The sequence below is a fragment of the Pseudorhodoferax aquiterrae genome (assembly GCF_014652235.1).
Classification (GTDB): Bacteria; Pseudomonadota; Gammaproteobacteria; order Burkholderiales; family Burkholderiaceae_C; genus Pseudorhodoferax; species Pseudorhodoferax aquiterrae.
Window position 1 is genome coordinate 1 of record NZ_BMYK01000020.1, and the last position, 107,137, is coordinate 107,137.

General features: G+C 69.5%; 121 protein-coding genes and 1 tRNA gene (1 of these 122 cut by a window edge). 67 read left to right on the forward strand and 55 right to left on the reverse strand.

Annotation, left to right across the window (positions count from 1 at the left end; translation table 11 throughout):
* Positions 1-77 precede the first annotated feature (77 nt).
* The 12 genes from rpsJ (at position 78) to IE209_RS23740 (ending at position 6,034) form a co-directional block, all read left to right on the forward strand.
* On the forward strand, positions 78-392 hold the full coding sequence (rpsJ, locus tag IE209_RS23685; protein WP_010104119.1) for a 30S ribosomal protein S10: 315 nt from the start codon (positions 78-80) through the stop codon (positions 390-392).
* Between the two features lie 162 nt (positions 393-554).
* A complete protein-coding gene (rplC, locus tag IE209_RS23690) occupies positions 555-1,229 on the forward strand; it encodes a 50S ribosomal protein L3 (protein WP_189689481.1) in 675 nt (224 codons plus the stop codon).
* The gene (rplD, locus tag IE209_RS23695) at positions 1,229-1,852 is read left to right on the forward strand and encodes a 50S ribosomal protein L4 (RefSeq protein ID WP_189689367.1); all 624 of its coding nucleotides are present in this window, start codon (positions 1,229-1,231) and stop codon (positions 1,850-1,852) included. The genes rplC and rplD overlap by 1 nt, the downstream gene beginning before the upstream one ends.
* Positions 1,849-2,172 carry a 50S ribosomal protein L23 gene (rplW, locus tag IE209_RS23700; RefSeq protein WP_145551150.1) on the forward strand — a complete coding sequence of 108 codons (324 nt, stop codon included), beginning with the start codon at positions 1,849-1,851 and terminating at the stop codon, positions 2,170-2,172. The genes rplD and rplW overlap by 4 nt, the downstream gene beginning before the upstream one ends.
* Position 2,173: 1 nt before the next feature.
* Complete coding sequence (rplB, locus tag IE209_RS23705) at positions 2,174-2,998, forward strand: 50S ribosomal protein L2 (RefSeq protein ID WP_189689368.1); 825 nt, start codon at positions 2,174-2,176, stop codon at positions 2,996-2,998.
* 10 nt (positions 2,999-3,008) lie between these two features.
* Positions 3,009-3,287 carry a 30S ribosomal protein S19 gene (gene rpsS, locus IE209_RS23710; RefSeq protein WP_013899633.1) on the forward strand — a complete coding sequence of 93 codons (279 nt, stop codon included), beginning with the start codon at positions 3,009-3,011 and terminating at the stop codon, positions 3,285-3,287.
* A gap of 9 nt (positions 3,288-3,296) precedes the next feature.
* Entirely contained in the window at positions 3,297-3,626 is a 330-nt protein-coding gene (gene rplV, locus IE209_RS23715) for a 50S ribosomal protein L22 (protein ID WP_056667645.1), read from the forward strand.
* A 15-nt stretch (positions 3,627-3,641) separates the two neighbouring features.
* Positions 3,642-4,499, forward strand: a complete 858-nt coding sequence (gene rpsC / locus IE209_RS23720) for a 30S ribosomal protein S3 (protein WP_189689369.1) — start codon at positions 3,642-3,644, stop codon at positions 4,497-4,499.
* A 2-nt stretch (positions 4,500-4,501) separates the two neighbouring features.
* Positions 4,502-4,918 (forward strand): 50S ribosomal protein L16, encoded by a 417-nt coding sequence (gene rplP, locus IE209_RS23725; RefSeq protein WP_145551154.1) that lies wholly within the window; start codon positions 4,502-4,504, stop codon positions 4,916-4,918.
* 14 nt (positions 4,919-4,932) lie between these two features.
* Positions 4,933-5,154, forward strand: a complete 222-nt coding sequence (rpmC, locus tag IE209_RS23730) for a 50S ribosomal protein L29 (protein ID WP_373305416.1) — start codon at positions 4,933-4,935, stop codon at positions 5,152-5,154.
* An 11-nt stretch (positions 5,155-5,165) separates the two neighbouring features.
* A complete protein-coding gene (rpsQ, locus tag IE209_RS23735; protein WP_145551156.1) occupies positions 5,166-5,435 on the forward strand; it encodes a 30S ribosomal protein S17 in 270 nt (89 codons plus the stop codon).
* A 92-nt stretch (positions 5,436-5,527) separates the two neighbouring features.
* A complete protein-coding gene (locus IE209_RS23740) occupies positions 5,528-6,034 on the forward strand; it encodes a peroxiredoxin (RefSeq protein WP_189689370.1) in 507 nt (168 codons plus the stop codon).
* A gap of 27 nt (positions 6,035-6,061) precedes the next feature.
* Here the strand turns inward: IE209_RS23740 and IE209_RS23745 are convergent, their stop codons facing one another.
* The 3 genes from IE209_RS23745 to IE209_RS23755 form a co-directional block, all read right to left on the reverse strand.
* Positions 6,062-6,544, reverse strand: a complete 483-nt coding sequence (locus tag IE209_RS23745) for a GNAT family N-acetyltransferase (RefSeq protein ID WP_189689371.1) — start codon at positions 6,542-6,544, stop codon at positions 6,062-6,064.
* An 84-nt stretch (positions 6,545-6,628) separates the two neighbouring features.
* Complete coding sequence (locus IE209_RS23750; protein ID WP_189689372.1) at positions 6,629-7,129, reverse strand: TlpA family protein disulfide reductase; 501 nt, start codon at positions 7,127-7,129, stop codon at positions 6,629-6,631.
* Between the two features lie 64 nt (positions 7,130-7,193).
* Positions 7,194-8,333 (reverse strand): hypothetical protein, encoded by a 1,140-nt coding sequence (locus tag IE209_RS23755; protein ID WP_189689373.1) that lies wholly within the window; start codon positions 8,331-8,333, stop codon positions 7,194-7,196.
* Positions 8,334-8,392: 59 nt separating this feature from the next.
* Here IE209_RS23755 and IE209_RS23760 point away from each other — a divergent pair, with 59 nt between their 5' ends.
* From IE209_RS23760 to ptsP, 4 genes are read left to right on the forward strand one after another with little or no spacing between them, the layout of a single operon-like run.
* The gene (locus tag IE209_RS23760; RefSeq protein ID WP_189689374.1) at positions 8,393-8,935 is read left to right on the forward strand and encodes a hypothetical protein; all 543 of its coding nucleotides are present in this window, start codon (positions 8,393-8,395) and stop codon (positions 8,933-8,935) included.
* 10 nt (positions 8,936-8,945) lie between these two features.
* Positions 8,946-9,389: a PTS sugar transporter subunit IIA gene (locus IE209_RS23765; protein WP_145551167.1), complete on the forward strand. Its 444-nt coding sequence runs from the start codon at positions 8,946-8,948 to the stop codon at positions 9,387-9,389.
* Positions 9,358-9,627 carry an HPr family phosphocarrier protein gene (locus IE209_RS23770; protein WP_114467756.1) on the forward strand — a complete coding sequence of 90 codons (270 nt, stop codon included), beginning with the start codon at positions 9,358-9,360 and terminating at the stop codon, positions 9,625-9,627. The genes IE209_RS23765 and IE209_RS23770 overlap by 32 nt, the downstream gene beginning before the upstream one ends.
* Before the next feature lie 22 nt (positions 9,628-9,649).
* Positions 9,650-11,422, forward strand: coding sequence for a phosphoenolpyruvate--protein phosphotransferase (gene ptsP, locus IE209_RS23775; RefSeq protein WP_189689375.1), 1,773 nt, complete (start codon positions 9,650-9,652; stop codon positions 11,420-11,422).
* Positions 11,423-11,437: 15 nt separating this feature from the next.
* Here the strand turns inward: ptsP and lipA are convergent, their stop codons facing one another.
* From lipA to IE209_RS23795, 4 genes are read right to left on the reverse strand one after another with little or no spacing between them, the layout of a single operon-like run.
* Positions 11,438-12,424, reverse strand: a complete 987-nt coding sequence (gene lipA / locus IE209_RS23780) for a lipoyl synthase (RefSeq protein WP_189689376.1) — start codon at positions 12,422-12,424, stop codon at positions 11,438-11,440.
* Positions 12,425-12,429: 5 nt separating this feature from the next.
* Positions 12,430-13,101: a lipoyl(octanoyl) transferase LipB gene (lipB, locus tag IE209_RS23785; RefSeq protein WP_189689482.1), complete on the reverse strand. Its 672-nt coding sequence runs from the start codon at positions 13,099-13,101 to the stop codon at positions 12,430-12,432.
* 13 nt (positions 13,102-13,114) lie between these two features.
* Positions 13,115-13,411, reverse strand: coding sequence for a YbeD family protein (locus tag IE209_RS23790; RefSeq protein WP_189689377.1), 297 nt, complete (start codon positions 13,409-13,411; stop codon positions 13,115-13,117).
* Between the two features lie 9 nt (positions 13,412-13,420).
* Positions 13,421-14,290 (reverse strand): aminotransferase class IV, encoded by an 870-nt coding sequence (locus IE209_RS23795; RefSeq protein ID WP_189689378.1) that lies wholly within the window; start codon positions 14,288-14,290, stop codon positions 13,421-13,423.
* Positions 14,291-14,462: 172 nt separating this feature from the next.
* On the opposite strand from IE209_RS23795, the gene IE209_RS23800 reads away from it, so the two are divergent.
* The 9 genes from IE209_RS23800 to IE209_RS23840 all read left to right on the forward strand — a co-directional run bounded on the left by IE209_RS23800 (position 14,463) and on the right by IE209_RS23840 (position 21,598).
* The gene (locus tag IE209_RS23800) at positions 14,463-14,942 is read left to right on the forward strand and encodes an ATP synthase subunit I (protein WP_189689379.1); all 480 of its coding nucleotides are present in this window, start codon (positions 14,463-14,465) and stop codon (positions 14,940-14,942) included.
* 3 nt (positions 14,943-14,945) lie between these two features.
* A complete protein-coding gene (atpB, locus tag IE209_RS23805; RefSeq protein ID WP_189689380.1) occupies positions 14,946-15,824 on the forward strand; it encodes a F0F1 ATP synthase subunit A in 879 nt (292 codons plus the stop codon).
* 64 nt (positions 15,825-15,888) lie between these two features.
* A complete protein-coding gene (gene atpE / locus IE209_RS23810; RefSeq protein WP_056667590.1) occupies positions 15,889-16,149 on the forward strand; it encodes a F0F1 ATP synthase subunit C in 261 nt (86 codons plus the stop codon).
* A gap of 42 nt (positions 16,150-16,191) precedes the next feature.
* Complete coding sequence (locus IE209_RS23815; protein WP_145551180.1) at positions 16,192-16,662, forward strand: F0F1 ATP synthase subunit B; 471 nt, start codon at positions 16,192-16,194, stop codon at positions 16,660-16,662.
* A gap of 7 nt (positions 16,663-16,669) precedes the next feature.
* Positions 16,670-17,200, forward strand: a complete 531-nt coding sequence (locus IE209_RS23820) for a F0F1 ATP synthase subunit delta (protein WP_189689381.1) — start codon at positions 16,670-16,672, stop codon at positions 17,198-17,200.
* 45 nt (positions 17,201-17,245) lie between these two features.
* On the forward strand, positions 17,246-18,799 hold the full coding sequence (gene atpA / locus IE209_RS23825) for a F0F1 ATP synthase subunit alpha (protein ID WP_145551184.1): 1,554 nt from the start codon (positions 17,246-17,248) through the stop codon (positions 18,797-18,799).
* 23 nt (positions 18,800-18,822) lie between these two features.
* Positions 18,823-19,707, forward strand: coding sequence for a F0F1 ATP synthase subunit gamma (atpG, locus tag IE209_RS23830; protein ID WP_189689382.1), 885 nt, complete (start codon positions 18,823-18,825; stop codon positions 19,705-19,707).
* A 43-nt stretch (positions 19,708-19,750) separates the two neighbouring features.
* The gene (atpD, locus tag IE209_RS23835) at positions 19,751-21,157 is read left to right on the forward strand and encodes a F0F1 ATP synthase subunit beta (protein ID WP_145551188.1); all 1,407 of its coding nucleotides are present in this window, start codon (positions 19,751-19,753) and stop codon (positions 21,155-21,157) included.
* Positions 21,158-21,178: 21 nt separating this feature from the next.
* Complete coding sequence (locus IE209_RS23840) at positions 21,179-21,598, forward strand: F0F1 ATP synthase subunit epsilon (RefSeq protein ID WP_145551190.1); 420 nt, start codon at positions 21,179-21,181, stop codon at positions 21,596-21,598.
* Positions 21,599-21,665: 67 nt separating this feature from the next.
* Here the strand turns inward: IE209_RS23840 and IE209_RS23845 are convergent, their stop codons facing one another.
* Genes IE209_RS23845 through IE209_RS23855 form a run of 3 tightly spaced genes read right to left on the reverse strand, consistent with a single transcriptional unit; the run spans position 21,666 to position 23,737 of the window.
* Positions 21,666-22,184 (reverse strand): TPM domain-containing protein, encoded by a 519-nt coding sequence (locus IE209_RS23845; RefSeq protein ID WP_189689383.1) that lies wholly within the window; start codon positions 22,182-22,184, stop codon positions 21,666-21,668.
* Positions 22,185-22,198: 14 nt separating this feature from the next.
* Positions 22,199-23,131 (reverse strand): TPM domain-containing protein, encoded by a 933-nt coding sequence (locus tag IE209_RS23850; protein ID WP_229883017.1) that lies wholly within the window; start codon positions 23,129-23,131, stop codon positions 22,199-22,201.
* Positions 23,132-23,134: 3 nt separating this feature from the next.
* Entirely contained in the window at positions 23,135-23,737 is a 603-nt protein-coding gene (locus tag IE209_RS23855) for a LemA family protein (RefSeq protein WP_373305418.1), read from the reverse strand.
* 126 nt (positions 23,738-23,863) lie between these two features.
* Between IE209_RS23855 and IE209_RS23860 the strand changes: the two genes are divergently transcribed.
* Genes IE209_RS23860 through IE209_RS23870 form a run of 3 tightly spaced genes read left to right on the forward strand, consistent with a single transcriptional unit; the run spans position 23,864 to position 25,902 of the window.
* Positions 23,864-24,319, forward strand: coding sequence for a YybH family protein (locus IE209_RS23860; RefSeq protein ID WP_189689384.1), 456 nt, complete (start codon positions 23,864-23,866; stop codon positions 24,317-24,319).
* A gap of 34 nt (positions 24,320-24,353) precedes the next feature.
* Positions 24,354-25,349 carry a YheT family hydrolase gene (locus IE209_RS23865; protein WP_189689385.1) on the forward strand — a complete coding sequence of 332 codons (996 nt, stop codon included), beginning with the start codon at positions 24,354-24,356 and terminating at the stop codon, positions 25,347-25,349.
* Between the two features lie 10 nt (positions 25,350-25,359).
* A complete protein-coding gene (locus IE209_RS23870) occupies positions 25,360-25,902 on the forward strand; it encodes a DUF2946 family protein (RefSeq protein ID WP_189689386.1) in 543 nt (180 codons plus the stop codon).
* Between the two features lie 19 nt (positions 25,903-25,921).
* Here IE209_RS23870 and IE209_RS23875 read toward each other — a convergent pair whose 3' ends face one another.
* From IE209_RS23875 to IE209_RS23890, 4 genes are all read right to left on the reverse strand, one after another.
* Positions 25,922-26,494, reverse strand: a complete 573-nt coding sequence (locus tag IE209_RS23875; protein WP_189689387.1) for a c-type cytochrome — start codon at positions 26,492-26,494, stop codon at positions 25,922-25,924.
* Between the two features lie 88 nt (positions 26,495-26,582).
* Positions 26,583-27,989 carry an AdeC/AdeK/OprM family multidrug efflux complex outer membrane factor gene (gene adeC, locus IE209_RS23880; RefSeq protein ID WP_189689388.1) on the reverse strand — a complete coding sequence of 469 codons (1,407 nt, stop codon included), beginning with the start codon at positions 27,987-27,989 and terminating at the stop codon, positions 26,583-26,585.
* Positions 27,982-31,152 carry an efflux RND transporter permease subunit gene (locus IE209_RS23885; protein WP_189689389.1) on the reverse strand — a complete coding sequence of 1,057 codons (3,171 nt, stop codon included), beginning with the start codon at positions 31,150-31,152 and terminating at the stop codon, positions 27,982-27,984. Before IE209_RS23885 ends, adeC begins: the two co-directional genes overlap by 8 nt.
* An 18-nt stretch (positions 31,153-31,170) precedes the next feature.
* Positions 31,171-32,424, reverse strand: coding sequence for an efflux RND transporter periplasmic adaptor subunit (locus IE209_RS23890; RefSeq protein WP_189689390.1), 1,254 nt, complete (start codon positions 32,422-32,424; stop codon positions 31,171-31,173).
* A 222-nt stretch (positions 32,425-32,646) separates the two neighbouring features.
* On the opposite strand from IE209_RS23890, the gene IE209_RS23895 reads away from it, so the two are divergent.
* The 3 genes from IE209_RS23895 (at position 32,647) to IE209_RS23905 (ending at position 33,966) form a co-directional block, all read left to right on the forward strand.
* Positions 32,647-33,285, forward strand: coding sequence for a TetR family transcriptional regulator (locus IE209_RS23895; RefSeq protein ID WP_308433215.1), 639 nt, complete (start codon positions 32,647-32,649; stop codon positions 33,283-33,285).
* Between the two features lie 60 nt (positions 33,286-33,345).
* Entirely contained in the window at positions 33,346-33,828 is a 483-nt protein-coding gene (locus IE209_RS23900) for a hypothetical protein (RefSeq protein ID WP_189689392.1), read from the forward strand.
* A 62-nt stretch (positions 33,829-33,890) separates the two neighbouring features.
* A tRNA-Arg gene (locus IE209_RS23905) sits at positions 33,891-33,966 on the forward strand.
* Between the two features lie 6 nt (positions 33,967-33,972).
* Here IE209_RS23905 and rsmI read toward each other — a convergent pair.
* Positions 33,973-34,896, reverse strand: a complete 924-nt coding sequence (gene rsmI / locus IE209_RS23910) for a 16S rRNA (cytidine(1402)-2'-O)-methyltransferase (protein WP_189689393.1) — start codon at positions 34,894-34,896, stop codon at positions 33,973-33,975.
* Between rsmI and IE209_RS23915 the strand changes: the two genes are divergently transcribed.
* The 3 genes from IE209_RS23915 (at position 34,896) to IE209_RS23925 (ending at position 36,576) form a co-directional block, all read left to right on the forward strand.
* On the forward strand, positions 34,896-35,285 hold the full coding sequence (locus tag IE209_RS23915) for a YraN family protein (RefSeq protein ID WP_189689394.1): 390 nt from the start codon (positions 34,896-34,898) through the stop codon (positions 35,283-35,285). The two genes, rsmI and IE209_RS23915, sit on opposite strands and share 1 nt — an antisense overlap.
* 65 nt (positions 35,286-35,350) lie before the next feature.
* Complete coding sequence (locus IE209_RS23920; protein ID WP_145551217.1) at positions 35,351-35,950, forward strand: phosphoheptose isomerase; 600 nt, start codon at positions 35,351-35,353, stop codon at positions 35,948-35,950.
* The gene (locus IE209_RS23925) at positions 35,947-36,576 is read left to right on the forward strand and encodes a BON domain-containing protein (RefSeq protein ID WP_189689395.1); all 630 of its coding nucleotides are present in this window, start codon (positions 35,947-35,949) and stop codon (positions 36,574-36,576) included. Before IE209_RS23920 ends, IE209_RS23925 begins: the two co-directional genes overlap by 4 nt.
* Before the next feature lie 27 nt (positions 36,577-36,603).
* Here IE209_RS23925 and IE209_RS23930 read toward each other — a convergent pair whose 3' ends face one another.
* Together IE209_RS23930 and IE209_RS23935 are read right to left on the reverse strand one after the other, a co-directional pair.
* Positions 36,604-37,506 (reverse strand): NAD(P)-dependent oxidoreductase, encoded by a 903-nt coding sequence (locus tag IE209_RS23930; protein WP_189689396.1) that lies wholly within the window; start codon positions 37,504-37,506, stop codon positions 36,604-36,606.
* A 33-nt stretch (positions 37,507-37,539) separates the two neighbouring features.
* Complete coding sequence (locus IE209_RS23935) at positions 37,540-37,929, reverse strand: tautomerase family protein (protein ID WP_189689397.1); 390 nt, start codon at positions 37,927-37,929, stop codon at positions 37,540-37,542.
* Positions 37,930-38,008: 79 nt separating this feature from the next.
* On the opposite strand from IE209_RS23935, the gene IE209_RS23940 reads away from it, so the two are divergent.
* Positions 38,009-38,911, forward strand: a complete 903-nt coding sequence (locus IE209_RS23940; protein WP_189689398.1) for a LysR substrate-binding domain-containing protein — start codon at positions 38,009-38,011, stop codon at positions 38,909-38,911.
* Here the strand turns inward: IE209_RS23940 and IE209_RS23945 are convergent.
* Genes IE209_RS23945 through IE209_RS23955 form a run of 3 tightly spaced genes read right to left on the reverse strand, consistent with a single transcriptional unit; the run spans position 38,908 to position 41,755 of the window.
* Positions 38,908-40,044 (reverse strand): PilT/PilU family type 4a pilus ATPase, encoded by a 1,137-nt coding sequence (locus tag IE209_RS23945; RefSeq protein WP_189689399.1) that lies wholly within the window; start codon positions 40,042-40,044, stop codon positions 38,908-38,910. The two genes, IE209_RS23940 and IE209_RS23945, sit on opposite strands and share 4 nt — an antisense overlap.
* Positions 40,022-40,690: a cyclic nucleotide-binding domain-containing protein gene (locus IE209_RS23950; protein WP_189689400.1), complete on the reverse strand. Its 669-nt coding sequence runs from the start codon at positions 40,688-40,690 to the stop codon at positions 40,022-40,024. The genes IE209_RS23945 and IE209_RS23950 overlap by 23 nt, the downstream gene beginning before the upstream one ends.
* A 21-nt stretch (positions 40,691-40,711) precedes the next feature.
* Complete coding sequence (locus IE209_RS23955) at positions 40,712-41,755, reverse strand: type IV pilus twitching motility protein PilT (protein ID WP_145551226.1); 1,044 nt, start codon at positions 41,753-41,755, stop codon at positions 40,712-40,714.
* Positions 41,756-41,796: 41 nt separating this feature from the next.
* Here IE209_RS23955 and IE209_RS23960 point away from each other — a divergent pair, with 41 nt between their 5' ends.
* Entirely contained in the window at positions 41,797-42,510 is a 714-nt protein-coding gene (locus tag IE209_RS23960) for a YggS family pyridoxal phosphate-dependent enzyme (protein WP_189689401.1), read from the forward strand.
* A gap of 16 nt (positions 42,511-42,526) precedes the next feature.
* Here IE209_RS23960 and yfiB read toward each other — a convergent pair whose 3' ends face one another.
* From yfiB to IE209_RS23990, 6 genes are all read right to left on the reverse strand, one after another.
* Positions 42,527-43,039, reverse strand: coding sequence for an outer membrane lipoprotein YfiB (yfiB, locus tag IE209_RS23965; protein ID WP_189689402.1), 513 nt, complete (start codon positions 43,037-43,039; stop codon positions 42,527-42,529).
* Positions 43,039-44,343, reverse strand: a complete 1,305-nt coding sequence (gene dgcN, locus IE209_RS23970) for a diguanylate cyclase DgcN/YfiN (protein ID WP_229883018.1) — start codon at positions 44,341-44,343, stop codon at positions 43,039-43,041. Before dgcN ends, yfiB begins: the two co-directional genes overlap by 1 nt.
* Positions 44,340-44,828 carry a regulatory sequestration protein YfiR gene (gene yfiR / locus IE209_RS23975; RefSeq protein ID WP_189689403.1) on the reverse strand — a complete coding sequence of 163 codons (489 nt, stop codon included), beginning with the start codon at positions 44,826-44,828 and terminating at the stop codon, positions 44,340-44,342. Before yfiR ends, dgcN begins: the two co-directional genes overlap by 4 nt.
* 161 nt (positions 44,829-44,989) lie before the next feature.
* On the reverse strand, positions 44,990-45,634 hold the full coding sequence (locus IE209_RS23980; protein WP_189689404.1) for a thioredoxin family protein: 645 nt from the start codon (positions 45,632-45,634) through the stop codon (positions 44,990-44,992).
* Positions 45,635-45,657: 23 nt separating this feature from the next.
* Entirely contained in the window at positions 45,658-47,799 is a 2,142-nt protein-coding gene (locus IE209_RS23985; protein ID WP_189689405.1) for a protein-disulfide reductase DsbD family protein, read from the reverse strand.
* Between the two features lie 56 nt (positions 47,800-47,855).
* Positions 47,856-48,599: an alanyl-tRNA editing protein gene (locus IE209_RS23990; RefSeq protein WP_189689406.1), complete on the reverse strand. Its 744-nt coding sequence runs from the start codon at positions 48,597-48,599 to the stop codon at positions 47,856-47,858.
* A 98-nt stretch (positions 48,600-48,697) separates the two neighbouring features.
* Here IE209_RS23990 and IE209_RS23995 point away from each other — a divergent pair, with 98 nt between their 5' ends.
* Positions 48,698-49,672, forward strand: coding sequence for a Bug family tripartite tricarboxylate transporter substrate binding protein (locus tag IE209_RS23995; RefSeq protein WP_189689407.1), 975 nt, complete (start codon positions 48,698-48,700; stop codon positions 49,670-49,672).
* A gap of 4 nt (positions 49,673-49,676) precedes the next feature.
* The gene (locus tag IE209_RS24000) at positions 49,677-50,156 is read left to right on the forward strand and encodes a GFA family protein (RefSeq protein ID WP_189689408.1); all 480 of its coding nucleotides are present in this window, start codon (positions 49,677-49,679) and stop codon (positions 50,154-50,156) included.
* Positions 50,157-50,159: 3 nt separating this feature from the next.
* Here IE209_RS24000 and IE209_RS24005 read toward each other — a convergent pair whose 3' ends face one another.
* The 4 genes from IE209_RS24005 to IE209_RS24020 all read right to left on the reverse strand — a co-directional run bounded on the left by IE209_RS24005 (position 50,160) and on the right by IE209_RS24020 (position 54,200).
* Entirely contained in the window at positions 50,160-51,152 is a 993-nt protein-coding gene (locus IE209_RS24005; RefSeq protein WP_189689409.1) for a Bug family tripartite tricarboxylate transporter substrate binding protein, read from the reverse strand.
* A gap of 29 nt (positions 51,153-51,181) precedes the next feature.
* Entirely contained in the window at positions 51,182-51,514 is a 333-nt protein-coding gene (locus IE209_RS24010; RefSeq protein ID WP_189689410.1) for an NIPSNAP family protein, read from the reverse strand.
* Positions 51,504-53,255 (reverse strand): FAD-dependent oxidoreductase, encoded by a 1,752-nt coding sequence (locus IE209_RS24015; RefSeq protein ID WP_189689411.1) that lies wholly within the window; start codon positions 53,253-53,255, stop codon positions 51,504-51,506. The genes IE209_RS24010 and IE209_RS24015 overlap by 11 nt, the downstream gene beginning before the upstream one ends.
* 87 nt (positions 53,256-53,342) lie before the next feature.
* Positions 53,343-54,200, reverse strand: a complete 858-nt coding sequence (locus IE209_RS24020; protein WP_189689412.1) for an SDR family NAD(P)-dependent oxidoreductase — start codon at positions 54,198-54,200, stop codon at positions 53,343-53,345.
* 112 nt (positions 54,201-54,312) lie between these two features.
* On the opposite strand from IE209_RS24020, the gene IE209_RS24025 reads away from it, so the two are divergent.
* Positions 54,313-55,224 (forward strand): helix-turn-helix domain-containing protein, encoded by a 912-nt coding sequence (locus IE209_RS24025; protein WP_189689413.1) that lies wholly within the window; start codon positions 54,313-54,315, stop codon positions 55,222-55,224.
* A 6-nt stretch (positions 55,225-55,230) separates the two neighbouring features.
* On the opposite strand, the gene IE209_RS24030 is transcribed toward IE209_RS24025, so the two are convergent.
* From IE209_RS24030 to IE209_RS24045, 4 genes are read right to left on the reverse strand one after another with little or no spacing between them, the layout of a single operon-like run.
* Complete coding sequence (locus IE209_RS24030) at positions 55,231-56,196, reverse strand: tripartite tricarboxylate transporter substrate binding protein (protein ID WP_189689414.1); 966 nt, start codon at positions 56,194-56,196, stop codon at positions 55,231-55,233.
* Positions 56,197-56,256: 60 nt separating this feature from the next.
* Positions 56,257-57,450, reverse strand: coding sequence for a M20 aminoacylase family protein (locus tag IE209_RS24035; RefSeq protein ID WP_189689415.1), 1,194 nt, complete (start codon positions 57,448-57,450; stop codon positions 56,257-56,259).
* Positions 57,451-57,455: 5 nt separating this feature from the next.
* Positions 57,456-58,280, reverse strand: coding sequence for a pantoate--beta-alanine ligase (panC, locus tag IE209_RS24040; protein ID WP_189689416.1), 825 nt, complete (start codon positions 58,278-58,280; stop codon positions 57,456-57,458).
* Between the two features lie 54 nt (positions 58,281-58,334).
* A complete protein-coding gene (locus tag IE209_RS24045; RefSeq protein WP_189689417.1) occupies positions 58,335-58,802 on the reverse strand; it encodes an Lrp/AsnC family transcriptional regulator in 468 nt (155 codons plus the stop codon).
* A 132-nt stretch (positions 58,803-58,934) separates the two neighbouring features.
* Here IE209_RS24045 and mdeB point away from each other — a divergent pair, with 132 nt between their 5' ends.
* Positions 58,935-61,514 (forward strand): alpha-ketoglutarate dehydrogenase, encoded by a 2,580-nt coding sequence (mdeB, locus tag IE209_RS24050; RefSeq protein ID WP_189689418.1) that lies wholly within the window; start codon positions 58,935-58,937, stop codon positions 61,512-61,514.
* A gap of 43 nt (positions 61,515-61,557) precedes the next feature.
* Here the strand turns inward: mdeB and IE209_RS24055 are convergent, their stop codons facing one another.
* From IE209_RS24055 to IE209_RS24075, 5 genes are all read right to left on the reverse strand, one after another.
* The gene (locus IE209_RS24055) at positions 61,558-62,400 is read right to left on the reverse strand and encodes a THxN family PEP-CTERM protein (protein WP_189689419.1); all 843 of its coding nucleotides are present in this window, start codon (positions 62,398-62,400) and stop codon (positions 61,558-61,560) included.
* A gap of 205 nt (positions 62,401-62,605) precedes the next feature.
* A complete protein-coding gene (locus tag IE209_RS24060) occupies positions 62,606-63,808 on the reverse strand; it encodes a low temperature requirement protein A (RefSeq protein ID WP_189689420.1) in 1,203 nt (400 codons plus the stop codon).
* 129 nt (positions 63,809-63,937) lie between these two features.
* Entirely contained in the window at positions 63,938-66,241 is a 2,304-nt protein-coding gene (locus tag IE209_RS24065; protein WP_189689421.1) for an ATP-dependent DNA helicase, read from the reverse strand.
* Positions 66,238-66,720: a hypothetical protein gene (locus IE209_RS24070; RefSeq protein ID WP_189689422.1), complete on the reverse strand. Its 483-nt coding sequence runs from the start codon at positions 66,718-66,720 to the stop codon at positions 66,238-66,240. Before IE209_RS24070 ends, IE209_RS24065 begins: the two co-directional genes overlap by 4 nt.
* Entirely contained in the window at positions 66,717-67,970 is a 1,254-nt protein-coding gene (locus IE209_RS24075) for a YbfB/YjiJ family MFS transporter (protein WP_189689423.1), read from the reverse strand. The genes IE209_RS24070 and IE209_RS24075 overlap by 4 nt, the downstream gene beginning before the upstream one ends.
* A gap of 96 nt (positions 67,971-68,066) precedes the next feature.
* Between IE209_RS24075 and IE209_RS24080 the strand changes: the two genes are divergently transcribed.
* Genes IE209_RS24080 through IE209_RS24090 form a run of 3 tightly spaced genes read left to right on the forward strand, consistent with a single transcriptional unit; the run spans position 68,067 to position 70,916 of the window.
* On the forward strand, positions 68,067-68,891 hold the full coding sequence (locus tag IE209_RS24080; RefSeq protein ID WP_189689424.1) for a creatininase family protein: 825 nt from the start codon (positions 68,067-68,069) through the stop codon (positions 68,889-68,891).
* On the forward strand, positions 68,892-70,298 hold the full coding sequence (gene pdxR / locus IE209_RS24085) for a MocR-like pyridoxine biosynthesis transcription factor PdxR (protein ID WP_189689425.1): 1,407 nt from the start codon (positions 68,892-68,894) through the stop codon (positions 70,296-70,298).
* Positions 70,299-70,307: 9 nt separating this feature from the next.
* Positions 70,308-70,916 (forward strand): glutathione S-transferase, encoded by a 609-nt coding sequence (locus IE209_RS24090; protein ID WP_189689426.1) that lies wholly within the window; start codon positions 70,308-70,310, stop codon positions 70,914-70,916.
* Here IE209_RS24090 and IE209_RS24095 read toward each other — a convergent pair.
* The 4 genes from IE209_RS24095 to IE209_RS24110 form a co-directional block, all read right to left on the reverse strand.
* A complete protein-coding gene (locus IE209_RS24095) occupies positions 70,889-71,359 on the reverse strand; it encodes a carboxymuconolactone decarboxylase family protein (protein ID WP_189689427.1) in 471 nt (156 codons plus the stop codon). The two genes, IE209_RS24090 and IE209_RS24095, sit on opposite strands and share 28 nt — an antisense overlap.
* Before the next feature lie 6 nt (positions 71,360-71,365).
* Positions 71,366-72,001: an FMN-dependent NADH-azoreductase gene (locus IE209_RS24100; RefSeq protein ID WP_189689428.1), complete on the reverse strand. Its 636-nt coding sequence runs from the start codon at positions 71,999-72,001 to the stop codon at positions 71,366-71,368.
* Entirely contained in the window at positions 71,998-72,474 is a 477-nt protein-coding gene (locus IE209_RS24105) for a GNAT family N-acetyltransferase (protein ID WP_189689429.1), read from the reverse strand. The genes IE209_RS24100 and IE209_RS24105 overlap by 4 nt, the downstream gene beginning before the upstream one ends.
* A 113-nt stretch (positions 72,475-72,587) precedes the next feature.
* Positions 72,588-73,478: a LysR substrate-binding domain-containing protein gene (locus IE209_RS24110; protein ID WP_189689430.1), complete on the reverse strand. Its 891-nt coding sequence runs from the start codon at positions 73,476-73,478 to the stop codon at positions 72,588-72,590.
* 90 nt (positions 73,479-73,568) lie between these two features.
* On the opposite strand from IE209_RS24110, the gene IE209_RS24115 reads away from it, so the two are divergent.
* From IE209_RS24115 to kdsA, 3 genes are all read left to right on the forward strand, one after another.
* Positions 73,569-74,729 carry a mandelate racemase/muconate lactonizing enzyme family protein gene (locus IE209_RS24115; RefSeq protein WP_189689431.1) on the forward strand — a complete coding sequence of 387 codons (1,161 nt, stop codon included), beginning with the start codon at positions 73,569-73,571 and terminating at the stop codon, positions 74,727-74,729.
* Between the two features lie 35 nt (positions 74,730-74,764).
* The gene (locus IE209_RS24120) at positions 74,765-75,775 is read left to right on the forward strand and encodes a TRAP transporter substrate-binding protein (RefSeq protein ID WP_189689432.1); all 1,011 of its coding nucleotides are present in this window, start codon (positions 74,765-74,767) and stop codon (positions 75,773-75,775) included.
* Between the two features lie 84 nt (positions 75,776-75,859).
* Positions 75,860-76,702 (forward strand): 3-deoxy-8-phosphooctulonate synthase, encoded by an 843-nt coding sequence (gene kdsA / locus IE209_RS24125; protein ID WP_189689433.1) that lies wholly within the window; start codon positions 75,860-75,862, stop codon positions 76,700-76,702.
* A gap of 15 nt (positions 76,703-76,717) precedes the next feature.
* On the opposite strand, the gene IE209_RS24130 is transcribed toward kdsA, so the two are convergent.
* Entirely contained in the window at positions 76,718-77,257 is a 540-nt protein-coding gene (locus tag IE209_RS24130; RefSeq protein ID WP_189689434.1) for a TetR/AcrR family transcriptional regulator, read from the reverse strand.
* A 76-nt stretch (positions 77,258-77,333) separates the two neighbouring features.
* Here IE209_RS24130 and IE209_RS24135 point away from each other — a divergent pair, with 76 nt between their 5' ends.
* The 10 genes from IE209_RS24135 (at position 77,334) to IE209_RS24180 (ending at position 84,771) form a co-directional block, all read left to right on the forward strand.
* Positions 77,334-77,810, forward strand: a complete 477-nt coding sequence (locus IE209_RS24135) for a nuclear transport factor 2 family protein (RefSeq protein ID WP_189689435.1) — start codon at positions 77,334-77,336, stop codon at positions 77,808-77,810.
* 85 nt (positions 77,811-77,895) lie between these two features.
* Positions 77,896-78,129 carry a DUF2789 domain-containing protein gene (locus IE209_RS24140; protein ID WP_189689436.1) on the forward strand — a complete coding sequence of 78 codons (234 nt, stop codon included), beginning with the start codon at positions 77,896-77,898 and terminating at the stop codon, positions 78,127-78,129.
* 44 nt (positions 78,130-78,173) lie between these two features.
* A complete protein-coding gene (locus tag IE209_RS24145; protein WP_189689437.1) occupies positions 78,174-79,376 on the forward strand; it encodes a sensor histidine kinase in 1,203 nt (400 codons plus the stop codon).
* Positions 79,373-80,044 (forward strand): response regulator transcription factor, encoded by a 672-nt coding sequence (locus IE209_RS24150; protein ID WP_189689438.1) that lies wholly within the window; start codon positions 79,373-79,375, stop codon positions 80,042-80,044. Before IE209_RS24145 ends, IE209_RS24150 begins: the two co-directional genes overlap by 4 nt.
* A 132-nt stretch (positions 80,045-80,176) precedes the next feature.
* On the forward strand, positions 80,177-81,589 hold the full coding sequence (locus IE209_RS24155; protein WP_189689439.1) for a CmpA/NrtA family ABC transporter substrate-binding protein: 1,413 nt from the start codon (positions 80,177-80,179) through the stop codon (positions 81,587-81,589).
* Positions 81,586-82,443 (forward strand): nitrate ABC transporter permease, encoded by an 858-nt coding sequence (gene ntrB / locus IE209_RS24160; protein ID WP_189689440.1) that lies wholly within the window; start codon positions 81,586-81,588, stop codon positions 82,441-82,443. The genes IE209_RS24155 and ntrB overlap by 4 nt, the downstream gene beginning before the upstream one ends.
* A 40-nt stretch (positions 82,444-82,483) precedes the next feature.
* The gene (locus IE209_RS24165) at positions 82,484-83,278 is read left to right on the forward strand and encodes an ABC transporter ATP-binding protein (RefSeq protein ID WP_189689441.1); all 795 of its coding nucleotides are present in this window, start codon (positions 82,484-82,486) and stop codon (positions 83,276-83,278) included.
* 26 nt (positions 83,279-83,304) lie between these two features.
* Positions 83,305-83,748 (forward strand): cyanase, encoded by a 444-nt coding sequence (gene cynS / locus IE209_RS24170; protein WP_189689442.1) that lies wholly within the window; start codon positions 83,305-83,307, stop codon positions 83,746-83,748.
* Positions 83,749-83,899: 151 nt separating this feature from the next.
* Positions 83,900-84,232, forward strand: a complete 333-nt coding sequence (locus tag IE209_RS24175; protein ID WP_189689443.1) for a hypothetical protein — start codon at positions 83,900-83,902, stop codon at positions 84,230-84,232.
* A 146-nt stretch (positions 84,233-84,378) separates the two neighbouring features.
* Positions 84,379-84,771 (forward strand): hypothetical protein, encoded by a 393-nt coding sequence (locus IE209_RS24180; RefSeq protein ID WP_229883019.1) that lies wholly within the window; start codon positions 84,379-84,381, stop codon positions 84,769-84,771.
* A gap of 72 nt (positions 84,772-84,843) precedes the next feature.
* Here the strand turns inward: IE209_RS24180 and IE209_RS24185 are convergent, their stop codons facing one another.
* Together IE209_RS24185 and IE209_RS24190 are read right to left on the reverse strand one after the other, a co-directional pair.
* Complete coding sequence (locus IE209_RS24185) at positions 84,844-85,605, reverse strand: class II aldolase/adducin family protein (RefSeq protein WP_189689444.1); 762 nt, start codon at positions 85,603-85,605, stop codon at positions 84,844-84,846.
* Positions 85,606-85,699: 94 nt separating this feature from the next.
* Entirely contained in the window at positions 85,700-86,344 is a 645-nt protein-coding gene (locus tag IE209_RS24190; RefSeq protein ID WP_189689445.1) for an FMN-dependent NADH-azoreductase, read from the reverse strand.
* A gap of 112 nt (positions 86,345-86,456) precedes the next feature.
* Here IE209_RS24190 and IE209_RS24195 point away from each other — a divergent pair, with 112 nt between their 5' ends.
* From IE209_RS24195 to IE209_RS24215, 5 genes are all read left to right on the forward strand, one after another.
* Positions 86,457-87,350, forward strand: coding sequence for a LysR family transcriptional regulator (locus IE209_RS24195; protein WP_189689446.1), 894 nt, complete (start codon positions 86,457-86,459; stop codon positions 87,348-87,350).
* A gap of 115 nt (positions 87,351-87,465) precedes the next feature.
* On the forward strand, positions 87,466-88,482 hold the full coding sequence (locus IE209_RS24200; RefSeq protein ID WP_189689447.1) for a sulfate ABC transporter substrate-binding protein: 1,017 nt from the start codon (positions 87,466-87,468) through the stop codon (positions 88,480-88,482).
* 3 nt (positions 88,483-88,485) lie between these two features.
* The gene (gene cysT, locus IE209_RS24205; RefSeq protein WP_189689448.1) at positions 88,486-89,376 is read left to right on the forward strand and encodes a sulfate ABC transporter permease subunit CysT; all 891 of its coding nucleotides are present in this window, start codon (positions 88,486-88,488) and stop codon (positions 89,374-89,376) included.
* A gap of 1 nt (position 89,377) precedes the next feature.
* Entirely contained in the window at positions 89,378-90,277 is a 900-nt protein-coding gene (cysW, locus tag IE209_RS24210; RefSeq protein WP_189689449.1) for a sulfate ABC transporter permease subunit CysW, read from the forward strand.
* Positions 90,278-90,285: 8 nt separating this feature from the next.
* On the forward strand, positions 90,286-91,374 hold the full coding sequence (locus IE209_RS24215) for a sulfate/molybdate ABC transporter ATP-binding protein (RefSeq protein ID WP_189689450.1): 1,089 nt from the start codon (positions 90,286-90,288) through the stop codon (positions 91,372-91,374).
* On the opposite strand, the gene IE209_RS24220 is transcribed toward IE209_RS24215, so the two are convergent.
* The 5 genes from IE209_RS24220 to IE209_RS24240 form a co-directional block, all read right to left on the reverse strand.
* Entirely contained in the window at positions 91,375-92,148 is a 774-nt protein-coding gene (locus IE209_RS24220; protein WP_189689451.1) for a sulfite exporter TauE/SafE family protein, read from the reverse strand.
* 68 nt (positions 92,149-92,216) lie between these two features.
* Positions 92,217-93,113: a LysR family transcriptional regulator gene (locus IE209_RS24225; RefSeq protein ID WP_189689452.1), complete on the reverse strand. Its 897-nt coding sequence runs from the start codon at positions 93,111-93,113 to the stop codon at positions 92,217-92,219.
* A 44-nt stretch (positions 93,114-93,157) separates the two neighbouring features.
* Positions 93,158-93,901 carry an OmpW/AlkL family protein gene (locus IE209_RS24230; RefSeq protein ID WP_189689453.1) on the reverse strand — a complete coding sequence of 248 codons (744 nt, stop codon included), beginning with the start codon at positions 93,899-93,901 and terminating at the stop codon, positions 93,158-93,160.
* 85 nt (positions 93,902-93,986) lie between these two features.
* Positions 93,987-94,949 carry a sulfate ABC transporter substrate-binding protein gene (locus tag IE209_RS24235; RefSeq protein ID WP_229883024.1) on the reverse strand — a complete coding sequence of 321 codons (963 nt, stop codon included), beginning with the start codon at positions 94,947-94,949 and terminating at the stop codon, positions 93,987-93,989.
* A 171-nt stretch (positions 94,950-95,120) separates the two neighbouring features.
* Positions 95,121-96,203 (reverse strand): HDOD domain-containing protein, encoded by a 1,083-nt coding sequence (locus IE209_RS24240; RefSeq protein ID WP_189689455.1) that lies wholly within the window; start codon positions 96,201-96,203, stop codon positions 95,121-95,123.
* A 143-nt stretch (positions 96,204-96,346) separates the two neighbouring features.
* Between IE209_RS24240 and IE209_RS24245 the strand changes: the two genes are divergently transcribed.
* Positions 96,347-97,192 (forward strand): PPK2 family polyphosphate kinase, encoded by an 846-nt coding sequence (locus IE209_RS24245; protein ID WP_189689456.1) that lies wholly within the window; start codon positions 96,347-96,349, stop codon positions 97,190-97,192.
* Positions 97,189-98,622, forward strand: coding sequence for an MFS transporter (locus IE209_RS24250; RefSeq protein ID WP_229883020.1), 1,434 nt, complete (start codon positions 97,189-97,191; stop codon positions 98,620-98,622). The genes IE209_RS24245 and IE209_RS24250 overlap by 4 nt, the downstream gene beginning before the upstream one ends.
* Here IE209_RS24250 and IE209_RS24255 read toward each other — a convergent pair.
* From IE209_RS24255 to IE209_RS24265, 3 genes are all read right to left on the reverse strand, one after another.
* Entirely contained in the window at positions 98,619-99,311 is a 693-nt protein-coding gene (locus tag IE209_RS24255) for a Crp/Fnr family transcriptional regulator (protein WP_229883021.1), read from the reverse strand. The two genes, IE209_RS24250 and IE209_RS24255, sit on opposite strands and share 4 nt — an antisense overlap.
* A 10-nt stretch (positions 99,312-99,321) precedes the next feature.
* A complete protein-coding gene (locus IE209_RS24260; RefSeq protein ID WP_189689458.1) occupies positions 99,322-100,899 on the reverse strand; it encodes a tannase/feruloyl esterase family alpha/beta hydrolase in 1,578 nt (525 codons plus the stop codon).
* Between the two features lie 126 nt (positions 100,900-101,025).
* Complete coding sequence (locus IE209_RS24265) at positions 101,026-101,739, reverse strand: GAF domain-containing protein (protein WP_189689459.1); 714 nt, start codon at positions 101,737-101,739, stop codon at positions 101,026-101,028.
* Between the two features lie 142 nt (positions 101,740-101,881).
* Between IE209_RS24265 and IE209_RS24270 the strand changes: the two genes are divergently transcribed.
* The 4 genes from IE209_RS24270 (at position 101,882) to IE209_RS24285 (ending at position 106,009) form a co-directional block, all read left to right on the forward strand.
* Positions 101,882-102,616, forward strand: coding sequence for an SDR family NAD(P)-dependent oxidoreductase (locus IE209_RS24270; RefSeq protein ID WP_189689460.1), 735 nt, complete (start codon positions 101,882-101,884; stop codon positions 102,614-102,616).
* 204 nt (positions 102,617-102,820) lie between these two features.
* Entirely contained in the window at positions 102,821-104,095 is a 1,275-nt protein-coding gene (locus tag IE209_RS24275) for an acyl-CoA dehydrogenase family protein (protein WP_189689461.1), read from the forward strand.
* A gap of 2 nt (positions 104,096-104,097) precedes the next feature.
* Positions 104,098-105,159: a phosphotransferase family protein gene (locus IE209_RS24280; RefSeq protein ID WP_229883022.1), complete on the forward strand. Its 1,062-nt coding sequence runs from the start codon at positions 104,098-104,100 to the stop codon at positions 105,157-105,159.
* A 40-nt stretch (positions 105,160-105,199) separates the two neighbouring features.
* Positions 105,200-106,009: a FadR/GntR family transcriptional regulator gene (locus tag IE209_RS24285; protein WP_189689462.1), complete on the forward strand. Its 810-nt coding sequence runs from the start codon at positions 105,200-105,202 to the stop codon at positions 106,007-106,009.
* A 1-nt stretch (position 106,010) separates the two neighbouring features.
* Here the strand turns inward: IE209_RS24285 and IE209_RS24290 are convergent, their stop codons facing one another.
* Positions 106,011-107,137, reverse strand: the 3' portion of a protein-coding gene (locus IE209_RS24290; protein WP_189689463.1) for an AMP-binding protein. The gene runs 424 nt beyond the window's last position; only the last 1,127 of its 1,551 coding nucleotides appear in the window; its start codon lies beyond the right edge, outside the window; its stop codon occupies positions 106,011-106,013.

The following is a 107,137-nucleotide window of genomic DNA, read 5'->3' on the forward strand; positions in this document are numbered from 1 at the left end:
TTCGCCATCCGCGAAGGCGGCAAGACCGTCGGCGCCGGCGTGGTCGCCAAGATCATCGAGTGAGCGGAGCGCACACCATGAGCAGCAAGCAAAAGATCCGCATCCGCCTGAAGGCCTTCGATTACAAGCTGATCGACCAGTCTGCAGCCGAGATCGTCGACACCGCCAAGCGCACCGGCGCCATCGTCAAGGGCCCCGTGCCCCTGCCGACGCGCATGAAGCGTTTCGACATCCTGCGTTCGCCGCACGTCAACAAGACCAGCCGCGACCAGTTCGAGATCCGCACGCACCAGCGCCTGATGGACATCGTCGATCCGACCGACAAAACCGTCGACGCGCTGATGAAGCTGGACCTGCCGGCCGGCGTGGACGTAGAGATCAAGCTGCAGTAATCGCGGCCTGATCCACCTCTTGTAGCCCGGAGTTGCTGACTCGGCAGCTCCGGGCTATAATTTTTGGCTCCGCCCGTTCTGGGTGGGGAATCATCAACCATCTTCCACGAAAAAACGCTGCGGCCAATTGCAGTTGCAGCGGTGGAAGTCACGGAGAAAACAATGAGTCAAAGCAACTCCCTCGGGTTGCTGGGACGCAAGGTTGGGATGATGCGTTTGTTCACCGACGACGGCGATGCAGTGCCCGTCACGGTGGTCGACGTGTCCAACAACCGCGTGACCCAGGTCAAGACCCAAGAGAACGACGGCTACGTCGCCCTGCAGGTGACGTTCGGTGCACGCCGTGCTTCGCGCGTGACCAAGCCGCAGGCCGGCCACCTTGCCAAGGCAGGTGTGCAAGCCGGTGAAATCATCCAGGAATTCCGCGTGACGGCCGACGCCGCTGCGAAGTACGCTGCCGGCGCCACGCTGCCCGTGGCCGAACTCTTCGCCGTGGGCCAGAAGGTGGACGTGCAGGGCACGACCATCGGTAAGGGCTTCGCCGGCACGATCAAGCGCCACCACTTCGGTTCGCAGCGCGCCTCGCACGGTAACAGCCGTTCGCACAACGTGCCGGGCTCGATCTCCATGGCGCAGGACCCGGGCCGCGTGTTCCCGGGCAAGAAGATGTCGGGCCATCTGGGCGCCGACACCGTCACCACCCAAAACCTCGACGTGATCCGCGTCGACGAAGCCCGTCAGCTGCTGATGATCCGCGGCGCCGTTCCCGGCTCCAAGGGCGGCTTCGTCACGGTGCGTCCGGCCATCAAGGCCAAGACTGAAAAGGGAGCGAACTGATGCAGCTCGAACTCCTGAACGACCAGGGCCAGGCCGCGTCCAAGGTGGACGTGCCCGACACCGTGTTCGGTCGTGACTACAACGAAGACCTGGTGCACCAGGTCGTGGTGGCCTACCAGGCCAACGCCCGCCAGGGCACGCGTGCGCAGAAGGACCGTGAACAGGTCAAGCACTCGACCAAGAAGCCTTTCAAGCAAAAGGGCACGGGTCGCGCACGTGCCGGTATGACGTCCTCGCCGCTGTGGCGTGGGGGCGGTCGGATCTTCCCGAACATGCCGGACGAAAACTTCACCCAGAAGCTGAACAAGAAGATGTACCGCGCCGGCATGGCGTCCATCTTCTCGCAGCTGGCCCGTGAAGGCCGCCTGGCTGTCGTCGAGTCGCTGACGGTGGATTCGCCCAAGACCAAGGCCCTGGCCACGCGCCTGAAGGCCCTGAACCTGGCCTCCTCGGTCATGGTCATCGCCGACGAAGTCGACGAGAACCTGTACCTGGCCTCCCGCAATCTGGCCAACGTGCTGGTTGTCGAGCCGCGCTACGCCGATCCGGTGTCGCTGGTGCATTACAAGAAGGTCCTGGTGACCAAGGCCGCCATGGACAAACTCAAGGAGATGTTCGCATGAGCTCCTCCAAGACGAAGCAATTCGACGAAGGCCGTCTGATGCAGGTGCTGGTTGCGCCTGTCGTCTCCGAGAAGGCCACCATGGTCGCCGAGAAGTCCAATGCCGTCACCTTCAAGGTGCTGCAGGACGCGACCAAGCATGAGATCAAGGCCGCAGTGCAACTGCTGTTCAAGGTCGAGGTGAAGGGCGTGTCCGTGGTCAACACCAAGGGCAAGACCAAGCGCTTCGGCAAGTCCATCGGCCGCCGGGACAACGTGCGCAAGGCGTACGTGACCCTGCAACCGGGCCAGGAACTCCAACTGACCGGGGAGGCTGCATAACATGGCCGTCATCAAGATGAAGCCCACCTCGCCAGGCCGTCGCGGCATGGTGAAGGTGACGCGCGACCACCTGCACAAGGGTGCTGCGCACGCGCCGCTGCTGGAGCCGCAATTCCAGAAGGCCGGCCGCAACAACAACGGTCACATCACGACCCGTCACAAGGGTGGTGGCCACAAGCACCACTACCGTGTGGTGGACTTCGTGCGCAACAAGGACGGCATCCCGGCCAAGGTCGAACGCATCGAGTACGACCCGAACCGTTCCGCCCACATCGCGCTCGTGTGCTACGCCGATGGCGAGCGCCGCTACATCATCGCCCCGCGCGGTGTGGAAGTCGGTGCAACGCTGCTGTCGGGCGCCGAGGCCCCGATCCGCGCTGGCAACACGCTGCCGATCCGCAACATCCCCGTCGGTTCGACGATCCACTGCATCGAGCTGCAGCCGGGCAAGGGTGCGCAGATCGCGCGTTCCGCCGGTGCGTCGGCCACGCTGCTGGCCCGCGAATCCGCCTACGCCCAGGTGCGTATGCGTTCGGGCGAAGTGCGCAAGATCCACATCGAGTGCCGTGCCACGATCGGCGAAGTCGCCAACGAAGAGCACAGCCTGCGCCGTCTGGGCAAGGCCGGCGCCACCCGCTGGCAGGGCGTCCGCCCGACCGTGCGTGGCGTGGTCATGAACCCGATCGACCACCCGCACGGTGGTGGTGAAGGCCGTACCGGCGAAGGCCGCCACCCGGTCGACCCGTGGGGCAACCTGACCAAGGGCTATCGCACCCGCAACAACAAGCGCACGCAGGTGATGATCGTGTCGCGTCGCAAGAAGTAAGGGATAGCACATGACCCGCTCTCTCAAGAAGGGTCCCTTCGTGGACCATCACCTGGTTGCCAAGGCCGACAAGGCCGTGACGACCAAGGACAAGAAGCCGATCAAGACCTGGTCGCGTCGCTCCATGATCCTGCCCGAGTTCATCGGCCTGACCATCGCCGTGCACAACGGCAAGCAGCACGTTCCGGTCTACATCACCGACCAGATGGTCGGTCACAAGCTGGGCGAGTTCGCACTGACCCGTACGTTCAAGGGTCACCCTGCGGACAAGAAGGTCCAGAAGAAGTAAGGAATGACCATGGAAACACGTGCAGTCCTGCGGGGTGTCCGTCTGTCGGTCGACAAGGGCCGTCTGGTGGCCGACCTGATCCGCGGCAAGAAGGTGGACCAGGCGCTGAACACGCTGCAATTCACGCAGAAGAAGGCCGCCGTCATCATCAAGAAGGTGCTGGAGTCCGCGATCGCGAACGCCGAGCACAACGACGGTGCCGACATCGACGAACTGAAGGTCAAGACCATCTACGTCGAGCAAGGTGCCACGCTCAAGCGTTTCACCGCGCGCGCCAAGGGCCGCGGCAACCGCATCAGCAAGCCCACGTGCCACGTGTACGTGACGGTTGGCAACTGAGAGGCCTGGAAAGCTATGGGACAGAAAATCCATCCGACCGGCTTCCGCCTCGCGGTGAGCCGCAACTGGGCCAGCCGCTGGTACGCGAGCAACCGTGACTTCGCCGGCATGCTGGCCGAAGACATCAAGGTGCGCGAGTACCTGAAGACCAAGCTCAAGAACGCGTCCGTGTCGCGCGTGCTGATCGAGCGCCCCGCCAAGAACGCCCGCATCACGATCTTCTCGGCACGTCCGGGCGTCGTGATCGGCAAGAAGGGCGAGGACATCGAGAACCTCAAGCGCGAACTGGCCAAGCAGCTGGGCGTGCCGGTGGCGGTCAACATCGAGGAAGTGCGCAAGCCCGAAATCGATGCCAAGCTGATCGCCGACAGCATCACCCAGCAGCTGGAAAAGCGCATCATGTTCCGCCGCGCCATGAAGCGCGCGATGCAGAACGCGATGCGTCTGGGCGCCCAGGGCATCAAGATCATGTCCGCCGGTCGTCTGAACGGCATCGAAATCGCCCGTACCGAGTGGTACCGCGAAGGCCGTGTGCCGCTGCACACGCTGCGCGCGGACATCGACTACGGCGTGTCCGAAGCCAAGACCACCTACGGCGTCATCGGCGTCAAGGTCTGGGTCTACAAGGGTGACACCCTGGGCCGTGGCGATGCACCCGTGGTGCAGGAGCCGCGTGCCGAGGAAGAGCGTCGTCCGCGTGGTCCGCGCCGCGATGCTCGCCCCGGTGAGCGTCCTGCCGGCCGTGGCCCCCGCCGCGACGGTGGCGACCGCCCCAATGAAACCGCAGGCGCGAATGCGCCGAAATCTACCGTTCAGCGCGTCCGCAAGGTAGCCGCGCCGGCAGCCGGTGCTGCCGACGGTAAAGGAGAGTAATCATGTTGCAACCCGCTCGCCGCAAATACCGCAAAGAGCAAAAGGGCCGTAACACGGGCGTCGCCACGCGTGGCAGCTCGGTCGCCTTTGGCGACTTCGGTCTGAAGTGCACCGACCGCGGCCGCCTGACGGCGCGCCAGATCGAGTCGGCCCGTCGTGCGATTTCCCGCCACGTCAAGCGTGGTGGCCGCATCTGGATCCGCGTGTTCCCGGACAAGCCCATCTCGCAAAAGCCCGCCGAAGTCCGGATGGGTAACGGCAAGGGCAACCCCGAGTACTACGTTGCCGAGATCCAGCCCGGCAAGATCGTGTTCGAAATCGTCGGTGTTCCCGAAGAGCTCGCCCGCGAAGCGTTCCGCCTGGCTGCTGCCAAGCTCCCGCTGCGCACGACCTTCGTGACGCGCATGATCGGCCAGTGAGCGAGGAGACCTGAATGTCCAAGATCACGGAATCCCGCAAGAACCTGCAAGCCAAGGACGTCGCCGGCCTCGAGGCCGAAGTCAAGGCGCTGCAGAAGGCCCATTTCGGCCTGCGCATGCAAAAGGGCACGCAGCAGCTGAACAACACCGCAACGCTGCGCAGCACGCGCCGCGAGATCGCGCGCGCCAAGACCATCCTGGCCCAGAAGCGCAGCGCCGATGCGGCCGCCAAGTAAGGAGTAGCACCATGACGGAAGCGAAACCCTCCCTCAAGCGCACTCTGATCGGCAAGGTCGTCAGCGACAAGCGCGCCAAGACGGTGACGGTGCTGATCGAGCGCCGCGTCAAGCACGAGCTCTACGGCAAGATCGTGGCCCGCTCGAGCAAGTACCACGCCCACGACGAAAAGGGCGAGTACAAGCTGGGCGACACCATCGAGATCACCGAAAGCCGGCCGATCTCCAAGACCAAGACCTGGGTTGCGACCCGTCTGGTCCAGAAGGCCCCTGAGCTCTGATGGCTTGCCGGCAGTGCCGGCATAGCAAGCGTCTGAAAACGGCCCACAATGTGGGCCGTTTTTCTTTTTCAACACGCTACAGGAGAGCACACATGATCAAAGTCGGCGACAGCCTGCCCAGCACCACGCTGATGGAGTATTCCGAAGTAGAAGGCGAGGGCTGCAGCATCGGCCCCAATCCGGTCGACGTGGCCAAAGCGAGCGCAGGCAAGACGATCGCGCTGTTCGCGCTGCCGGGTGCTTTCACGCCCACCTGCTCGGCCAAGCATGTGCCGGGTTACGTCGAGAACCAGGCCGCGCTCAAGGCCGCCGGCGTGGACGAGATCTGGTGCGTGAGCGTGAACGACGCGTTCGTGATGGGCGCCTGGGCGCGGGACCAGAAGACCGCTGGCAAGGTCCGCATGCTGGCCGATGGGAGTGCAGACTTCGCCAAGGCCACCGGCCTGACGCTGGACCTCACGGCGCGCGGCATGGGCCTGCGGAGCAACCGCTATTCCATGCTGGTCAAAGACGGCAAGGTTGCGGCGCTGAACGTGGAAGCGCCGGGCAAGTTCGAAGTCAGCGACGCCGCCACCCTGCTCAAGCAGGCCCAGGGCTGAGAACCCGCAGGCCGAGGCCGGCCGCGCTCAGAGCTCGGCCTTGAGGTAGTGCGCGCCCGCGATCGGGTTGTGGTAGTAGGGCGGCACTTCCTCGAAGCCCAATTCCTCGTACAAGGCGCGCGCGGCCTCCATGTCGTCGAGCGTGTCGAGCAACACGCAGCCATAGCCGGCGCGGCGGCCGGCATCCAGGGCCTGCTCGGCCAGTTGCCGGCCCAGGCCGAAGCCGCGGAAGGCCTTGCGCACGTACAGGCGCTTCATCTCGCAGGCGTTGGCGTAGTCCGTGTCGTCCAGTGGCCGCAATGCGCAACAGCCGGCCACGGCATCGTCGACCAGCGCCAGCAGCAGTGCGCCGCGCGGGGCGGCGTAGACGCCGGGCAGCGTGGCGAGTTCGGCATCGAACTGCTGGAACTGCAGGTCCACACTGAGGCTGGCCGCGTATTCGGAGAAGATTTCACGTGTCGCGTCCAGCAGCGCAGAGTCGTCGGGCTGGATGATGCTGATCCTTGGCATCGGCAGGCGGGCAGGCGAGGGCACGGCCCAGTGTAGCGACTCGTGCCGCCGACCCCAACCCGGGATGCTCCGGGTGGAGGGACCTCAGGCCTCAGCCAGCAGCTTTTCGATCAGGCGGTGCAGCTCGGCGAAGTCCGGCTCGCCCACGTAGCGCTTGACGATCTCGCCGCGCTTGTTGACGACGAAGGTCGTGGGCGTCAGCTGGATGTCGCCCCAGGCCTTGGCCACACTGCCGGTGTTGTCGATGGCCACGCGGAACGGCAGCTTGCGCGTCTCGGCGAAGTTCACGACATAGCTAGGCGGGTCGTACTGCATGGCCACGGCCAGCGTGTCGTAGCCTTGCCCGCTGTACTTGTCGTGGGTGGCGACGATGCGCGGCATCTCGGCCACGCAGGTCACGCAACTCGTGGCCCAGAAGTTGACCAGCGTGACGCGGCCCTTCATCGCCTGCGTGTCCACGGTGCTGCCGTCCAGCAGCACATACTTGGCATCCGGCGCCGGCGTGAGGGCGGCCATGACGTGGTAACCGAGTGCGCCGGCGGTCAGCAGGACGGCGACAGCGGCGAGGGAGTAGAGCTTTTTCATGGCGGTGAGGGCAGACCGGAAGAGCGACTCGGCAAATGCGGAAAAGTTCGGCGGTCCGACGCATTCAGCGCGCATGGGCCCGCGACAGGCCGTACAGCAGTGTGCTGGCCAGCTGGCTGCGCAGATTGTGCAGCGTCAGACTGTCCTCGCGCATCCACTGGGTCAGCGAAGCGCTGGCTGCGTCCGGTGCGATCTCGATCCAGGGGATGTCGGGCGCCGCGCTCTGCAGTTCCTGCTGCAGGCGCTGCGTCGCGGCATCGATGTTGCGGGCGTCCACGAGCACGAGGTCGGCCCGGGTCTGGGCGAATTGGCGCTGTGCCGCGGTTCCGGTCGCCACCCAGTCGACCAGGGCGCCCAGGCTCTCGCAAACATGCTCGACCTCCAGGCGCACCACCTCGTGCCGCGTGATCAGCAGCACGCGCTGGTGCTGCAGCGGCACGGCCGCGCTGCCCACCAGCGAATCCTGGCTGGTCAGCAGGTCGCCGGGAAGCGGGTCGGGCGCGACTTCGTGCAACTGCTGCAGGCCCAAGGTCAGCACCGTTTCATCGCCGTGGTTCTGGCGGGCCAGCCGGCTGCCCGTCGCGCGCGCCAGCGTCTCCAGCAGGTGCCAGGACAGGCGTTGCCGTTTGTCCGGGCTGGTGGGGCCGGCGCCCTCGGCGCGCAGGCGCAGGCGCAGCAGCGCGATGGCCATGTCGCCAGAGGCGTCGATCGACACCGCGAGGCTGTGGTCGGGCCGGATGCACCAGGCGATGGCGGCATCGAGCAGGCGCTGCAGCAACTCGGCGTCGTTGGCCACCCAGGCCGGCGCGGTGCTGTGTTGACGCACCTGGACGCGGTGGCGCTGCAGGCTCGACATCTGTCGCGCCAAGGCCTGCGACACGAGGATGTCCAGGCGTTGCGGCTGGCCCGTGGCGGGGCGCAGCGGCTCGGCCAGCGCCGCCAGTTGCCGGCTCTGCTGCGCGATCTGCAAGCCGTCTTCCACCGCAGCGCCGAGCCGCTGCAGCTCGGCGCGCGAGATCTTGCCGCTGCGCAGGAACGCCTGGACGATGGCGTGCGCCTCCTCCATGGGCGGGCCGAGTGCGTCGCCGATGGTCGCGGCCAGGCTGGCATGGGCGCGCGCGGTCCCCGACGCTGTCGCTGTCGGGTGCAGCGGCAAGGGCGGTATGCCGGGCATTGCCGGATCGGGGCCTGCGTCGTGGGTCATGGGCAGCTCTTCAGTTTAATGGGCCGGACACCGGATGCACGCGCTCGATAATCCGCGCCATGACGCGCCCCCGCCCCTGGTCTGCCACGCTGTTGGCGGCCGCGCTGCTGGCCTGCAGCCCCGCACTGAACTGGCGGGAAATCCGCATCGAGGGGACACCCCTGCGCATGCTGCTGCCCTGCAAGCCCGACCGTGCCGAGCGCGACGTCGCGATGGGCGGGCGTAGGCTGCCGCTGCGCATGCTGGGTTGCGACGCCGACGGCGCCACCTTCGCGGTCTCGCATGTGCAGGCGCCGTCTGCCGCAGGGCTGGACGCGGCTGCGTTGCTGGAAGGCTGGAAGGCTGCCGTGCTGGCCCATGTGCAGGCCAAGGCCGTGGTCGAGGAGGGCTGGGTACCGGCCGGCCTGGGCATCACGGGCCTGGCCTTGCGCCTGCGCGCCGAGGGCCGCAAGGCCGATGGCGAGGCCGTCGCCATGCAGGCGGTGTGGTTCGCCACGGCCGATGCGGCGGGGCTGCATCTCGTGCATGCTGTCGTGTTCGCGCCGCAGGCGCGGCCCGACGTGGCGGAGAGCTTTTTCTCCAGTGTCGCGCCGGCACCATAATCCCGCAGTCATGACCGGCATCCTCATCGTCGCCCATGCGCCGCTGGCGCACGCACTGCGGCAGTGCGCACTGCATGTATTTCCCGACTGCGAGCGCGGCGTGCAGGCGCTGGACGTGCAGCCCCATGTGTCTCCGGACGAAACCTTCAGCACGGCCCGTATTGCGATGGCGCAGATGGGCAATGCCCCGGTCCTCGTGCTGACCGATGTGTTCGGCGCGACGCCCTGCAACGTGGCGCAGCGCCTGGTGGATGGGGTGCGCAGCAAGCTGGTGGCAGGCGTCAACCTGCCCATGCTGTTGCGCACCGTGAGCTACCGGCACGAACCGCTGGAAGCGCTCGTTTCGCGCGCCCTGGTGGGTGGGACGCAGGGGGTCATGCAGGTGGCGATCACGGCGCCGCAGAACCAGGCAAGGAAGAGGAATGATCAAAGCCACCACGAGCATCAACAATAAGCTCGGGCTGCACGCCCGCGCGTCCGCCAAGCTGACCAAGCTGGCGGGCAGCTTTCCGTGCGAAGTCTGGATCGCCAAGGGCGAGCGGCGCGTGAATGCCAAGAGCATCATGGGCGTGATGATGCTGGCGGCCGGGCTGGGCAGCACCGTGGTCATCGACACCGAAGGGCCGCAGGAACAGGAAGCCATGGACGCCGTGCTGGCGCTGATCGCCGACAAGTTCGGCGAAGCCGAGTGAGCGCTGCGATGCGGAGCATGCAGTGACCTTCTCTCTGCACGGTCTGCCGGTGGCGCGCGGCGTGGCGATCGGCCGCGCGGTGCTGATGGCGTCCAGCCGGGTCGAGGTGGCGCACTACTTCATCGAGCCCGAGCGCATCGCCAGCGAGATCGACCGGCTGCGCTCCGGCCGCAACGCCGTCATCGACGAGTTGCACCGGCTGCAGCTGAGCGTGGCCCAGATGGGCCCGAACGATGCGCCGCACGAACTCTCGGCCATGCTGGACGTGCACCTCATGCTGCTGCAGGACGAGGCCCTCACCAGCGGCGTCAAACACTGGATCACCGACCGCCTCTACAACGCCGAATGGGCGCTGACGACGCAACTGGAGATCATCGCGCGCCAGTTCGACGAGATGGAGGACGAGTACCTGCGCGAGCGCAAGGCCGACCTGGAGCAGGTCGTCGAACGCATCCTGCGCTACATGAAGGGCGTGGCTTCACCGGTGGCGCCGCCGACCACGCCGCGCCGCAAGACCCAGCAGGATCTGTTGCTGGACGACACCGTGGACGTGCCGCTGGTGCTGATCGCGCACGACCTGTCGCCGGCCGACATGCTGCAGTTCAAGCAAAGCGTGTTCGCCGGCTTCGTGACCGACGTGGGCGGCAAGACCTCGCACACGGCCATCGTGGCGCGCAGCATGGACATCCCGGCCGTGGTGGGCGCGCGCGCGGCCAGCCAGCTGGTGCGCCAGGACGACTGGGTCATCATCGATGGCGATGCCGGCGTGGTCATCGTCGATCCCTCGGCCATCATCCTGGCCGAGTACGGGTTCAAGCAGCGCCAGGGTGAGCTCGAGCGCGAACGCCTGGCGCGCCTGCGCCACACGCCGGCCATCACGCTGGACGGCGAGCGCATCGAACTGCTGGCCAACATCGAGATGCCCGACGACGCGCCAGGTGCCTTCAAGGCCGGTGCGGCCGGTGTTGGGCTGTTCCGCAGCGAATTCCTGTTCATGGGCCGCCAGGGCCACCTGCCCGACGAGGAAGAGCAATACCAGGCCTACCGCCGCGCCGTGCTGGGCATGGAAGGCCTGCCGGTCACGATCCGCACCGTGGACGTGGGCGCCGACAAGCCACTGGACCGCGCCACCAAGGACGAGGCGCACCTGAATCCGGCGCTGGGCCTGCGCGCGATCCGCTGGAGCCTGGCCGACCCGGCCATGTTCCGCACCCAGCTGCGCGCCATCCTGCGTGCGGCCGTGCACGGCCCGGTGAATCTGCTGATCCCGATGCTGGCTCACGGCAGCGAGATCCGGCAGACGTTGTCGCTGATCGACTTCGCGCGTGCGGAGCTCGACAACCGCGGCGTGGCCCATGGCGCCGTGCAACTGGGCGCCATGATCGAGGTGCCGGCGGCCGCGCTGACGGTGCGCATGTTCCTCAGGTACTTCGATTTCCTGTCGATCGGCACCAACGATTTGATCCAGTACACGCTGGCGATCGACCGGGCCGACGAATCGGTCGCCCATCTGTACGACCCGCTGCATCCGGCCGTGCTGCGGCTGCTGGCCGACACCATCGCGGAATGCCGCGCCCAGGGCAAGGGTGTCAGCGTGTGCGGCGAGATGGCCGGTGACGTGCAGTTCACACGGCTGCTGCTGGGCCTGGGTCTGCGCAGCTTCTCCATGCATCCGGCACAGATCCTGGCCGTCAAGCAGGAGGTGCTGCGCGCCGACGCCGGCAAGCTGGCGGCGTGGGCGCAGCAGGTGCTCACGACCGAAGACCCGGCCGCGCTGCTGCTGGCGAAGGGCTGAGCGCCCTGCCGGGGCTCAGTGGGCGGCCAGCACGTGGCCGGCCTGCTGGTCGGCGTGGTAGCTGGAGCGCACCATGGCGCCCACGGCGGCATGGCTGAAGCCCATCTTGTAGGCCTCTTCCTCGAACATCTTGAAGGTGTCCGGGTGCACGTAGCGGCGCACCGGAAGGTGGCTGGTGCTGGGCGCGAGGTACTGGCCGATGGTCAGCATGTCGATGTCGTGCGCGCGCATGTCGCGCATCACCTGCAGGATCTCTTCGTCGGTTTCGCCCAGGCCGACCATGATGCCGCTCTTGGTCGGCACACTGGGATGCAAGGCCTTGAACTTCTTGAGCAGGTTCAGGCTGAACTGGTAGTCGCTGCCGGGGCGGGCCTGCTTGTACAGGCGCGGTGCGGTCTCCAGATTGTGGTTCATCACATCCGGCGGTGCGGCCTTGAGGATCTCCAGCGCGCGGTCGTCGCGGCCGCGGAAATCGGGCACCAGGATTTCGATCTGCGTCGACGGCGACAACGCGCGCGTCTGGCGGATGCACTCGACGAAATGGCCGCTGCCGCCGTCGCGCAGGTCGTCGCGGTCCACGCTGGTGATGACCACGTACTTCAGCCGCAGCTTGGCGATGGTCTTGGCAAGGTTCAGCGGTTCGTCCGGGTCCAGCGGATCGGGCCGGCCGTGGCCGACGTCGCAGAACGGGCAACGCCGCGTGCACTTGTCGCCCATGATCATGAATGTGGCTGTGCCCTTGCCGAAGCACTCGCCTATGTTCGGGCAGGAGGCTTCCTCGCAGACCGTGTGCAGGTTGCTCTCGCGCAGGATCTGCTTGATCTCGTAGAAGCGCGTGGTCGGCGAGCCGGCCTTGACGCGGATCCAGTCGGGCTTCTTGAGCGTCTCGGCCTGCTCGACCTTGACAGGGATGCGCGAGAGCTTGGCCGCGGCCTTCTGCTTGGCGGATGCGTTGTAGCTGGCGGCGTCTTGCGCGTCGCGGACGACTTCGGTGCTGCTCATGGCGGTCAGGGGGCGAGGTGGGCGGCGAGCTTGTCGCTCAACACCGACGCTGCTTCGTTCCAGGTAATGGGGACGCCGATTGTAGAAAGGTCCACCGTTTGCAGCCCGGCATAGCCGCAAGGGTTGATGCGGCCGAAGGGCTCCAGGTCCATGGCCACGTTGAGCGCCACGCCGTGGTAGGTGCAGTGCCGGCTGACCTTGATGCCCAGTGCGGCGATCTTGCCCAGGCCGGTGAAGCGCGGCTCCTCGCCCTCTGGTGTCGGTTCCAGGCGGGCATGGCCGAACGGGTCGTCCAGGCGCACGTAGATGCCCGGCGCGCCGCGCACGCGGTGGCCGGTCACGCCGAAGTGGGCCAGCGTGCGCAGCACCGCCTCCTCGATGCGGTGCACGTACTCCTTGACGTAGTAGCCGGCACGCTGCAGATCGATCAGCGGATAGGCGACCACCTGGCCAGGGCCGTGGTAGGTGGCCTGGCCGCCACGGTTGGTGGCCAGCACCGGGATGTCGCCAGGCAGCAGCAGGTGCTCGGGCTTGCCGGCCAGGCCTTGCGTGAACACGGGCGGATGCTCGCAGACCCACAGCGCATCGGGCGTGCCGGCGTTGCGTGCGGCCGTGAACGCCTGCATCTCGGCGCAAATGGCGGCGCAGTCCGTCAGGCCGCGCCGTTCGATGCGGATCGCAGACACGCGCTTACAGCACCACCTTGACCATGGGATGCGTGCTGAGCGTGCGGTAGAGCTCGTCGAGCTGCTCGCGCGAGGTGGCGGTCACGGTGACGGTCACCCCCAGGTAGTTGCCGGCCTTGCTCTCGCGCAGCTCCACGGTGCTCGCGTCGAAGCCGGGATCGAATTGGCGCGCAATGCTGGTCACGGCGTGCACGAAGCCTTCGGCCTTGGCGCCCATGACCTTGATCGGGAACAGCGAGGGGAAGTCGATCAGCGAGTCCTTGCGCGCCTCGGGTTGCGGAGTGTCGGGGCTTTCGTTCATGGTCAATTCCTATTCGGCGCGGGCCTTGGCCTGCTGGTAAAGCGCGTACAAGCGGGTGTAGATGGGGCCGGGGCGGCCATTGCCAACCGGGCGGCCGTCCAGCTGCGTGACGGGCAACACCTCCTTGCTGGCCGAGGACAGCAGCACCTCGTCGGCCGCAACGACCTCGTCGCGCGAGATCGCGCGCAGCGAGAACGCGATGCCGGCCTCGCGGCACAGCTGCTCGATCACACCGTAGCGGATGCCACGCAGCACCAGCTCGTCGGGCGTCACGCCGCTGAGCCGACCGTCCCGCACGATCCAGACATTGCTGGCCGAGGCCTCGCTGAGCAGGCCGTCACGGAACATCACGGTTTCGGCGGCACCGACCTGCGCGCTGATCTGGCGCGCCAGCACCGCACCGAGCAGGCTGGTGCTCTTGATGTGCGCCTTCTTCCAGCGGAAGTCCTCGGCCGTCACGCAGGCCACACCGGCGGCGCGGGCTGTCTCCGGCACGGGCTTCATGGGGTTCAGCATCGCGAACACGGTCGGCACGAGGCCGTCCGGGATGGTGTGCTCGCGCAGCGCGACGCCGCGCGTCACCTGCAGGTACAGGGCCTGCAGCGGTGCGGGCGGGCAGGCCGCCAGCAGCTGTTCGGCGATGCTGCGCCAGCCGGCCTCGCTGTGCGGGTTCGGAATGCCGATCTCGGCCAGCGACCGCGCCAGCCGCGTCATGTGCGATGCGAAGCCGAACAGGCGGCCCTGGTAGACCGGCACGACCTCGTAGATGCCGTCGCCGAAGATGAAGCCGCGGTCGAGCACACTGACCTTGGCGTCGCGCAAGGGCAGCAACGCGCCATCAAGATGGCAGGGGGTATCGGGCAGTGCGGCGGATGTCATGGGAGCGCAAATGCAACGCCGCAAGCGTGAAGCTTTCGAGCGCCAGGGGTTTCTACGTATAATAAGTGGCTTTGCGAAATTCTCGGGGGAGGCTTCACAAGCTGCAGCAGATGGCGCCCATGCGCTGCCCGCCACGCGGCCTGAAAGCACATCGCAGCAGGAGCCATAACCAATGAACCAACAAGCTCTTGCATCCGAGATGGACGCTGAAGTCGCAGATTTCAAGCCCTTGACCGCCGAAGAGGCGCAACGCTTGCGCGACGCAAACCCCGTGCTCTCGCCCTGGTGGGTGATTGCGGCCCAGTTGGGCATGGGTCTGCTCGTGGCGATGATTGCGCTGTTGTGGGTGCGCGAGTGGTCGGCCGCCTGGTCCGCGCTGTATGGCGCACTGGCGATCGCCCTGCCTGCGGCCTTGTTCGTTCGGGCCATGCGCCGTGCGCCTGCGAATTCGCAGGCGGCGATGCTGAGGTTCGCGGTCTGGGAGATGGTCAAGCTGGGCCTGAGCGTGCTGATGCTCGGTGTGGCCTGGTGGTTGATCGCAGACCTGCACTGGCTGGCCATGCTGGCTGGTGTGGTGGCTGCACTGAAGATGTATTGGCTGGCCCTGGTGGCTCGGCCGAAGTTGTTGAAAACGGAACTGAAGAGACCTTGAAAGATGGCCGCTGAAGGACACGCACCGACCGCAAGTGAGTACATCGTCCACCACTTGCAGCACTGGCAGGTGGATTGGGGTCTCAATCCTGTGAAGCAGACGGCCATCGTCGACTTCAACGTCATCAACCTGGACTCGGTCCTGTACTCGGTGATCCTGGGTGTGATCGGCTGCTTCGTGATGTGGCTGGCTGCGCGCAAGGCGTCCTCGGGTGTGCCCGGCCGCTTCCAGGCCGCGGTCGAGATCCTGGTCGAGATGGTGGACAACCAGGCCAAGGCCAACATCCACAACGCACAAAGCCGCAAGTTCATCGCGCCGCTGGCACTGACCGTGTTCGTCTGGATCTTTCTGATGAACGCCATGGACATGCTGCCGGTCGATCTGCTGCCGGCCGCCTGGACCCAGGTCTACAGCGCGCTGGGCCACGATCCGCACCACGCCTACATGCGCGTCGTGCCGACGGCCGACCTGTCGACCACGCTGGGTCTGTCCACCTCCGTGCTGTTCCTGTGCTTCCTGTACAGCGTCAAGATCAAGGGTCTCGGCGGCTGGGGCCACGAACTCATCACCGCTCCTTTCGGCGCCCACCCCGTGCTGTGGCCCGTGAACCTGCTGATGCAGGGCATCGAATATCTTGCCAAGACCGTCTCGCATGGCATGCGGTTGTTCGGCAACATGTATGCAGGCGAACTGGTGTTCATGTTGATTGCCCTGATGGGTGGCGCCATGGCCTTCAGCTTCTCCGGCATGGCACTCACGTTGGGTCACGTGGTCGCTGGCTTCATCTGGGCGGTGTTCCACATCCTCGTGATCACGCTGCAGGCTTTCATCTTCATGATGCTGACGCTCATCTACCTGGGCCAGGCACATGAGGCGCACTGATCGCCCGCAGCAGTTTTCTCTCGTTTCTTTCTCTCTTGCCTTTTCATTTATCTAAGGAGTCATCATGGCAAACGTTCTCGGTCTCGTCGCTCTGGCTTGTGGTTTGATCGTCGGTCTCGGCGCGATCGGTGCTTCCATCGGTATTGCCCTGATGGGTGGCAAGTTCCTCGAGTCCTCGGCCCGTCAACCCGAACTCATGAACGACCTGCAAACCAAGATGTTCATCTTGGCCGGTCTGATCGACGCGGCCTTCCTGATCGGTGTGGCCATCGCCCTGCTGTTCGCTTTCGCCAACCCGTTCATCGCTGCACTGCCCGCCGCCTGATTTCGCGTCCGACGCCCCAGCCTAGAGTAGAGGAGTGTTGACGTGAGTATCAACGCAACCCTGTTCGTTCAGGCCGTCGTCTTCCTGCTGCTGGTGCTGTTCACGATGAAGTTCGTGTGGCCGCCCATTGCAAAGGCGCTGGATGAACGGGCACAGAAAGTCGCAGCCGGCCTGGCGGCCGCCGAGAAGGCCAAGGCCGAACTCAGCTCCGCCAACCAGCGCGTCGAACAGGAACTGGCTGCCTCGCGCAACGAGACGGCCAGCCGCCTGGCCGACGCCGAGCGCCGCGCCCAGCAGATCATCGACGAGGCCAAGAGCCGCGCCACGGAAGAGGCCGCCAAGATCGTGGCCGCTGCGCGCGACGAAGCCGAGCACCAGACCGTGCGTGCACGCGAGGCCCTGCGCGAGCAGGTCGCCGTGCTGGCCGTCAAGGGTGCCGAACAGATCCTGCGCAAGGAAGTCAATGCCGGCGTGCACGCAGAACTGCTGCAGCGCCTGAAGACGGAACTCTGAGGACGCCATGGCCGAACTCGCGACCATTGCGCGTCCCTATGCAGAGGCCTTGTTCAAGGCCAGCGCGTCCGACCTGAACGGCGCGCAGGCCTGGCTGGACCAGCTGGCGGCCGTGGCCAGCCAGCCGGAACTGCTGCAGGTCGCTGCCAACCCCAAGGTCACGCCTGCCCAGGTGTTCGACCTGATCGCCGGCCTGGTGCCGCAGGGCCTGCCCGAAGCGGGCAGGAACTTCCTGCGCGTGCTGATCGACAACGACCGCCTGGCTGCCCTGCCCGAAGCGGCAGCGCAGTTCCGCGCGTTGAAGAACGCGGCCACCGGCGCGTCCGACGCGGTGGTCTACAGCGCCTTCCCGATCGATGCGCAGGCGTTGCAGGAAGTCTCGGCCACGCTGGAACAGCGCTTCGGCCGCAAGCTGACGACCCGGGTCGAGATCGATCCGGCGCTGATCGGCGGCATCCGTGCCGTGGTCGGTGACGAGGTGCTGGACACCTCGGTCAAGGCCCGCCTGGAACAGATGAAAGCTGCGCTCACCGCTTGATGCGGTCGGCGACGGTGTCTCCCAATATTGAATAAGGAAAGAGTCATGCAGCTCAATCCCGCAGAAATTTCCGAACTGATCAAGAGCCGCATCGAAGGCCTCGGCGTCAACGCCGACATCCGCAACCAGGGCACCGTCGTCTCCGTGACCGACGGCATCGTGCGCGTGCACGGCCTGTCGGACGTGATGCAGGGCGAAATGCTGGAATTCCCGGCTGCGCCCAGCGGCGCGCAGACCTTCGGTCTGGCCCTGAACCTGGAGCGCGACTCGGTCGGCGCGGTGATTCTGGGTGAGTACGAGCACATTTCCGAAGGCGACACCGTCAAGTGCACCGGCCGCATTCTGGAAGTGCCAGTCGGCCCCGAGCTGGTCGGCCGCGTGGTCAATGCGCTGGGCCAGCCGATCGACGGCAAGGGCCCTGTCAACGCCAAGCTGACGGACGTGATCGAGAAGGTCGCGCCCGGCGTGATCGCCCGCAAGTCGGTCGACCAGCCCATGCAGACCGGCCTGAAGTCCATCGACTCCATGGTGCCCGTCGGCCGCGGCCAGCGCGAGCTGATCATCGGCGACCGCCAGACCGGCAAGACCGCCGTGGCGATCGACGCGATCATCAACCAGAAGGGTCAGAACATGACCTGCGTCTACGTCGCGATCGGCCAGAAGGCATCTTCGATCAAGAACGTGGTACGCGCTCTGGAACAGGCCGGCGCGATGGAATACACCATCGTCGTGGCCGCTTCGGCTTCCGAATCCGCCGCCATGCAGTACCTGTCGGCCTACTCGGGCTGCACGATGGGCGAATACTTCCGCGACCGCGGCGAAGACGCGCTGATCGTCTACGACGACCTGTCCAAGCAGGCCGTGGCCTACCGCCAGGTCTCGCTGCTGCTGCGCCGCCCGCCGGGCCGCGAAGCCTATCCCGGCGACGTGTTCTACCTGCACAGCCGTCTGCTCGAACGCGCCGCCCGCGTGAACGCCGACTACGTGGAAGCCTTCACCAAGGGTGAAGTCAAGGGCAAGACCGGTTCGCTGACGGCACTGCCGATCATCGAAACGCAGGCTGGCGACGTGTCCGCCTTCGTGCCGACCAACGTGATCTCGATCACCGACGGCCAGATCTTCCTGGAAACCAGCCTGTTCAACGCCGGCATCCGTCCCGCCATCAACGCCGGTATCTCGGTGTCGCGCGTGGGTTCCTCGGCTCAGACCAAGATCATCAAGGGCCAGTCCGGCGGTATCCGTACCGACCTGGCGCAGTACCGCGAGCTGGCTGCGTTCGCGCAGTTCGCTTCCGATCTGGACGAAGCCACCCGCAAGCAGCTGGACCGCGGCGCCCGCGTGACGGAACTGCTCAAGCAGGCCCAGTACGCTCCGCTGCCGATCAGCCTGATGGGCGCGACGCTGTTCGCCGTGAACAAGGGCTTCATGGACGACATCGACGTCAAGAAGGTGCTGCCGTTCGAGCATGGCCTGCATGCCTACCTGAAGGACAAGAACGCCGCGCTGCTGGCCAAGCTGGAGTCGAGCAAGGCCCTGGACAAGGACGCGGAAGCCGAGCTGTCGGCTGCCATCGGCGCGTTCAAGAAGTCCTTTGCCTGATCACCTGAGCGAAGGAGTCTTGCATGTCTGCTGGTAAAGAGATTCGCGGCAAGATCAAGTCGGTCGAGAACACCAAGAAGATCACCAAGGCCATGGAAATGGTCTCGGTGTCCAAGATGCGCAAGGCCCAGGACCGGATGCGCGCTGCGCGTCCGTACGCCACCAAGATCCGCGACATCGCGGCCCACCTTGGCGAGGCGAACCCCGAGTACACGCACGCCTTCATGAAGACGAACGAAGCCAAGGACGCTGGCTTCATCGTCGTGACGACCGACAAGGGCCTGTGCGGTGGCTTGAACACCAACCTGTTGCGCCTGGTGACGGGCAAGCTGCGCGATGTGCAGGCCGCCGGCGGTACGCCGCTGACGGTGGCCATCGGCGGCAAGGGCCTGGGCTTCTTGAACCGCATGAACGCCAAGGTCGTCTCGCACGTGACGCACCTGGGCGACACGCCGCACCTGGACAAGCTGATCGGCCCCGTCAAGGTGCTGCTCGACGCGTACGCCGAGGGCAAGCTGGGCGCGGTCTACCTCTGCTACACCCGCTTCATCAACACGATGCGGCAGGAGTCGGTGGTCGAGCAACTGCTGCCGCTGTCGAACACGAAGATCCGTGACGAAGCCAAGGCCGAAGCCACGACCAGCGCGCACAGCTGGGACTACATCTACGAGCCCGACGCGCAGTCCGTCATCGACGAGCTGCTGGTCCGCTACGTGGAGGCGCTGGTCTACCAGGCCGTGGCCGAGAACATGGCGTCGGAGCAGTCCGCGCGCATGGTGGCCATGAAAGCCGCGACCGACAACGCCGGCAACGTGATTGCCGAGCTCAAGCTGGTCTACAACAAGTCGCGTCAGGCGGCGATCACGAAGGAGCTCTCCGAGATCGTCGCGGGTGCTGCCGCGGTCTGACGGGCCCACCCCGATTCAAATTTTTGGAGCAAAGGAGCACCAAATGGCTCAAGCACAAGGCAAGATTGTTCAATGTATCGGCGCTGTGGTGGACGTCGAGTTCCCGCGCGACCAGATGCCCAAGGTCTACGACGCGCTGAAGATGGAAGGCTCGGCGCTGACGCTGGAAGTCCAGCAGCAGCTGGGTGACGGCGTGGTCCGCACCATTGCGCTGGGTTCGTCCGACGGCCTGCGCCGCGGCTCTGTGGTGTTCAACACCTCGGCGCCGATCACGGTGCCGGTCGGCAAGGCCACGCTGGGCCGCATCATGGACGTGTTGGGCAGCCCGATCGACGAGCGCGGCCCGGTCGACCAGACCCTGACCGCCTCCATCCACCGCAAGGCTCCGGCCTACGACGAGCTGTCGCCCTCGCAGGAACTGCTGGAAACCGGCATCAAGGTGATCGACCTGGTGTGCCCGTTCGCCAAGGGCGGCAAGGTGGGTCTGTTCGGTGGCGCCGGCGTGGGCAAGACCGTGAACATGATGGAACTCATCAACAACATCGCCAAGGCCCACAGCGGTCTGTCGGTGTTCGCTGGTGTGGGCGAGCGCACCCGTGAGGGCAACGACTTCTACCACGAGATGGCCGACTCCGGCGTCGTGAACCTGGAGAACCTGCCCGAGTCCAAGGTGGCCATGGTCTACGGCCAGATGAACGAGCCCCCGGGCAACCGTCTGCGCGTGGCGCTGACCGGCCTGACGATCGCCGAGTCGTTCCGTGACGAAGGCAAGGACGTGCTGTTCTTCGTGGACAACATCTACCGCTACACGCTGGCCGGTACCGAAGTGTCCGCTCTGCTGGGCCGCATGCCTTCCGCCGTGGGCTACCAGCCGACGCTGGCCGAAGAAATGGGCCGCCTGCAAGAACGCATCACCTCGACCAAGGTGGGCTCGATCACCTCCATCCAGGCCGTGTACGTGCCGGCGGACGACTTGACCGACCCTTCGCCTGCCACGACCTTCGCCCACCTGGACTCCACCGTGGTGCTGTCGCGTGACATCGCCTCGCTGGGCATCTACCCGGCCGTGGACCCGCTGGACTCCACCAGCCGCCAGCTGGACCCGCTGGTGGTCGGTGCCGACCACTACGACACGGCCCGCGCCGTGCAGGGCACGCTACAGCGCTACAAGGAACTGCGCGACATCATCGCGATCCTGGGCATGGACGAACTCGCGCCGGAAGACAAGCTGGCCGTGGCCCGCGCCCGCAAGATCCAGCGTTTCCTGTCGCAGCCCTTCCACGTGGCCGAAGTGTTCACTGGCTCGCCGGGCAAGTACGTGCCGCTGGCCGAAACCATCCGTGGTTTCAAGATGATCACGGCCGGCGAATGCGACCACCTGCCCGAGCAGGCCTTCTACATGGTCGGCACCATCGACGAGGCCTTCGAGAAGGCCAAGAAGCTGGCCTGAGCGGGCGGCTGAAGGAACCCCATGGCAACGACATTCCAAGTTGACGTCGTCAGTGCCGAGGAGTCCATCTTCTCGGGCGAGGCCCGCTTCGTGGCCTTGCCTGGCGAGGCCGGCGAGCTCGGCATCTATCCGCGCCACGTGCCGCTGATCACGCGCATCAAGCCCGGCTCGGTGCGCATTGAGCGGCCCGACGGCAGCGAAGAGTTCATCTTCGTGGCAGGCGGCATCCTCGAGGTGCAGCCCAACGCCGTGACCGTGCTGTCCGACACCGCCATCCGCGGCAAGGACCTGGACGACGAGAAGGCCAACGCCGCCAAGGCCGCGGCCGAGGAAGCGCTGCGCAACGCCAAGGGCGATCTGGACATCGCCAAGGCGCAGTCCGAGCTGGCCGTGATGGCCGCGCAGATCGCTGCGCTGCGCAAGTACCGGCAGAAGAAGTAAGCCGACCGCACGGGACGGCAGGAGAACGCCGCAGACCGCTCCGGTCTGCGGCGTTCTTGTTTGGAGCTCAGCGCACCACGATGTGGTTGGACAAGCTGTTGCTGCGTGGCATGTCGGCAGGGTGCGGGAAATGTTCCACGAGCACGGCCGAAACTTCCTCCAGCGCGGTCGTGAGGCCGTCCTCCACGCTGCCCTGGCGCAGGGCCTGTCCCAGTTGGTGGACCACAGCGCGCCAGCGCTGCACATCCACATGCCGGTTCAGCCCCCGATCGGCCACCAGCTCGATGGCGTGTTCGGCCAGCAGCAGGTAGATCAGCACGCCGTTGTTGTGCTCGGTGTCCCAAACGCGCAGCTTGCCGAACATCGCTACCGCGCGCTCGCGCGCCGTGGCGTCGCGCAGCAGATAGCTGGCGGGCAGGGCGGTTTCCACGCAGATGCAGACCTCGCCGGTATGGCGCTGCTCGCTGGCGGCGATCCGGCGCTCCAGCCGCTCCTGCGCCGCGCGTGGCAAGGCCTTGCGCGCGTCGCCCACGTCGATCCAGCGGTGCGTCAGAAAGCGCCGCAGCCGGCGCCAGATCCGTGCCATGCGTGTCCTGCTCCTCACCAATCGCCGGAGGCGCCACCGCCCCCGAAGTCACCGCCACCGCCCGAGCTGAAACCGCCGCCCCCGCCGCCGCCCGACCAGCCGCCGCCGAAGCCACCAGCGCCGCCGGCCCAACCGCCCGGACCGGGGCCGATGCGCCCCCGTCGCGATGGCGCGCCGCTGCGCAGGAGCGGGCCGAGCCCCGCCACCAGCGCGACCACGAAGGCCAGCAGACCGGCCGCCGCGGCCAGCCACAGCGCCGTCTGCAGCACCAGGGCCGCGAACGCGCCGACGCCCACGCCCGTGGCGGCTGCGCCCAGGCGCCGGCCCAGCACGCTGCGCAGCACACCGGCCACCACCGGCACGGCGAAGAACAGCATGAACAGCAGCGGCGCGACGGTGTCCTCGTCCAGACCGTCCTGGGCCGCCGGGACGGGCGCCGGCAGGTTCTCGCCGCGGATGCGGGCGTCCAGCTGCGCCACGCCGGCCAGCAGCGCACCTGCATAGTCGTTCTGCCGCAGCCGCGGCGTAATGGCCTCGTCGATGATCTGCCTGGCCGCCAGGTCGGGGATGGCGCCTTCCAGGGTCTTGGCCACTTCGATGCGCAGCCGCCGGTCGTTCTTGGCGACCAGCAGCAACACGCCGTCGCCGATGTCGCGCCGGCCGATCTTCCAGGCGTTCGCGACGCGGTTGGCATAGGACGCAATGTCCTCGGGCGCCGTGGTCGCCACCAGCAGCACGACCACCTGCGTGCCGCGCTCCTGCTCTATCCGGGCCAGCGCCTGCTCCAGCTGCGCCCGCTGGCCCGCGTCCATGGTGCCGGTGGTGTCGACCACGCGCGCCGTGAGCGCAGGCACCGGTTGCACGGGCTGGGCCTGCAGCGTGGCCTGGGCCAGCAGCAGTGCCAGCCACAGGCCGAACCGTGCGAGCTGTCCGGGCCAGGTGCGCAAGGCCTACTTCTTCTCGAAGTCGACCACGGGCGGGACCGAGATCTGCGCCTCGTTGGCCACCGCGAAGCTGGGCTTGGCGTCGTAGCCGAACACCTTGGCCGTCAGGTTGGTGGGGAAGCTGCGTGCGAGCACGTTGTACTCCTGCACGGTCTGGATGTAGCGGTTGCGCGCCACGGTGATGCGGTTCTCCGTGCCTTCCAGCTGCACGCGCAGGTCGCGGAAGCCCTGGTTGGCCTTGAGGTCGGGGTAGCGCTCGCTGACCACCATGAGCCGCGACAGTGCGCTGCCCAACTCACCTTGGGCGGCCTGGAACTTCGCCATGGCCTCGGGGTTGTTCAGCGTCTCGGGCGTGACCTGGATCGCCGTGGCCTTGGCCCGTGCCTCGACCACCCGGGTCAAGGTGTCCTGTTCGAACGCGGCCTCGCCCTTGACCGTGGCCACGATGTTGGGCACCAGATCGGCGCGGCGCTGGTACTGGTTCAGCACCTCGCTCCAGGCCGCCTTGGACTGCTCGTCCAGGCGCTGGAAGTCGTTGTAGCCGCAACCCGTCAGGGCCAGTGCCAGCATGATCGTGAACAGCCAGTGACGCATCTTCTCGTGCTCCATGCTTCCGGCGCCACCGCCGGCCGGCGAGAAGCATAGCGGAGCCAGCCCGCGTCGGCGGCGCTCTGGCGGCATGGGGTGCAATTCGTTGCACAATCGCGCGCACCCAAGCTTTCGTATGCCGACCGCATGAGCCCAGCCCGACTGCAGTCCGCCCCCCTGGCCGGCAGTGCCGACGACACCGAGGCCGCGTTCTACGACGCCATGCTGCACGCCAATGTCGACGCCATGATGGCCTGCTGGGCCGACGAGGACGAAATCGTCTGCATCCACCCCGACGGCCCGCGCCTGGTCGGCGCCGGCGCCATCCGCGCCGCGTACGAAGCCCTGTTCGCCGCTGGTGCCGTGCGCGTGCTGCCGCAGCGCGTGCGCAAGATCGAGACGCTGACCTGCGCCGTGCACAGCGTGGTCGAGCGCATCGAGGTGCTGACCGACAGCGGTCTGCGCGCTGCCGAAGTCGTGGCCACCAACGTCTACGTGAAGACGGCCCAGGGCTGGCGCATCGTCACGCACCATGCGAGTGCCGACCGGCTCGGCGGTGGCCGCGACCACGAACCTGCGGGCGGTCCGCAGACCTTGCACTGAGCCGCCCACCGATCGAGGACAGCGAGGCGGGCCGATGGAGTACAGCGCACCCTGGTGGCTTCCCGGCGGCGACATCCAGACGATCTGGGCGTCGCTGTACGGCCAGCGGCGCCGGGGGCCCGCCCTGGTGTTCAAGCGCGAGCGCTGGATCACGCCCGACATGGACTTCATCGACGTGGACATGGCCGATGCCGCGGCCGATGCGGTCGACCCGGCCGCGAGTCCCGACCAGCGCACGCTGCTCGTGCTGTTCCATGGCCTGGAGGGCTCGTCGAGCAGCCACTATGCCGAAGCCTTCGGCGACTTCGCGCGCCAGCATGGCATGGTCTACGCGGTGCCGCACTTCCGCGGTTGCAGCGGTGAACTGAACCTCGCGCCGCGTGCCTACCATTCCGGCGATTTCGAGGAGGTGGGCTGGATCCTGCGGCGCATGCGCGCGCGCCACGCCGGGCCCATCGTGGCCGTCGGGGTCTCGCTGGGCGGCAATGCGCTGCTGCGCTGGGCCCAGGAGATGGAAGGCGAGGCGTCGGCCTATGTCTCGGCCGTCGCTGCGGTCTGCGCGCCGCTGGACCTCATGGCCGGTGGCCTGGCGCTGGGCCAGGGCTTCAACCGGCTCGTCTACACAGGCATGTTCCTGCGCTCGATGAAGCCCAAGGCGCTGCGCAAGCTGGCCCAGCATCCGGGCCTGTTCGACCGCGACCTGCTGCTGTCCGCGCGCGACCTCTACAGCTTCGACAACGTGTTCACCGCGCCGCTGCACGGCTACCGCGATGTCGAGGACTACTGGCGGCGCGCATCGGCCGGCCCGCACCTGGCCCGCATCCGCATCCCCGCGCTGGTGCTCAATGCGCGCAACGATCCCTTCGTGCCGGTGGCAAGCCTGCCCCGCGCCGATGCGGTGGGCGACTACGTCAGGTTGTGGCAGCCCGAGGAAGGCGGCCATGTCGGCTTTCCCCATGGCGCCTGGCCAGGCCATGTGCGGGCCATGCCCGACGCGGTGGGGAACTGGCTGCTGCAGGCCCTGCGCTGATAATCCGCGCATGGACGACATCGTGCGCCAGGCCATCGCGAAATGGCCCAACGTGCCGGACTGCTATGGCTGGCTGGGCCTGGATGCGCGTGGCGGCTGGTACCTGCGCGACGCCGCGGCACAGGCCGCGGGCGCCTTCACACAGGGCGGTGCTGCCAAGGGCGACCTGCTGCGGCACGACAAGCTGCTGGCCTTCATCGGCCGCAACTACGCTTGCGATGCACGCGGCTGCTGGTTCTTCCAGAACGGGCCGCAGCGTGTCTTCGTGGAACTGGAGGTTGCGCCCTGGATCTGGCGCGTCGCACCCGACTTCGCGCTCTCGGCCCACACGGGCGCACCCGCCCGTCTGGAGCGCGCGCTGCTGGACGAGCAAGGCCGGGTGTTCGCGCTGACCGATCTGGGCCTGGGCCTGGTGCACTCGCTCGACGTGGCGCTCGTGGCCGCGGCCGTGGAGCAGGCCGGTTGGGTGCTGGAAGAGGTGAGGGCGGCCGATCTGCCGGTCCGCCACGGCTTCGTCACCAGCCCGCAGCGGCTGGCGCAGGCGGCCGGCTAAAGCCGCCGCCCGGGCCGTCTTACTTGGAGGCGGCTTCCGCCGGGGCCGAAGCGGCGGCTGCAGGCTGTGCCGGCTCTTCGAACTTGCCGCCGCCCGCATTGCCCAGGTAGGCCACGGCACGCGCGATTTCCAGATCGGCGAAATCGCCGCCACCCTGGGGTGCCATGGCGCCCTTGCCCTTGAGCGCGTGTTCGACCAGCGTCTGGAAGCCCTGGCCCAGGCGCGGACCCCAGGCGGCTGCATCGCCGAGCTTGGGCGCGCCCGCGACGCCGGTCGCATGGCAGGCCGCACATTGCGCCTTGAACACCGTCTCGCCGTTGGCCAGGGGGCGGTTGGCATCGCGGATCTCCACGCTGCCGACCTTTTGCAGGCGTGCCGCCACGCCCTGCGCCAGGCCTTGCTCGGTCACGCCGCCCAGCGCCATGGCATTGGCATCGCCGCTGCCGGACGGCTTGACCGCCGACACCACGAAGTACACCAGCCCGATGATCACGAAGATCGGCACGACAAACGAGAACAAGGTCGCCACCAGCAGTTGCTTAGGATTTTTGATGGGGCCCGTATGGGCGCCGCCGTCCGCATGTTCGCTCATGTTGTCCTCAGTCTCGTCGGGGGCTTTTTGTCAGCCGGCGAGTATAACGGCGGGTTCTGGACGAACCCGTCGCGCACGCGCCGCTGGCTCAGGGCTGGCCGGTCCAGCCACCGCCCAGCGTCTTGTACAGCGTGACCTGGTTCTGTAGCTGCGCGAGCCGGGTCTGCACCACGGCCTGCTGGGTCGTGAACAGCGAGCGCTGCGCGTCCAGCAGATCCAGGTAGCTGGCCACGCCGTTGCGGTAGCGCAGGTCCGACAGCTTGAAACGCGCGGCCTCGGCTTCGGCCTGCGCCTGCTGCGCGCGCAGTTCCTCGCCCAGCGTGGCGCGGCCGGCCAGCGCATCGGCCACCTCGCGGAACGCGGTCTGGATCGCCTTCTCGTACTGTGCCACCGCGATGTCGCGCTGCACCTTGGCCGAGTCCAGGCCGGCCTGGTTGCGCCCGCCGTCGAAGATCGGCAGCAACAGCTGCGGCGCGGCGCTGAAGCCCCAGCTGCCGCTTTCGAACAGGCCGGACAGCTGGCTGCTGACCGTGCCGAAGCCGGCCGTCAGCGTGATGCGCGGGAAGAAGGCCGCCCGCGCGGCGCCGATGTTGGCGTTCGCCGAACGCAGCTGCTGCTCGGCTTGGCGGATGTCGGGCCGCGCGGTCAGCACGTCCGAGGGCAGGCCGGCCGGCAGTTCGGTCATGAGCACGGCCGATTCCAGGCTCTTCGTGGGAGGCAGATCGGCGATGCGCTGCGACCAGTCGGGCTGGCCGACCAGCAGCGTCAGCTGGTTCTGGTCCTGGGCGCGCTGGCGCTGCAATTGCGCCAGCGTGGCGCGCGCGGCTTCCAGCAGCGACTGGGCCTGGCGCAGGTCCAGCTCGGAGGCGACGCCGTTGTCGAAGCGCAGCTTGGACAGCTTGGCCGAGTCCTCGCGCGTGGCCAGCGTCTGGCGCGTGAGCTCCAGCAGTTCCTCGTCGGCCAGCAGGCTCAGGTAGGCGTTCGCCACCGACGCGACCAGCGTGATCTGGGTGGACTTGCGGCCTTCCTCGGTCGCCAGGTACTGGGCCAGCGCGGCCTCGCTGAGGCTGGCCACGCGGCCGAAGAAGTCCAGCTCCCAGGACGACAGCGTGAGACCCACCTGGTAGGCCGTGGTGCTGCCGGCGGTGCCCAGTTCCGTGCGCGTGCCGCTGGCGCCCACGCCGATGGTCGGCACACGGTCGGCGCGCTGGATGCGGTACTGCGCGCGGGCCTGCTCGATGTTGAGCACGGCCACGCGCAGGTCGCGGTTGTTGGCCAGGGCCTGCTCCACCAGCGCGCGCAGCCGCGCGTCGGCGAAGAAGCTCTGCCACGGGATGTCGGCCACGGGCTGGGCCGCGGCCTGGGCGGTGGTCTCGCCCGGCCATTGCGTGGCTACGGGTGCGGCGGGCCGCTCGTAGGTCGGGATGAACGAGCAGCCCGTCAACAGCGCGGCCAGCGCCAGCGCCGACAGGCGCGCGGATGGATTCTTAGTCATGTGCGCCTCCCTTGGCTTCGCCCACACCGGCTTCGCGCGCATGGGCGGCATAGATCTCGTTCTGGCGTTTGCTGCCCTTGAAGAGGCTGCGCACGACCACGAAGAACACCGGCACGAAGAACACGGCCAGCAAGGTGCCCGTGACCATGCCGCCGATCACGCCCGTGCCGATCGCGCGCTGGCTGGCAGAGCCTGCACCCGACGCGATGAACAGCGGCACCACGCCCAGACCGAAGGCCAGCGATGTCATGACGATCGGGCGGAACCGCAGATGCGCGGCTTCCAGTGCCGCCGCTACCGCGCTCTTGCCCTGCGCCTGCAGGTCCTTGGCGAACTCGATGATCAGGATGGCGTTCTTGGCCGACAGGCCGATGATGGTGATCAGGCCGACCTGGAAGTACACGTCGTTCGCATAGGAGCGCAGCAGCGTGGCCAGCAGCACGCCGATCACGCCCAGCGGCACCACCAGGATCACGGCCAGCGGGATCGACCAGCTCTCGTACAGCGCGGCCAGGCACAGGAACACCGCCAGGATCGCGAAGCCGTACAGGATGATGGCCTGCGAGCCGGCGAGCTTTTCTTCGCGCGACTGGCCGGTCCATTCGAAGCCGAAGCCCGGCGGCAGCTGGGCCGCCAGCCGTTCCATCTCGGCCATGGCCGCGCCCGTGCTCTGGCCCGGTGCGGCGTCGCCGCTGATGCGCATGGCCGGGTAGCCGTTGTAGCGCACGGTCTGCATCGCGCCGGTCACCCAGCGCGTGCTGGCGAAGGCCGACAGCGGCACGAGCTGGCCTTGGGCGTTGGCGGCGTTCAGGCGCAGCAGGTCCTCGGGCTGCATGCGGGCCGGTGCGTCGGCCTGCACGATCACGCGCTGCAGCCGGCCCCGGTTCGGGAAGTCGTTGATGTAGCTCGAACCCAGCGCGGTCGACAGCGTGCTGTTGATCGCATCGAAACCCACGCCCAGGGCCTGGGCCTTGTCGCGGTCGATGTCGATCTGCAGCTGCGACGCGTCTTCCAGGCCGTCGGGCCGCACCTGCGCCAGGATCTTGCTCTGCGAGGCCATGCCCAGCAGCTGGTTGCGCGCATTGAGCAGAGCCTGGTGGCCCTGGCCCGAACGGTCCTGCAGCCGGAACGAGAAACCGCTGGCATTGCCCAGCTCGGGAATCGGCGGCGGCGACAGCGGGTAGATGAAGGCGTCACGGATGCCCGATAGCGCGCCGAACGCGCGGCCGGCCAGCGCACTGGCGGAGTGCGCCGGGTCGTGCCGTTCGGACCAGTCCGTGAGCGTCACGAAGGCCAGGCCCGAGTTCTGGCCCTGGCCAGAGAACGAGAAGCCCAGCACGCCGACCATGCTCTCCACTTCGGGCTGCTTGAGCATGAAGCCTTCGACCTGCTGCATCACGTCCAGCATGCGTTCCTGGGTGGCACCCGGCGGCAACTGCACGTTGACGATGATGTTGCCCTGGTCTTCCTGCGGCAGGAAGGAGGTGGGCAGGCGCTGGTAGACCACGACCACGGCGCCGATGATGGCGGCGTAGATGATCAGGTAGCGCGCGGCGCGCTTGAGCATGCGCGCCACCACGCCCTCGTAGCCCTTGGCGGTGCGCGAGAAGCTGCGGTTGAACCAGCCGAAGAAGCCGCGCTTCTCATGGTGGTGGCCGGCCTCCACGGGTTTGAGCAGCGTGGCGCACAGCGCCGGCGTCAGCGACAGCGCCAGAAAGGCCGAGAACCCGATCGAGACCACCATCACGGCCGAGAACTGGCGGTAGATGTTGCCGGTGGAGCCGGCGAAGAAGGCCAGCGGCACGAACACCGAGATCAGCACCACGGTCACGCCGATGATGGCGCCCGAGATCTGCTGCATGGCCTTCTTGGTGGCGTCCAGCGGCGACAGGCCTTCCTCGCTCATGATGCGCTCGACGTTCTCCACCACCACGATGGCGTCGTCCACCACGATGCCGATCACCAGCACCATGCCGAACATGGTCAGCACGTTGATCGAGAAGCCCAGCGCCAGCAGCGCCGCGAAGGTACCCAGGAGCGCGATCGGCACCACCAGCGTCGGAATCAGCGTGTAGCGCCAGTTCTGCAGGAACAGGAACATCACGAGGAACACCAGCGCCACGGCCTCGAACAGCGTGTGCGTGACCTGCTCGATCGAGATGCTCACGAACTTGGAGCTGTCGTAGGGGAAGTCGTACTTCACGCCCTGCGGGAAGAACTTGGACAGCTCGTCCATCTTCTGGCGCAGGAGACGCGCCGACTCCAGCGCGTTGCCGCCCGGCGAAGGCTGGATGCCCAGGCCGACGGCGGGCGTGCCGTTCAAGCGCGCCGAGGTGGCGTAGCTCTGGCCGCCCAGTTCGATGCGGGCCACATCCTTCAGGCGCACAGTGGAGCCATCGGGGTTGGCGCGCAGCACGATGTTCCTGAACTGCTCGACGTTGGACAGCTGGCCCTTGACGACCACCGTGGCCGCGATGCCCTGGCCCGCCACGTTCGGCAAGTCGCCGATGGTGCCGGAGGCGACCTGGGCGTTCTGCGCGCGGATCGCGGCCGACACCTCGGCCGACGAAATCTGCACGCCCTGCATCTTGGCCGGGTCCAGCCAGATCCGCATGGCGGTCTCCGAGCCGAACAACTGCACCTGGCCGACGCCCTTGACGCGCTGCAGCTCTGGCTGCACGTTGCGCGCGGCGTAGTCGCCCAGCTCCACGGGCGTGAAGTCCGGGTTGTCCGAGGACAGCATCACGAACGCCAGGAAGTTGTTGCGCGACTTGTCCACGCGCACGCCCTGCTGCGTCACGGCCGAGGGCAGACGCGGTGTCGCACGCGACAGCCGGTTCTGCACGTCCACCTGCGCCAGGTCGGCATTGGTGCCGGGCTCGAAGGTCACCGTGATGGTGCCCGTGCCGTCGGCCTGGGCGACCGACTCCATGTAGATCAGGCCCGGCGAGCCGTTCATCTCGCGCTCGATGACGGACAGCACGCTGTCCTCCAGCGTCTGCGCGGAGGCGCCTGGGTAGGTGGTGTTGATGATGATGGCCGGAGGTGCCACCGGCGGGTACTGCGAGATCGGCAGCTGGGTGATCGAGACCGCGCCCATCACGATGATGAACAGCGCGATCACCCAGGCAAAGATCGGGCGATCGATGAAGAACTTGGCCATGGATGCTTGCCTTGCTTCTTATTGCTTGGGGGCAGCGGCAGGTGCTGCGGCCGATGCCGCGGGAGCCGGCGCCTGGCCCGGCGGCTGCCAGGGCACGGCCTTGACCGGCGTGCCGGGCGGCAGCATCTGCAGCTTCTGGAAGCCGTCGACCATGACCTGCTCGCCGGCCTTGAGGCCTTCGGTCACGATCCAGCGGTTGTTCTGGCCGGCGGTGATCTTCACCTGCCGCTTTTCCAGCTTGCCGCCTTCGCCGACCACGGTCAGCGTGTTGCCCGTTTCGCTGCGCGTGACGGCCTGCTGCGGCACGGCGATCGCGTTGCTGGCCTGGGCCTGCTCGACCTGCACGCGCACGTACAGGCCGGGCAGCAGGTCACCCTTGGGATTGGGCACTTCGGCGCGCAGCGTGATCTGGCCCGTGGTCTGGTCCACCGTCAGATCGGAGAACAGCAGCTTGCCGGGCAGGGCATAGGTGCTGCCGTCTTCCAGCACCACGCGCACGCTGGCGCCGTCGCCGCTGCCCGCGCGCTTGAGCGTGCCGGACTCCATGGCGCGGCGCAGGCGCAGCGCGTCGCTGGCCGACTGCGTGAAGTTCACGTACAGCGGGTTGATCTGCTGCACCACGGCGAGCGGCGTGGCCTCGCCCTGGCCGACCAGGGCGCCTTCGGTTACGAGCGCGCGGCCGATGCGGCCGGAGATCGGGGAGGTGACGGCGGCGTAGTCCAGGCTGATCTTGGCGGTCTGCACCGCCGCCTTGGCCACGGCCAGGTCGGCCTCGGCCTGCACGCGCGCGGCCACCGCATCGGCATAGTCCTGCTTGCTGATGGCGTTGGCGGCCACCAGCGGTTCGTAGCGCTTGGCCACCTCGGTGGTGCGCGTCACGGCGGCCTGGGCGCGCAGCACCTGGGCTTGGGCGCTCTGGTAGGTCGCCTGGTAAGGCGCGGGGTCGATCGCGAACAGCGGCTGGCCGGCCTTCACGTCGCTGCCTTCCTTGAACAGCCGGCGCTGCAGGATGCCGGCCGCGCGGGCACGCACCTCGGCCACGCGCGAGGCTTCCAGCCGGCCGGGAAGTTCGGTCACGAGCCCGATGTCGCCCGGCGTGGCCACCACGACGCCGACCTCGGGCGCCGGCATGCCGCCGCCGGCCTTGGCCGGTGCGCCTTCGGCCTTCTTGTCGCCCTGGCCGCAGGCGACCAGCAAGACGGCCATGGCCAACACGATGGGACGCAGCGGCGCCGCCGCGGCATTCAGGGAACCAAGACGCAACGCAGACATGCGATTCCTTCCTCAGACAACAACACAACGCCGCAACCGCCGCCGGGGCGGTGGTTCCGGTCTCCTTCTTGGAAATGGTGGGATGGTGGATCAGGCGATGGCCGGCTGAGCAAGGCCGCCGGTTCCAGAACTCCCATACGCCGAGCGAGTGTAGCTTACTTACATACAATGATGAATGTATATTGCCCTCGCTGGGCACAACGGTCTCTTGCCAAGGAGGAAATGGTGGCGCGCAGTACCAAGGAAGAAGCCCAGGCCACGCGCCACCGCCTGCTCGATGCGGCCGAGCGACTGTTCCACCGCAACGGGGTGTCGCAGACCTCGCTGCAGCAGATCGCCACCGAAGCCGGCGCCACGCGCGGCGCGATCTACTGGCACTTCAAGGACAAGGCCGACCTGTTCAACGCGATGATGGAGCGCGTCACGCTGCCGCTGGAGCAGTCGCTGCAGCAGGTTGCAACAAATGGTGTCGATCCTCTGGTCGGCCTGAAATATTCGCTGCGCAATGCGCTGGTGCAGATGCGCGATGACGCCCAGTTGCGCCGCGTCGTGGAGATCGCCGTGCAGAAGGTCGAGTACGTGGACGAACTGCACGCCGTGCGCGCCCGCCACCTGGCGGTGCGCGACCAGTGCGTGGGCGACATCGGGCGCGCGTTGCGCTTGGCGGCGCGCCAGCGTGGCCAGCGGCTGCGGCTGCCGGCCGCGGTGGCGGCGGCCGGTCTGCACGCCACCATCGACGGGCTGATCTTCAACTGGCTGCTCGACACCACGGCCTTCGACCTGCCGACCCTGGGCGAGCAGATGCTGGAGCTGCACCTGGTCGGGCTGGGCCTGCGCGATTCGGCCCCGCGCAACAAGTGAAACAAGTCTCCGATGCGCGTGCAACCACGCTGAAACAGCGTCTTTTCACCATGGGCGGCCATGTCGCGCTTGCCCCTGTCTTCCATGCAAAGCCCCGGCCCGGGGCCGTCCGAGGAGCCAGCGCGGCTGCGCCCGCCCATCTCGGACCGCTGGACGCGGTACGACCTGCTTGCCTACCTGGAGGCCACCGACCTGCCCAGCGGCGAGGCGCATGCCTTCCTGGCCTACCGCGAAACCAGCCTCATGGGCGCAGGCTGGCGTGTGCGTGTGCGTTCGCGCCTGACCGCTGGCGGCGTGTTCGAGCCCGCGGCCATGGCCCAACAGGCGCAGGGCGCGACGGCGCGCGGCGAGCCGAGCTTCGTCTGGGGCTACCAGCGCCTGCCCTGCGCGGCCGATGCGCGCCACATCGAGTTCCGCGTGCATGTCGATGCCGGCAGGCCGGTGCGGCTGGAGTTGTACGCGCGGCTGCGCCAGGCCGACGGCAGCGCGGCACCGGCGCGCAGGGCCTGCTGCGACTGGCCGGCGGATCCGCCCGGGCCCTGAACCCGTCCGTTGCCGCTGCGGCCGGAGTCGGTCCTGGCGCGTGGCTACAATGGCGCCCGGTCGCGGCTGTAGCTCAGTGGATAGAGTATTGGCCTCCGAAGCCAAGGGTCGTGGGTTCGATCCCCGCCAGCCGCACCAAGTCTTTCAGTTCTCCCCCGCCTCTTCGTCCCGCTGCGGCTTGAGCCGCAGGGCCTGCGCGTACAGCGCATTGCGCGGCTGGCCCGTGATCTCGGCGGCCAGGCGCACGGCGGTCTTGAGCGGCAGCTCGGGCAGCAGCAGTTGCAGCACGCGCAGGTCCTGGGCCGGCTCCGCGCTCGCCGGCGCGGGATGGACCACCAACGCGAACTCGCCACGCGTGCGTGTGGGCTGCGCGGCCAGCCAGGCCGGCAATTCCTGGGCAGCCACCGTGGCGATCTCCTCGAACTGCTTGGTCAGTTCGCGGCCTACCGTCACGGGCCGCGCGCCCACGGGGGCCAGTGCGCGCGCGAGCGCCTCGATGCGGTGCGGCGCCTCCAGCAGCACCACGGCGCGCGGGTCGGCCGCCAGCACCTGCACCGCCGCATCGCGCTCGCCGGTCTTGCTGGGCAGGAAACCCATGAACACGAAGGCTGGGTCTTCCGCGATGCCGGCCACGGACAGGGCCGTGGTCACGCTGCTCGCCCCCGGCAGCGGCACCACGGCGAAGCCGGCTGCGCGCGCGGCCGCGACCAGGCGTGCGCCCGGATCGCTCAGCGCAGGCGTGCCGGCGTCGCTGACATAGGCGACGCGCTGCCCTTGCTGCAGGCGGGCCAGCACGGCCTGGGCGGCCTCGGCCTCGTTGTGCTGGTGCGCGGCCAGCAGCTGGGCGCCGGGGCGCTCCAGCCCGTAGGCGCGCAGCAGGCTCTGCGTATGCCGCGTGTCCTCGCAGGCGATGGCATCGACGAGTTGCAGCACGTGCAGCGCGCGCAGGCCGATGTCGGCCAGGTTGCCGATCGGCGTGGCGACCACGTAGAGTGCGGCCTGTGGGTAATGCTGGGTGGCCGCAGCCTCGTGGGCGGCGCGCAGCGCCAAGGCGAAAGAAGCGCTCAATGGGATTCCTCTGGAAGGGGCCGGCCGGCGCGCCGACCACGAAGCAGGCGGGCGATGCGGCCGAAGACCAGGCGCTGGCCCATCTGCAGCGCGCCGGGCTGCGCCTCTTAGCGCGCAATTATCGGACGCCGGGCCGCGGCGGCGGCGAGATCGACCTCGTCATGCGCGCGCCCGACGGCACCGTGGTCTTCGTGGAGGTGCGGCGCCGCGCCAGCCTCTCGCACGGCGGTGCGGCGGCCAGCATCGGCGCCGTCAAGCGCAGGCGCATCGTGTTCGCGGCGCGCCACTACCTCGCGCGGCTGGCCACGCCACCGCCCTGCCGCTTCGACGTGGTGGTGCTGGAGCCGGGCGGGCCGCAGTGGCTGCAGGCGGCCTTCGACGCCGATTGAGCCTGTTACAAGCCCGCTCACCCCAAGGGCGGCAGGGAAAACCGCAGGGGTATCATCACCGCCCCATGCTTGAGCAACGCATCCAACAGCATTTCATCGACAGCGCCGATCTGAAGTACCAGTCGGCCGAAGCGCTCAGCAAGCCCATCGCGGCGGCCGTGCAGGCCATCCTGGTCAGCGTGACCAGCGGCGGCAAGGTGCTGGCCTGCGGCAACGGCGGTTCGGCCGCCGATGCCCAGCATTTCGCGGCCGAGTTCGTCGGCCGCTTCGAGCGCGAGCGGCCCGAGCTCGGCGCCATTGCGCTGACGACCGACAGCTCCATCCTCACGGCCGTGGCCAACGACTATTCGTACGACCAGGTCTTCGCCCGCCAGGTGCGTGCGCTCGGCCTGGCCGGCGACGTGCTGCTGGCGATCTCCACCAGCGGCAATTCGCCCAGCATCCTGGCGGCCGTGGAGGCCGCGCATGCGCGCGAGATGACGGTGGTGGCGCTGACCGGGCGCGGCGGCGGCAAGATGGCCGGCGCGCTGCGCGAGACCGATGTACATGTCTGCGTGCCGCATGAGCGCACCGCCCGCATCCAGGAGGTGCATCTGCTCACGCTGCACTGCCTGTGCGACGGCGTGGATTCCCAATTGCTAGGTGACCAGGAAACAAGTCTATGAAAGTGCGTTCCAAGCGCGTCGTGCTGATGTCGCTGGCGGCTGCCACGCTGGTGGCCGGTTTGTCGGCCTGTGTGCCGCTCGTGGTGGGCAGCGGCTTTGCCGGCGGCGTGATGGTGGCGATGGACCGCCGCACCTCCGGCGCCCAGCTGGAAGACCAGGGCATCGAGCTGCGTGGCGCCAACCGCCTCAAGGAAGCCCTGGGCGAGAACGCGCGCGTCAACGTGACGAGCTACAACCGCCAGGTGCTGCTGACCGGGGAGGTCGCGCGCACCGAGGATATCCAGCGCGCCGAGCAGATCATCGCCAAGGTGGAGAACGTGAACTCCGTCGTGAACGACCTGGCCGTGGGCATCCCGGCGGCGCTCACGCAGCGCTCCACCGACCTGCTCATCACGAGCAAGGTCAAGGCCTCGCTGATCGACGCCAAGGACCTGCAGGCCAGTGCCTTCAAGGTCGTGACCGAGCGCAACGTGGTCTACCTCATGGGCCGCGTGACGCCGCGCGAAGCCAACCGCGCGACCGAGATCGCGCGTGGCGTGAAGGATGTGGCCAAGGTCGTGCGCGTGTTCGAGACGCTGACCGAGGAAGAACTGGCCCGGCTGGGGCAGCAGCCCCCCGCGAAGTGAAACAAGGGCGCCGCAAGGCGCCCTTGTTCATTTCAGCCGCGTGATCAGGCTGGAGGTGTCGTAACGGTTGCCGCCGGCCTGTTGCACGTCGGCGTAGAACTGGTCGACCAGCGCCGTGACGGGCAGCCGCGCGCCGTTGCGCTTGGCTTCGTCCAGCACCAGGCCCAGATCCTTGCGCATCCAGTCCACCGCGAAGCCGAAGTCGAACTTGCCTTCGACCATGGTCTTGCCGCGGTTCTCCATCTGCCAGCTCTGGGCCGCGCCCTTGCTGATCACGGCCAGCACCTGGCCCATGTCCAGCTTGGCGCGCTGGCCGAAGGCGATGGCCTCGGACAGGCCTTGCACCAGACCGGCGATGCAGATCTGGTTGACCATCTTGGCCAGCTGACCCGAACCGCTGTCGCCCAGCAGCACGATGGAGCGCGAGAAGGCCTGCGCCACGGGCTCGATGCGTGCGAACGGCTCGGCGTCGCCGCCGCACATCACGGTCAGCATGCCGTTCTGCGCGCCGGCCTGGCCGCCAGACACGGGCGCATCGACGAAGTGCAGGCCGGCCTCGCGGGCCTTGCCGTGCAGTTCGCGCGCCACGTCGGCCGAGGCCGTGGTGTGGTCCACGAACACCGCGTCCTTGCCCATGCCGGCGAAGGCGCCGTTCGGGCCCAGCACGACGGAGCGCAGGTCGTCGTCGTTGCCGACGCAGCAGAACACGATGTCGGCGCCGGCCGCGGCCTCGCGCGGCGTCGCGGCGGTCCTGCCCTTGAACTCGTCGGCCCAGGCCTTCGCCTTGGCGGGCGAGCGGTTGTAGACGGTCACCTGGTGGCCGGCCAGGGCCAGGTGGCCGGCCATGGGAAAGCCCATCACGCCCAGGCCCAGGAAGGCGACGTTGCGGACGGGAGTGGCGGTGTAGCTGCGCGGATTGGTGGAAGCCATGCGGATGCTTTTCTGCAGAGTGGACCGGCGATTCTAGGAAGCCGCGGGCGCATAGTGCGCCACGCCCTCGCCGAAGGACCAGTTCTCGCGCGCGGTCTCGACCAAGTGGACGATCACGTCGGCCGCGGCGAAGCCGGCCTGCGCGGCGTTGTGCGCGATGCCGGCGTACAGCGCGCGCTTGTGCGCCAGCGTGCGGCCGAACGAGCAGGTGATCTGCACCAGCGCCACGCGCGCGGAATGCCGCACACCCAGGTAGGCCGACGTGCAGACCAGCGCGCCGGGCGCATGCCGCGCCAGCACCTGGAAGCGGTCGTCGGGCGGCACCTCGAAGCTGGCCACCAGGGCCTGGTGGACGGCATCGCCGAGCGCTTGCGCGTCTTCGGGCGAGACGGTGTCGGGAAGGTCGATGCGGACGAAGGGCATGGGGTTCTCCTTGGAAGAGACCTGACTGTGCCGGCTGCACGGTGCGTGCGACACGCCCGCGCCTTCACAATGCTTGTGCATGGCACGCACAAGCATGGACCAGCTGGGCTTCGAGGACTTCGAGCTGTTCGACCGGATCGCGGCGACGCGTTCGCTGTCCGAGGTCGCGCGCGAGCGCGGCGTGGCCAGCAGCAATGTTTCGCGCGCGCTGGGCCGCATCGAGGCCGCCTGCGGCCTGCGCCTGGCGCACCGCAGCACGCATGGCCTGGCGCTCACCGACGAGGGCGAACTGTTCCTCGAACACGCGCGACGCATGCTGGCCGAGCGCCGTGCGCTGCAGGCCAGCCTCTCCCCCCGCCGAACGGCCGTCGTGGGCCTGCTGCGGCTCGCGCTGAGCCGGCTGCTGGCCGAGTACGTCGTGGTGCCCAGCCTGCCGGCCCTGCGCGCCGCCCATCCGGACCTGCAGGTGGAGCTGTGCCTGGGCGACCGCCTGGCCCGCATCGCCGACGAGGGCATCGACATCGCCGTGCGGGCCGGCGTGGCGCCCGCAGGCCACCATGTGGTGCGGCCGCTGGCGCGCTATGGCCGGCGCCTGTACGCTGCGCCTGCCTACCTCGCGCAGCATGGCGCGCCGCGCAACGTGGCCGAGCTGGCCACGCACGCGCTCATCGGCAACACCGCGGTGCCGGGCCACAACCTCTGGACCTTCCATGGGGCGCCCAGCCTGCCGGTGCAGGGCCAGCTGCGGGCCGATTGCAGCGCCGCCGTCGTGGCGCTGGCACTGGCCGGTGCAGGCATCGCGCGCCTGAACGACCTGGTGGCCGAGCCGCTGGTGCGCCAGGGGCGGCTGCAGCCCGTGCTGGCGTCCTGCGTGGACCCGGGCGAGCACGGCATCGAGGCCGTGGTGCTGGCCGAGCGGCACCGGGCGCCGCGCATCCGCGCCATGCTGGCGCATCTGCAGGCCGCGTTCGCGCCCGGTTAGAGAATCGTCAGGTTCTCCGTACCCGCAGCCAGGTCGTTGCTGCGCGCGCGCTGGCTGTTGAGCTTGATCTGCAGGCGCAGGTCGTTGAGCGAGTCGGCGTTGCGCAGCGCGTCCTCGTAGGTGATCAGGTAGCTCTCGAAGGCGTCGAACAAGGCCTGGTCGAAGGTCTGCATGCCCAGGTTGCGGCTCTTCTTCATGATCTCCTTGATGCCGGCCACCTCGCCCTTGAAGATGAGGTCGGCGATCAGCGGGGAGTTCAGCAGCACTTCCACCGCCGCCACGCGACCCTTGCCGTCCTGGCGCGGCACCAGGCGCTGCGAGACGATGGCCTTGAGGTTCAGCGACAGGTCCATCAGCAGCTGGGCGCGCCGCTCCTCGGGGAAGAAGTTGACGATGCGGTCCATCGCCTGGTTGGCGTTGTTGGCATGCAGCGTGGCCAGGCACAGGTGGCCGGTCTCGGCGAAGGCCACGGCCTGGTCCATGGTCGTGCGGTCGCGGATCTCGCCCATCAGGATCACGTCGGGCGCCTGGCGCAGCGCGTTCTTGAGCGCGGCCTCCCAGCTCTCCGTGTCGATGCCCACCTCGCGCTGCGTCACCACGCAGTTCTTGTGCGGGTGCACGAACTCCACCGGGTCCTCGACCGTGATGATGTGGCCGTGCGAATTCTCGTTGCGCCAGTCCACCATGGCGGCCAGCGTCGTCGATTTGCCCGAGCCGGTGGCGCCCACCATGATGCACAGGCCGCGCTTGGTCATGGCGATGTCCTTGAGCACGGTGGGCACGCCCAGTCCGTCCAGCGTGGGCACCGAGGCCGGGATCACGCGCAGCACCAGGCCGACCTTGCCCTGCTGCAGGAAGGCGTTGACGCGGAAGCGGCCGATGCCGCCCGGCGAGATCGAGAAGTTGCACTCCTTGGTGCGCTCGAACTCGGCCGCCTGCTTGTCGTTCATGATGGCGCGCGCCAGCGCCATCGTGTGGGCCGGCAGCAGCGGTTGCGCCGAGACCTTGACGATCTTGCCGTCCACCTTGATGCCGGGCGGGAAGTCGGCCGTGACGAACAGGTCGCTGCCGCCGCGGGTGATCAGCAGCCGCAACAGGTCGCTGATGAACTTACTGGCCTGATCGCGTTCCATGGGGGGCTTCCTGGTTCGGGCGGTCCGTGAGGCGGGCGTTGACGGCACGCAGCCGCAACGAGAGCTTGCGCGCCAGCAGGGCGATCAGCGCCGCCGCCAGCCGTGGATCCTTGCCCATCATCTCGTCCAGGCCGTCGGCAGGCAAGACGGCGATCTCGCAGTCGGTCAGCGTGGTGCAGGCGGAGAAGCGCTGGCCGCTGTCCAGCAGCGACATCTCGCCCAGGATCTCGCCCGGCCGGCTCTCGGCCAGGCGCAGCAACTCGCCCCAGGGCTGGCGCCGGTCCACCGCGATGCTGCCGCGCAGCAGCACCACCATGAAGTTGCCGAACTCGTGCTGGTGGATGACGACGCGGCCGCTGCCGACGCGCACGAAGCGCAGGAAGCGCTCCATCTGCGCGATGTCCTGTGCTTCCAGGCGCGACATGTTGCGGTCGCGCGCCCACAGGGCCTGCAGCTGGGCGATGGCCGCGCCCAAGGGGATGCTGCGCGCGCCGATCTCGGTGGCGCGCGTTTCCCAGGGCACCATCACCGCTTCCTCGTGGCCCGGGCCGGGCTGTGGCGCAGCGAACAGCCCCGGCTCGGCGCCGTCGCCCGTGCGCTCGCGCGCCGGCCATGCACCGCGCAGGGAACCGAACCAGCTACGCATGGGAGCTTGCGCGCCGCCCGCTCATCCGGGGAAGTTCTCGGGCGTCTTCGCCTTGCCGCGCGCCTCGGCCGGCGAGATGACGTTGCGCCGCACCAGGTCGGTCAGGTTCTGGTCCAGCGTCTGCATGCCGGCGGCCTGGCTGGTCTGGATGGTCGAGTACATCTGCGCCACCTTGGCCTCGCGGATCAGGTTGCGGATGGCCGGCGTGCCCAGCATGATCTCGTGCGCCGCCACGCGGCCCTGGCCGTCCTTGGTCTTGCACAGGGTCTGCGAGATCACGGCCTGCAGCGATTCGGACAGCATGGCGCGCACCATCTCCTTCTCCTCGGCCGGGAACACGTCGATGATGCGGTCGATGGTCTTGGCCGCGCTGGAGGTGTGCAGCGTGCCGAACACCAGGTGGCCGGTCTCGGCCGCCGTCATGGCCAGGCGGATGGTTTCCAGGTCGCGCAGCTCGCCGACCAGGATGGCGTCCGGGTCCTCGCGCAGCGCCGAACGCAGCGCGGCCGCGAACGACAGTGTGTGCGGCCCGACCTCGCGCTGGTTCACCAGGCATTTCTTGGACTCGTGCACGAACTCGATCGGGTCCTCGATCGTCAGCACGTGGCCGTACTCGCTCTCGTTGAGGTGGTTCACCATGCCGGCCAATGTGGTCGACTTGCCCGAGCCGGTGGGGCCGGTCACGAGCACCAGGCCGCGCGGCCTGAGCGCCAGTTCGCCGAAGATGCGCGGCGCATTGAGCTGCTCCAGCGTGAGGATCTTCGACGGAATCGTCCGCAGCACCGCACCGGCGCCGCGGTTGTGGTTGAAGGCGTTGACCCGAAAGCGCGACAGGCCCTCGATCTCGAACGAGAAGTCGATCTCCAGGAATTCCTCGAAGTGCTTGCGCTGGCTGTCGCTCATGATGTCGTACACCATGCCATGCACCGTCTTGTGGTCCAGCGGATCGACGTTGATGCGGCGCACGTCGCCATGCACGCGGATCATCGGCGGCAGGCCGGCCGACAGGTGCAGATCCGAAGCCTTGTTCTTGACCGTGAAGGCCAGCAGCTGGGTGATGTCCACAGGAATCCTAGGGTGGATTTGGTACTCTTGCCCAACTAATTATGACGAGCATACGTAACAATCTCCAGCAAGTGCGTGACCGCATCGCCACAGCCTGTGCGCGTGCCGGTCGCCCCGCGGACAGCGTGCAGTTGCTGGCCGTGTCCAAGACCATGCCGCTGCCCTGTGTCCTGGAGGCCATGGCCGCCGGCCAGGCCGCCTTCGGCGAGAACTACGTGCAAGAAGGCGTGCAGAAGATCGAAGCGCTGCGCGCCTGGGAGGCGGAGGGCGGACGGCCCGTGCAGGTCGCCTGGCACCTGATCGGGCCGCTGCAGAGCAACAAGACGCGCGTGGTCGCCGCCAACTTCGACTGGGTGCACAGCGTGGACCGGCTCAAGATCGCCGAGCGGCTGGCCGAGCAGCGGCCGGCCGAACTGGGGCCGCTGCAGGTCTGCATCCAGGTCAACATCGATGGCGGGACCACCAAGTCCGGCGTCGCGCCCGAGGAGGTGCCGGACCTGGCGCGCGCCGTGGCCGCCCTGCCGCGGCTGGCACTGCGCGGGCTCATGACCATTCCCGAGCCGCAGAGCGGCTTCGACGCCCAACGTGCCGTGCACGCGCGCGCGCGGGCCCTGTTCGAGCAACTGCGCGCGGCCGGCATCGGCGGGGCGGCGTTCGACACCTTGTCCATGGGCATGACGGCCGATCTGGAGGCCGCCATCGACGCGGGCAGCACGCTGGTGCGCGTGGGCACGGCAATCTTCGGCGCGCGCTGAGGCGCGCCGTCTCGTTTCACTGCGCCGGCAGCACGATGGCCACGCGCCGGTTCTGCTGGCGCTGCTCGGGTGTGCGGTTGTCGTTCACGGGCGCAGCCTTGCCCAGGCCCACGGTCTGGATGTCGGCGTCGCGCAGTCCGGCGGCCACCATGGCCCGCTGCACGGCCTGGGCCCGGCGCAGGGACAGGCCCAGGTTGTAGGCCTGGCTGCCAGTGCTGTCGGAATGGCCTTCGATGCGCACGCGCGTGATCTGCAGCTGGGCCAGCTGGCTCCCGAGCCGTTCGGCCGTGGCCTGGCCCTCGGCGTCCAGCACGTCCGAGTCGCTGTCGAACAGCATCCGGCCCGCGATCGAAAGCTCCCAGCCCTCGTCGGTCGGGCGAAAGCCCAGTGCCCGCAGCTGCTCTTCCCGGCTCGGGGCCGGTGCGGGCGGGGGGGCGGGCGGTGCGGCGCAGGCCGCCAGCAGCCAGGTGCTGCCCCAGGCCGCGCCGAGCAGGCAGGCGCGGCGCGAGGCCATCCAATGCAGTTCCATCACAACTCCGAGATGTCGCTCACGACATAGGCGCCTTCGAACAGGCGGCTGGTGCCCCGGCCGCTCTTCTTGGCTTCGTACATGGCGCGGTCGGCCGCGCGCAGCAGCTGGTCGGCGGTCTGGCCATGCTGGGGATACAGCGCAATGCCGATGCTGACCGAGGGCACGATGCGCTCGTGCCGCTTGGACAGGGGCAGCGCCACGGCGGCGTTGATCTTGTCGGCGATGCGCAGCGCATCCTGCGGGTGGTGCACCGGCGCCAGCAGCACCGCGAATTCGTCGCCGCCCAGCCGGGCCACCGTGTCGCCCTCGCGCAGCTGCGCGCGGATGCGTGCGGCCACCTCGATCAACAGCAGGTCCCCCACGGCATGGCCGTAGCGGTCGTTGGTTTCCTTGAAGCGGTCGTTGTCCATGTACAGCACGGCGATGCTGCCGCCCTGGAGCTGGGCGTCCTGCAGGATGCGCGCCAGGCGGCGGCTGAAGTAGGCGCGGTTGTACAGGCCGGTCAGGCTGTCGTGGTTGGCCAGGTGCGTCAGCGAACGGTTCTCCTGCGCCAGCTGCGCCTGCTGCATCTCGATCTCGGCCAAGAGGGCGTTGAAATCCTCACCCAGGGCATGGAACTCGGCGATCTGCGACGCCGGTGCGCGCTGCAGGCCGCCGCGTTGCGCGCGCGCTCGGTGCGTCATGGTGATCAAGGCCTGCACGGGCTCCACGATGTCGCGCTGGATGCGCCGCGACAGCAGGCGCAGGCCCAGCCCGGCGAGCACCAGGCACAGCGCGATGCCGGTCGCGGCGGTGGCCAGGAAGCGGGCGAACACCGCGCCGTCGCCACGCAGCCGCACCTCGCCGATCTGGCGGCCGCGGTCCAGCACGGGGGCCACGGTTGGCTGCGGCATCAGCAGGCGCCCCAGCGGCTCGCCGGCCGCCTCCAGCAGCGCGTCGGCGCGCTGCCGGTCCGCAAGCTCGTAGCGCGCCAGCACATGGCCGGCCTGGTCGCGCAGCTCGGCCTCGCGCAGCGACTCGCGCTGGGCGATGACCGCCAACTGCTCCATGACGGCCACGCGGTCGTTGAACACCACGGCCGCCTCGACCGAGTAGGCGATCGAACGCGCCACCAGTTCCAGGTGGTTGTTGGCGTAGGTGCGCAGCGCCAGCACGGCTGCCAGCAGCAGCGCCAGGCCGACGGCCGCCATGCTGATGCTGGCCACGCGCACATGGGCCCGCCGCAAGGTCTGCAACAGGCTGCGGCGCACCGGCTGCGCGGGCATGCCGGCTTTCGCGCGAGGCGGCCGGTCGGGGCTCATGGCTTGCGCTCCTGGCCCAGGCGCAGCACCTGCGGATGGATGCGCACCTTGCCGCGGGCCAGCGCATCGAGGTTGATCTCGAAGCGCACGGACTGTCCTGCAGGTTCGATGTCCAGCCGCACCATGCCATTGGCCAGGCAGGGCGTGGAGCGCTCGCACAGCGTCAGCACCGGCTGGCCTTCCAACTCCTGCGCCAGCTGCTGCCATTGGGCGATGTCCAGCGCGCCGACGTAGAGCACGTCGCATTGGCTGGCGACGGCCTGGCCGGTTTCCAGCCGCCGCAGCAGCACAGGGCCGCCCGGCCAGGCGATGCCCTGCTGTTGCAGGCGTTCGGCATGCGGGCTGGTGCCGGCGAAGCACACGCGCAAGGGATCGGGGGGCACGGGCCAGCGCGTGTAGGCCAGCACGCGGGTCACGGTGTCGCGCAGGTCCAGCCCGATCTGCTGGCCCCTGGCCGGGAGGGCCAGCACGAGGGCGAGCAGCATCGGCAGGGCCAGGCGCGCCGGCCCGTGGCGTCGCAGGAGAGAGGCGGCGTGTTGGCCGGGAGACATGCAGGGTAAGGGGACGTTCTCACGCCCCGGCGAAAGCAGCGCGAGATGCTACCAGCCCCCTCTGACGCCGGCCTGTCGCGGCCACCGGACGGAGATCAGCTCTTGTACTTGATGGTGCAGCCGTAGGGCGCGGTCTGGGCCTGGCTGATGGGCTTGCCGGCCAGTGCCTCGTTGAGACCCTGGCGCACGTAGTTGGTGGCGGTCTGGATGTCGCTGGCCCGCGCCGAGGCGATGGAGTCGATGCCGCCCGCGTAGACCAGCGTGCCCTGCGGGTTGACGATGTACATGTGCGGCGTGGTGCGCGCGCCATAGGCCTTGCCCACGCTGCCTTCCTCGTCCATCAGCGTGGCCGTGGGCGTGCCGGACTTGTCCTGCATCCAGCGCGCCAGCTGCTGCGGCGGCAGGTAGTCCGAGGCGGCCTTCTCGGTCGAGTTGACGGCGAGCCAGACCACGTCCCTGGCCGTGAACTCCTTCTGCAGGCCGGGCAGGTTGGCGCTGTCGTAGTGCTTGCGCACGAAAGGGCAGCCCGGGTTGGTCCATTCCAGCACCACGGTCTTGCCCTTGAACTCGGCCAGCGTGCGCGTCTTGCCGCTGGTGTCGGTCAGCGTGAAGGCGGGTGCGGGCTGGCCGACGGCGGCCGCTGCATGCGCCGTGCCGGCGAGCAAGCTGGCACTGGCGGCGAGGGCGGCCAGCATGGCCGTGCGGCGCTGCAGGAGGGGGCGGGTCGCGGAGATGGTCATCGGATCGACTCCTTCGGTGGGGATTAGAGGGTCGCGATGGCCGCGCGCAGTTCGGCCACGCTCAGGATCTCGGACAGCACCACGGGCGCGCGGCCCTGGCGGTACAGCACATAGACCGGCACGCCGCTGCGGCCCAGGTCGCGCAAGGCCGCCGTGATGGCCGGGTCGCGCCGCGTCCAGTCGGCCGTCAGCAGCTGCACGTTCTTGGCGTCCAGGTCGGCCAGCACGCGCTGGTCGGCCAGCGCCGTGCGCTTGTTGTACTGGCAGGTCACGCACCAGGCGGCCGTGAAGTCCACGAACACGGGCCGGCCCTGGGCCAGCGCCTGCTGCACCTGCGTGGGCGCCCAGGGCTGCCAGCGCGCGCCGGCGGTGGCCACGGGCGTGGCCGCCTCCACGGGGCGCAGCACGGCCGGCCCGAGCAGGCCCAGCATGGCCACGGCCAGCAGCAGCGACAGCGTGCCCATGACCCAGCGGGCGCGGCCCGCCAGGCCCAGCGCCCAGACCACGGCGGCCAGCGCCACCAGCAGCAGCAGCAGCGCGGCGGCACCGTCGATGCCGGTCTGCTGGCCCAGCACCCAGACCAGCCAGGCCACAGTGGCGAACATCGGGAAGGCCATGCAGCGTCGGAACACGTCCATCCAGGGGCCGGGCCGCGGCAGCCAGCGCACCACGGCCGGCACCAGGCTGGCGAGCAGGAAGGGCAGCGCCATGCCCAGGCCCAGTACCGCGAACACCGCCAGCGCCTGGGCCGTCGGCAGGCCCACGGCGACGCCCATGGAGGCGCCCATGAACGGTGCCGTGCAGGGCGAGGCGATGGCCACGGCCAGCACGCCGGACAGGAAGGCGTCGGCGACCGGGTGGCGCGCCTGGGCCGAGGCCAGGCGCGAGGGCAGCAGGTGGCCGAACTCGAACAGGCCGGCCAGGTTCAGCCCGAACAGCGTGAACAGCACGGCCAGCGCCGCCACCACGCCCGGCGATTGCAGCTGGAAGCCCCAGCCGAGTTGCTCGCCGGCAGCGCGCAGCCCCAGCAGCAGGCCGGCCAGCGCCACGAACGACAGCACCACGCCCGCGCTGTAGGCCAGGCCATGCAGCCGCAGCGCGCGCTGTTCGCCGGCATGGCGCGCAAAGCCCAGCATCTTGATGGCCAGCACCGGGAACACGCAGGGCATGAAGTTCAGGATCAATCCGCCCAGCAGCGCCCCCACCAGCACGGCGGCCAGGCCGATCGGCCGGCCCGCGTCGACGGGCGGCTGGGCGGCCGCGTTGGCCTCGAGTGCGGCGCTCAATGCGGGCGACACCGTCGCGACGGCCGCGCCCTGCGGCCAGGGGCCGGCCACGGCGGCTTCCGCACGCCAGCCCTGGCGCCGGCCGTCGACGTCCAGTGCCAGCACCACGGGCATCACGGCCGGGCTCTGGCTGCGCTGGTCCGACAGCGGCACGCGCGCGGTCCAGACGGCGCCGTCCCAGGCCTGGGTCCAGGCGCCGGCTGTCTGGATGACCTCGGCGGTCTCGGGGAAGAACTCCAGGGTCCTGCCCTGCACGGCTGCGGGCAGGCCGCGCACCGACACGGCCAGGGTCTTGCCATCGACGATGTCCACCGTGCTGCCCGCGGGCAAGGCCTGGGGATGGGCGGCGGCGGCCGCGTCGAACGCGGCCTGGTGCAAGGCGGTGGCGCCCTGCACGGGCAGATCCAGCGTGAACTCGCCCTCTTCGGGAATGCACTCCTTGCGGCAGACCAGCCAGGACGCGCTGAGCTTGAGCTGCAGCTGCCCGCTGCTGGCCTGAAAGTCCGGCCCCACGGTCAGCGGGACGGGCAGCAGCACGGTGTTCTCGTAGCCGTAGTTGGCCAGCGGGCCGATAGCGATCTTGTGCGGCACGGGCCAGGCGATCTCGCCGGCCTGCACGCCGGCCGGCAACTGCCAGCGCAGCTCGGTCGGCAGGCCCGAGTCGCCCGGATTCTTCCAGTAGGTGTGCCACTCGGGCTGGTGGGTGATCGACAGGCCGACCCAGACCGGCTGGCCCGGCGCCACGCCTTGCGGCGCCAGCGCCACGAGCTCGGCGCGCACCTGCGGCGTGGTCACGACGGCACTGTCGGCCCATGCCGCGGGGCCGGCCAGCGCGGCGCAGCTGGCCAGGAGCAGGGCGAGGGCAGGGCGTTGCGGCATGGAATGCGTGGAAAACCGCCCATGGGAGCAGGGCCGGAGGGCAAAGTTCCGCGCGCTCATGCCGCGAAACCCAGCACCACGCGGCGCGCCATGGCGCCCTTCTTCTCGATCTTGGTCACCACCACGGCGCCGATCTCGGCCGTGTTGGCCACATGGGTGCCGCCGCAGGGCTGCAGGTCGATCAGGTCCTCGGCGCCGATGCGGATGGTGCGCACGGCGCCCGTGCCGCGCGGCGGCGAGACCGACATGCTCTTGACCAGGGCCGGGTTGGCGTCGAGCTCGGCCTCGGCGATCTCGCCCACGGTGACGGGCAGCGCGGCGCCCACCAGGCGCGCGATGCCGGCGCTGAGCGCTTCCTTGTCCAGCGGCTGGTCGGTGTGGAAGTCCAGCCGCGCCGCATCGGCCGTGATCGAGCAGCCGTTCACGGGTTGGGCCACGAGGTGGCACAGCAAGTGCGTGGTGGTGTGGAACCGCATGAGCCGGTGGCGGCGCTCCCAGTCGATCTCGGCCGTCACGGCCGCGCCCACCGTGCAGCGGGCCAGCAACCCGTCCTGGCCGGGCGCGGGCACATGGCAGATCGCGGCCGTGGGCCGGCCTTCGGCGTCCTTGCCCTTGCGCGTGTCGGCGATGGCCAGGCGCTGGCCATCGGCCAGCAGCAGCCAGCCGGTGTCGCCGGCCTGGCCGCCGCCCAGCGGGTAGAACACCGTGCGGTCGAGCACGATGCCATCGGGGCCGACGGCGGTGATGGTGGCGCCGGTCTGGCGCAGGCGGGCGTCCTGGCGGAAGAGATCCTGGGTCATCGTGCAAGAAGGCAGTGGTGCGGGCAGGGGCGCCATTGTCGGCGGCCCGGCGCATGGGCGCTGCTATGCTGGCCGAACACCCAGAACCAGGAGGAGACATGTCCCATCCACAACGCCGTGCGCTGCTGCTGGGCCTGGCAGGCGCCGCGCTCGCACCCGTGGTGCGCGCCCAGGCCTGGCCCGCCAAGCCCATCAAGCTCATCGTCGGCTTTCCGCCCGGCGGCGGCATCGACTTCGCGGCGCGCACCGTGCAGGTGCCGCTGCAGGAGCTGCTGGGCCAGCAGATGGTGGTCGAGTACAAGCCCGGCGCCGGCGGCCTGCTGGCGGCCACCGAACTGACACGCGCCGCGCCCGACGGCTACACGCTGCTGCTGGCCAACACCGGCCCGTTCGCGATCGCGCCCTACCTGCAACCCAAGATGCCCTACGACCCGCTGCGCAGCTTCAGCTACGTGGGCCAGATCAGCCAGGGCAGCTACATCGCGGTCACGCGGCCGGACCACCCGGCGCGCGACCTCAAGGAGTTCGTGGCCTGGGCGCGTGCCAACCCCGGCCAGGTCAACTTCGCCTCGGCCGGCAAGGGCTCGTCCACCCACCTGAACGGCGAGCTGCTGAACCAGGTCACGGGCCTGGACCTCGTGCACGTGCCCTACAAGGGCAGTGCGCCGGCCGTACAGGACCTGATCGGCGGCCAGACCCAGCTGCTGATCGACGCGGGCACCGTGCTGCTGCCCCAGGTCAAGGGCGGCAAGCTCAAGGCCCTGGCCGTGACGGGTTCCAAGCGCGATCCGCAGCTGCCCGATGTCGCCACCGTGGCCGAGCAGGGGCTGGCCGGCGTGCAGTCCATCGGCTTTCAGGGCCTGGTCGGCCCGGCCGGCCTGCCGCGCGAGGTGATCGACAAGCTGGCCGCCGGCCTGGCCAGGGTGCTGGCCATGCCGGAGGTGCAGGCCAAGTTCGCGGCCGCCGGCGCCGAGGTGCACTCCCAGGGCCCCGAGGCCTTCGCCGCGTTCGTCAGGGCCGACAACGAGAAGTGGGCCAAGCTCATCCGCGACCGCAAGATCCAGCTGGACTGAGCCCATGGAACACGCCCCGGACAGCCACGAAGGCCGTTGCAGCTGCGGCTTCGTGCGCTTGCGCATGGCCTCGGCGCCGATGATCGTGCACGCCTGCCATTGCACCTGGTGCCAGCGCGAGAGTGGCGGGCCCTTCGTCGTCAATGCCGTGGTCGAGGCCGCGCGCGTCACGCTGCTGCAAGGCGAGGTCCACCTGGTCGTGACGCCCTCGGCGAGTGGCAGGAACCAGAAGATCGCGCGCTGCCCGCGTTGCGAGGTGGCGCTGTGGAGCCACTACCCGAACGCCGGCGAGCGCATCTGCTTCGTGCGCGTGGGCACGCTGGACGCGCCCGCGCGGCTGCCGCCCGACGTGCACATCTTCACGTCCACGCGCCAGACCTGGCTGCCGCTGCCCGAGGGCGCATTGGCCGTGCCGGAGTTCTACGATCCGGCCAAGGTCTGGTCGGCCGAGGCCCGCGCACGCTGGGCCGCGGCGCGGGCCTGAGCCTCAGTCGACCGCGATCCCGCGCGCGCGGATCAGCGGCGTCAGCACGGCTGTCTCGTCGGCGATGGTCCTGGCGAAGCTCGCGCCGTCCTGCGCAATGGCCTCCACGCCGAGTTCGGCGAAGCGCTGGCGCACCTCGGGCAGCTGCAAGGTCTTGGCCACTTCGGCGGCCATGCGTTGGACGATGGCCGGGGGCGTGCGGGCCGGCGCGAACAGGCCGAACCAGTTGCCGAGCTCCACACCGGGGACGCCGGCCTCGGTCAGCGTGGGCACGTCGGGGAAGAACGGCGAGCGCCGCGTGCCGCTCACGGCCAGCAGCCGGGCGCGCCCCTCGCGGATGTGCTGCAGGCCCGCCGCCGGATCGAAGAAGTAGTCGATCTGGCCGGCCAGGACGTCCTGCAGCGCCGGCGCGGCGCCCTTGTAGGGCACGTGGACCACGTCGATGCCGGCCTGCTGCTTGAACAGTTCGCCGACCAGGTGCATCTGCGTGCCGGGCCCGCCCGAGCCGTAGCTGAGCTTGCCCGGCGCGGCCTTGGCCAGGGCGACGAGCTGCGTGCTGCTGTTGGCCGGCAGGCTCTTGCGGGCCACGAGGTAGAGCTGGGCGTAGCCCAGGCTGCCGACGGGCTGCAGATCCCGCGCAGGGTTCAGCGCGGGCTTGAACAGCGAGGGATTGGCGGTCTGCACCGAGATCGGCGCGACCATGAAGGTATGGCCATCGGCCGCGGCGCGGATGGTCTCGCTGGCCGCGATGTTGCCGCTCGCGCCGGGCCGGTTGTCCACGACGATGGGCTGGCCCAGCGCCTTCTGCAGCGGCAGGCCGACCACGCGGGCCATGATGTCGGTGGTGCCGCCGGCCGGAAAGCCGACGACGAAGCGGATCGGCCTGGCGGGCCAGGCGTCCTGGGCCTGGCCGCTGCCGGCGGCCAGCAGGCCGGCGGCGGCCGTGGCGCGCAGCAGCGTGCGGCGGGTGAAGAGTGGGGAGCGGTGGGCGTTCATGGCGTGTCTCCGTCGTTGCAGGATGGGGGTCAGCGGGCCGGCCAGGCCGGCATCGCGGCGGCACGGACCAGGCGTGTCTCCTGCGCCGTGATCAGGTGCTCGGAGGCAGCCAGGTAGGCCGGGAAGTCCGGGTGCGCGTCGCGGGCCTGGCTGCGGCGTTCGTAGTCCGCCAGGCTCTCGTAGGCCCACAGGTGCACGAACTGGTTCTGCGGGCCGACCTGGCTCAGGTAGAAGCCGACCGGGTGCTCCAGCGTCTGCAGCAGCACCGGCATGGCCAGGCGGTTGAACACCTCGAGGAACTCGCCCATGCGGCGCAGGCGGATGGTGTAGACGCGGTGGTCCACGAGCGGCCTATGCGGCATGGCGCTGCTCCTGCGGCATGGTGGCCCGGGTTGGCAGGTCGCCCGCGATGTGGCGCGCCGTGAGCCAGCCGAAGGTCATGGCCGGGCCCAGCGTGATGCCGGCGCCGGGGTAGTTGCCGCCCATGATGCTGGCGCGGTCGTTGCCCACGGCATACAGGCCCGCGATGGCACTGCCGTCGGCGCGCAGCACTTCGCCGACCACGCTGGTGCGCAGCCCGTCGAAGGTGCCGAGGTCGCCCATGAGGACCTTGACCGCGTAGAAGGGCCCGCGCGCGATCGGTGCCACGCAGGGGTTGGGCTGCTGCTGCGGGTCGGCCAGGTAGCGGTTGAAGGCGTTGGTGCCGCGGCCGAATTGCGGGTCCTGGCCCTGCGTGGCGCCCTGGTTGTAGGCCGCCACGGTGGCCTGCAGGCCGGCGCCGTCGATGCCGGCGGCCCGGGCCAGCTCCGCCAGCGTGCGGCCCTTGAACAGATAGCCGTGGCGGACGAGGCCGCCCAGCGGCATGGGCGCGGGCTTGGCATAGCCCAGGCCGTACTTGGAGATGGCGGTCTGGTCGCAGACCAGCCACATGGCCGTCTCGCGTTCGCCCGCGCAGGCCTCGATCAGCGCCGCGCCCACGTCGTGGTAGGAGTCGGCTTCGTTCGTGAAGCGCCGCCCATTGCGCAGCACGCCGATCACGCCGGGCTTGTAGCGGTCCAGCAGGTGCGGGAACACGCCGCTGCGCCCGCCCGGCAGCGGCACGCGCGAGACCGGCATCCAGGCCGCGGCGCCGGTGCCGTCGAAGCGCATGTCCACCTGGCCGCCGGCGCGCTCGGCCAGGGCCAGGCCATCGCCGGTGTTCTCGGCCGGCACGGGCGAGAGGTGCTCGCCGCCGCGCGCCAGGTGCGGGTAGCGCTGGGCGGTGCGCGCGCGGTCGTGCGCATAGCCGCCGCAGGCCAGCACCACGCCGCGCCGCGCGCTGATGCGCAGCTCGCCCTGCGGCGTGCTCACGCGCGCGCCGACGGTGCGGCCTTCGGCCTGCAGCAGCTCGCGCAGCTCGGTGCCGGTGTGGATCGGAATGCCGAGGTCGAAGCAGCTCTTGGCCAGCCGCGCGGCGAGCGCGTTGCCGCTCGTGACCTGCACGCCGCGCCGCCAGCGCAGCAGGTCGACGAAGTGCGCCGCCAGCCGCCGGGCCACGTACAGCGCCGACACCAGGGACTTGCTGGCACGGAAGAAGTGCTTGAGGTCGGCGTTGGAAGAATTGAACATCATGCCCATGAAGGTAATGGTCTCCAGCGGTGGGCGCAGGCGCGCGAGATCGGGGCCGAGCTGGCTGGCGTCGAAGGGCGCGGCCAGGATGGAGCGCCCGACCTGCGCGCCGCCCGGCGCGTCGGGGTGGTAGTCCGGGTACAGCGTGGGCACGAAGCGCACGCAGGTTTCGCGCTCGAACCAGTCGACCATGGCGCTGCCGTGCTCGAGGAAGGCCTCGGCCGCGTCCGCGTCGAAGAAGCGGCCGGCCTGGTCGCGCAAGTAGGTGCGCATGGCGGCGCGCGTGTCGCCGGCCGGCGCGTGGCGGCTGCCCGGAATCCAGAGCACGCCGCCCGAGAACGCGGTGGTGCCGCCGAAGACCGGGGCCTTCTCGACGACGACCACATCCAGGCCGAGCTTGCGGGCCGTGATGGCGGTGGACAGGCCGCCGGCGCCCGAGCCGACGACCAGCAGGTCGCAGAGCAGGTCCTGTGGGACGGAAGCGGAAGGGGGCATGCTGAGGTCTCCTTTGGGATGTGCGAAGCCACCGCATGCCTGGGCATGCGGAAGGAAGGGCGGAACGGGAAGAGGGGAGGGGCGCGTTCAGGCGGCGCGCGCCGCCTCGTCGTTGAAGCCGGGGCGCGGCACCATGTCCATCAGCATGCAGGCCAGGCCACCGTCGACCACGAGTTCGGCGCCGTTGACGTAAGCCGCGCGGTCGCTGGCCAGGAACAGCACGGGCTCGGCGATGTCCTGGGGCTCGCCGATGCGGCGGCTCGCGGTGGCGGCGGCGCGGCGCGCCTCGAAGCCGGGCTCGGCATAGAACCGGGCCGACAGCGCCGTGCGGACCATGCCGGGGCAGACCACGTTGCTGCGCACGCCCTGCGGCCCCCATTCGGCCGCGAGCTGGCGCGACAGCAGGCGCACGCCGGCCTTGCTGGCGCTGTAGGCGCCGCTGGCCGTCTGCGGATGGAGTGCGGAGACCGAGGCCACGTGCACGATGCTGCCGCGGCCGGCCTCGCGCATGTCCTGACCGAAGGCGCGCGCACACAGCAGATAGCCGGTCAGGTTGACGGCCAGCACGGCGTTCCATTCGGCGAGGGAGACGGCGGCCAGCGCACCCGGACGCAGCAGGCCGGCGTTGTTGACGAGCGCTGTGGCCGGGCCGAGCTGGCGGCGCACCTGCTGTGCGGCCGCCTGCACGGCGGCTTCGTCGGCGATGTCGCATTCGACGGCCAGCACGCGCGCGCCCTGTTCGGCCAGCGCGCCGGCCACGCGGCGCGCGCCCGCGATGTCGCGGTCCAGCAGCGCGACCTGGGCCCCCGCGGCCGCGAAGCCCTGCGCGATGGCCGCGCCGATGCCGCTGCCTGCACCGCTGACCACGCACACGCGGCCTGCGAGGCCCAGCCATGCAGGGGAGGACGATTCGTTCGTGGGAGCATGGAAAGGCTTGTGCGTCATCGGTGCTGTCTCCGTCTTGGTACGGGCTCTAGCATCGCGCTGCAGGCCATTCGCTTCAATCGACAAAGCCGGCCATGAACCGGACAATCCGTGCATCAGGAGGAAACGCGCCATGCGCACTGAACCGGGCACCGTGCGCAGCTTCGCGCTGTACGGCAGCAGCGACCAGCAGCCGGCCTGGGCCGAGCTCGTGCACCTGGAGACCATTCCGGAACGCTCCAGCCTGTTCGATTGGGAGATCGACCTGCATTTCCACGAGGCCCTCGTGCAGCTGCTCTACCTCACGCAGGGCGGCGAGGGCGAGGCCGTCATCGACGGCGTGCGCTGGGTGTTGCGCCCGCCCTGCCTGATCGTGGTGCCGGCGCGCGCGGTGCATGGCTTCAGCTTCCATCCTGCGACCGACGGGCCCGTCATCACGGCCGCGCAGAAGCCGCTGGAGTCGCTGGCCGCGTTGACGGCGCCGCAGCTGCTGGAACACCTGCGCCGGCCGGTGGTGCTGGACGTGCCGCCGGACAGCCGCCATGCCCAGGTGCTGGCGCCGCTGTTCGAAGCCATCGGCCGGGAGCAGCAACTGCTGGCCGACGGCGGCATGCGCGCCGGCATGGCCTTGCTGGCGGCGCTGTTCGTGCAGGTGGCGCGTGTGGCGGCCTCGGCCAGCGGGGCCGTGCACAGCACGCGTTCGCGCAAGGCGGCGCAGATCGAGCGCTTCCGCGCGCTGCTGGATGCGCGCTTTCGCGAGCGCCTGACCGTGCAGGCCTACGCGCAGGCGCTGGGCATCACGCTGGGCCAGCTCACGCGGCTCACGCGCGAGCTGCTCGGAGCGTCGGCGCAGGCCGTGGTCAATGCGCGCGTGGTGCACGAAGCCGAGCGCGAACTCGTGTACTCCTCGCTGTCGGTCAAGCAGATCGCGGCCGAACTGGGTTTCCAGGACGAGGCCTACTTCGGCCGCTTCTTCAAGAAGCACACGGGGCGGCGGCCGACCGAGTTCCGCACCCAGGCGCGGGCCCGGCTGGCGGCGCAGTGAGGCCTGCTACTCGACCTTGGCGCCCGAGGCCTTGACGATCGCGCCCGCGTTCTCCCAGTCCGCGCGCAGCAGCTGCTGGAAAGCGTCGGGCGCCATGGTGGCGGACTCCACGCCGAGCCGCGCCAGCCGCTCCTGCACGGCCGGATCGGCGAGCGTCTTCTGCAAGGCCGCGTTGAGCCTGTCGCGCTCGGCGCGCGGCAGCGCGGCCGGTGCCAGCAGGCCGATCCACGAATCGAAGCTGTAGCCGGGCAGGCCGCTCTCGGCTGCGGTGGGCAACTCCGGCAGGAAGCGCGAGCGCTGCTTGCCCGTGTAGGCGATGAACTTCACGCGCGGGTCGTCCTTGTAGCCCATCACACCGATCAGCGAGGAGGTCACGGCCTGCACGCGCCCGGCCAGCACCTCGTTGACGGCATCGCCCGTGGACTTCATCGGGATGTGCTGCATGTCCAGCCCGGCCATGGCCACGAACGAGGCCATGCCCAGATGCGTGGCGCTGCCGTTGCCGGCCGAGGCGTAGTTGGTGGCACCGGGCCTGGCCTTGACGGCGGCGATGAACTCGCGCGTGTTGCCGGCCCCCAGCGCCGCGTTGGCGACGATGGCATAGCCCGAGTTGCCGATGTAGCCCACGCCGACGAAGTCCTTGAGCGGGTCGTAGTCGAGCTTCTTGTAGAGATGGCCGACGATGTGGTGGCTGGCCGCGGCCAGCACCAGCGTGTTGCCGTCGGGCGCGGACTTGGCCACGTAGGACGAGCCCACGCTGCCGCCCGCGCCGGCCCGGTTCTCCACGATCACGCTGGCCCCCAGGGCCTGGCCGAGTTCGTTGTTGATCGCGCGCGCGATGGTGTCCTGCACCGCGCCGGTGCCGAAGGGCACGACGATGCGCACGACGCGCTGGGCCTGGGCCGGCAGCGCGGCGGACAGCAGGGCGGCCGTCAGCAGCGGCAGCAGGCGCGGGAGGGTGTGGCGGAACATGGGGCGACTCCTGGGGTGGGGAAACGGCAGGTTTTGCAAGAACGGCGCCAGCCTGCAAAGTCAGGCCAGCCAGCGTTCGGCCAGCCGCACGAAGTAGCTCGCGCCGATCGGGATGATCTCGTCGTTGAAGTCGAACGAGGTGTTGTGGATGATGCACGGCCCCGGTCCGTGGCCGGCCATGCGGTGGTCGCCGTCGCCGTTGCCCAGGAAGGCATAGCAGCCGGGCCGTTCCATGAGCATGTGGGCGAAGTCCTCTGCGCCCAGCACCCCGGGCAGGTTCTCGTCGACCAGGGCGTCGCCGACGATCTCGCGCATGACCTCGGCCGCGAAGCGCGCTTCGGCCGGGTGGTTCACGACCGGCGGCGAGGCGCGCCGGAACATCACCTGGGCCTCGCACTCGTGTGCCTGCGCGATGTGGGTGGCCAGGTGGCGCAGGCGCGCCTCGATCTTGTCCAGCGCATCGACCGAGAAGGTCCGCACCGTGCCGCCGACCCAGGCTTCGTCGGGGATGACGTTGGGCGCGTCCGACCCCTGGATCTGCGTGACGGCGAGCAGCGCGCGTTCGGTGCTCGGAATGGTGCGCGCGACCAGGCTGCGCAGCGCCTGGGCGATCTCGAGCACGGCGCCGACCGGGTCCAGGCCCGTGTGGGGCATGGAGGCGTGCGTGCCGCGGCCGCGCACGGTGATGCGCCAGGTGTTGCTGGACGCCATCAGCGCGCCATGGTTCAGCGCGAAGTTGCCGACCTGGCCGAGATTGAAGTTGTGCAGCGCGAACACCGCGTCGCACGGAAAGCGCTCGAACAGGCCTTCGTCGATCATCTTGCGTGCACCGGCCTTGCCCATCTCCTCGGCCGGCTGGAAGATGAAATGCACGGTGCCGGCGAAGTCGCGCCGCTGCGCGAGCTGCCAGGCCGCGGCCAGCAGCATGGCGGTGTGGCCGTCGTGGCCGCAGGCGTGCATGCGGCCGTCGTGGCGCGAGCGGTGGTCGAAGCCGTTGACCTCCTGCAGCGGCAGCGCGTCCATGTCGGCACGCAGGCCGATGGTCCGCCCGTTGTCGGGCCGCGCGCCGCGTAGCACGCCGACCAGGCCCGTGCCCGCGATGCCGCGGTGCACGGCGATGCCCCATTCGGTCAGCAGGTCGGCCACCAGCGTGCTGGTGCGGTGTTCCTCGAAGCCGAGCTCGGGGTGGGCATGGATGTCACGCCGCAGGGCGCGGAAGCGGCTGGTGTCGGCGAAGGCGTCGAGGATGGGCATGGGATTCAGAACTCCAGGTTGTCGATCAGGCGCGTATGGCCCAGCTTGGCCGCGGCCAGCACCACGCGGGCCTCGTCGCCCTGCGGCGCAAGCAGGTCGCTGCGTCGCCGCACGGCCACGTAGTCGGGTTGCCACCCTTGCGCCTGCAGCGCCTGCATGGCGGCCTGCTCGGCGGCTGTGCTGCGGCCCGGGTCGGCACGCACGGCCTCGACGACGGCCAGCAACTGGCGGCGCAGCATCAGTGCTTCGCCACGTTCGCTGGCGCTGAGGTAGCCGTTGCGGGACGACAGGGCCAGGCCATCGTCGGCGCGCACGGTCTCGCCGCCATGCACCTCGATCGGCATGGCGAAGTCGCGCACCATGCCTTCGATCACGCGCAGTTGCTGGTAGTCCTTCTTGCCGAACAGGGCCAGTCCGGGCTGGACGATCTGGAACAGCTTCATGACCACCGTGCACACGCCGGTGAAGAAGCCGGGCCGGAAGTGGCCTTCGAGGATGTCGCCCAGCGCCGCCGGCGGCGCCACCTTGTAGGCCTGCGGCGCGGGATACATCTCGGCCTCGTCGGGGGCGAAGACGAAGTCGCAGCCGGCGCCGGCCAGCAGTTCGCTGTCGCGCGGCAGGGTGCGGGGATAGCGGTCGAAGTCCTCGTGCGGGGCGAACTGCAGCCGGTTCACGAAGATGCTGGCCACCACGGGGCGGCCGCTGGCCCTGGCCTGGCGCACCAGGGCCAGGTGGCCTTCGTGCAGGTTGCCCATGGTGGGCACGAAGGCGGGGCGGGGGCCGGTGCCCAATGCCTCGCGCAGTTCGGCGATGCGGTGGATCACATGCATGCGTCGTGTCTCCTTCTCGGACGGTCAAAGGCCGCAAGTGTGCCGGATGGGGCCTCAGCGGCGCGGCAGCGGCAGCGCCGTCTTGTAGCGGACCTGCTTGAGCGCGAAGCTCGAGCGGATCTTCTCGATGCCGGGGATGGGGGTGAGCTGCTCCAGGATGAAGCGCTCCAGCGCCGCGATGTCGGCCACGGCCACGCGGATCAGGTAGTCGCTGTCGCCGGTCATGAGGTAGCACTCCATGACCTCTTCGTGCAACGCGATGCGGTGCTCGAAATCGGCCAGCGCCTCCTTGCTCTGGCGCGTCAGGCTGATGGAGATGAACACGTTCAGGCCCAGGCCCAGCAGCGCCGGGTCGGCCAGCGCCACATAGCCGGTGATGATGCCGGCGGCCTGCAGCGCCTTCACGCGTGCCAGGCAAGGCGATGGCGACAGGTGCACGCGCCGCGCGAGCTCCACGTTGGACAGGGCGCCGTCGCGCTGCAATTCGTCCAGGATGCGCAGGTCCGTGGCATCCAGATTCATTTTGTGCCTCCGTTCTCGGGTTCGACGGCATTCTGTGCTGCGTCGGCGCGTTGCGCCATGCATCTTGGCAACATCTTCGGCGCATTTGCGCCTAGAGTGCGGCCATTCCTCGACTCGCTTCTTCCGTCCGCCATGAACGCACCCCACTCGCTGGCCCAGCTGCTGCAGACGCCCGCAGCAGGCGACATCGATCCGCAGGAAACGCAGGAATGGCGCGACGCCTTCTCCGCGCTGCTGGCCTCGGGCGGGCCGGAGCGGGCCCGCTTCATGCTCGATGAGCTCGCCCGGATGGCCCGTGCCCGGCGCATCGGCTGGAAACCCGAGCTGGCCACGCCCTACGCCAACACCATCGCCGTGGAACAGCAGCCCCGCTTTCCGGGCGACCTGGCGATCGAGGAGCGGCTGGCCTCGCTGATGCGCTGGAACGCGCTGGCCATGGTGGTGCGCGCCAACCAGGCCTATGGCGAGCTGGGTGGCCACATCGCGAGCTATGCCAGTGCGGCGGACCTGTTCGAGGTCGGCTTCAACCACTTCTTTCACGCGAGGGACGCGCGCCACCGCGGCGACCTCGTGTTCTTCCAGCCCCACAGCGCGCCGGGTGTCTACGCGCGCGCCTTCCTCGAAGGCCGGCTCAACGAGGCCGACCTCATGCACTACCGCCAGGAGATCGTGGCGCCCGAGGCCGGCGCGCGCGGGCTGTCGAGCTACCCGCACCCCTGGCTGATGCCGGACTTCTGGCAGTTCCCGACCGGCTCCATGGGCATCGGGCCGATCAGCTCGATCTACCACGCGCGCTTCATGCGCTACCTCACGCACCGCAATTTGCTCGATTGCACAGGCCGCAAGGTCTGGGGCGTGTTCGGCGACGGCGAGATGGACGAGCCCGAGTCCATGAGTGCGCTGACGCTGGCCGCGCGCGAGAAGCTGGACAACCTGGTCTGGGTCGTCAACTGCAATCTGCAGCGCCTGGACGGCCCGGTGCGCGGCAATGGCCGCATCATCGACGAGCTCGAGCAGCTGTTCGCCGGCGCCGGCTGGAACGTCGTCAAGCTGGTCTGGGGCAGCGACTGGGACGGCCTGTTCGCGCGCGACCAGCAGGGTGCGCTGCTGCGTGCCTTCGCCCACACCGTGGACGGCCAGATGCAGACCTTCGCGGCCAAGGACGGGCGCTACAACCGCGAGCACTTCTTTGGCCAGGACGAGGCGCTGCAGCGCCTGGCCCAGGGCATGACGGACGAGCAGATCGACCGCCTGCGTCGCGGCGGCCACGACCTCGTGAAGATCCATGCGGCCTATGCCGCCGCTGCTGCGCACCGTGGCCAGCCCACCGTGGTGCTGGCCCACACCAAGAAGGGCTATGGCATGGGCACGGCGGGGCAGGGCCGCATGACCACGCACTCACAGAAGAAGCTGGACGAGACCGACCTGATCGCGTTCCGCAACCGCTTCGACCTGCCTTTGAGCGACGAGCAGGCCACCTCGCTGGCCTTCCACAAGCCGGCCGAGGACAGCCCCGAGATGGTCTACCTGCGCGAGCGCCGGGCGGCGCTGGGCGGCTTCCTGCCGCGGCGCGAGACGGCGTGCGATGCGCCGCCGGTGCCGCCGCTGGCCAGCTACGCGCAGTTCGCGCTGGCGGCCGAAGGCAAGGAGATGAGCACGACCATGGCCTTCGTGCGCCTCCTGGGCCAGTTGCTCAAGGACCCGCAGCTGGGCCCGCGCATCGTGCCCATCGTGGCCGACGAGGCCCGCACCTTCGGCATGGCCAACCTGTTCAAGCAGGTCGGCATCTACAGCAGCGTGGGCCAGCGCTACGCGCCCGAGGACATCGGCTCGGTGCTGTCCTACCGCGAGGCGCTGGACGGGCAGATCCTCGAGGAAGGCATCAGCGAGGCCGGTGCCATCGCCAGCTGGACCGCCGCGGCGACCAGTTACAGCGTGCACGGCCTGGCCATGCTGCCGTTCTACATCTACTACTCGATGTTCGGCTTCCAGCGCGTGGGCGATGCGATCTGGGCCGCGGCCGACCAGCGCGCACGCGGCTTCTTGCTCGGCGCGACCTCGGGCCGCACCACGCTGGGCGGCGAGGGCCTGCAGCACCAGGACGGCAGCAGCCACCTGGTGGCCGCGACCATCCCCAACTGCAAGGCCTACGACCCGGCCTTCGCAGGCGAGATGGCCGTGATCGTCGATGCCGGCATGCGCGAGATGCTGCTCGAGCAGCAGGACGTCTTCTATTACGTGACGCTCATGAACGAGAACTACGCCCAGCCCAGCCTGCCCGAGGGCGCGGCACAGGGCGTGGTGCGCGGCGGCTACCGTTTCGGCGTGTACGGTCCGCAGGATGGCAAGCGCGTGACCTTGATGGGCTCGGGCGCGATCCTGACCGAGGTGATCAAGGCGGCCGAACAACTGGCGTCGGACGGCATCGGCAGCGAAGTGCTGAGCATCACGAGCTGGAGCGAGCTCGCGCGCCCGGCCGGCCAGGCGACGCTGGCACAACTGGTGGCCGGCCAGGGTCCCATCGTCGCCGCCAGCGACTATGTGCGTGCCGTGCCGGAGTGCCTGCGTGCGGGCGTGCCTGCATCGCGCAGCTATACGACGCTGGGCACGGACGGCTTCGGCCGCAGCGACACGCGGGCCGCGCTGCGCCGCTTCTTCGGCGTCGACGCAGCGGCCATCGCCAAGGCGGCGCGGGCTGCTCTGCAGGCATAAAAAAACCCCGCCGAGGCGGGGTTTCGAGAGCAGGGCTGAAGAATCAGGCCTTGTTCTTTTGCTGGCGGCGACGGATGCCGGCCAGGCCCAACAGGCCAGCGCCCAGCAGAGCGATGGAGGCCGGCTCGGGCACTTCCGCGGGCGTTGCGACCAGACCGAACTGGAACGTCACGGGGGTGGTCGCATTTTCGGGCGTCGAGACGCCGAAGCAGGTGTCAGGGGCGCCAGCGTACACGCACTGTTCCGGGGATGCCGCCAGGAGCAGCTGCGGATCCTTGATGCCGAAGGCGAAGGTGTAGTCGTAGCCGTCGTAGCTGAAGGCTTCGCCCAGCGAGCCGTCGATCACGAAGATGTCGCTGCAGGGGTTGACTTCGGGACCGCTCGGGCAGCCGACGTTGGTGTTCGGCACTTCCTTGAAGTTGACGAAGTAGGTCGCTTCGAAGTACTTGTTGAGGGAGGCCGAGAACAGCTCCAGGGTTGCCTGGATCTGGACCGTCTGCAGCGTGACGCTGTTGGAGCCCAGGTTGCTGTTGTTGTAGTGGATGTAGGTGTTGGCATCGACCAAGGCACCGTTGGTCTGCACATTCCCGTTGGTTTCGGCGGGGTTGATCTGCAGGCCGCTGCGGGTGCCAGCGCCCAGGCTGCCACCGATGCGGCCCCAGGTCAGCAGGGTGTCGCTGGTCGTGTAGTTGGTGTTCGGGTTCGGCGTGGCGGGATTGGCGCCGCCGGTGCCGGAGCCGGCCCAGGTCGCGCTGTCGGTGACGAACGCGCTCTTCACCGTGTAGGTCCAGTCGGTGATCAGCACGCCTGCCGAAGCAGAGGAGGCCGCGAAAGCGGTGGCGGCAGCGAGGCCGAGGTGGGCAAGTTTGAAGCGGGTCAGGTTCATGACGGTTCCTTCAGGCGATGAGTTGGTGGGAAGCGGCCCAACGAGGTTGGTGTGAGATATTCAGCAACTAGCATGCCTTCCGCCAATTTTTGAGAGAAAACAAATGCTTATGCGACTTTTTGGTGTGCTTTCAGCAAGGCGGTGTCAAGATTTTCGACGTGTCGCGAGTTTCTTGTGAGAGCCCGTGCGGTCCCGTCCCCGAAGGTCATGCCGCGCGGCGGCGCCGGCGCAGGAGCTGCGTCTCCCACACGCTGACCACCAGCACCACGGCCGTGGTCAGCCACCCCATGAGCAGCATGTTGCCGGCCAGGCCGATGGGCACGAGCGCCAGCAGCATGGCGGCGCCGGCGATGTGCGAGACAGCCACGCCGCCATACACCACCGACTTGTAGACCGCGCTGCCCAGCAGGTAGATCGCCGGCCCAAGCAGCAAAACGGCGACCTGCGCTGCGCTCGGCAGGGCATGCGGATGGGCCAGCACCAGGTCGTTGCCGACGGCTGTGGCGATGATGCCGGCCACCAGGATCGCGTGGACATAGTGGAAGTAGGCCCCGATCCGGCCGGGGTCGGCGGAGCGCACGATGGCTTCGCTGGCGTCCTTGCTCGAGGTGCCGAAGTACAGCCACCACATGGCCAGCGTGCCGAGGAAGGTGGCCACCAGCGCCTGCAGCACCTCGGAGGACCAGTGCTCCACATCGGACAGGGTCGCGCCCGTCGCCAGCAGGGTTTCGCCCAGCGCGACGATCACGAACAGCTGGCAGCGCTCCGCCAGGTGGCCGCCTTCGATGGTCCAGTCCCTGGTGTTCGAGCGGCCCATGCCCGGCACGGCGAAGCCCACCATCGGCGCGCCGTATTCGCACACCACGGCGATGGACCAGAGCGCGGCGCGCGTCCCGTGCTCGGCCAGCGCGCCGGCGATCCAGAACGCTGCCGAGACCAGCAGCCAGACCAGCATGCGCCGGTAGTTCGCAGCCAGCGCGTGGCCGGACGGCAGCTGGAAGGCGATGAAGGCGGTACGACCGACCTGGATGGCCACATAGGACAGCGCGAAGACCATCCCTCGTTCACCGAAGGCCTGCGGGATGCTCGAGGCCATCACCAGGCCCAGCAGCATGTTGGCGAAGATCAGGCCGCGGATCTGCGGCGTCTCGGGATCGAACCAGTTGGTCACCCAGCAGGTGTACTGCCATCCCAACCACACCGCGAACCAGAGGATCAGCACCTCGACGACCCCGCCGACCGTCAGATGGTGCAGCAACTGGTGGCTGAGTTGCGTGACCGCAAAGACGTAGACCAGGTCGAAGAAGAGCTCCTCGAAGGTCACGCGGGCATGGTGTCCGTCGCGATGGCGCAACAGCGGGTGGTGTCTGGCGCCGGGGTGGCTCGGTGTCGCATGGGAAGAGTGCATGTCGCCGTCCTTGTCGTGTGTTGGTATGGAACCGGTGGGTGCGCACCGGAAGGCGTGTATTCAGTCTAGTGCGATTGTTGCTCCGGCATCGCGTTTGTCGACAGTTCGGCGCCGTCGAAGGCGGAGGGCTCACGCAGCGGTGTGCGTCAGCGGCCACCATGCAGGCAGCAGCGCCCGCACGGCGCGGCGCGTGAAGCGCGCATCGATGAGCACGATCACGCCCCGGTCCTCGCGCGACCGGATCACGCGGCCCGCCGCCTGCACCACCTTGCGCAGTCCGGGGTACAGGTAGGCGTAGTCGTAGCCCGCGCCGAAGGCCTCCTGCATGCGCCGACGCATCTCCTCGTTGACGGGGTTGACCTGCGGCAGGCCCAGCGTCGCGACGAAGGCACCGATCAGCCGGTCGCCCGGCAGATCGATGCCCTCGCCGAAGCTGCCGCCCAGCACCGCGAAGCCGATGCCGGCACCTCCGGGCGCGAAGCGGCCGAGGAAGGCCTGGCGCTCGGCCTCGTCCATGCGCCGGGTCTGGCGCCAGTGCGGGATGGCCGGGTGCGCCTGCGCGAAGGCATTGGCCACCAGGTCCAGGTAGTCGTAGCTGCTGAAGAACGCCAGGTAGTTGCCGGGCTGTGCCAGGTACTGCTGCGCCATCAGCGCCGCGATGGGCGCGGCCGACGCCTGCCGGTCGGCAAAGCGGGTGGAAATGCCGTCGGCCACGCGCACGCGCAACTGCTCGGCGGCATAGGGCGATGCGATGTCGACGAAGGGCGCGTCGCCCGGCAGTCCCAGCGTGTTGCGGTAGAAGTCGGGCGGCGCCAGCGTCGCCGAGAACAGCGTGCTGCTCCAGGCGGCAGCCAGCCGAGGTGCCAGGAACTCGGCCGGGATCAGGTTGCGGATGTGCAGTTCGGCATCGTTGCGCCCCGTGCCTCTCCCGGCCGGCAGGCGCGCCACGTCGACCATGGAATGCGGGCCGAAGCTCTGCACCAGCCGCAGCAGCTGCAGAGCCTCGAACCAGAACGACTGCAGCGCGCCGTCGAGCGGATGCGACGCGCCCGGCGCGGCATTGGCTAAATAGTCGCCCAGCGCGGTGGCGGCGTTCTGCAGTGCGGTGGCCCAGGCGGCCGGTGGCGCCTCGCGCGTGCTGTACGGGCGCTCGTCCTCGGCCAGCAGCGCGCGCCATTGCCGGTCCAGCCGTTCGAGCGGGCGCCGCAACGCAGCGGGCGCCTCGCGCGCCAGCGCACGCACGGTGCCGCGTTGCATGCCGGCCGAATACATCGCGCGGCCGCGGTCGACCAGGTTGTGCGCCTCGTCCACCAGAACGCCCACGCGCCATTCGTTCTGCAAGGCCAGCGCGTACAGCATCGCGCTGCCATCGAACCAGTAGTTGTAGTCGCCGACCACCACGTCGGCCCAACGCGCCAGCTCCTGGCCCAGGTAGTAGGGGCAGACCTGGTGCGCCAGCGCCACCTCGCGCAGCGTCGCCCGGGCCAGCGGCCCTGCGGCCACGGCCGCACTGCGGGCTGCCGGCAGCCGGTCGTAGAAGCCACGCGCCAGCGGGCAGGACTCGCCGTGGCAGGCCTTGTCGGGGTGCTCGCAGCTCTTCTCGCGCGCCGTCAGTTCCAGCACGCGCAACGGCTGGCCGGGCGGCGCGATGCGCGCCAGGGCATCCAGCGCCAGCTGACGGCCCGGGGTCTTGGCGGCCAGGTAGAACAGCTTGTCGATGCGCTTGCCCGGACAGGCCTTGAGCAGCGGGAACAGCGTGCCCACGGTCTTGCCGATGCCCGTGGGCGCCTGCGCCAGCAGGGGGCGGCCGCGCGCAGCGGCGCGGTACACGGCCTCGGCCAGCTCGCGCTGGCCGGGGCGGAACGCCGGGTGCGGAAACGCCAACGCGGCCAGGGCCGCATCGCGCGCGGCGCGGTGGGCCTGTTCCTGTGCTGCCCAGGCCAGGAAGCGTTGGCACTGCTGCGCGAAAAAGCCCTGCAGCGCAGCCGCTTCGTGCCGCTCTTCGAACACCGTCTCGCGCTGGCTCGCGATGTCGAAGTACACCAGCGCCAAGGTCAGCGCGGGCAGGCCGCGTTCGGCGCACAGCAGGGCGCCGTAGATCTTCAGCTGGGCCCAGTGCAAGGCACGTTGCGCAGCCGGCTGGCGCGCCAGGTCGCCGCGGTGGGTCTTGATCTCTTCGAGCCGTTGCCGGGCGGCGTCGAACCCATCGGCGCGGCCGCGCACCTGCAGCGCACCGTGAGCGCCCTGCAGCCGAACCTCGGCTTCGTAGTCCGCTGCGCGCCGTCCGGTCACCAGCGCATGGCCCGCAATGCCTTCCAATGCGGTGGGCGCCGGCGTGAAGCGCAGGTCGAGATCGCCGGCCTTGGCCGTGAACTCGCACAGCGCCCGCACAGCCACCGTGTACGGTGCCGGCGCCGCGGGCGCGCTGCTCAAGGGCAGTTCAGCACCGTGCCCTGTTGGGTGCACAGTCGACCCTGCGGATGGACCAGCTGGCCGCCTGCGCGGTTCAGCCGCTGGCCCTGGCTGTCCCAGCAGCCGCCCGCGTCGCAGCGCGCCGCCTGCGGTGGCTGCGGCGGCGCTGGCGCCGCGGTGGTGGGCGCCGCGGTGGTGGGCGCCGCGGGCGGCGTCGGCAGGGCGGGCACCGCTGCGGGTGGCGGGACGACCACGGGGCGTTCGGCGCGCGAGGGCGGTGGGGCATCGGCCTCGGCGCGGAAACAGGCGCGTGCAGCGCGCTGGCGTGCCGCACGCAACAGCACGATGTCGGGCTTGGGCTCGGCCATGATGGCGTCGAGCCGCTCGCGTGCGGCCAGGCAGGCCGGCGACTTCAGCGCATCGTCCAGCGGCATCGCGCCCGCGCCCAGCGCCAGTCCGGCGAGCACGACAGCAGCGAGCGTCCGGTCCCGGCGCGTCATTGCGTGCCCTCCCTGGGATAGCGCCGCGCACCGAGCAGGTACAGCGCGGCGCCCAGCAGCAGCGTGCCGGCCGCCACCATCAGCGCCAGCGTGAAACCGCGTGCCGGCGAGCCCGACCAGCCGATCAGCAGCGCCACCAGCGGCGGTCCCAGCACCTGGCCGATGCCGTACAGCGCCGTCAACAGCCCCATCGTGCTGGCCGCGCTGGCGGGGCGCAGGCGGCGCACCTCCTGCATCGCGAAGTAGGTGATGGCCGTGAACGGCAGGCCCAGCAACAGGCTGCCCAGCACGAAACCCGGCAGGGTGGGGCTGACCAGGCTCATGGCCACGCCCACGGCCTGCACGCCGTGGCACAGCGCCAGCATGCGCCGCAAGTCGCCGCTCAGAGCCACACGCGTGGTGGCCATGGCGCCGAGGATCACGCCGACGCCGAAGATCGGCCAGAACAGGTCCAGCCAGACCGAGGCCGGCAGCGCCGCGCGGGCGATCACGGGCAGGAAGGTGGCGGTGATGATGTAGCCGAAGCCGGCGCAGCCGTAGCCTGCGGCCAGCAGCGCCATCTCGCCGCGCGAGGCCGTGCGTTGCGCGGCGGGCGCACCGGCTGCCGCGGCCACCGGCGGTGCCGGCAGTTCCCCATGGCGCAGCACCGGCCGCACGGCCAACGCCAGCGCGGCGGCCAGGGCGCCGAATACCAGCCAGCCCAGCCGTGCGCTGCCGTCGCCGGCCACCACGGCGCCAGCGATCAGCCCGCTCAGCACGATGCCCGTGCCCGGCCCGACATAGATCATGCCGCCCAATGCGCCGCGACCGCGCCGCGCCAGCTGCGCCAGGCACCAGCCCGAGATGTAGACGAACACGAGGGCACTGGCGACGCCGGCCGCGAAGCGCAGCGCCGGCCACAGCGCGGGCCACGGCAGGGCCATGGCCAGCGTTAGCAGCACGGTGGCGACGAGCCCTGCCTGCACCATGCGCGCGGGATCGGGCGGCGGCGGGTTGCCGAGCCGGCGCCAAAGCCACGGCTGCAGCGTGCACAGCACGGCGCCGAGCAGGTAGCCCAGGTAGTTGGCGCTGGCCAGCCAGCTCGCACCGTCCAGATCGATCACGCCGTCGTGCAACATCATGGGCATCAGCGGCGTGAAGGCGAAGCGGCCGATGCCCATGGCGGTGGCCAGGCCGACGGCACCGGCCGCGGCGATGGCCCATGGGCCGTACGCAGCCGGGGCCGCGGCGTCGGAGGGAATCGAGGACATAGGGCAATAGGGCAGGGGCGGCCGGCATGTTAGCGCCCGGCCCCCGGCGGCGCCGGCCTGGGGGCTTGGGCGCGGAACACCCTCTAAGATCCCGCCATGAGCCTACCCTCGCGATTCTGGTCCGACCTCGGCACGCGCGACTTCGCGCGGCTGGACCCCGCAGCGACCGTGGCCGTGCTGCCCGTGGCCGCCACCGAGCAGCACGGCCCGCACCTGCCCGTGCGCGTGGACACGGCGCTGGTCGACGGCGTCATCGCAGCCGCGCTGCCGCACCTGCCCGAGACGCTGCCCGTGCTGTTCCTGCCCACGCAGGCCATCGGCCGCAGCAGCGAGCACCAGCGCTTTCCGGGCACGCTGTCGCTGTCGGCCGAGACCACGATCCGGCTGTGGACCGAGATCGGCGAGTCCGTCGCGCGCGCCGGCCTGCGCAAGCTGCTGCTGTTCAACAGCCACGGCGGCCAGGTGTCCATCATGGACATCGTGGCGCGCGACCTGCGCACGCGCTGCGAGCTGTTGTGCTACCACGCCAGCTGGTACACGCTGCCGCTGGGCCCCGACGTGGAGGGCCTGTTCGGCGCCGAGGAGCACCGCTTCGGCATCCACGGCGGCGACATCGAGACCTCGATGATGCTGGCGCTGGACCCAGCGCGCGTGGACATGGCGCAGGCGCGCCATTTCCGCTCCACGTCGCAAGACCGCGCCGCGGCCTACCCCATTCTGGGCAACGGCAAGACCGCCAAGCTCGGCTGGCAGATGCAGGACTACAACGCCGAGGGCGCAGCGGGCGATGCCGCCAACGCCACGGCCGAGAAGGGCCGCGCGCTCGTGGAGGCTGCCGGCCGCCAACTCGCGGCGCTGCTCGGCGAACTGTCCCGCCTGCCGCTCACCACGCTGGTCGACGCGCCGCGGCTGTCCGACTGAGTGGCCGACCCGAAGGCGCCGCTCGCGCTGGCGCTCGACCGCGCAGCGCCCACCGCGCTGACCGAGCAGATCGCCGCTGGCCTGCGCAGCGCGATCGAACAGGGTCGGCTGGCTCCGGGCGCACGGCTGCCGTCGTGGCGCGACCTGGCCTCCCAACTGGGCGTGGCGCGCGGCACGGTGCGTGCGGCCTACGAGACGCTGATCGATGCCGGCCTGGTCCAGGCGATGGGCGCGGCCGGCACGCGCGTGGCGCGGCGCGTGCCCGTGCGGCCGCAGGGCGACCTACCGGCCACGGCTGCGCCGGGCCCGCTGCCCGGGCTCGTGCGCGGCAATGGCGTGTTCCAGATGGGCGTGCCGGCGCAGGACGGCATCCCGGTCAAGCTCTGGTCGCGCCTGTTCGTGCGCGCCGCGCGCACGGCCGCCGGTGCCGCGCCAAGCTACCCCGATCCGCGCGGCGAGCCCGCATTGCGCACGCAGATCGCCGCCATGCTCGCCGTGGCGCGTGGCCTGGCCTGCAGCCCCGCCCAGGTCTACGTGACGGGCGGGCACGCCGCCTCCGTCGCGCTTGCCGTGCATGCCTTGGGCCTGGCGGGCCAGGCCTGGACCGAGGAGCCCGGCTACCCGCTCACGCGCAAGCTGCTGGCCACGCTCGGCCTGGCCACCGTGGCCGTTCCGGTGGACGCGCAGGGCCTGGACGTGGCGGCCGGCCAGGCGCTGGCGCCGCAGGCGGCGCTGGCCGTGGTCACGCCGGGTCAGCAGGCGCCGCTGGGCGTGGCGCTGGCCCCGGCGCGGCGCAGCGCGCTGCTTGACTGGGCCGCACGCCAGCAGGCCTGGGTGCTCGAAGACGACTACCTCGGCGAACTGCAGCTGCAAGGCCGGACCGCGCCCGCGCTCGGTGCCGGTGACGCCGCGGCGCGCGTGCTGCACGTGGGCACCTTCAGCAAGACCATCAGCCCGGCGCTGCGCCTGGGTTTCCTGGTGGTGCCGGCGGACCAGGTCGCCTGTTTCGACGCCGCCGCCGCCCTGCACGGCAGCGCGCCGACGCCGCTCGTGCAGCAGGCCGTGGCCGAACTGCTGCGCGGTGGCCACCACCTGCGCCACCTGCGGCGCATGAAGCGCCTGTACCTGCAGCGGCGCGATGCTCTGCTGGCCTGCCTGCGCGCGGCCGGCATCACCCACCGCGCGGCCGGGCTGGCCGTGCTGCTCCGGCTGCCGCCCGGGCGCGCCGACGTGGCGCTCGTGCGCGCGGCCCAGGCCCTGGGCCTGTCGCCCGCGCCGCTGTCGCCCTGGTACGCGCGGCCCGGCCCCGAGCACAACGGCCTGCTGCTGGGCGTGACCAATCTGCGCGCGGAAGAGGCTGCGGCGCACTGGGCCCGGCTGCAGACGCTGATCGACGCCGACCTCTAACATCGGCCCATGCCCATCCTGCGCACATCCCCCGCCTCGCCCTTCGGCCGCAAGGTCCGCATCGCCGCCGCCGTCGCCGGCCTGAGCGACCGCATCCGTATCGAGGCCGCCGACACCAACGACGCCAACGATGCGCTGCGCCAGCAGAACCCGCTCGGCAAGATCCCCACGCTGCTGCTGGACGACGGCGAACCGCTGTACGACTCGCGCGTGATCGTGGAATACCTCAACGAGGCCGCCGCCACGCCCGTGCTGGTGCCGCCCGGGCCGGGCCGCCTGGCCGTGCTGCGCCACCAGGCGCTGGCCGACGGCCTGCTCGACGCCTGCATCCTGCAGGTCTACGAGGGCCGCTACCGCCCACCCGAGTTGCGCGGCGAGCAATGGCTCGCGCACCAGCGCGGCAAGATGGAGCGCGCGCTGGCCCACCTGGCCACGCACCACGCCGTGCCCGGCACGGGCGTGCCGCACATCGGCGAGATCGCCCAGGCCTGCGCGCTGGGCTACCTGGACCTGCGCTTCGCGGGCGCCTGGCGCACCGAACACCCGGCACTCGTGGCCTGGCTGCAGGACTTCGCGGCCCGCGTGCCGGCCTACGCGCTGACCGCGCCGACGGCCTGAGCCGCCTGCGGCACCATGCGCAGCCCCACGCCGATGCGGTTGAAGGCGTTCATGAGGCTCACGGCCAGCGTGAGTTCTCCGATCTCGCGTTCGCCGAACACGGCGGCCACGGCTGCATAGTCGGCGTCGGGCGCCTGGGTCTGCGCCACCGCCGTGAGGCTCTCGGCCCATTGCAGCGCGGCACGCTCGCGCGTGTCGAACAAGGGCAGTGCCTCGCGCCAGACCGGCACCAGCAGCAGCTTGTCCAGGGCCATGCCCAGCGCGAGCAGGTCGCGCGAATGCAGGTCGATGCAGTAGGCGCAGCCGTTGATCTGCGACACGCGCAGATAGACCAGGTCCACCAGCAGCTTGGGCAGGCTGCACTGCGCGAGGTAGGCGCTGGTGGCGTACAGACCCTTGGCGGCGTTCGGCGCCGCCTCGTTGAGCAGGAGTCGTTGCGTCATCGTTCTTCAGTGCTGGAGTTCGAGGGGAGCGGGCTGCGGCGCTGCCAGCCGCGCAACCTGGCGCAGTGCGTCGTCCCAGGCCGCGGCCAGCGCGTCGGGCCCGCGCACCGTGGCCTGCAGCACGAAGAAGTGCAGGTCGTGCAGGCCCATGGTGTTGAGCACGGCGCGCAGATAGGGCGTCAGGAAATCCGGCTGGCGCGCGCGCTCGCCCAGGAACATCCCGCCCGAGGCAACCGCGATGTAAACCGGCCGGTTGCGCAGCAGCCCGCGCTTGTGGCCCTCGGGCGTGGGCGCAAACGTGCGGTGGATGCGCAGCACATGGTCGATCCAGGACTTGAGCACCGAGGGCACGGTGAAGTTGTGCATGGGCGTGCCGAGCACGATGGCGTCGGCCTGCTCCAGCTCGGCGATCAAGGCATCCGAGCGCGCCAGCGCACCGGCTGCGGCACCCACCGGCGGCCTGCCGGCCAGCGCATCGGCGTAGGCGCCGTCCACATGCGGCAGCGGCTCGGCGGCCAGGTCGCGCAGTTGCACCTGCGTGGCCGGATGCAACACGCAGAGCCGCTCGACGATGGCTTGCGCCAGCCGCGCGCTGTGCGAGCCCTGCGCGCGCGGGCTGCAGCTGATGTGCAGGAGCTTCATGCGGCCACCTCCGCCGGCACTGCGCAGCTGAAGCGCGTGGCCTTGTTGGCCAGGCCCTGGGCCGCGTAGAAGCGCTGCGCAGCGGTGTTGGCGATGGCGGTGTCCAGCACGACATGGGCGCAGCCGGCCTGTGCGGCCAGAGCGCGTGTGGCCGCGATCAGCCGCGCGCCCCAGCCCTGGCCGCGCACCTCCTCGCTGCTGACGAGGTCGTCGATGTACAGGAAGCGGCCGTAGACCAGGTTCTCCTGCAGCCGGTAGCCGGCCAGTGCCAGCACGCGCTCGCCGTGCCAGGCCGCCAGCACGCGGTAGCTGTGCTGGCGCATGCGCTGCACGCGCTCCAGGAAATCGTCGATGCCAGCCAGCTGCGGGCGCAGCTGCCGGGCCACGGGCCAGCAGGCGCGCAGCGCGGCGGCGTCATCGGCGTGGCGCAGGGCCGTGCCGGGCGGCAGGGGGGTGTCTGTTGCGGTGTCCATGTTCGTTCCTTGGGGATGGAGGAACTGTAGGAACGCGGCGGTGTGGCCACCAGACCCAAGAATGGGCGATCGCAGTGGACCATGATCGCCGCGCCGGCTGCACGCCGGCGTGCTCAGCGCACGGTGTCCCGCGCCATCTGCGCGATGCGCTCTGCGAACTGGCGGGCCAGCAGCGACGGCCGCTCGGGCCGCGTGATCGCGTACAACCGCACGGCGCGCCGGGGCAGCAGCGGCCGCACCTCCAGGTCGTCCGCCACCGCGCGCACCGACAGCTGGTCCACGACGGCGATGCCGGCGCCGGCGCGCACCAACGCGGCGGCCACGAAGGTCTGGCCCACCTCGATGCCGATGCGGCGCGTGGCACCGGCCTCGGCGAAGGCGCTCTCGGTCTCGAAGCCGATCGGCAAGGTGGAGCTGAACGAAATCAGCGGCACGCCGTGCAGGTCCTTGGCCGACACCGACTTGCGCGCCGCCAGCGCATGGCCGCGCGGCAGCAGGCACACCAGGCGCGAGCGTCCGATCTCGGTGGCCACCACCTCGCTTTGGCGCGGCACGTCCCAGGCGTAGCCGATGTCGGCACTGCGCGTGCGCACCAGCTCCACCACCTCGTAGTTCAGCGCCGTCTGGATCGACACGCGCGCGTCGGGCGCGAGCGCGCTGGTCTGGCCCAGCACCGTGGCGACCAGGGTGGAGGCCACGGACGGATTGCAGGCCACGGACAGGCGGCCGCCGCGCAGGTTGCGCAGGTCGCCGGAGGTGCGCTCGACCGCCTCGATCTCGCGGTACACGCGCTCGATGTCGCGCTGCAGCGTCAAGGCCTCCGGCGTCGGCGACATGCGGCCGCCGCGCCGCTCGAACAACAGCATGCCGATGCGGCCTTCGGCGTTCTTCAGCGTGCGGCTCAGCGCCGGCTGCGACACCGCCAGCAGGCGCGCGGCGCCGGTGACCGAGCCCTCCTGCAGCACCGCGCGGATGACTTCGATGTGTCTGAGCGTGAGGCTCATGGGTAAACCCTCGGGTATGCAGTCCGTCTATGGACCAGCGAAGCATCGGTATTGGACAGGATGGCCGGCGCCTTTCCACAATCCGCCGCCATGCAGACACCACAAGGCGCACGCATCGCCCGCATCGACGGCTTCGAAATCGTCTGCACGCTGCCCGAGCCCATCGGCAACGCGATGCGCTTCTTCGACCGCCGTGTCACGCTGCTGCTGTGCCTGACGGACGCCGACGGCCAGGTCGGCTGGGGCGAAACCTGGTCCATGCCGGGCGCGGCCGCCGCCGCCATTCGCGGCGGGCTGGCCCAGGCCGTGCTGGCCCAAGCCGATGGCGCGCCACGCGTGCTGTGGAACGCCATGGCCCAGACCCTGACCTACGACCGGCGCGGCGTGACCACCATGGCCATGAGCGCCATCGACATCGCGGCCTGGGACCTCGCGGCCCGGCGCGCCGGCATGCCGGTCGCACGGCTGCTGGGCGGCGCCGTGCGGCACGAGGTGCCGGCCTACGTGAGCGGCCCCTTCCTCAAGCCGGGCGGCGACCCCTACCGCGACTTCGAGCGCGACATCGACGGCTACCTGCGCGACGGCTTCAAGGCGATGAAGCTGCGCCTGGGCCTGGACGCGCGCGCCGAGGGCGCCCTGCTGACCCGCCTGCGCCGGCGCGTGGGCGATGCCTTCCCACTCATGGCCGACCTCAACGAAGGCGCCACGGTGCGCTCCGCGCTGGTGTTCGCGCAGCACTTCGCGCCGAGCGATCTGGTCTGGCTCGAAGAGCCCATCCGCCACGACAACCTGCCGGGCTACGTGCAGCTGTCCAAGGCCCTGCCGATGGCACTGGCCGGCGGCGAGGCGCTGCTCGGCGTGACGCCGTTCCGCGACTTCCTCGCGCAGGGCGCGCTGGACGTGGTGCAACCCGACCTGGCGCTGTGTGGCGGCTTCACCGAAGGCCTGAAGATCGCGGCGCTGGCCGACGCGTACGGCGTGCCGGTGGTGCCGCATGTCTGGGGCACGGCCATCAACTTCTACGCGTCGCTGCAGTTCATCGCGGGCCTGCCGGAATTGCGCGGCCCAGGCCTGCGCTATCCGATGTTCGAGTTCGACCCCTCGTACAACCCGTTCCGTGACATGTGCGGCACCGTGGGCGTGCGGTCCGACGGCCGCATCGCCATCCCCGACGGGCCGGGCCTGGGCATCGAGGTCGATCCGCAGCAGTTCCGCGAACACCTGGTCGACCAATGGTCCGTGACCCTCTGATTGCATCGATTCCAAAGAACGAGGAGACATCCACCATGAAGAGCAGAACCTTCCTGGCGTTGGCCGCCACCGTGCTGTTCGGCTGGGCCGCGGCGCCCGCACTGGCCCAGGAGCCGGTGTCGCTGCGCGTGGCCTACGTGCAGGCGCCCGACCATCCGCACGGCCTGGGCATCCGCCGCTTCGCCGAACTGGTGCAGCAAAAGAGCGGCAAGCGCATCGAGGTCAAGACCTTCGGCAGCGCCACGCTGGGCGGCGACGTGGCCGTGCTCTCGTCGCTGCGCGGCGGCACCATCGACATGACGGTGGTGATCCCCAGCCTGCTGACCGGCATGGTCAAGGAATACGTGCTGCTGGACCTGCCCTTCCTGTTCAACAGCTACGCCGAGGCCGATGCCGTGCTCGACGGCCCGGTCGGCAAGCGCCTGCTGGATCTGCTGCCCGACAAGGGCCTGATCGGCCTGGCGTACTGGGACCACGGCTTTCGCATCGTGACCAACAGCCGGCGTCCGATCGCCAAGGCCGAGGACTTCGCCGGCCTCAAGCTGCGCGTGCCGCAGAGCACCATCTTCATCGACACCTTCGGCGCGCTGGGCGCCAACGCCGTGCCCATGCCCATCCCGGAGCTTTACGGTGCGCTGGAGACGCGCGCCATGGACGGCCAGGAAAACCCCTTTGCCGCGGTCGAGGCGCTCAAGCTGCAGGAGGTGCAGAAGTTCGCCTCGGCCACCAACCATGCCTACAACCCGCTGGTCGTGGTGTTCAGCAAGATGAAGTGGGACAAGCTCGCGCCGGCCGACCGCCAGATCCTCATGGACGCGGCGTCCGAGGCCGGGGCCTACGAGCGCAAGGTCTCGCGCGAGGCCAACGAGAAGGCCGCCGACAGCCTCAAGGCCAAGGGGCTGCAGGTCAACACCGTGGCGCCGGCCGAGGTCGCACGCATGCGCGAGAAGGTCGCCGCCGTGCACGCCAAGTACGTGAAGGAGGGCGGCGAGGCGCTGGCGGCCGAGATGCAGGCCGAGATCGACAAGGTGCGCGGCAAGCGGTGAGGGCAGGGGCCGAATGCCCGGGGCGCGCGTGTCGCCGCCGGCTTCCCGGCCACAATCCGGTCATCGACTTCTCCGAAGACCCGCATGATCCCCATCACCCCCACCATCTCCGCCGGCAACGACCGCCCCTTCGTGCTGTTCGGCGGCATCAACGTGCTCGAGTCCCGCGACCTGGCCCTGCGCACCTGCGAGGAGTACGTGCGCGTCACGACCAAGCTGGGCATCCCCTACGTGTTCAAGGCCAGCTTCGACAAGGCCAACCGCTCGTCCATCCACTCCTACCGCGGCCCGGGCCTGGAGGAGGGCATGAAGATCTTCGAGGCCGTCAAGGCGCAGTTCGGCGTGCCCGTCATCACCGACGTGCACGAGCCCTGGCAGGCCCAGCCCGTGGCCGAGGTGGTCGACGTGCTGCAGCTGCCGGCCTTCCTGGCGCGCCAGACCGACCTGGTGGTGGCGCTGGCCAAGACGGGCCGCGTGGTCAACATCAAGAAGCCGCAGTTCCTGAGCCCGCCGCAGATGCTCAACATCGTCGAGAAGTTCAAGGAGGCCGGCAACGATCGCATCATCCTGTGCGACCGCGGCACCTGCTTCGGCTACGACAACCTGGTGGTGGACATGCTGGGCTTCGGCGTGATGAAGAAGGTCACGGGCGGCCTGCCGCTGATCTTCGACGTGACCCATGCGCTGCAGCAGCGCGACCCGTCCGGCGCCGCTTCGGGCGGGCGCCGCACGCAGGTGGTGGACCTCGCGCGCGCCGGCATGGCCGTGGGCCTGGCCGGCCTGTTCCTCGAGGCCCACCCCAACCCCGACCAGGCCAAGTGCGACGGCCCGAGCGCTCTGCCGCTGGACAAGCTCGAACCCTTCCTGGCCCAGGTCAAGGCCATCGACGATCTCGTCAAGTCGTTCGCGCCGCTGCAGATCGACTGAGGCGCCGGCGCGGGCTCACAGCAGCCCGCGCAACGCGCTCAGGGCGCCGTCCACATCGCCCATCTGCGCCCGCACGATCGCGCCATCCACTGCCACGCCGACCGCCTGCGCCCGCGCCGTGCGCTGCGGCCCGGGCGGCAGCAGTTCGCTGATCACCTGCTCCATCTCCTGCTTGTGGCGCCGCGCCGTGTCGGCCGCACCCTGCAGGCTCGCGCCCACCTCTACCACGCTGTTGATGAAGGCGCAGCCCCGGAAGGCCGGGTCGCGGAACCATTCCTCCAGTGCGTCGAACAGCGGCTGCAGGCCCTGGCCTTCGCCCGCACCGCGCCGGCCCAGCGCGTCGACGAACCAGGCCATCCAGCGTTCGTGGCGGTGCTCCAGGAAAGCACGCACCAGGTCGTCCTTGGACGCGAAGTGGCGGTAGAAGGTCAGCTTGGCCACGCCGCTCTCGGCGATCAGCTTGTCCACGCCCGTGGCGCGGATGCCGTCGCGGTAGAACAGGTCGTGCGCGGTGGCCAGGATGCGCTCGCGCGCCGAGGGGGTGGTCGTCTCCATGCCGGGCATTGTAGACAGGTCTGTCTATCTGCATTAGCATGGAGGTAGACGAACTTGTCTACTTCAAGGAGAGCCCATGACCGCTGCCGAACAACGCCCGCCGTTGCCCCCTTTCACCGCCGAATCCGCTGCGCAGAAGGTGCGCCTGGCCGAGGATGGCTGGAACTCGCGCGACCCCGACCGCGTGGTGCTGGCCTACACGCCCGATACCGTGTGGCGCAACCGGGCCGAGTTCCCGGTCGGGCGTGACCAGGCCCGTGCGCTGCTGCAGCGCAAGTGGGCGCGCGAGCTGGACTACCGGCTCATCAAGGAGTTGTGGGCCTTCGCGGGCAATCGCATCGCTGTGCGCTTTGCCTACGAATGGCACGACGACAGCGGCCACTGGTTCCGCAGCTACGGCAACGAGAATTGGGAGTTCGATGCCGACGGCCTCATGGCGCGCCGCTTCGCCAGCATCAACGACATGCCGATCCTGGCGTCCGAGCGCAAATTCCACTGGCCGCTGGGCCGGCGGCCGGACGACCATCCAGGCCTGTCCGATCTCGGCCTCTGACCGGCTTCGGGTCGCTCCGCCTTCCTACAGTGCCGGGCGCGCCCCGCGCCCACCATCGGCTCGCACCTTTCGTGAAGGAACAACAATGGACCTGTCGACCCCCACCATGCACGATCTCTTCGCCCAGTTGGGCCTTCCCAGCGACGAGGCCGCCGTGCAGGAATTCATCGCACGCCACCGCCCGGTGCCCGAGACGATTGCCTTGCCCGACGCGCCGTTCTGGACGCCAGCGCAGGCCCAGTTCCTGCGCGAGCAATGGCAGCGCGATGCCGAGTGGGCCGAGGTGGTGGACCAGCTCAACCTGGCGCTGCGTCCCTGAGCCAGGCAGCAACCGCTGGCACAGCGGTTGCATGCACCAGGTCCATGCATGCAGATGCCCTGGACCTGGCCACGACGGCCGACACCGCCGTCCACCCGCTGTGGCAACAGCAGCTGGGCCTGCTGCTGCAGTCCACCGGCGACGGCATCTTCGGCATCGACCTGGATGGCCGCTGCATGTTCATCAACCGTGCCGGCGCGCGCTTGATCGGCCATGCGCCAGCGGCCCTGCTGGGCCGCAACATGCACGAGGTGACCCACCATTCGCATGCCGACGGCGCCCACTACGCCGACGAGGACTGTCCGATCTTCAACGCCTTCCGCCGCGGCCTGCCCTGCCGGATCGACAGCGAGGTGTTCTGGCGCGCAGACGGCACGGCCTTTCCGGTCGAATACTCCAGCTACCCCATCGTCGACGGCGGCGAGGTGCGCGGCGCCGTCGTCACCTTCGTCGACATCACCGAGCGCCGCCGTGCGGCCGATGCGCTGCGCCACGCGCGCGACGAACTGGAGCAGCGCGTGGCCGAGCGCACGCACGCGCTGTCGCTCGCGCTGCAGCGCCAGCGTGAACTCTCCGCCCACCTGGACACCGTGCGCGAGGAGGAGCGCACACGCATCGCGCGCGAGGTGCACGACGAGCTCGGCAGCCTGCTCGTGGCGCTCAAGATGGATGTGAACTGGCTGGACAAGCGTCTTGCCGAACAGCAGGCGCGCAGCGCGCACGAGGCCGAGGCCATGCGCACGCGCATGCGCAGCAAGTGCAGCAACATGAGCCGGCTGATCGAATCAGCCGTGGACAACGTGGGCCGCATCATCACCGACCTGCGGCCCAGCATCCTGGACCACCAGGGCCTGTGGGCCGCGCTGGAGTGGCAGGCCCAGGAATTCGTGGCGGCGGCCGAGCTGCGGCTGCACTGGTGCATGCAGGTGGCCGGCGCGCCCGAGCCCGGCGGCGCGCAGGCCATGGCCGTGTTCCGCATCTTCCAGGAGATGCTGTCCAACGTGGGCCGCCACGCGCATGCGCGCACCTTGTCGGTGGACGTGCAGGCCAGCGCGCGGCAGCTGCGCCTGGCCGTGCACGACGACGGCGTGGGCGCGCCTGCCGCGGCCTTCGAGGCCGGCACGGCCTACGGTGTGATGGGCATGCGCGAGCGCGCGCTGCACTTCGGCGGTCGCATCGAGATCGCCAGCGCACCGGGAGCGGGCGCCACCTTTAGCCTGCAGATGCCGCTGGGGGCCGCGACATGAGCGCCGCCGGGCCGCCCCAAGGTACTCCAGGGACTGCGGCCATCCGGCTGCTGCTGGCCGACGACCACCGCATCGTGCGCGAGGGCCTCAAGCAGGTGCTGGCCGATGCGCCCGAGGTCCAGGTCGTCGCCGAGGCCGCCAGCGGCGCCGAAGTGCTGCAGGCCGTGCGCGCCGCAGGCGCCGGGCTGGACCTCGTGTTGCTGGACATCGCCATGCCCCAGGGCGACGGGCTCGACGTGCTGGAGACGCTGCGCCGCGAGTTCCCGGCGCTGCCGGTGCTGATGCTCAGCACCTACCCTGAGCGCCAGTACGCCGTGCGCTGCATCCGCCTGGGCGCGGCCGGCTACCTGCACAAGGGGGCCGATCCCGACGACATGCTGGCGGCCGTGCGCAAGGCCGCTGCCGGTGGCATGTGGGTCAGCGGCGCCACGGCCGAGGCGTTGGCCGCAGCCATGGGCCGGCGTGGTGCACAGCCGGGCGCGGACGCGCTCTCGCACCGCGAGCACCAGGTGCTGCGCCTGCTCACATCGGGGCACAGCGTGGGCGAAATTGGTGCACAGCTGGGCCTGGCGGCCAACACGGTCAGCACCTACCGCGCGCGCATCCTCGAGAAGACCGGCACCAAGAACGACGTCGAACTCACGCTGTACATGCTGGACCGGGGCTGACGGCCCCCGTTGTAGGGCTGGCCCTACACGCCGTGGTGGTGGCGCCCACGATCTTGCAGGGCCTGCCACAGTGGCGCGCCGGTTGGCAAAGAGCTTGCACCGCGGCAGGCATCTTTGTCCTGGAGGTGTGCCATGTCCGACTTCGCCGACCCCTACGACGCCGACCGCCCGCTGCGCCTGGGGTGCAGCTGCGGGCGCGACCACAGCCCTGCCGAGCATGCGGCCGAGGCCGCCGTGGAGGCCACGGCCGCCAGCGCCGCGCGCGAGCTGCGCGAGCGCGCGCGCCGGCCCGACGTGCAGGCCCGCTCCAACGCCTTCGTCGAGGCCGCGCTGGTCAAGGCGCTGTTCCCGCACGACGCCCTGCGCCGGCGCTTCCTGCGCGCCGTGGGCAAGGGTACGGCCATGGCCGCCATCGGCAGCGTGCTGCCCATCGCCAGCCTGCAGGCCATGGCCCAGGAGAAGGGCGCGCTGGAGAAGAAGGACCTCAAGATCGGCTTCATCCCGATCACCTGTGCCACGCCGCTGATCATGGCCCACCCGCTGGGCTTCTACCAGAAGCAGGGCCTCAACGTGGAGGTGGTCAAGACGGCGGGCTGGGCCCTGATCCGCGACAAGATGCTCAACAGGGAGTACGACGCCACGCACTTCCTCTCCCCGATGCCGCTGGCCATCTCGCTGGGCGTGGGCAGCAACGCCACGCCCATGAACGTGGCCACCATCCAGAACACCAACGGCCAGGCCATCACGCTGGCCAACAAGCACAAGGACAGGCGCGATCCCAAGCTCTGGAAGGGCTTCAGGTTCGCCGTGCCCTTCGAGTTCAGCATGCACAACTTCCTGCTGCGCTACTACGTGGCCGAGCATGGGCTGAACCCCGACACCGACATCCAGATCCGCGTGGTGCCGCCGCCCGAGATGGTGGCCAACCTGCGCGCCGGCAACATCGACGGCTACCTGGGTCCGGACCCGTTCAACCAGCGCGCGGTGTTCGAGGAGATCGGCTTCCTGCACCTGCTGACCAAGGATCTGTGGGACGGCCACCCCTGCTGCGCGTTCGGCACCAGCACGGCCTTCATCCAGCAGAACCCCAACACCTTCGCCGCGCTGTACCGCGCCGTGCTCACCGCCTCGGCGATGGCGCGCGAGGCCAAGAACCGCGAACTCATCGCCAAGGTGATCGCGCCGGCCCAGTACCTGAACCAGCCCGAGACCGTGCTGTCCCAGGTGCTGACCGGCCGCTTCGCCGACGGCCTCGGCAAGGTCCAGACCGTGCCCAACCGCGCCGACTTCGACCCCATCCCCTGGCAGAGCATGGCGGTCTGGATGCTCACGCAGATGCAGCGCTGGGGCTACGTCAAGGGCGAGGTCGACTACAAGCAGATCGCCGAGCGCGTGTTCCTGCTGACCGACGCGAAGAAGCAGATGGCGGCGCTGGACCAGAAGGCGCCCGAAGGCGCCTACCCGAAGTTCAAGATCATGGGCAAGGAGTTCGACGCGGACAAGGCCGCGGCCTATGCCAAGAGCTTCGCGATCGGCAAGGCATGACCAGCCTGACCCTGCGGGCGGCGCTGCTGTCCGTGCTGATCTTCCTGGCTTTGCTGGGCGTCTGGCATGTGGCGACCACGGGTGGCACGGTTGCCGGCAGCACGGCCGGCATGACGGCCGAGGAGATCGAGTACGCCAAGCTGACCGGCAAGGACCCCGGCGCGGCGCGCAGCGGCGGCTTTCCCACGTTGGCGCAGATGGGCACCACGGTCTGGGGCCATTTGTCCAACCCGTTCTACGACAACGGGCCCAACGACAAGGGCATCGCCATCCAGCTCGGGCATTCGCTGGGCCGCGTGGCGCTGGGCTTCGGGCTGGCCTGCATGGTGGCGATTCCGCTGGGCTTCGTGATCGGCATGTCGCCGCTCGTCTACCGGGCGCTCGACCCCTTCATCCAGGTCTTGAAGCCCATCAGTCCGCTGGCCTGGATGCCGCTGGCGCTCTACACCATCAAGGACTCGGCCATCAGCGGGATCTTCGTGATCTTCATCTGCTCGGTCTGGCCGATGCTGGTGAACACGGCCTTCGGCGTGGCCTCGGTGCGGCGCGACTGGCTCAACGTGGCCAGCACGCTGGAGGTGAGTCCGCTGCGCAAGGCCTTCCAGGTGATCCTGCCGGCCGCCGCACCCACCATCCTCACGGGCATGCGCATCAGCATGGGCATCGCCTGGCTCGTGATCGTGGCGGCCGAGATGCTGGTGGGCGGCACCGGCATCGGCTACTTCGTCTGGAACGAGTGGAACAACCTGTCGCTGACCAACGTGATCTTCGCCATCTTGCTGATCGGCGTGGTCGGCATGCTGCTGGACCTGGCCTTCGGCCGCTTGCAGAAGGCGGTGACCTATGTGGAGTGAGGTGGGTGTGCGCACCGCGCCGCAACGAGAGGCCCCGGCCATGGACAGCTTCCTGAAGATCGAGGGCCTGGCCAAGGCCTTCCAGCCGGCGCGGCCGGTGTTCGCCGACGTGTCGTTCGCGCTTGCGCGCGGCGAGTTCGTCTGCATCATCGGCCACAGCGGCTGCGGCAAGACCACCATCCTCAACGTGCTGGCCGGGCTCGACCAGGCCAGCGCCGGCCATGTGTTCATGGACGGCCGCGAACTGCGCGGTCCCGGCCTGGAGCGCGGCGTGGTGTTCCAGGGCCATGCGCTGATGCCCTGGCTCACCGTGCGCCAGAACATCGCATTCGCCGTCAAGTCGCGCTGGCCGCAGTGGGGGCGCGCCGAGGTCGATGCCCATGTGCGCAAGTTCGTCGCGCTGGTGGGCCTGCTGCCGGCCATCGACAGGAAGCCCAGCGAACTGTCGGGCGGCATGAAGCAGCGCGTGGGCATCGCGCGCGCCTTCGCGATCCAGCCCAAGATGCTGCTGCTGGACGAGCCCTTCGGCGCGCTGGACGCGCTCACGCGCGGCAGCATCCAGGACGAGCTGCTCGCCATCGTGCGCCAGACGCAGCAGACCGTCTTCATGATCACGCACGATGTGGACGAGGCCATCCTGCTGGCCGACCGCATCCTGCTCATGCGCAACAGTGCCGACACGCCCGGCGGCTACAAGCCCGGCGGCATCGCCGAGGTGGTCGTCAACCCCTTGCCGCGCGAGCGCACGCGCGCAGGCCTGCACCACCTGGACGGCTACTACGACCTGCGCAACCACATCGTCGATTTCCTCGTCACCCGCGCCCTGGCGCACTGAGTTTTCACAGCACGGAGCACACCGCAATGAACCGCCTCGCAGTCACCGAAAAAATCATCACCACCAAGGTCGCCAAGGGCATCCAATGGGCCGACGTGGCCAAGAAGGTCGGCCAATCCAAGGAATGGACCACGGCCCTGTGCCTGGGCCAGATGACGGCCACGGCCGAACAGGCCAAGGTGGTGGGCAAGATCTTCGGCCTCACGGCAGAGGAACAGAAGTGGCTGCAGGTCGTGCCCTACAAGGGCTCGCTGCCCACGGCCGTGCCGACCGATCCGCTGATCTACCGCTGGTACGAGATCGTCAACGTCTACGGCACCACCATCAAGGAGCTGATCCACGAGGAATTCGGCGACGGCATCATGAGCGCCATCGACTTCTCCATGGACATCGTGCGCCAGCCCGATCCCAAGGGCGACCGCGTCAACGTCGTCCTATCCGGCAAATTCCTGCCGTACAAGACCTATTAGCAAGAGGTGTTGCTGCCGCCAGACTTGTAAATGAAATGTTGCAATTGCGCCGCAAAGCTCGGTTATCGTGTAGAACTTCTGTGCACGGGGCCCCTGGTTTCGGCACAGAAGAAGACTTGTTTCAATCACCCAGAGATCTGGAAAGACAGCAATGAAAAAAGTAGTTCTCACGCTCGGCGTCGCCTTGGCGCAAATGTTTGCCGTCGGTGCTTTCGCACAAGGTGAGGCTGGTACCTCCAAGGCACCGCCGCCGGCCCAGAAGGCTTCGCCCGAGGACCGCGCCGCTGCGCGCGCCGAGCGCAAGGCCGAGGGCGCCGCGGCGATCAAGGACCAACCTCCTGGCGAAGTGGGGGGCGTGAAGAAGGCGGCACCGCGGACCAAGGTGTCGGCCGAGGAGAAGGCGGCCGCGCGCGCCAAGCGCAAGGCCGAAGGCGCCGCCGCGATCAAGCAGGCGCCTCCCGGCGAAGTCGGCCCCTCCAAGTAAGCAGCGTGCCGGGCGGCGCCAGCCGCCCGCCCCGGCCGGGGGTGGGCGCCATCGCGCCTACCGCGGCGGGGGGCGCGTTCCTACGCAGCGATGCGCTGCGGGACGGGACGGCTCGGACGGGCCGCTGGATACGGTGGGACTTCGCGGTGCTGGCGCATGCCGGCATGGCGAATTCGACAACCATCCAGAGACCTGAAAGCCAGACCATGAAGAAAACCATGCTTGCCCTCGGCGTCGCCGCGGCCCAGATGTTCGCCGTGGGTGCCTTTGCCCAGGGCGAAGTGGGCGGCGTGAAGAAGCCGCCACCGGCCACTGCGGCCTCGCCCCAGGAAAAGGCGGCCGCCAGGGCCGAGCGCAGGGCCGAGGGCGCCGAAGCCGTGAAGCAGAACAAGGACGGCGAGGTCGGCCGTTCGAAGGCGCCCCCGCCTGCCGCCAAGGCCACGCCCGAGGAGAAGGCCGCGGCCCGTGCCCAGCGCAAGGCCGAAGGCGCCGAGGCGATCAAGAAGCAGCCGAGCGGCGAGGTCGGTCCGACCAAGTGAGCGCGGGCTGAACGCATTGCCGCGGTCCGGCCACGCCGCTGCCGCGGCGCGTTCCTGCGCGGCCGGCGCCATTCAGTTTTTGTAGCCCGGGTCGATCCGGTCCAGTTTGCGCAGCAGCGCGGGCCACACGAAGCGCCCGCCCAGCCCGCCGGTCTGCACCCGCGAGGCATGGCCCACGCCTTCGACGATGCGCGGGTCCACCTGCACCAGTTCGCCGCCGCCGGCCTGCGCGGCGATCTGGATCTGGCAGGTGTTCTCGAACGTGTACATGGCCAGGAAGGCGTCGGCGACGCTCGCCCCCACGGTCAGCAGGCCGTGGTTGCGCAGCATCAGGAAGTTGGCATCGCCCAGGTCGGCCTGCAGGCGGGCCTTCTCGTCGTCGCGGATCGCCACGCCCTCGTAGTCGTGGTAGGCCAGCGAGGCCAGCACGAAGGTCGATTGCTGGCTGATCGGCAGCACGCCGCCCCGTTGCGCGCTGACCGCGACGCCGGCGCGCGTGTGCGTGTGCAGCACGCACTGGGCGTCCTCGCGCACGGCATGGATCGCGCTGTGGATCACGAAACCGGCCGGGTTCACAGGGTGGGGCGACTCGATCAGCTTGTTGCAGGCCAGGTCCACCTTCACGAGGCTGGAGGCCGTGATCTCGTCGAACATCAGCCCGTAGGGGTTGATCAGGAAATGGTGCTCGGGCCCCGGGATGCGGGCGCTGATGTGCGTGAACACCAGGTCGCTCCAGCCGTACAGCGCCACCAGGCGGTAGCAGGCGGCCAGGTCGGTGCGCAGCTGCCACTCCTCGGCACTGACATGGGCGCGCAGGTCTTGGGGGGCGTTCATCGTGGCGTCTCCAGGTGGTGGGAAGACGCCACTGTAGGCGCTGGCGGTGCCGTGCGTTGTCCGCGGGCGGACAGGGCGGCGCGCGGCCGGCGGCTCAGGCGCTGACGGCTTCGGCGGCCGGCGCGGTCACCAGCGACGCGGCGATGTCGGCCTCGCCCTGGCGCAGTGCGGCGGCGCGCTGTTCGGGGCCGTAGGCCACGCCTTCGGCGCGCACGAAGCGCACGTCGGTGATGCCGAAGAAGCCGAACACGGTCTGCAGATAGCTTTCCTGGTGTTCCAGCGCGCGGCCTTGCTCGCTCGTGGAATAGATGCCGCCGCGGCCGGACACCACGATCACGGTCTTGCCCTTGGCCAGGCCTTCCGGGCCCGCCGCGGTGTAGCGGAAGGCGCGGCCGGGCACGGCCAGCCGGTCGATCCAGGCCTTCAGCTGCGTGGGGATCGAGAAGTTGTACAGCGGCGCACCGATGACGATGACGTCCGACGCCAGGAACTGCGCCAGGTAGCGTTCGGTTTCGATGTTCTCGGCGCGTTGCGCTTCGGTCACCTTGGTCAGGTCCAGGCCGAGCTTGAAGCTCAGCGCGTCGGCACCGAAGTGGGCAGGTGCTTCGGCGGCCAGGTCCAGGTACTGGACCTGGGCGTTCGGGTGGGCGGCGCGCCAGGCGGCCACGGTGCTGGCGGTCAGCTGGCGGGTGACGGAAGCGTCGCCGAGGACGCTGGAATCGATGTGCAAGATGTTCATGGCAGGGCCTTCAACGGGTTGGATGCGATGGATTGATTGTGGTGGTGAAGCTAGTCATCGATAAGATGGCTGAATCGAAATGGATCGTCCTATCCTTGGAAACAATCGAGCCATGCAAGACCTCAACGACATGCTGTTTTTTGCGGAAGTCGCCGAGCGCGGCAGCTTCGCCGCCGCGGGCCGCGCGCTGGGCCTGCCCAAGTCGCGGCTGTCGCGGCGCGTGGCCGAGCTGGAAGATCGGCTGGGCGTGCGCCTGCTGCACCGCAGCACGCGCAAGCTCTCGCTGACGGAAGTCGGCACCCTCTACCTGCGCCATTGCCTGGCCATGCGCAGCGAGGCCCTGGCCGCCAGCGAAGTCGTGCAGCGGCTGTCGGTGGAACCCCGCGGCACGGTGCGCGTGACCTGCCCCGTCACGCTGGCGCAGTCGGTGGTCGGCGCGCTGATGCCCGGCTTCCTGCTGGCCTACCCGCAGGTGCGCGTGGAGATGGAGGTCAGCAACCGCGTGGTCGATCCCGTGGAGGAGGGCGTGGACGTGGCCTTGCGCGTGCGCCCCAGCGTGCAGGACAGCGCCAGTCTGGTCGTCAAGCAGCTGGGGCGTTCGCAGTCGGTGCTGGTCGCCAGCCCCGCGCTGCTGGCGCGCCAGGGCCGGCCGCTGCGGCCGCAGGACCTGCAGCAGCTCGACTCCATGGCCATGTCGGCGCCCGACGGGCGCGCGAGCGTCAAGCTGCAGGGGCCGGACGGGGCCGAGTTCCAGTGGCAGCACCACCCGCGCTACGTGGCGGACGACCTGGAGACCCTGCTGCGGGCCGCCATCGACGGCGTGGGCTTGGCGTTGTTGCCGGGCTACATGTGCCGCGAGGCGCTGAACGCGAACCGGCTGGTCGAGGTGCTGGAGGGATGGGCGCCGCCGCCGGGCATCGCCCACGCGGTGTTCACGTCGCGGCGCGGCCTGGTGCCCGCCGTGCGGGCCTTTCTGGACCATCTGGAGACCGGCGACTTCCATTGAGCCGGTTGCATCCGGTCACGGCTTATAAGTTTTCGGATGAAAGCAAAGAGAAAAACAATAGTTTGCGCATAGCGGCCAAGTCTTGACAATGCACGCTCTGCTCAGGGACTCCGTCATGACCTCCACGTTCTTCTCGGGCCGCACGGCCCGTTCCGTCCTGGCCGCCGCATTGCTCGCGGCCGCCACCGCCGCCTCGGCCCAGACCCAGACGCTGCTGAACGTCTCCTACGACGTGGCGCGCGAGTTCTACAAGGACATCAACGCCGCTTTCGTCCCTTACTACAAGAAGCAGACCGGCAAGGACATCAAGATCGACCAGGCCCACGGCGGCTCCAGCGCCCAGGCGCGCGCCGTCAACGACGGCCTGGACGCCGACGTGGTGACCTTCAACACCACGACCGACATCGAGTTCCTGGCCGGCAACGGCATCGTCGCCAAGGACTGGGCCAAGCGCTTCCCGAACGACGCCTCGCCCACCACCTCGACCATGCTGTTCCTCGTGCGCAAGGGCAACCCCAAGGGCATCAAGGACTGGGACGACCTGGTCAAGCCCGGCGTGCAGGTCGTGGTGGTCAACCCCAAGACCGGCGGCAACGGCCGCTACGCCTATCTGGCCGCCTGGGGCTACGTGCGCGAGAACGGCGGCACGGACGCGCAGGCGGCCGAATTCGTCAAGAAGCTCTACGCCAACGTGCCCGTGCTGGGCAAGGGCGGCCGGGACGCCACCAGCATCTTCCTGCAGCGCAACACCGGCGACGTGCTGATCACCTTCGAGTCGGAGGTCATCTCGGTCGAGCGCGAATTCGGCAAGGGCCGGGTCGATGCCATCCACCCGTCGACCAGCATCATCGCGGAGAACCCGGTGGCCGTGGTCGAGCGCACCGTGGCCAAGAAGGGCACGGCCGAGGCGGCCAAGGCCTACCTCAACTTCCTGTACACCGACGAGGCCCAGGAGATCGCCGCCCAGCACGCGCTGCGCCCGCGTTCGGCGGCCGTGCTGCAAAAGCACGCCGATCTGTTCAAGCCGATCAAGCAGTACACCGTGGCCAAGTACTTCGGTTCGCTGGGCGAGGCGCAGAAAGTGCACTTCAACGACGGCGGCCAGTTCGACAAGCTCTACACCGTCAAGTAAGCGATGAGCGCCACGACCTCCACCGCGGCGCTGGCCGGGCCCGCGCCCGGGGCGGCCGTGCCACGCAGAAAAGGCAGCAAGCGCGTGCTGCCCGGCTTCAACATCACGCTGGGCTACACGCTGCTGTACCTGAGCCTGATCGTGCTGATCCCGCTCACGGCGTTGTTCGCCAAGACGCTCACGCTGTCCTGGCCGCAGTTCTGGGAGGCCGTCAGTTCGCCGCGCGTGCTGGCCTCCTACCGCCTGACCTTCGGCGCGTCCTTCCTGGCGGCCTGCGTCAACACCGTGTTCGGCCTGCTCGTGGCCTGGGTGTTGGTGCGCTACGAGTTCTTCGGCAAGAAGATCGTCGACGCGCTGGTGGACCTGCCCTTCGCACTGCCCACGGCCGTGGCGGGCATCTCGCTCACGGCGCTCTTGGCCGGCAACGGCTGGGTCGGCCAATACCTGGAGCCGCTGGGCATCCAGCTCGCGTTCAACCCCAACGGCGTGGTCATCGCGCTGATCTTCATCGGCCTGCCTTTCGTGGTGCGCACCGTGCAGCCCGTGCTCGAGGACACCGAGAAGGAGCTGGAGGAGGCCGCCATGTGCCTGGGCGCCACGCGCTGGCAGACCTTTGCCAAGGTGATCTTCCCGGCCATCGCGCCGGCCTTGCTGACCGGCTTCGCCATGGCCTTCGCCCGAGCGATCGGCGAGTACGGCTCGGTCATCTTCATCGCCGGCAACATGCCCATGGTCTCCGAAATCACGCCGCTGATCATCATCGGCAAGCTCGAGCAGTACGACTACGCCGGCGCCACCGCCGTGGCCGTGGTCATGCTGCTGATCTCCTTCGTCATGCTGCTGGTCATCAACGGCCTGCAGGCCTGGCAGCGCAAGCGTTCCGGCGGAGTGTGATATGGCCGCCATCGACGTGACCCGCAAGCACATCACGACGACCGAGACCCCCTGGGTCCGGCGCACGCTGATCGGCATCGCGCTGCTGTTCCTCGCGCTGTTCCTCGCGCTGCCGCTCGCGGCCGTGTTCACCGAGGCGCTGCGCAAGGGGCTGGACGCCTACCTCGAAGCGCTCAAGGAGCCCGATGCCTGGGCCGCGATCCGGCTCACGCTGATCACGGCTGCCATCGCCGTGCCGCTGAACCTGGTGTTCGGCGTCTGCGCGGCCTGGTGCATCGCCAAGTACGAGTTCCGCGGCAAGGCCTTCCTGACCACGCTGGTCGATCTGCCGTTCTCGGTCTCGCCGGTCGTGGCCGGCCTGATCTACGTGCTGGTCTTCGGCGCCAACGGCTGGCTTGGGCCCTGGCTGGCCGCGCACGACATCAAGATCATCTTCGCGATCCCCGGCATCGTGCTGGCCACGGTGTTCGTGACCTTCCCGTTCATCGCGCGCGAGCTGATCCCGCTCATGCAGGCACAGGGCAACGAGGAGGAGCAGGCCGCCATCGTGCTGGGCGCCAGCGGCTGGCAGACCTTCTGGCATGTGACGCTGCCCAACATCAAGTGGGGCCTTCTGTACGGCGTGATCCTGTGCAACGCGCGCGCCATGGGCGAGTTCGGCGCGGTGTCGGTGGTGTCGGGCCACATCCGCGGCCAGACCAACACCATGCCGCTGCACGTGGAGATCCTCTACAACGAATACCAGAGCGTGGCGGCCTTCGCCGTGGCCTCGCTGCTGGCCCTGCTGGCGCTGGTCACGCTGGCGATCAAGAGCTGGGTCGAATGGCGGCACGAGCGCGAGCGCAAGGCCGCGGCCGACCTGCCGCTCGAGCGGCCGCAAGCCACGGTCGCTGCAACCTGAGGGACACCATGAGCATCGAAATCCGCAACGTCAGCAAGCAGTTCGGCGACTTCCGCGCCCTCAACAACGTGAGCCTGGACATCGCGTCCGGCGAACTGGTCGCGCTGCTGGGGCCCTCGGGCTGCGGCAAGACCACGCTGCTGCGCATCATCGCGGGGCTGGAGAGCGGCGACGCCGGCAGCATCCTGTTCGCCGGCGAGGACACGACCGACGTGCACGTGCGCGAGCGCCAGGTCGGCTTCGTGTTCCAGCACTACGCGCTGTTCCGCCACATGACGGTGTTCGACAACGTGGCCTTCGGCCTGCGCATGAAGCCGCGCGGCCAGCGCCCGTCCGAAGCGCAGATCAAGGCCAAGGTGCACGAGCTGCTGGGCCTGGTGCAGCTGGACTGGCTGGCCGACCGCTTCCCGGCCCAGCTGTCGGGCGGGCAGCGCCAGCGCATCGCGCTGGCGCGCGCGCTGGCCGTGGAGCCCAAGGTGCTGCTGCTCGACGAGCCCTTCGGCGCGCTCGACGCCAAGGTGCGCAAGGAGCTGCGCCGCTGGCTGCGCCGCCTGCACGACGACCTGCACGTGACCAGCATCTTCGTGACCCACGACCAGGAAGAAGCACTCGAAGTGGCCGACCGCGTGGTCGTCATGAACAAGGGCCAGATCGAGCAGATCGGCACGCCGCAGCAGGTCTGGGAACACCCGGCCAGCCCCTTCGTCTACGGCTTCCTGGGCGACGTGAACCTGTTCCACGGCCGTGCCCACGAGGGCGAGCTGCTGGTGCAGGGCATGAAGATCGACGCACCCGAGCACGCCGCCGCCAGCGACGCCAAGGCCTTCGCCTACGTGCGGCCGCACGACCTGGAGGTCGAGCGCTATGCGCCGGGCGCCACGGGCATCGTGGCCCAGCTCACGCGCGCGCTCGTGGTCGGCCCGATCGCGCGGCTCGAACTCACGCCGCAGGACGCCAAGGACGGCAAGGGCGAGCAGATCATCGAGGCCCAGCTGACGGCCGAGGAGTTCAACGCACGCGGCTTCCGCGAGGGCGAAACCCTGGTCGTCACGCCGCGCCGCGCCAAGGTCTTCGTGGACCACGGCGCGGGCGTCTGATCAGCCGGTGGCGTAGCGCCACAGCAACGCGAGGCCGGAGCAGAGCACCACGCCGTTGACGATGCGCAGGAACTGCGCACGCGGCAGCGACAGCGTGATGCGCCGGCCCAGCGCCGTGCCCAGCAGCATGGCCGGCACCAGGGCCAGCGCGAGCAGCAGCGTCTCGCTGTGCGCATAGACACCGGCCAGCACGAACAGCACGACACGCGTGAGCGTGGACAGCCCGATCAGCGTGGACTGCGTGACGCGCATGCGCTCGGCGCTGTCCAGCCGCCCGTTCAGGTAGATCGCGTAGAGGAAGCCGCCGCTGCCGAACAGCGCGGAGAACACGCCACCGATGAGGCCGAAGGGCACCGCGGCGCGCGGCGTGAGCCGCCCGGCCGGCTTGAAGCCGCTCAGCGCGTAGAGGGCGTAGCCGACCGCGAACAGGCCCAGCGCGAGCAGCAGCGCCTGCGGCTGGCCGCGCAGCAGGATGGCGGCGCCGACCAGGCTGCCGATGGCCATCAGCGGCACCAGGCGCCGCAGTTCGGAGAGATCGGCCGCGCGCCGGTCGCGCGCCACGTTCACGCCGGCGGCCGCGCAGTCCAGCAGGGCCAGCAGCGGCACGATGGTGGCCACCGGCACGCAGTGCGCGAGCACGGGACCGGCGACCAGCGCGGTGCCGAAGCCCGCGAGTCCGAACACGGTGTAGGCCAGGGCCACGCCCAGGCCCACGGCCAGCAATTGGAGCGGTGGCAGCGGCAGGCTGCCCGCAAGCGGTGCAAGAAGTTCCATGGCGCGCCAATCTAGCCGCGCGGGCGCGCGCCGGCCAATACAGCTTGCGGCGCGCATGTATCTCGAAATCAGATGGGGGCGCAGGCCGACTGCAGGTCCGCGGCGAAGCGCTGCACGAGCGGGGGTGCTTCCTGGCGCCACAGCGCGAGCACGCCGCTGCTGCTGCCCGGGTCGGCCAGCGGCAGCACGCGCACGCCGGCCGGTGCCAGCGCACCCATGGAGGCGGGCACGATGGCGATGCCCATGCCGCCCTGCACGAGCGCCAGCTGGGCCCATTTGCGCGAGCGCACGGCGGCTGGCTGCGGCGCGAAACCGTGCGCGCGGCACAGTTCCGCCACGGCATGGCCCAGGCCGCCGCGCTCCGGATGCGGCGTGGCGACGAAGCGTTCGCCGCGCAGCGCCGCCACGTGCACGCGCGCCTGGCCTGCCAGCGCGTGGCCGGCCGGCAGGGCCAGCACCAGCGCTTCCTCGTAGAGCGGTCGGTAGTGCAATGCGGCGCGGCGGCGCAGGATGGGCGCGCGCGCCAGGCCCAGGTCGGCGCGGCCTTCGTCGATGTCCAGCGCCTGTTGCTCGGAGGAGGCCTGGGCGATTTCGATGGCCACGCCCGGGTGCTGCTGCGTGTGCCGGTCCAGCAGCGCCAGCAGGGCCGGGACCAGCGGCACGGAACTGGAGTGCAGCAGCTGCAGCGTGCCCTCGGTACCGCGCTGGGCATGCGTGGCGCGGGCCATGGCGTCGCCGAGCGCGGCCAGGATCTGCCGCGCATCGGCGTACAGCGAACGGCCGGCGGCCGTCATCTCCAGGCCGCGTGCGTCGCGTGCGAGCAACGGCACCTGCAATGCCTGCTCCATCTCGCGCACCTGGCGGCTCAGGGCCGACTGGGCGATGAACAGCCGCTCGGCGGCCTGGCTGAAGCTGCCGGCGTCGACGATCTCCACGAAGTAGCGCAATTGGCGGTGCGTGAGCATGGCAGGCATGCTGCCATGGAAACCCCGCCGCCCCGGGGCGCCGCTCAGAAGCGGTAGGTCAGGTAGGCGAAGGGCACCACAGGGTTCAGCGTGAGCCCGCTCTCCGATGTGGCGACGGCATTGCCGTTGGCATAGGTGGTGAGCTTGGCCTTGGTCTTCATGCGCACGTAGGAGACCGACAGCGTGAGACCCAGCCGGTCGGTGAACGCATAGGTCGCGCCGAGGGCGAACACCGGGCCGAATCGGCTGTCGATCTTGGCGCGCGTGCTCGAGGCGCCCGCGGGCAGGCCCAGCGCGCCGCCCAGCGTGTTCTGCAGCCCGCCGGTCAACTTCACATCGGAGAAGTGCGCATAGGTCACGCCCAGGCCCGCGGCCAGCCGCCACTTGTCGCTGGGCTGGCCGAAGAAATACTTGGCCAGCAGCGAGGGGCCGTACAGCCGCGCCGAGCCCAGTTCGCCGATGCCGGCCAGCGTGCCTTCGCCCTGCAGCTTGAGCCGCGGCGGTATGCCGAACACGCCCTCGATGGCCCAGTTGTCGGTCAGGAAGTAGTGGGCGTTCAGGCCCAGCGTGTCCTCGTGGCCCAGGCTGGAGCCCGAGCCGGGGACCTCGCGTTCCACGGGCGATGTGAAGCGCAGCGGCGTGCTCTTGTCGCGCGGCGCGTAGCGCAACCAGCCGGCGCCCAGCACGATGTCGCCGGCCTTCTGGGCCCATGTGCCGCTACAGGCGAAAAGGGCCAGCGCCGCGGTGGCGATGGCCCTGTGGAGCTTGGGTGGAGGACTGGTCTGCATGTGGGGGTCTCCTAGGTCTGGATACGCGACCAGCATAGGCCGGCGCGCCGACCTTGTCGACCCGGGCGCAGCGCCCCACGCCGTTTTACTTCGCCGTGTAGATCTGGTCGAAGCTGCCGCCGTCGGCGAAGTGGGCCTTGTCGGCCGCGGCCCAGCCGCCGAAGGCCTGGTCGATCGTGAACAGGTTCAGCTTGGGGAACTGGCTGGCGTACTTGGCCTTGGCCTTCTCCGACACCGCGGGGCGGTAGAAGTGCTTGCCGGCGATGTCCTGGCCTTCCTCGGAGTACAGGAACTTGAGGTACTCCTCGGCCACGGCACGCGTGCCCTTCTTGTCGACGTTCTTGTCGACCACGGCCACGGCCGGTTCGGCCAGGATGCTCAGCGACGGGGCGACCACGTCGAACTTGGCGCCGAATTCCTTGTCGAGCAGGTAGGCCTCGTTCTCCCAGGCGATCAGCACGTCGCCCTGTGCGCGCTGCGCGAAGGTGATCGTCGAGCCGCGCGCGCCGGTGTCCAGCACGGGCACGTTCTTGTACAGCGCGGCCACGAACTCCTTGGCCTTGGCGTCGCTGCCACCGTTCTTGCGCTTGGCGTATTCCCAGGCCGCCAGGTAGTTCCAGCGCGCGCCGCCCGAGGTCTTGGGGTTGGGCGTGATCACGCTGACGCCAGGCTTGACGAGATCGTCCCAGTCCTTGATGCCCTTGGGGTTGCCCTTGCGCACGGCGAACACGATGGTCGAGGTGTAAGGCGAGGAATTGTGCGGCAGGCGCTTTTGCCAGTCGGCCGCCAGCCAGCCGCCGTTCTTCACCAGCGCGTCGGTGTCGCCGGCCAGGGCCAGCGTGGCCACGTCCGCATCCAGGCCGTCGATGATGGAACGCGCCTGCTTGCCCGAGCCGCCGTGCGACTGCTTGATCGTCACGTCCTGGCCGGTCTTGGCCTTCCAGTGCGCGGCGAAGGCCTTGTTGTAGTCCACGTAGAGCTCGCGCGTGGGGTCGTAGGAGACGTTCAGCAGCGTGACCGGCGCGGGCTGGGCCAGGGCGGCGCCCATGGACAGGGCCAGCGTGGCGCTGGAGAGGTGGCTCAGGAGGCGGCGGCGCGTTTGCATGGAGGACTTTCGCGGGATTCGTTGCAGATGCCGCGATTCTCAAAGTCCCCCCACCGAACAGGAACGATTGAATTTTCCCTAACTTATGCCTTTGGCGTCTAAGGCGTAGTTCGGTCAGGCCAGCACGCGCGCGATCTCGGGGTCACGCAGCGCCTCGCCGACGGCTGCCAGCACCGGCGCCGGCAGGTGCGGACGCAGCGCCTGCAGGTCGTCGTGGGGATCCTGTTCAGGCGCGTAGTCCTGCAGCGCGGTGAGTTGCCGGCGTGCGATGCGCTCGGCCAGGCTGGCGCACAGCGCCGCCAGGACCAGGCGCGTGGCCTGTGCCGGGGCAGGCGGCACGGCGAAGGCGACGCGCGCGATCGCGCGCGTGGGTGCTTCCATGGCCGCAGGCAGACCCCACTCCTGCAGCAGCAGCGAGCCGATTTCGCCCGACGACAGGCCCAGGCGTTGCTGCTCGACGAGCGCGCGCTCCTGCAGCCCCGTAGGAGATAGCGTGGTGCCGGCCTGCATGTGCAGCAGCGTGACCGCGGCGAAGCGGCCCAGGAAATGCAGCACCAGCTGGGTGCTCATGCCCGCCGCATCGGGCAGTTGCAGCCGCCTGGCCAGGGCCAGGCTCAGTTCGCTGGCGATGGCGCTGCTGCTCCACAGCACGTCGAATTCCTGGCGCAGCGCCGGCGCGGGCGTCGGCATGGCTTCGCGCAGCAAGTGCTGCAGGCTCAGGTTGCGCACCGTGTTCAGGCCCAGGAAGGTGATGGCCTGGCCGACGCTGGTGACGGCGCTGCGCAGACCGTACAGCGGCGAATTGACGGCCGCCATCACGCGCGCGGCGACCACGGGTTCGGTCATCACCAGCTCGGCCAGCTCGGTCGAGGAGGCGCGCGCCACGAAGTCGGGCGAGACCAGCGCGTGCAGCGCGCGCGGCGGTCGCGGCAGCTGGCGCAAGTCCTGCAGCAAGGCCTGCCGGCGCTCGGAATCCAGGTTCTCGTGCCGCACGAGCCGGCCATCCTCGGCGAGCGCTGTGTCGGCAAGCGCCGGCGTGGTCGGCGCCGCTGCCGGCGCGGGCGCAGACACCCGGGATGGCGCGGCGGCCCGGCGCGCGGCGGCCGCCGGGTGCCGCGGACCCGCGCCACGCCGCTGCAGCCACCACCACGCCAGCCCGCCGAGCGCCAGCACGACCACGATGAAGCCTCCGAGCATCGTCCGCCCTTCCGTGTTGTCCGCTGCATCTGCGCGAGGTGCGGCAGCGGTCTGCGCACCAATATACCCACACGCCCACGCCTGCGCGACGAGCGCCACGGCGCGGCGCTGCACCGCGGGCAACCCGCTGCTATCGTCGGCCCATGACCGCATCCACCAAGAGCGGGCCCAGCGCCCGCAAGCTCGCCGCGCTGACGCACAGCGATCCCGAGGCCCGCTTCGAGCTGGCCGGCATCGACCCTTCGGCCAAACCCTTTTCGAGCGGCGACAAGGCGCAGGACAAGGCCGCCGTCGAAGCCCTGGCGCTGGAGATCGACGCGCTGCAGAACCTGTTCTATGCCGACAAGCGCTTCAAGCTGCTGGTGGTGCTGCAGGGCATCGACACCAGCGGCAAGGACGGCACGCTGCGCGCCGTGTTCGGCCGCTCGAGCCCCTTGGGCGTACGCGCCGTGGGCTGGAAGGCACCGAGCGACCAGGAGAAGGCCCATGACGTGCTCTGGCGCATCCACCGCGAGGTGCCGGCTGCCGGCGAGATCGTGGTGTTCAACCGCAGCCACTACGAAGATGTGCTGGTGCCCGTGGTGCACGGCTGGATCACGCCTGAGCAGCAGCGCCAGCGCTACGCCCACATCAACGACTTCGAACGCATGCTTTGCGAAACTGGCACCGTCGTCTGCAAGTTCCTGCTGCACATCGGCAAGGACGAGCAGCGCGAACGCCTGCAGGCGCGGCTGGACGATCCGACCAAGCGCTGGAAATTCCAGTCCGAAGACCTGGCCGTGCGCGCCCAATGGGACGACTACCAGCGCGCCTACCAGGACGCCGTCGCGGCCACGGGCACGCCCTGGGCGCCCTGGACCATCGTGCCCGCCGACTCCAAGACGCACCGCAACCTCATGATCGCCACGCTGCTCAAGCGCAAGCTCGAGAGCCTGCAGCTGCGCTACCCGCCCGACGCACCGGACCTGCCCAAGCGGAAGATCGTGTGAGCCTTGCCGTCCAGGCGGTGCCGGCGGCCTGGCGCCAGCGGCTGATCCCGGTCGTCGTCGCCTGCCCGCTGTTCCTGCAGAACCTGGACACCTCGGTCATGGCGACCGCGCTGCCCAGCATCGCGCGCGCGCTCGACGTGCAGCCGCTGCGGCTGAACCTGGCCATCACGGCCTACCTGCTGAGCCTGGCGGTGTTCCTGCCGCTGTCGGGCTGGTGCGCCGAGCGCTTCGGCGCGCGGCGCGTGTTCTGCTGGGCCATTGGCCTGTTCGCGCTGGGCTCGGCGCTGTGCGGCATGGCGCAGACGCTGTCCCAACTGGTGCTGTTCCGCATCCTGCAGGGCATGGGCGGCGCGCTCATGGTGCCGGTGGGCCGGCTGATCCTGCTGCGCAGCGTGCCGCCGGCGCTGATGGTCTCGGCCATGGTCTGGTTCACGGTGCCGCCCACCATCGGGCGCATGCTGGGGCCGCTGTTCGGCGGCGCCATCGTGAGCTTTGCGTCCTGGCGCTGGATCTTCCTGGTCAACGTGCCCTTCGGGCTGCTGGGCATCCTGCTTGCGCTGCACTTCCTGCCCGGACCCCGCGCGGGCCAGCCGGCTGCGGCACCGCCGCCGTTCGACGGTGTCGGCTTCGGCCTGTTGGCGCTGGGCCTCACCGCGCTGCTGAGCGCGATCGAAACCGCGGGCAAGGGTCTGCTGCCGGGCGGGCTCGAATGGCCCATGGCCGGCCTGGGCGTGCTCGCGCTGGCCGGCTACGTCTGGCGCAGCCGGCGCATGGCCGCGCCGCTGATCGACCTCACGGTCCTGCGCCACGCGACCTACCGCGCCTCCATCGTGGGCGGCATGCCGCTGCGCATCGCGATCGGCGCCTCGCCCTTCCTGCTGCCGCTCATGATGCAGCTGGGCTTCGGCCTGTCGCCGCTGGAATCGGGCCTGATCACGGTCGCCACGGCCATCGGCTCGCTGGCCACGCGCGTGGTGGTCACGCGCACGATCGGCTGGCTGGGCTTCAAGCCGCTGCTGCTGGGCACCACGGTCATGACCAGCCTGGCCTATGCGAGCTACAGCCTGTTCACGCCGGCGACGCCGCATCCGCTGATCTTCGTCACCTTGATGCTGGGCGGCCTGGTCAACGCCATGGGCATGGTGGCCCTGCAGACGCTGGGCTACTCGGAGATCCCCAAGCCGCGCATGAGCCATGCCACCACCCTGGCGACGATGGCGCAGCAGCTCTCGCTCTCGCTGGGCGTGCTGTTCGGCGCAGCGCTGCTGGGCCTGGCCGCGCACTGGCGCGGCGGCGATCCGGCGCAGCTGGCCGCGGGCGACTTCGCGCCGGCCTACTGGTGCATCGCCAGCGTGACCCTGCTGTCGCTGCTGTGGTTCGCGCGGCTGGACCGCCATGCGGGGGCGGAGCTGCGCGGGCGCGGCGCCTAGGTTGCCGGCGACGGGTAGCGCGACAACCCCTGCCGGTCCATGACCACGAGGTGGCCGTAGCCGCGGCGGATGAGGCCAGCGGCCTCGAGCTCGGTCAGCGCGGTGTTCACGCGCTGGCGCGAGACACCGACCAGCCAGCCCAGTTCCTCCTGGTTGATGCGCAGCGTGGCGTCGGTGTTGGGATACAGCACCGGATGGAACAGGCCCGCGATGCCGCGCGCCGCGCGCGCCGTGGGCTCGAGCAGCCGGTCGAACTTGACCATGGCGATGAACTGGCCGAGCCGCTCGTTCAGGTGCGAGAGCATGAAGTGGTTGAACGGGATGCTGTGCTCCAGCAGCCAGCCGAAGGTCTTGCGTGGCAGGTGCACGGTCACCGTGGGCCGTGTGGCCATGGCCTCGTACTTGCGCTGCTCGGGCTTGAGCAGCGAGCCTTCGCCGAACCAGCCGCCTGGCGCGACGCCGGTGTACATGACCAGCTTGCCCTCCAGCGTCGTGTCCTGCACGCTCAGGAAGCCCTCCATCACGCCCACCCAGCTGTCGGCGATCTCGTCGCGCTGGCACACGTAGCTGTGCGCCTCATGGCGGCGCACGTACAAGGCCTCGAAGGCCAGGTCGCGCTCGGCCTGCGTGAGCGCGCGCGGCCAGCTGCAGCGCGCGAAGAAGGCCGCGAGTTCGGCGGGCGTGGACACGGCCCGCAGGTCAGGGTGTCGTGCAGCGGTAGTTGCTGGCCAGCGCCGCGGCGGCGGCATCGTTGGCCGGCCCCGTGTAGCGCGCGTACTGCGGGTACTGGCACAGCGGGCGCGTGAACTGCGTGCTGCCGCCGCTCAGCTTGCTCGCGGTGAGCGTGCCCGGCGCGGTGCCGTTGCTGACCCAGTCGTCCAGCGCGGCCAGCAGATCGGCGTTGTCCGCACCGGGCCCGCCCGCGCAATGGTTGACGCCCGGCGCGATGTAGTAGCGCGCGAACTGGTCCATCGCAGCCTGGCCGCCCACGGCGGCGGTGGCGGCCTGGTAGTAGGCCGTGGTGGCCTTGTAGCTCAGCGCCGCGTCGTTGCCGCCGTGCCAGAGGATGAGCTTGGCGTTGCTGTCCTTGAACGGGCGCAGATCGGCGTTCGTCGCATCGTTCAGCGCGGCCAGCGCATAGACGGCGTTGAGGTTGGCGTCCCAGGTGTAGGCCAGCGAGTCCTGCGCCGGGTTGCGCGCCAGGTAGTTCTTGACCGTCGTGTCCTGGAACAGGTACTGCAGCGCGCTGCGCACGTCGGGCGTGCCGCTGACCCAGGTGGCCCAGGCGCCGGGGTCGTCCTCGTTGCCGGTCAGGGCCCAACCCGCGTTGGTATAGGCGCCGCCAGCCCAGGAGGCCGGCGACGTCCACGAGCCGACGACGGCCAGCTGCGCGTCGGACAGGCAGGCGTCACCGGTGTCGGCACCGCCGGCGCAGCGCAGCACGGCGGGGTCGAAGCTGCAGGCCTGCGGGTTGCCGACCACGCCGTCGACGATGCCGTCGGCAGCGTCGCAGGCGTTGCGCACTGCGCCGGCCAGCGTGGCCAGCTTGGCCGGGCTGAAGCCGCCGCCCGGGGCGGCCAGGGCCTTTGCCGTGCGATTGAACTGGCCCATGAAGCCGACCCAGTTGTAGGCCGGCGCGCGCGCGATGATGCCGTCGAACAGGTTGGGGTTGCGCTGCGCCGCCATGAGCGCCTCGCGCCCGCCGTTGGAGCAGCCCTCGAAGTAGGCGCGGTCGGGCTGCTTGCCGTAGGCGGCCTGCACCATCTCGCGCGCGGAGGACAGCACCGTGGGCACCGACAGCGAGCCGAACAGGTTGGCGGCGTAGGTGTCGTTGAGCGCAAAGGCGGCCGACAGCACGTTGCCGCTGTGGCCCGAGTCGCTGTTCACGGTGGCGTAGCCCTTCTTGAGCGCGTTGAGGTTGTTGCCCGAGAGGTCGGGGATGGCACCGTTGTAACCGCCGCCGCCGCCGTAGTAGAGCTTGCCGTTCCACTGCTGCGGCAAGCGCAGTTCCAGGTTCAGCTGCGGCGCGATGGTAGCGTCGACCTTGCAGTACAGCGGCGCATCGCCACTGGCGGCGACGGTGCTGGCACCGCTCACCGTGGCGCCGGCGAGCGTCTTGCCCGCCAGGGCCGCGCAAGCCTGCTCGGGCGTGGCGGAGGGACCGCCTGCGCCATCGTCGCCGTTGTCGTCACTGCCACCGCAGCCCAGCAGCGCCGCGGCCGCCAGCGCGGACAGCGTGAACCTGAAAAAAAGCGGAAAACCGGGTTGGCCGTGCATCGCGTCTCCTCTCGTTGGTGTGGAAATGGCGCGGCCAGTGTGTCACGCGGTGCCCGCGCTGAATGTCAGCGGGCGAACAATTGAGCGCGCGCAATCCCGGGGGTTTTCCCCAGGGCCCGTAAGAGGTCAACCGCGGCGTGCGGCGCGTGCCTTGCGCAACCGGTAACCGAACTGGCGCAGCGTCAGCCCGAGCGCATGGGCCGCGCCCGCCTGTCGGTTGCCATGCAGGGCCAGCGCGTGCTCGAGCTCCTGCAGGCTGTGCGAGTGGGCGGGCAGATAGGGCCGCACCAGGGGGCGCACCATGTCGCCGCCCAGACGTTGGGCGGCCAGGGCTGCGAGCACGCGCAACAGTGCCAGGTCGTCGTCCAGCGTGCGGTCGGGCAGGCGGCTGCGGTGGCAGCTCAGCACGCCGACGGTGCGCGCGCCCACCTGGAGCGGCAGTGCCAGGAAGGCCTGGCCTTCGTCGGGCAGCTTGTCGCGCACCACGCTGCGCGCCAGGAAGCGCGGCTCCGCATCGATGTCGTGCACCAGCACGGCCTGGCCGCTGGCCAGCACCAGGCCCGTCACGCCTTCGCCGACCGCATAGACGCCGCGCTGCACCTCTTCGTCCGTGAGGCCGTGGGCCAGGTGGATGCGCGCGTGCGTGTCGCCCAGTGGCACCAGCACGATGCGCCCGCGCTCCAGGCCCAGCAAGGCGTCCATCTGCGCCAGCATGGCGCGCAGCAGCGGGTCGGGCGTGCCGGTTTCGCCGAGTTGCTGCATGAGCAGGCCCAGCAGCTGCAGTTCCAGCAGACGCCACTGCGCACCGGTGCGGGGCGGGGAGGAGGACGGGGGCGCCATGCCACTGCGGTGTGCAAGTCGCGTGCCGCCTTGGCGCTGCGTGCCGGGCTGTTTTGTAACGGCGCCGCGCTCTTTGTTTGATTGACTGTTTGTCTGACAATGAGATATGGTCAGACAAACCGACACAGTGGGAGGCATGCGCATGGATGAACTCGACTTTTCCGGCAAGACCGTGTTCGTGGTCGGCGGCTCCAGCGGCATCGGCAACGGCATCGCCCAGGCCTTTCTGCGCAAGGGCGCCACGGTGCACGTGGCCGGCACGCGGGCGCGTGCGGCCGACTACGCGGACTCACCCGATTCGCAGCTCGCGGGCCTGCACTACCACCGCATCGACGCGGGCGATACCGGCTCGATCGAGTCCTTCGTGCCGCCCTTCGACCGGCTCGACGTGCTGGTGCTGTCGCAGGGCCAGGTGCTCTACAAGCGCCAGGAGTTCAAGACGCCGGCCTTCAAGCAGGTGGTGGACGTGAACCTGACCAGCCTCATGACCTTCGCCGAGAAGTTCCACGCCATGCTCCAGGCCAGCCAGGGTTCCATCATCACGATCAGCTCGACGGCGGCCTTCCACGCCGTGCGTGGCAACCCGGCCTATGCGGCCTCCAAGGCGGGTGCGTTCGGCCTCACGCGCACGCTGGCCGATGCCTGGGCGCGCGATGGCATCCGCGTCAACGGCATCGCACCGGGCTTCGTCGCCACCAAGATGACGCGCGTGACCACGGACCATCCGGAGCGCATGGAGGCGGCCATGGAGCGCATCCCGCTGGGCCGCTTCGGCACGCCGAGCGACATGGCCGGCGTGGCGCTGTTCCTGGCCTCTCCATTGGCCGCCTATGTGATCGGCCAGACCATCCCGGTCGACGGCGGCCTGACATTGTGAAACCACCCCGTTTGGACTTCTCACTGCGTGTAGAAGTCCCATCCCCCTCCAGGGGCGCCGCCAGCGCCCGGGCAGAGCCCGTTGCGCGGCGTCTGCTGGCATGGACTGCTCCGCGGCCTTCTGAATCGCTGCTTGCGAGCCGGCTCTGTGCTCTGCGAGTGACGCGTCACTGGTCTGTTCCGCATTGCATTGAGGAGACACCCCATGTCCTGGGACTTCGAAACCGATCCTGAATTCCAAACGCAACTCGACTGGGTCGCGCGCTTCGTCGATGCGGAAGTCGAACCGCTCGAGCATGTGCTGGGCAGCCCCTGGGACATCCACGACCCGCGCTTCGCCAAGCTCGTGCGCCCGCTGCAGGAGCAGGTCAAGGCGCGCAAGCTCTGGGCCTGCCACCTGGCGCCGCACCAGGGCGGCCAGGGCTACGGGCAGCTGAAGCTCGCGCTGCTCAACGAGATCCTGGGACGCGCGCACTTCGCGCCCATCGTGTTCGGCTGCCAGGCACCCGACACCGGCAACTCGGAAATCCTGTCGCATTACGGCAGCGAGGCCCAGAAGAAGAAGTACCTGGAGCCGCTGCTGGCCAACCGCATCGTCTCGTGCTTCGCGATGACAGAACCGCAGGGCGGTGCCGATCCCAAGGTGTTCACCACGCGCGCCGTGCAGGACGGCGGCGACTGGGTCATCACGGGCGAGAAGTGGTTCGCCTCGAACGCGCGCTACGCCGCGTTCTTCATCGTGATGGTGGTGACCGATCCGGACGCGCCGCCCTACCAGCGGATGTCGATGTTCATCGTGCCCAAGGATGCGCCGGGCCTCACGATCCTGCGCAACGTGGGCCTGGCCGACGAGCCCGTGCCCACGCACGGCTACCTGCGATTCGACGGTGTGCGCGTGCCGGCCGCCGACATGCTGGGCGCGCCGGGCGAGGCTTTCGCCGTGGCGCAGACGCGCCTGGGCGGTGGCCGCATCCACCACGCCATGCGCACCATCGGCCAGGCGAAGAAGGCCTTCGACCAGCTCTGCGAGCGCGCGCTGTCGCGCACCACCCAGGGCGAATTGCTGGCCGACAAGCAGATGGTGCAGGAGAAGATCGCCGACTCCTGGTGCCAGCTCGAGCAGTTCCGCCTGCTGGTGCTGCGCACGGCCTGGCGCATCGACAAGTACAAGGACTACATGCAGGTGCGCAAGGACATCGCGGCGGTGAAGGCGCTGATGCCCAAGGTGCTGCACGACATCGCCGAGCGCGCGCTGCACATCCATGGCTCGCTCGGCGCCTCGCTCGAGATGCCCTACACCGACCAGCTGGTGCTGTCCTACCACATGGGCCTGGCCGACGGGCCGACCGAGGTGCACAAGGTCACGGTGGCCCGCCAGGTGCTGCGCGACTACCAGGCCTGCACCGATTTGTTCCCGGCCTACCACCGGCCGCGTGCCAGGGCGGCGGCCGAGGCCAAGTACCGCCATTTGTTCGGCTGACGGTGGCACAGGCGGTGGTGCAGCCCTGGGCCGATCTGGTCGACCTGGATCGGCTGGCGGATTGGATGGATGGCCAGGGCCTGGGCAGCGGGCCGATCGCCCAGGCCCGGCCCCTGACGGGCGGCACGCAGAGCGTGTTGCTGCGCTTCACGCGCAGCGGGCGCGACTACGTGCTGCGGCGTCCGCCAGCCCATCCGCGCGCCGACGGCAACAAGACCATGCAGCGCGAGGCCCAGGTGCTGGCCGCGCTGGCCGGCAGCCTTGTGCCGCATCCTGGCCTGATCGCGGCCTGCGCCGATCCGCAGGTGCTGGGCGCGGCCTTCTACCTCATGGAGCCTGTGGAGGGCTTCAACGCGGCCGTGGCGCTGCCGCCGCGCCACGGGGCCGAGGCGCCGCTGCGCCAGCGCATGGGCCTGTCCATGGTCGATGCGCTGGTCGAACTGGGGAGGATCGACCACATGGCCGCGGGCCTCGCGGGCCTGGGCAAGGCCGAGGGCTTCCTCGAACGCCAGGTGCCGCGCTGGCGCGCGCAGCTGGAGAGCTACCACGACTACGCGGGCTGGCCCGGGCCGGCGGAGATCCCCGGCATCGCCACCGTGGCGGACTGGCTGGAGCGGCGCCGGCCCGCGGATGCCCGCCCCGGCATCCTGCACGGCGACTTCCACCTGGCCAACGTGCTGTTCGCACCCGACAGTGGCGAGCTTGCGGCCATCGTGGACTGGGAGCTCGTCACCATCGGCGACCCGCTGCTGGACCTGGGCTGGCTGCTCGCCACCTGGCCCGAACCGGCGGCCGAGCCCGCGCCGCTGTTCCGCATCCAGCCCTGGCAGGGCTTCGCCACGGCCGAGGAACTCGTGGCGCGCTATGCCGCGCACGGCCAGCGCAGCGTGGCGCACATCCTCTGGTACGAGGTGTTGGCCTGCTACAAGCTGGGCCTGATCCTGGAGGGCACGTACGCGCGCGCCTGCGCGGGAAAGGCCAGCCGCGCGACCGGTGAGCTGCTGCACAGCCACACGCTGGCGCTGTTCCGGCGTGCGCTGCGGCGGCTGGAGCAACGCGGCTGAGCTTGGCGACAATCGCCCCTTTTGAATCGCGGAGAGCGGCATGGCGGAAGGCGGGGCGGCACGGCAGACCACGGAGGCGGGACCGGCGTTCGCCTTCGACAAGCTCAAGCGCGTGCCGTCCTACCGCATGCTGGCCGAGGCGGTCACGCTGCAGATCCTGGACGGCCGGCTGCGCGCGGGCGATCCGCTGCCGACGGAGGCCCAGCTCTGCGAGGCCTTCGGCGTCAACCGTTCCACCGTGCGCGAGGCCGTGCGCGTGCTCGAGGAAGCCAGCCTGCTGCGGCGCGAGACCAGCCGGCGCTTCGTCATCAGCCACCCCTCCAATGCCGACCTGGGCGTGCAATTCGAGCGCATGGTGCTGCTGCAGGAGATCAGCTTCCAGGAGCTCTGGGAAACCGTGCGCGCCGTCGGCCCGGCCATGTCGCGGCTGGCGGCCGAGCGTGCGACCGGTGCCCAGCTGGACGCGCTCGAAGCCCACCTGGCACTGCTGCAGCAGGCCGTGGACGCGCACACCTCGCTGGTCGAGCCCAACATCGTGTTCGACGACATGGTCGCGCGCATGAGCGGCAACCGCGCCCTGCTGCTGGCCCACGAGACCATGTGGCGCCAGATGTACCCGCGCTACCAGGCGGCCGTGTTCGACCACGTGCCTGCGGCCAGCAAGCGCATGCTGGAATCGCGGCGCGCCCTGCTGGCCGCCCTGCGCCGGCGCGATGCGGACGAAGCCGAGCAGTGCACGATCCGCCACATCGTGGACTTCAAGCGCGGTTACGAGCTGGCCCAAAAGCAGATCGCCGCGCCGCAGGCCGCCCCGGCGGCGCGTCCCAAGGCGGTGCGCAAGAAAGCCTGACTCAGCCCTCTTCCGCGAAGCGCGCCCGCACCGCCTTCTTGTCGAGCTTGCCGATCGTCGTGACGGGCAGCTGATCGACGAAGCGGATCTGCTTGGGCGCGCAGACGGCGCCTTTGTGCTCGCGCACGAGTGCGATGAGCTCCTCCGCCGGGGCCGAGTGGCCCTGCTTGAGCACCACCATGGCCCGCACCTGCTCGCCCCACTTGGGATCGGGCACGCCGACCACGGCGGCCGAGGACACGGCTGGGTGCAGCGCGAGCACGTCCTCCACCTCGCGCGGGTAGACATTGAAGCCTCCGCTGATGACCATGTCCTTGGAGCGGTCCACGATGTAGAGGTAGCCGTCGGCATCCTGGCGCGCGAGGTCGCCCGTGTAGAGCCAGCCGTGGCGCAGCGCCTTGGCCGTCTCCTCGGGCTTGTTCAGGTAGCCGGCCATGACCAGCGGGGAGCGCACGCAGACCTCGCCGACCTCGCCCTGGGGCACCTCGCGCCCCTGCGCGTCCAGCAGCCGCAGCTGGTTGCCGACCACCGGCAGGCCGCAGGAGGCCAGGCGCGCGGGGTGGTGGTCGGGATCGTGGTCGCGCTGGCGCAGCACCGTGATCATCATGGGCGCCTCGGACTGGCCGTACAGCTGCATGAACACAGGCCCGAAGCGGCCCATGCCCTCGACGAGCCGGTTCGGCAACATGGGCGCCGCCCCATAGGCCACCATCTGCAGGCTGGACAGATCGGCGTCGGCCAGCCGCGGGTGGTCCAGCAGCACGTAGAGCATGGTGGGCACCAGGAAGGTGGTGGTGATGCGGTGGCGCGCGACGAGGTCGATGAACTTGTCGGCGCCGAACCCGTGCGTGAGCACCACGGTGCCGCCGCGCAGCAGCGTGGGCAGGATGAAGGTGCCGGCCGCGTGCGTGATCGGCGTGAGCAGCAGGGTGCGCACCTCGCGTGGCCAGTCCCAGTCCGCCAGCTGCATCAGCGTCATCGCCACCTGCACGCGGTGGGTGTGGATGACGCCCTTGGGCACCCCCGTGGTGCCGCCGGTGTAGACCAGCACGGCCACGTCGTCGGCGCTGGCGCGCGGCTGCAGCGGTGCCGGGGCGGCGCTGCGGCACAGCGTGTCGAGATCCGTGC

Coding starts and splice junctions, on each gene's coding strand:
- IE209_RS23840 (WP_145551190.1), top strand. CDS start 21,179: ATGGCAACGACATTCCAAGTTGACGTCGTCAGTGCCGAGGAGTCCATC.
- yfiR (WP_189689403.1), bottom strand. CDS start 44,828: ATGCTGCTCGCCCTCGTGCTGGCCCTCCCGGCCAGGGGCCAGCAGATC.
- rplC (WP_189689481.1), top strand. CDS start 555: ATGAGTCAAAGCAACTCCCTCGGGTTGCTGGGACGCAAGGTTGGGATG.
- IE209_RS24100 (WP_189689428.1), bottom strand. CDS start 72,001: ATGAAGCTCCTGCACATCAGCTGCAGCCCGCGCGCGCAGGGCTCGCAC.
- IE209_RS23960 (WP_189689401.1), top strand. CDS start 41,797: ATGACGAGCATACGTAACAATCTCCAGCAAGTGCGTGACCGCATCGCC.
- IE209_RS23845 (WP_189689383.1), bottom strand. CDS start 22,184: ATGGCACGGATCTGGCGCCGGCTGCGGCGCTTTCTGACGCACCGCTGG.
- IE209_RS24020 (WP_189689412.1), bottom strand. CDS start 54,200: ATGACGCACAAGCCTTTCCATGCTCCCACGAACGAATCGTCCTCCCCT.
- IE209_RS23875 (WP_189689387.1), bottom strand. CDS start 26,494: ATGAGCGAACATGCGGACGGCGGCGCCCATACGGGCCCCATCAAAAAT.
- IE209_RS23990 (WP_189689406.1), bottom strand. CDS start 48,599: ATGACCCAGGATCTCTTCCGCCAGGACGCCCGCCTGCGCCAGACCGGC.
- IE209_RS24090 (WP_189689426.1), top strand. CDS start 70,308: ATGCCCATCCTGCGCACATCCCCCGCCTCGCCCTTCGGCCGCAAGGTC.
- IE209_RS23760 (WP_189689374.1), top strand. CDS start 8,393: ATGACGCGCCCCCGCCCCTGGTCTGCCACGCTGTTGGCGGCCGCGCTG.
- IE209_RS24270 (WP_189689460.1), top strand. CDS start 101,882: ATGGATGAACTCGACTTTTCCGGCAAGACCGTGTTCGTGGTCGGCGGC.
- rpsQ (WP_145551156.1), top strand. CDS start 5,166: ATGACGGAAGCGAAACCCTCCCTCAAGCGCACTCTGATCGGCAAGGTC.
- IE209_RS23930 (WP_189689396.1), bottom strand. CDS start 37,506: ATGGCTTCCACCAATCCGCGCAGCTACACCGCCACTCCCGTCCGCAAC.
- IE209_RS24235 (WP_229883024.1), bottom strand. CDS start 94,949: ATGGGCGCCGCCCTGGCCCAGCCCGCGCCGGTCACGCTGCTGAACGTC.
- IE209_RS24200 (WP_189689447.1), top strand. CDS start 87,466: ATGACCTCCACGTTCTTCTCGGGCCGCACGGCCCGTTCCGTCCTGGCC.
- IE209_RS23790 (WP_189689377.1), bottom strand. CDS start 13,411: ATGAACGAAAGCCCCGACACTCCGCAACCCGAGGCGCGCAAGGACTCG.
- adeC (WP_189689388.1), bottom strand. CDS start 27,989: ATGACTAAGAATCCATCCGCGCGCCTGTCGGCGCTGGCGCTGGCCGCG.
- yfiB (WP_189689402.1), bottom strand. CDS start 43,039: ATGGAACTGCATTGGATGGCCTCGCGCCGCGCCTGCCTGCTCGGCGCG.
- IE209_RS23985 (WP_189689405.1), bottom strand. CDS start 47,799: ATGCCGCAACGCCCTGCCCTCGCCCTGCTCCTGGCCAGCTGCGCCGCG.
- atpE (WP_056667590.1), top strand. CDS start 15,889: ATGGCAAACGTTCTCGGTCTCGTCGCTCTGGCTTGTGGTTTGATCGTC.
- IE209_RS24010 (WP_189689410.1), bottom strand. CDS start 51,514: ATGCCGCATAGGCCGCTCGTGGACCACCGCGTCTACACCATCCGCCTG.
- IE209_RS23920 (WP_145551217.1), top strand. CDS start 35,351: ATGCTTGAGCAACGCATCCAACAGCATTTCATCGACAGCGCCGATCTG.
- IE209_RS24220 (WP_189689451.1), bottom strand. CDS start 92,148: ATGGAACTTCTTGCACCGCTTGCGGGCAGCCTGCCGCTGCCACCGCTC.
- IE209_RS24105 (WP_189689429.1), bottom strand. CDS start 72,474: ATGGACACCGCAACAGACACCCCCCTGCCGCCCGGCACGGCCCTGCGC.
- IE209_RS23795 (WP_189689378.1), bottom strand. CDS start 14,290: ATGACATCCGCCGCACTGCCCGATACCCCCTGCCATCTTGATGGCGCG.
- IE209_RS23935 (WP_189689397.1), bottom strand. CDS start 37,929: ATGCCCTTCGTCCGCATCGACCTTCCCGACACCGTCTCGCCCGAAGAC.
- IE209_RS23950 (WP_189689400.1), bottom strand. CDS start 40,690: ATGCGTAGCTGGTTCGGTTCCCTGCGCGGTGCATGGCCGGCGCGCGAG.
- IE209_RS23860 (WP_189689384.1), top strand. CDS start 23,864: ATGAGCCCAGCCCGACTGCAGTCCGCCCCCCTGGCCGGCAGTGCCGAC.
- IE209_RS24000 (WP_189689408.1), top strand. CDS start 49,677: ATGGAACACGCCCCGGACAGCCACGAAGGCCGTTGCAGCTGCGGCTTC.
- rpsJ (WP_010104119.1), top strand. CDS start 78: ATGAGCAGCAAGCAAAAGATCCGCATCCGCCTGAAGGCCTTCGATTAC.
- rplW (WP_145551150.1), top strand. CDS start 1,849: ATGAGCTCCTCCAAGACGAAGCAATTCGACGAAGGCCGTCTGATGCAG.
- IE209_RS23980 (WP_189689404.1), bottom strand. CDS start 45,634: ATGACCATCTCCGCGACCCGCCCCCTCCTGCAGCGCCGCACGGCCATG.
- IE209_RS24260 (WP_189689458.1), bottom strand. CDS start 100,899: ATGCACGGCCAACCCGGTTTTCCGCTTTTTTTCAGGTTCACGCTGTCC.
- IE209_RS24045 (WP_189689417.1), bottom strand. CDS start 58,802: ATGAATCTGGATGCCACGGACCTGCGCATCCTGGACGAATTGCAGCGC.
- ntrB (WP_189689440.1), top strand. CDS start 81,586: ATGACCAGCCTGACCCTGCGGGCGGCGCTGCTGTCCGTGCTGATCTTC.
- IE209_RS24025 (WP_189689413.1), top strand. CDS start 54,313: ATGCGCACTGAACCGGGCACCGTGCGCAGCTTCGCGCTGTACGGCAGC.
- IE209_RS24150 (WP_189689438.1), top strand. CDS start 79,373: ATGAGCGCCGCCGGGCCGCCCCAAGGTACTCCAGGGACTGCGGCCATC.
- cysW (WP_189689449.1), top strand. CDS start 89,378: ATGGCCGCCATCGACGTGACCCGCAAGCACATCACGACGACCGAGACC.
- rplP (WP_145551154.1), top strand. CDS start 4,502: ATGTTGCAACCCGCTCGCCGCAAATACCGCAAAGAGCAAAAGGGCCGT.
- rpmC (WP_373305416.1), top strand. CDS start 4,933: ATGTCCAAGATCACGGAATCCCGCAAGAACCTGCAAGCCAAGGACGTC.
- IE209_RS24060 (WP_189689420.1), bottom strand. CDS start 63,808: ATGCACTCTTCCCATGCGACACCGAGCCACCCCGGCGCCAGACACCAC.
- rplB (WP_189689368.1), top strand. CDS start 2,174: ATGGCCGTCATCAAGATGAAGCCCACCTCGCCAGGCCGTCGCGGCATG.
- IE209_RS24275 (WP_189689461.1), top strand. CDS start 102,821: ATGTCCTGGGACTTCGAAACCGATCCTGAATTCCAAACGCAACTCGAC.
- IE209_RS24230 (WP_189689453.1), bottom strand. CDS start 93,901: ATGCAGACCAGTCCTCCACCCAAGCTCCACAGGGCCATCGCCACCGCG.
- IE209_RS24165 (WP_189689441.1), top strand. CDS start 82,484: ATGGACAGCTTCCTGAAGATCGAGGGCCTGGCCAAGGCCTTCCAGCCG.
- cynS (WP_189689442.1), top strand. CDS start 83,305: ATGAACCGCCTCGCAGTCACCGAAAAAATCATCACCACCAAGGTCGCC.
- dgcN (WP_229883018.1), bottom strand. CDS start 44,343: ATGAGCCCCGACCGGCCGCCTCGCGCGAAAGCCGGCATGCCCGCGCAG.
- IE209_RS24030 (WP_189689414.1), bottom strand. CDS start 56,196: ATGTTCCGCCACACCCTCCCGCGCCTGCTGCCGCTGCTGACGGCCGCC.
- IE209_RS24225 (WP_189689452.1), bottom strand. CDS start 93,113: ATGCTCACGCACCGCCAATTGCGCTACTTCGTGGAGATCGTCGACGCC.
- IE209_RS23915 (WP_189689394.1), top strand. CDS start 34,896: ATGGGATTCCTCTGGAAGGGGCCGGCCGGCGCGCCGACCACGAAGCAG.
- atpA (WP_145551184.1), top strand. CDS start 17,246: ATGCAGCTCAATCCCGCAGAAATTTCCGAACTGATCAAGAGCCGCATC.
- IE209_RS24120 (WP_189689432.1), top strand. CDS start 74,765: ATGAAGAGCAGAACCTTCCTGGCGTTGGCCGCCACCGTGCTGTTCGGC.
- IE209_RS23800 (WP_189689379.1), top strand. CDS start 14,463: ATGAACCAACAAGCTCTTGCATCCGAGATGGACGCTGAAGTCGCAGAT.
- IE209_RS24005 (WP_189689409.1), bottom strand. CDS start 51,152: ATGAACGCCCACCGCTCCCCACTCTTCACCCGCCGCACGCTGCTGCGC.
- IE209_RS24140 (WP_189689436.1), top strand. CDS start 77,896: ATGGACCTGTCGACCCCCACCATGCACGATCTCTTCGCCCAGTTGGGC.
- rpsS (WP_013899633.1), top strand. CDS start 3,009: ATGACCCGCTCTCTCAAGAAGGGTCCCTTCGTGGACCATCACCTGGTT.
- mdeB (WP_189689418.1), top strand. CDS start 58,935: ATGAACGCACCCCACTCGCTGGCCCAGCTGCTGCAGACGCCCGCAGCA.
- IE209_RS24135 (WP_189689435.1), top strand. CDS start 77,334: ATGACCGCTGCCGAACAACGCCCGCCGTTGCCCCCTTTCACCGCCGAA.
- IE209_RS24055 (WP_189689419.1), bottom strand. CDS start 62,400: ATGAACCTGACCCGCTTCAAACTTGCCCACCTCGGCCTCGCTGCCGCC.
- IE209_RS23740 (WP_189689370.1), top strand. CDS start 5,528: ATGATCAAAGTCGGCGACAGCCTGCCCAGCACCACGCTGATGGAGTAT.
- IE209_RS23855 (WP_373305418.1), bottom strand. CDS start 23,737: ATGGAGCACGAGAAGATGCGTCACTGGCTGTTCACGATCATGCTGGCA.
- IE209_RS23995 (WP_189689407.1), top strand. CDS start 48,698: ATGTCCCATCCACAACGCCGTGCGCTGCTGCTGGGCCTGGCAGGCGCC.
- IE209_RS24240 (WP_189689455.1), bottom strand. CDS start 96,203: ATGCTCGGAGGCTTCATCGTGGTCGTGCTGGCGCTCGGCGGGCTGGCG.
- IE209_RS24115 (WP_189689431.1), top strand. CDS start 73,569: ATGCAGACACCACAAGGCGCACGCATCGCCCGCATCGACGGCTTCGAA.
- IE209_RS24015 (WP_189689411.1), bottom strand. CDS start 53,255: ATGCCCCCTTCCGCTTCCGTCCCACAGGACCTGCTCTGCGACCTGCTG.
- IE209_RS23745 (WP_189689371.1), bottom strand. CDS start 6,544: ATGCCAAGGATCAGCATCATCCAGCCCGACGACTCTGCGCTGCTGGAC.
- IE209_RS23765 (WP_145551167.1), top strand. CDS start 8,946: ATGACCGGCATCCTCATCGTCGCCCATGCGCCGCTGGCGCACGCACTG.
- IE209_RS24195 (WP_189689446.1), top strand. CDS start 86,457: ATGCAAGACCTCAACGACATGCTGTTTTTTGCGGAAGTCGCCGAGCGC.
- IE209_RS24215 (WP_189689450.1), top strand. CDS start 90,286: ATGAGCATCGAAATCCGCAACGTCAGCAAGCAGTTCGGCGACTTCCGC.
- rpsC (WP_189689369.1), top strand. CDS start 3,642: ATGGGACAGAAAATCCATCCGACCGGCTTCCGCCTCGCGGTGAGCCGC.
- IE209_RS24095 (WP_189689427.1), bottom strand. CDS start 71,359: ATGACGCAACGACTCCTGCTCAACGAGGCGGCGCCGAACGCCGCCAAG.
- IE209_RS23900 (WP_189689392.1), top strand. CDS start 33,346: ATGTCGCGCTTGCCCCTGTCTTCCATGCAAAGCCCCGGCCCGGGGCCG.
- atpG (WP_189689382.1), top strand. CDS start 18,823: ATGTCTGCTGGTAAAGAGATTCGCGGCAAGATCAAGTCGGTCGAGAAC.
- IE209_RS23820 (WP_189689381.1), top strand. CDS start 16,670: ATGGCCGAACTCGCGACCATTGCGCGTCCCTATGCAGAGGCCTTGTTC.
- IE209_RS24245 (WP_189689456.1), top strand. CDS start 96,347: ATGACCGCATCCACCAAGAGCGGGCCCAGCGCCCGCAAGCTCGCCGCG.
- IE209_RS23890 (WP_189689390.1), bottom strand. CDS start 32,424: ATGTCTGCGTTGCGTCTTGGTTCCCTGAATGCCGCGGCGGCGCCGCTG.
- IE209_RS23940 (WP_189689398.1), top strand. CDS start 38,009: ATGGCACGCACAAGCATGGACCAGCTGGGCTTCGAGGACTTCGAGCTG.
- rplD (WP_189689367.1), top strand. CDS start 1,229: ATGCAGCTCGAACTCCTGAACGACCAGGGCCAGGCCGCGTCCAAGGTG.
- IE209_RS24035 (WP_189689415.1), bottom strand. CDS start 57,450: ATGCCCATCCTCGACGCCTTCGCCGACACCAGCCGCTTCCGCGCCCTG.
- lipA (WP_189689376.1), bottom strand. CDS start 12,424: ATGAGCAGCACCGAAGTCGTCCGCGACGCGCAAGACGCCGCCAGCTAC.
- rplV (WP_056667645.1), top strand. CDS start 3,297: ATGGAAACACGTGCAGTCCTGCGGGGTGTCCGTCTGTCGGTCGACAAG.
- IE209_RS23870 (WP_189689386.1), top strand. CDS start 25,360: ATGGACGACATCGTGCGCCAGGCCATCGCGAAATGGCCCAACGTGCCG.
- IE209_RS24070 (WP_189689422.1), bottom strand. CDS start 66,720: ATGACGCGCCGGGACCGGACGCTCGCTGCTGTCGTGCTCGCCGGACTG.
- IE209_RS23755 (WP_189689373.1), bottom strand. CDS start 8,333: ATGACCCACGACGCAGGCCCCGATCCGGCAATGCCCGGCATACCGCCC.
- IE209_RS23865 (WP_189689385.1), top strand. CDS start 24,354: ATGGAGTACAGCGCACCCTGGTGGCTTCCCGGCGGCGACATCCAGACG.
- IE209_RS23885 (WP_189689389.1), bottom strand. CDS start 31,152: ATGGCCAAGTTCTTCATCGATCGCCCGATCTTTGCCTGGGTGATCGCG.
- IE209_RS23895 (WP_308433215.1), top strand. CDS start 32,647: ATGGTGGCGCGCAGTACCAAGGAAGAAGCCCAGGCCACGCGCCACCGC.
- kdsA (WP_189689433.1), top strand. CDS start 75,860: ATGATCCCCATCACCCCCACCATCTCCGCCGGCAACGACCGCCCCTTC.
- IE209_RS24075 (WP_189689423.1), bottom strand. CDS start 67,970: ATGTCCTCGATTCCCTCCGACGCCGCGGCCCCGGCTGCGTACGGCCCA.
- IE209_RS24185 (WP_189689444.1), bottom strand. CDS start 85,605: ATGAACGCCCCCCAAGACCTGCGCGCCCATGTCAGTGCCGAGGAGTGG.
- panC (WP_189689416.1), bottom strand. CDS start 58,280: ATGCATGTGATCCACCGCATCGCCGAACTGCGCGAGGCATTGGGCACC.
- IE209_RS24110 (WP_189689430.1), bottom strand. CDS start 73,478: ATGAGCCTCACGCTCAGACACATCGAAGTCATCCGCGCGGTGCTGCAG.
- IE209_RS24285 (WP_189689462.1), top strand. CDS start 105,200: ATGGCGGAAGGCGGGGCGGCACGGCAGACCACGGAGGCGGGACCGGCG.
- IE209_RS24155 (WP_189689439.1), top strand. CDS start 80,177: ATGTCCGACTTCGCCGACCCCTACGACGCCGACCGCCCGCTGCGCCTG.
- IE209_RS23925 (WP_189689395.1), top strand. CDS start 35,947: ATGAAAGTGCGTTCCAAGCGCGTCGTGCTGATGTCGCTGGCGGCTGCC.
- cysT (WP_189689448.1), top strand. CDS start 88,486: ATGAGCGCCACGACCTCCACCGCGGCGCTGGCCGGGCCCGCGCCCGGG.
- IE209_RS24145 (WP_189689437.1), top strand. CDS start 78,174: ATGCATGCAGATGCCCTGGACCTGGCCACGACGGCCGACACCGCCGTC.
- IE209_RS24175 (WP_189689443.1), top strand. CDS start 83,900: ATGAAAAAAGTAGTTCTCACGCTCGGCGTCGCCTTGGCGCAAATGTTT.
- IE209_RS23750 (WP_189689372.1), bottom strand. CDS start 7,129: ATGAAAAAGCTCTACTCCCTCGCCGCTGTCGCCGTCCTGCTGACCGCC.
- atpB (WP_189689380.1), top strand. CDS start 14,946: ATGGCCGCTGAAGGACACGCACCGACCGCAAGTGAGTACATCGTCCAC.
- IE209_RS24265 (WP_189689459.1), bottom strand. CDS start 101,739: ATGGCGCCCCCGTCCTCCTCCCCGCCCCGCACCGGTGCGCAGTGGCGT.
- IE209_RS23770 (WP_114467756.1), top strand. CDS start 9,358: ATGATCAAAGCCACCACGAGCATCAACAATAAGCTCGGGCTGCACGCC.
- IE209_RS23945 (WP_189689399.1), bottom strand. CDS start 40,044: ATGGAACGCGATCAGGCCAGTAAGTTCATCAGCGACCTGTTGCGGCTG.
- IE209_RS24080 (WP_189689424.1), top strand. CDS start 68,067: ATGAGCCTACCCTCGCGATTCTGGTCCGACCTCGGCACGCGCGACTTC.
- atpD (WP_145551188.1), top strand. CDS start 19,751: ATGGCTCAAGCACAAGGCAAGATTGTTCAATGTATCGGCGCTGTGGTG.
- IE209_RS24190 (WP_189689445.1), bottom strand. CDS start 86,344: ATGAACATCTTGCACATCGATTCCAGCGTCCTCGGCGACGCTTCCGTC.
- IE209_RS24130 (WP_189689434.1), bottom strand. CDS start 77,257: ATGGAGACGACCACCCCCTCGGCGCGCGAGCGCATCCTGGCCACCGCG.